Source organism: Brevibacillus sp. NRS-1366, from assembly GCF_050467985.1.
In genome coordinates, this window is the sequence record NZ_JBITPN010000010.1 from 1 (window position 1) to 115,343 (window position 115,343).

General features: G+C 48.5%; 116 protein-coding genes, 1 riboswitch and 1 other annotated feature (1 of these 118 running past the window's edge). Of the genes, 24 read left to right on the forward strand and 92 right to left on the reverse strand.

All coding sequences use genetic code 11. The features are described from left to right. Positions 1 to 332: 332 nt before the first annotated feature. A complete protein-coding gene (locus ACIFQN_RS04765; protein ID WP_429831896.1) occupies positions 333 to 995 on the forward strand; it encodes an endonuclease/exonuclease/phosphatase family protein in 663 nt (220 codons plus the stop codon). Here ACIFQN_RS04765 and ACIFQN_RS04770 read toward each other — a convergent pair. The 30 genes from ACIFQN_RS04770 to ACIFQN_RS04915 form a co-directional block, all read right to left on the reverse strand. Beyond that, the gene (locus ACIFQN_RS04770) at positions 970 to 2,454 is read right to left on the reverse strand and encodes an alkaline phosphatase family protein (RefSeq protein WP_429831897.1); all 1,485 of its coding nucleotides are present in this window, start codon (positions 2,452 to 2,454) and stop codon (positions 970 to 972) included. The two genes, ACIFQN_RS04765 and ACIFQN_RS04770, sit on opposite strands and share 26 nt — an antisense overlap. Positions 2,455 to 2,583: 129 nt before the next feature. Further along, entirely contained in the window at positions 2,584 to 4,080 is a 1,497-nt protein-coding gene (locus tag ACIFQN_RS04775) for a S41 family peptidase (RefSeq protein ID WP_429831898.1), read from the reverse strand. Further along, complete coding sequence (locus ACIFQN_RS04780; protein ID WP_429831899.1) at positions 4,077 to 6,077, reverse strand: S-layer homology domain-containing protein; 2,001 nt, start codon at positions 6,075 to 6,077, stop codon at positions 4,077 to 4,079. The genes ACIFQN_RS04775 and ACIFQN_RS04780 overlap by 4 nt, the downstream gene beginning before the upstream one ends. 60 nt (positions 6,078 to 6,137) lie before the next feature. Continuing rightward, positions 6,138 to 7,253 carry a Nif3-like dinuclear metal center hexameric protein gene (locus ACIFQN_RS04785; protein ID WP_429831900.1) on the reverse strand — a complete coding sequence of 372 codons (1,116 nt, stop codon included), beginning with the start codon at positions 7,251 to 7,253 and terminating at the stop codon, positions 6,138 to 6,140. Continuing rightward, positions 7,217 to 7,963: a tRNA (adenine(22)-N(1))-methyltransferase gene (locus tag ACIFQN_RS04790; protein ID WP_429831901.1), complete on the reverse strand. Its 747-nt coding sequence runs from the start codon at positions 7,961 to 7,963 to the stop codon at positions 7,217 to 7,219. The genes ACIFQN_RS04785 and ACIFQN_RS04790 overlap by 37 nt, the downstream gene beginning before the upstream one ends. A gap of 138 nt (positions 7,964 to 8,101) precedes the next feature. Then, positions 8,102 to 9,241 (reverse strand): acyl-CoA dehydrogenase, encoded by a 1,140-nt coding sequence (locus ACIFQN_RS04795; protein WP_429831902.1) that lies wholly within the window; start codon positions 9,239 to 9,241, stop codon positions 8,102 to 8,104. Positions 9,242 to 9,380: 139 nt separating this feature from the next. Continuing rightward, positions 9,381 to 9,569 (reverse strand): hypothetical protein, encoded by a 189-nt coding sequence (locus ACIFQN_RS04800; protein ID WP_429831903.1) that lies wholly within the window; start codon positions 9,567 to 9,569, stop codon positions 9,381 to 9,383. Between the two features lie 10 nt (positions 9,570 to 9,579). Then, positions 9,580 to 10,512: a hypothetical protein gene (locus ACIFQN_RS04805; protein WP_429831904.1), complete on the reverse strand. Its 933-nt coding sequence runs from the start codon at positions 10,510 to 10,512 to the stop codon at positions 9,580 to 9,582. Positions 10,513 to 10,603: 91 nt separating this feature from the next. Next, positions 10,604 to 11,731, reverse strand: a complete 1,128-nt coding sequence (gene rpoD / locus ACIFQN_RS04810) for an RNA polymerase sigma factor RpoD (RefSeq protein ID WP_429831905.1) — start codon at positions 11,729 to 11,731, stop codon at positions 10,604 to 10,606. A 34-nt stretch (positions 11,732 to 11,765) separates the two neighbouring features. Continuing rightward, positions 11,766 to 13,628 (reverse strand): DNA primase, encoded by a 1,863-nt coding sequence (dnaG, locus tag ACIFQN_RS04815; protein ID WP_429831906.1) that lies wholly within the window; start codon positions 13,626 to 13,628, stop codon positions 11,766 to 11,768. A 201-nt stretch (positions 13,629 to 13,829) separates the two neighbouring features. Beyond that, positions 13,830 to 14,666 carry a pyruvate, water dikinase regulatory protein gene (locus ACIFQN_RS04820; RefSeq protein ID WP_429831907.1) on the reverse strand — a complete coding sequence of 279 codons (837 nt, stop codon included), beginning with the start codon at positions 14,664 to 14,666 and terminating at the stop codon, positions 13,830 to 13,832. 11 nt (positions 14,667 to 14,677) lie between these two features. After that, a complete protein-coding gene (locus ACIFQN_RS04825; RefSeq protein ID WP_429831908.1) occupies positions 14,678 to 15,322 on the reverse strand; it encodes a helix-turn-helix transcriptional regulator in 645 nt (214 codons plus the stop codon). 244 nt (positions 15,323 to 15,566) lie between these two features. Continuing rightward, on the reverse strand, positions 15,567 to 17,636 hold the full coding sequence (gene glyS / locus ACIFQN_RS04830; protein ID WP_429831909.1) for a glycine--tRNA ligase subunit beta: 2,070 nt from the start codon (positions 17,634 to 17,636) through the stop codon (positions 15,567 to 15,569). Next, positions 17,629 to 18,555: a glycine--tRNA ligase subunit alpha gene (gene glyQ, locus ACIFQN_RS04835; RefSeq protein WP_429832054.1), complete on the reverse strand. Its 927-nt coding sequence runs from the start codon at positions 18,553 to 18,555 to the stop codon at positions 17,629 to 17,631. The genes glyS and glyQ overlap by 8 nt, the downstream gene beginning before the upstream one ends. A 287-nt stretch (positions 18,556 to 18,842) precedes the next feature. Next, positions 18,843 to 19,619, reverse strand: a complete 777-nt coding sequence (gene recO / locus ACIFQN_RS04840; RefSeq protein WP_429831910.1) for a DNA repair protein RecO — start codon at positions 19,617 to 19,619, stop codon at positions 18,843 to 18,845. Next, on the reverse strand, positions 19,610 to 19,765 hold the full coding sequence (locus ACIFQN_RS04845) for a YqzL family protein (protein ID WP_429831911.1): 156 nt from the start codon (positions 19,763 to 19,765) through the stop codon (positions 19,610 to 19,612). The genes recO and ACIFQN_RS04845 overlap by 10 nt, the downstream gene beginning before the upstream one ends. 117 nt (positions 19,766 to 19,882) lie before the next feature. After that, positions 19,883 to 20,800: a GTPase Era gene (era, locus tag ACIFQN_RS04850; protein ID WP_429831912.1), complete on the reverse strand. Its 918-nt coding sequence runs from the start codon at positions 20,798 to 20,800 to the stop codon at positions 19,883 to 19,885. After that, positions 20,793 to 21,191, reverse strand: coding sequence for a cytidine deaminase (locus tag ACIFQN_RS04855; RefSeq protein ID WP_429831913.1), 399 nt, complete (start codon positions 21,189 to 21,191; stop codon positions 20,793 to 20,795). Before ACIFQN_RS04855 ends, era begins: the two co-directional genes overlap by 8 nt. Before the next feature lie 64 nt (positions 21,192 to 21,255). Beyond that, the gene (locus ACIFQN_RS04860; protein WP_429831914.1) at positions 21,256 to 21,633 is read right to left on the reverse strand and encodes a diacylglycerol kinase family protein; all 378 of its coding nucleotides are present in this window, start codon (positions 21,631 to 21,633) and stop codon (positions 21,256 to 21,258) included. A gap of 9 nt (positions 21,634 to 21,642) precedes the next feature. Beyond that, on the reverse strand, positions 21,643 to 22,122 hold the full coding sequence (gene ybeY / locus ACIFQN_RS04865) for an rRNA maturation RNase YbeY (protein ID WP_429831915.1): 480 nt from the start codon (positions 22,120 to 22,122) through the stop codon (positions 21,643 to 21,645). A 32-nt stretch (positions 22,123 to 22,154) separates the two neighbouring features. After that, positions 22,155 to 23,126: a PhoH family protein gene (locus ACIFQN_RS04870; RefSeq protein ID WP_429831916.1), complete on the reverse strand. Its 972-nt coding sequence runs from the start codon at positions 23,124 to 23,126 to the stop codon at positions 22,155 to 22,157. A 40-nt stretch (positions 23,127 to 23,166) separates the two neighbouring features. Next, a complete protein-coding gene (yqfD, locus tag ACIFQN_RS04875) occupies positions 23,167 to 24,381 on the reverse strand; it encodes a sporulation protein YqfD (protein ID WP_429831917.1) in 1,215 nt (404 codons plus the stop codon). 26 nt (positions 24,382 to 24,407) lie between these two features. Next, positions 24,408 to 24,704, reverse strand: a complete 297-nt coding sequence (gene yqfC / locus ACIFQN_RS04880; RefSeq protein WP_049738103.1) for a sporulation protein YqfC — start codon at positions 24,702 to 24,704, stop codon at positions 24,408 to 24,410. A 216-nt stretch (positions 24,705 to 24,920) separates the two neighbouring features. Then, the gene (locus tag ACIFQN_RS04885; protein WP_429831918.1) at positions 24,921 to 25,166 is read right to left on the reverse strand and encodes a hypothetical protein; all 246 of its coding nucleotides are present in this window, start codon (positions 25,164 to 25,166) and stop codon (positions 24,921 to 24,923) included. A gap of 151 nt (positions 25,167 to 25,317) precedes the next feature. Then, positions 25,318 to 25,818: a hypothetical protein gene (locus ACIFQN_RS04890; protein ID WP_429831919.1), complete on the reverse strand. Its 501-nt coding sequence runs from the start codon at positions 25,816 to 25,818 to the stop codon at positions 25,318 to 25,320. Between the two features lie 11 nt (positions 25,819 to 25,829). Next, positions 25,830 to 26,831, reverse strand: coding sequence for a flotillin-like protein FloA (gene floA, locus ACIFQN_RS04895; RefSeq protein WP_429831920.1), 1,002 nt, complete (start codon positions 26,829 to 26,831; stop codon positions 25,830 to 25,832). 7 nt (positions 26,832 to 26,838) lie between these two features. Then, entirely contained in the window at positions 26,839 to 28,182 is a 1,344-nt protein-coding gene (locus tag ACIFQN_RS04900; RefSeq protein WP_429831921.1) for an NfeD family protein, read from the reverse strand. Between the two features lie 178 nt (positions 28,183 to 28,360). After that, positions 28,361 to 28,807, reverse strand: coding sequence for a GatB/YqeY domain-containing protein (locus ACIFQN_RS04905; RefSeq protein WP_429831922.1), 447 nt, complete (start codon positions 28,805 to 28,807; stop codon positions 28,361 to 28,363). 17 nt (positions 28,808 to 28,824) lie between these two features. Then, positions 28,825 to 28,998 carry a 30S ribosomal protein S21 gene (gene rpsU / locus ACIFQN_RS04910; RefSeq protein WP_007727630.1) on the reverse strand — a complete coding sequence of 58 codons (174 nt, stop codon included), beginning with the start codon at positions 28,996 to 28,998 and terminating at the stop codon, positions 28,825 to 28,827. Positions 28,999 to 29,111: 113 nt separating this feature from the next. After that, on the reverse strand, positions 29,112 to 29,435 hold the full coding sequence (locus ACIFQN_RS04915) for a histidine triad nucleotide-binding protein (protein WP_429831924.1): 324 nt from the start codon (positions 29,433 to 29,435) through the stop codon (positions 29,112 to 29,114). A 190-nt stretch (positions 29,436 to 29,625) separates the two neighbouring features. Here ACIFQN_RS04915 and ACIFQN_RS04920 point away from each other — a divergent pair, with 190 nt between their 5' ends. After that, positions 29,626 to 31,008 carry a UDP-N-acetylmuramoyl-tripeptide--D-alanyl-D-alanine ligase gene (locus ACIFQN_RS04920; RefSeq protein ID WP_429831925.1) on the forward strand — a complete coding sequence of 461 codons (1,383 nt, stop codon included), beginning with the start codon at positions 29,626 to 29,628 and terminating at the stop codon, positions 31,006 to 31,008. 44 nt (positions 31,009 to 31,052) lie between these two features. Here ACIFQN_RS04920 and ACIFQN_RS04925 read toward each other — a convergent pair whose 3' ends face one another. The 3 genes from ACIFQN_RS04925 to ACIFQN_RS04935 all read right to left on the reverse strand — a co-directional run bounded on the left by ACIFQN_RS04925 (position 31,053) and on the right by ACIFQN_RS04935 (position 34,099). Further along, positions 31,053 to 31,619, reverse strand: coding sequence for a histidine phosphatase family protein (locus ACIFQN_RS04925; RefSeq protein WP_429831926.1), 567 nt, complete (start codon positions 31,617 to 31,619; stop codon positions 31,053 to 31,055). Positions 31,620 to 31,690: 71 nt separating this feature from the next. Further along, positions 31,691 to 32,848: a hypothetical protein gene (locus ACIFQN_RS04930; RefSeq protein WP_429831927.1), complete on the reverse strand. Its 1,158-nt coding sequence runs from the start codon at positions 32,846 to 32,848 to the stop codon at positions 31,691 to 31,693. A 126-nt stretch (positions 32,849 to 32,974) separates the two neighbouring features. Next, positions 32,975 to 34,099 (reverse strand): D-alanine--D-alanine ligase, encoded by a 1,125-nt coding sequence (locus ACIFQN_RS04935; protein WP_429832055.1) that lies wholly within the window; start codon positions 34,097 to 34,099, stop codon positions 32,975 to 32,977. Positions 34,100 to 34,337: 238 nt separating this feature from the next. Between ACIFQN_RS04935 and ACIFQN_RS04940 the strand changes: the two genes are divergently transcribed. Beyond that, positions 34,338 to 34,829 carry a hypothetical protein gene (locus tag ACIFQN_RS04940; protein ID WP_429831928.1) on the forward strand — a complete coding sequence of 164 codons (492 nt, stop codon included), beginning with the start codon at positions 34,338 to 34,340 and terminating at the stop codon, positions 34,827 to 34,829. 159 nt (positions 34,830 to 34,988) lie between these two features. Here the strand turns inward: ACIFQN_RS04940 and ACIFQN_RS04945 are convergent, their stop codons facing one another. Further along, positions 34,989 to 36,284, reverse strand: coding sequence for a class I SAM-dependent rRNA methyltransferase (locus ACIFQN_RS04945; RefSeq protein WP_429831929.1), 1,296 nt, complete (start codon positions 36,282 to 36,284; stop codon positions 34,989 to 34,991). Between the two features lie 214 nt (positions 36,285 to 36,498). Here ACIFQN_RS04945 and ACIFQN_RS04950 point away from each other — a divergent pair, with 214 nt between their 5' ends. After that, a complete protein-coding gene (locus ACIFQN_RS04950; RefSeq protein ID WP_429831930.1) occupies positions 36,499 to 37,443 on the forward strand; it encodes a Na/Pi cotransporter family protein in 945 nt (314 codons plus the stop codon). A gap of 5 nt (positions 37,444 to 37,448) precedes the next feature. On the opposite strand, the gene ACIFQN_RS04955 is transcribed toward ACIFQN_RS04950, so the two are convergent. The 13 genes from ACIFQN_RS04955 to lepA form a co-directional block, all read right to left on the reverse strand. Continuing rightward, positions 37,449 to 38,114, reverse strand: a complete 666-nt coding sequence (locus tag ACIFQN_RS04955; protein ID WP_429831931.1) for an LrgB family protein — start codon at positions 38,112 to 38,114, stop codon at positions 37,449 to 37,451. Then, positions 38,107 to 38,502 (reverse strand): CidA/LrgA family protein, encoded by a 396-nt coding sequence (locus ACIFQN_RS04960; protein WP_429831932.1) that lies wholly within the window; start codon positions 38,500 to 38,502, stop codon positions 38,107 to 38,109. Before ACIFQN_RS04960 ends, ACIFQN_RS04955 begins: the two co-directional genes overlap by 8 nt. Before the next feature lie 104 nt (positions 38,503 to 38,606). Beyond that, positions 38,607 to 39,272 (reverse strand): deoxyribose-phosphate aldolase, encoded by a 666-nt coding sequence (gene deoC / locus ACIFQN_RS04965; RefSeq protein ID WP_429831933.1) that lies wholly within the window; start codon positions 39,270 to 39,272, stop codon positions 38,607 to 38,609. Between the two features lie 3 nt (positions 39,273 to 39,275). Further along, positions 39,276 to 39,704 (reverse strand): NUDIX hydrolase, encoded by a 429-nt coding sequence (locus tag ACIFQN_RS04970; protein WP_429831934.1) that lies wholly within the window; start codon positions 39,702 to 39,704, stop codon positions 39,276 to 39,278. Continuing rightward, on the reverse strand, positions 39,701 to 41,059 hold the full coding sequence (gene mtaB, locus ACIFQN_RS04975) for a tRNA (N(6)-L-threonylcarbamoyladenosine(37)-C(2))-methylthiotransferase MtaB (protein ID WP_429831935.1): 1,359 nt from the start codon (positions 41,057 to 41,059) through the stop codon (positions 39,701 to 39,703). Before mtaB ends, ACIFQN_RS04970 begins: the two co-directional genes overlap by 4 nt. Before the next feature lie 30 nt (positions 41,060 to 41,089). Next, complete coding sequence (locus ACIFQN_RS04980; RefSeq protein WP_429831936.1) at positions 41,090 to 41,842, reverse strand: 16S rRNA (uracil(1498)-N(3))-methyltransferase; 753 nt, start codon at positions 41,840 to 41,842, stop codon at positions 41,090 to 41,092. A gap of 18 nt (positions 41,843 to 41,860) precedes the next feature. After that, positions 41,861 to 42,802 (reverse strand): 50S ribosomal protein L11 methyltransferase, encoded by a 942-nt coding sequence (gene prmA / locus ACIFQN_RS04985; RefSeq protein WP_429831937.1) that lies wholly within the window; start codon positions 42,800 to 42,802, stop codon positions 41,861 to 41,863. Positions 42,803 to 42,869: 67 nt separating this feature from the next. Then, positions 42,870 to 44,000, reverse strand: a complete 1,131-nt coding sequence (dnaJ, locus tag ACIFQN_RS04990; protein WP_429831938.1) for a molecular chaperone DnaJ — start codon at positions 43,998 to 44,000, stop codon at positions 42,870 to 42,872. Between the two features lie 154 nt (positions 44,001 to 44,154). Further along, entirely contained in the window at positions 44,155 to 45,984 is a 1,830-nt protein-coding gene (gene dnaK / locus ACIFQN_RS04995; RefSeq protein ID WP_429831939.1) for a molecular chaperone DnaK, read from the reverse strand. Positions 45,985 to 46,034: 50 nt separating this feature from the next. Beyond that, positions 46,035 to 46,577: a nucleotide exchange factor GrpE gene (grpE, locus tag ACIFQN_RS05000; protein WP_429831940.1), complete on the reverse strand. Its 543-nt coding sequence runs from the start codon at positions 46,575 to 46,577 to the stop codon at positions 46,035 to 46,037. Positions 46,578 to 46,632: 55 nt separating this feature from the next. After that, entirely contained in the window at positions 46,633 to 47,658 is a 1,026-nt protein-coding gene (gene hrcA / locus ACIFQN_RS05005; RefSeq protein ID WP_429831941.1) for a heat-inducible transcriptional repressor HrcA, read from the reverse strand. Positions 47,659 to 47,848: 190 nt separating this feature from the next. Continuing rightward, a complete protein-coding gene (gene hemW / locus ACIFQN_RS05010) occupies positions 47,849 to 48,991 on the reverse strand; it encodes a radical SAM family heme chaperone HemW (protein WP_429831942.1) in 1,143 nt (380 codons plus the stop codon). Between the two features lie 67 nt (positions 48,992 to 49,058). Continuing rightward, the gene (gene lepA, locus ACIFQN_RS05015; RefSeq protein ID WP_429831943.1) at positions 49,059 to 50,876 is read right to left on the reverse strand and encodes a translation elongation factor 4; all 1,818 of its coding nucleotides are present in this window, start codon (positions 50,874 to 50,876) and stop codon (positions 49,059 to 49,061) included. A 208-nt stretch (positions 50,877 to 51,084) separates the two neighbouring features. On the opposite strand from lepA, the gene ACIFQN_RS05020 reads away from it, so the two are divergent. Next, positions 51,085 to 51,954 carry a GNAT family N-acetyltransferase gene (locus tag ACIFQN_RS05020; protein ID WP_429831944.1) on the forward strand — a complete coding sequence of 290 codons (870 nt, stop codon included), beginning with the start codon at positions 51,085 to 51,087 and terminating at the stop codon, positions 51,952 to 51,954. Positions 51,955 to 52,007: 53 nt separating this feature from the next. On the opposite strand, the gene ACIFQN_RS05025 is transcribed toward ACIFQN_RS05020, so the two are convergent. From ACIFQN_RS05025 to ACIFQN_RS05055, 7 genes are all read right to left on the reverse strand, one after another. Continuing rightward, positions 52,008 to 52,985 carry a hypothetical protein gene (locus ACIFQN_RS05025; protein WP_429831945.1) on the reverse strand — a complete coding sequence of 326 codons (978 nt, stop codon included), beginning with the start codon at positions 52,983 to 52,985 and terminating at the stop codon, positions 52,008 to 52,010. Then, positions 52,955 to 53,503: a sigma-70 family RNA polymerase sigma factor gene (locus ACIFQN_RS05030; protein ID WP_429831946.1), complete on the reverse strand. Its 549-nt coding sequence runs from the start codon at positions 53,501 to 53,503 to the stop codon at positions 52,955 to 52,957. Before ACIFQN_RS05030 ends, ACIFQN_RS05025 begins: the two co-directional genes overlap by 31 nt. A 58-nt stretch (positions 53,504 to 53,561) precedes the next feature. Further along, on the reverse strand, positions 53,562 to 54,575 hold the full coding sequence (locus ACIFQN_RS05035; protein ID WP_429831947.1) for a methyltransferase domain-containing protein: 1,014 nt from the start codon (positions 54,573 to 54,575) through the stop codon (positions 53,562 to 53,564). Beyond that, positions 54,572 to 55,381 (reverse strand): heme ABC transporter ATP-binding protein, encoded by an 810-nt coding sequence (locus ACIFQN_RS05040; RefSeq protein ID WP_429831948.1) that lies wholly within the window; start codon positions 55,379 to 55,381, stop codon positions 54,572 to 54,574. Before ACIFQN_RS05040 ends, ACIFQN_RS05035 begins: the two co-directional genes overlap by 4 nt. Further along, a complete protein-coding gene (locus tag ACIFQN_RS05045; protein WP_429832056.1) occupies positions 55,378 to 56,415 on the reverse strand; it encodes a FecCD family ABC transporter permease in 1,038 nt (345 codons plus the stop codon). The genes ACIFQN_RS05040 and ACIFQN_RS05045 overlap by 4 nt, the downstream gene beginning before the upstream one ends. Positions 56,416 to 56,457: 42 nt before the next feature. Then, the gene (locus ACIFQN_RS05050) at positions 56,458 to 57,492 is read right to left on the reverse strand and encodes an ABC transporter substrate-binding protein (RefSeq protein WP_429831949.1); all 1,035 of its coding nucleotides are present in this window, start codon (positions 57,490 to 57,492) and stop codon (positions 56,458 to 56,460) included. A 309-nt stretch (positions 57,493 to 57,801) separates the two neighbouring features. Continuing rightward, positions 57,802 to 58,010: riboswitch (cobalamin riboswitch) on the reverse strand. Between the two features lie 21 nt (positions 58,011 to 58,031). After that, on the reverse strand, positions 58,032 to 59,132 hold the full coding sequence (locus ACIFQN_RS05055) for a M24 family metallopeptidase (protein ID WP_429831950.1): 1,101 nt from the start codon (positions 59,130 to 59,132) through the stop codon (positions 58,032 to 58,034). A 125-nt stretch (positions 59,133 to 59,257) separates the two neighbouring features. On the opposite strand from ACIFQN_RS05055, the gene ACIFQN_RS05060 reads away from it, so the two are divergent. Further along, entirely contained in the window at positions 59,258 to 60,034 is a 777-nt protein-coding gene (locus ACIFQN_RS05060) for an alpha/beta fold hydrolase (RefSeq protein ID WP_429831951.1), read from the forward strand. A gap of 42 nt (positions 60,035 to 60,076) precedes the next feature. On the opposite strand, the gene ACIFQN_RS05065 is transcribed toward ACIFQN_RS05060, so the two are convergent. From ACIFQN_RS05065 to gpr, 8 genes are all read right to left on the reverse strand, one after another. Next, positions 60,077 to 60,970, reverse strand: a complete 894-nt coding sequence (locus tag ACIFQN_RS05065) for an ABC transporter permease (protein WP_429831952.1) — start codon at positions 60,968 to 60,970, stop codon at positions 60,077 to 60,079. A 15-nt stretch (positions 60,971 to 60,985) separates the two neighbouring features. After that, positions 60,986 to 61,996, reverse strand: a complete 1,011-nt coding sequence (locus tag ACIFQN_RS05070; protein ID WP_429831953.1) for an ABC transporter permease — start codon at positions 61,994 to 61,996, stop codon at positions 60,986 to 60,988. A gap of 111 nt (positions 61,997 to 62,107) precedes the next feature. Next, positions 62,108 to 63,772, reverse strand: coding sequence for an ABC transporter substrate-binding protein (locus ACIFQN_RS05075; RefSeq protein ID WP_429831954.1), 1,665 nt, complete (start codon positions 63,770 to 63,772; stop codon positions 62,108 to 62,110). A 117-nt stretch (positions 63,773 to 63,889) separates the two neighbouring features. Further along, positions 63,890 to 64,861, reverse strand: a complete 972-nt coding sequence (locus ACIFQN_RS05080) for an ABC transporter ATP-binding protein (protein WP_429831955.1) — start codon at positions 64,859 to 64,861, stop codon at positions 63,890 to 63,892. An 18-nt stretch (positions 64,862 to 64,879) separates the two neighbouring features. Beyond that, positions 64,880 to 65,848 carry an ABC transporter ATP-binding protein gene (locus ACIFQN_RS05085; RefSeq protein ID WP_429831956.1) on the reverse strand — a complete coding sequence of 323 codons (969 nt, stop codon included), beginning with the start codon at positions 65,846 to 65,848 and terminating at the stop codon, positions 64,880 to 64,882. A 314-nt stretch (positions 65,849 to 66,162) separates the two neighbouring features. Then, complete coding sequence (locus ACIFQN_RS05090) at positions 66,163 to 66,471, reverse strand: DUF3679 domain-containing protein (protein WP_429831957.1); 309 nt, start codon at positions 66,469 to 66,471, stop codon at positions 66,163 to 66,165. Positions 66,472 to 66,476: 5 nt separating this feature from the next. Further along, positions 66,477 to 67,652: a stage II sporulation protein P gene (gene spoIIP, locus ACIFQN_RS05095; RefSeq protein ID WP_429831958.1), complete on the reverse strand. Its 1,176-nt coding sequence runs from the start codon at positions 67,650 to 67,652 to the stop codon at positions 66,477 to 66,479. Positions 67,653 to 67,802: 150 nt separating this feature from the next. Beyond that, the gene (gpr, locus tag ACIFQN_RS05100; protein WP_429831959.1) at positions 67,803 to 68,903 is read right to left on the reverse strand and encodes a GPR endopeptidase; all 1,101 of its coding nucleotides are present in this window, start codon (positions 68,901 to 68,903) and stop codon (positions 67,803 to 67,805) included. Between the two features lie 156 nt (positions 68,904 to 69,059). On the opposite strand from gpr, the gene rpsT reads away from it, so the two are divergent. Beyond that, positions 69,060 to 69,335: a 30S ribosomal protein S20 gene (gene rpsT, locus ACIFQN_RS05105; protein WP_429831960.1), complete on the forward strand. Its 276-nt coding sequence runs from the start codon at positions 69,060 to 69,062 to the stop codon at positions 69,333 to 69,335. A 53-nt stretch (positions 69,336 to 69,388) separates the two neighbouring features. On the opposite strand, the gene holA is transcribed toward rpsT, so the two are convergent. The 4 genes from holA to ACIFQN_RS05125 form a co-directional block, all read right to left on the reverse strand. Continuing rightward, positions 69,389 to 70,429: a DNA polymerase III subunit delta gene (gene holA, locus ACIFQN_RS05110; protein WP_429831961.1), complete on the reverse strand. Its 1,041-nt coding sequence runs from the start codon at positions 70,427 to 70,429 to the stop codon at positions 69,389 to 69,391. Between the two features lie 273 nt (positions 70,430 to 70,702). Then, complete coding sequence (locus ACIFQN_RS05115; protein WP_429831962.1) at positions 70,703 to 71,545, reverse strand: hypothetical protein; 843 nt, start codon at positions 71,543 to 71,545, stop codon at positions 70,703 to 70,705. Continuing rightward, positions 71,545 to 72,090: an RNA polymerase sigma factor gene (locus tag ACIFQN_RS05120; RefSeq protein ID WP_429831963.1), complete on the reverse strand. Its 546-nt coding sequence runs from the start codon at positions 72,088 to 72,090 to the stop codon at positions 71,545 to 71,547. Before ACIFQN_RS05120 ends, ACIFQN_RS05115 begins: the two co-directional genes overlap by 1 nt. Positions 72,091 to 72,144: 54 nt before the next feature. After that, a complete protein-coding gene (locus ACIFQN_RS05125; RefSeq protein ID WP_429831964.1) occupies positions 72,145 to 74,523 on the reverse strand; it encodes a DNA internalization-related competence protein ComEC/Rec2 in 2,379 nt (792 codons plus the stop codon). 211 nt (positions 74,524 to 74,734) lie between these two features. Here ACIFQN_RS05125 and asnB point away from each other — a divergent pair, with 211 nt between their 5' ends. From asnB to comER, 3 genes are all read left to right on the forward strand, one after another. Beyond that, on the forward strand, positions 74,735 to 76,660 hold the full coding sequence (asnB, locus tag ACIFQN_RS05130) for an asparagine synthase (glutamine-hydrolyzing) (protein WP_429831965.1): 1,926 nt from the start codon (positions 74,735 to 74,737) through the stop codon (positions 76,658 to 76,660). Positions 76,661 to 76,777: 117 nt separating this feature from the next. Continuing rightward, complete coding sequence (locus ACIFQN_RS05135; protein WP_429831967.1) at positions 76,778 to 77,491, forward strand: helix-hairpin-helix domain-containing protein; 714 nt, start codon at positions 76,778 to 76,780, stop codon at positions 77,489 to 77,491. Between the two features lie 76 nt (positions 77,492 to 77,567). Next, complete coding sequence (comER, locus tag ACIFQN_RS05140) at positions 77,568 to 78,404, forward strand: late competence protein ComER (protein ID WP_429831969.1); 837 nt, start codon at positions 77,568 to 77,570, stop codon at positions 78,402 to 78,404. A gap of 125 nt (positions 78,405 to 78,529) precedes the next feature. On the opposite strand, the gene leuS is transcribed toward comER, so the two are convergent. From leuS to ACIFQN_RS05185, 9 genes are all read right to left on the reverse strand, one after another. Then, a complete protein-coding gene (gene leuS / locus ACIFQN_RS05145; RefSeq protein ID WP_429831971.1) occupies positions 78,530 to 80,947 on the reverse strand; it encodes a leucine--tRNA ligase in 2,418 nt (805 codons plus the stop codon). 159 nt (positions 80,948 to 81,106) lie between these two features. Beyond that, positions 81,107 to 81,344, reverse strand: a binding site (T-box leader). A gap of 39 nt (positions 81,345 to 81,383) precedes the next feature. Then, positions 81,384 to 82,133: a class I SAM-dependent DNA methyltransferase gene (locus ACIFQN_RS05150; protein ID WP_429831972.1), complete on the reverse strand. Its 750-nt coding sequence runs from the start codon at positions 82,131 to 82,133 to the stop codon at positions 81,384 to 81,386. A gap of 6 nt (positions 82,134 to 82,139) precedes the next feature. After that, positions 82,140 to 82,496 (reverse strand): ribosome silencing factor, encoded by a 357-nt coding sequence (rsfS, locus tag ACIFQN_RS05155; RefSeq protein WP_429831973.1) that lies wholly within the window; start codon positions 82,494 to 82,496, stop codon positions 82,140 to 82,142. After that, positions 82,489 to 83,085, reverse strand: coding sequence for a bis(5'-nucleosyl)-tetraphosphatase (symmetrical) YqeK (yqeK, locus tag ACIFQN_RS05160; protein WP_429831974.1), 597 nt, complete (start codon positions 83,083 to 83,085; stop codon positions 82,489 to 82,491). The genes rsfS and yqeK overlap by 8 nt, the downstream gene beginning before the upstream one ends. Then, positions 83,078 to 83,665 (reverse strand): nicotinate-nucleotide adenylyltransferase, encoded by a 588-nt coding sequence (locus tag ACIFQN_RS05165; RefSeq protein ID WP_429831975.1) that lies wholly within the window; start codon positions 83,663 to 83,665, stop codon positions 83,078 to 83,080. Before ACIFQN_RS05165 ends, yqeK begins: the two co-directional genes overlap by 8 nt. 16 nt (positions 83,666 to 83,681) lie before the next feature. After that, positions 83,682 to 83,972, reverse strand: a complete 291-nt coding sequence (gene yhbY, locus ACIFQN_RS05170) for a ribosome assembly RNA-binding protein YhbY (RefSeq protein ID WP_429831976.1) — start codon at positions 83,970 to 83,972, stop codon at positions 83,682 to 83,684. A gap of 38 nt (positions 83,973 to 84,010) precedes the next feature. Beyond that, positions 84,011 to 84,862, reverse strand: coding sequence for a shikimate dehydrogenase (locus tag ACIFQN_RS05175; protein ID WP_429831977.1), 852 nt, complete (start codon positions 84,860 to 84,862; stop codon positions 84,011 to 84,013). Positions 84,863 to 84,932: 70 nt separating this feature from the next. After that, positions 84,933 to 86,054, reverse strand: a complete 1,122-nt coding sequence (yqeH, locus tag ACIFQN_RS05180; protein WP_429831978.1) for a ribosome biogenesis GTPase YqeH — start codon at positions 86,052 to 86,054, stop codon at positions 84,933 to 84,935. Continuing rightward, a complete protein-coding gene (locus ACIFQN_RS05185; protein ID WP_429832057.1) occupies positions 86,051 to 86,614 on the reverse strand; it encodes a YqeG family HAD IIIA-type phosphatase in 564 nt (187 codons plus the stop codon). Before ACIFQN_RS05185 ends, yqeH begins: the two co-directional genes overlap by 4 nt. 159 nt (positions 86,615 to 86,773) lie before the next feature. Between ACIFQN_RS05185 and ACIFQN_RS05190 the strand changes: the two genes are divergently transcribed. Both ACIFQN_RS05190 and ACIFQN_RS05195 read left to right on the forward strand, forming a co-directional pair. Then, positions 86,774 to 87,337: a TetR/AcrR family transcriptional regulator gene (locus ACIFQN_RS05190; protein ID WP_429832058.1), complete on the forward strand. Its 564-nt coding sequence runs from the start codon at positions 86,774 to 86,776 to the stop codon at positions 87,335 to 87,337. 72 nt (positions 87,338 to 87,409) lie between these two features. Continuing rightward, positions 87,410 to 88,627, forward strand: a complete 1,218-nt coding sequence (locus ACIFQN_RS05195) for an MFS transporter (RefSeq protein ID WP_429831979.1) — start codon at positions 87,410 to 87,412, stop codon at positions 88,625 to 88,627. Between the two features lie 58 nt (positions 88,628 to 88,685). Here ACIFQN_RS05195 and ACIFQN_RS05200 read toward each other — a convergent pair whose 3' ends face one another. From ACIFQN_RS05200 to ACIFQN_RS05220, 5 genes are all read right to left on the reverse strand, one after another. After that, positions 88,686 to 88,883, reverse strand: coding sequence for a hypothetical protein (locus ACIFQN_RS05200; RefSeq protein ID WP_429831980.1), 198 nt, complete (start codon positions 88,881 to 88,883; stop codon positions 88,686 to 88,688). Positions 88,884 to 88,895: 12 nt separating this feature from the next. After that, positions 88,896 to 89,948, reverse strand: coding sequence for a DNA polymerase IV (locus ACIFQN_RS05205; protein ID WP_429831981.1), 1,053 nt, complete (start codon positions 89,946 to 89,948; stop codon positions 88,896 to 88,898). Between the two features lie 95 nt (positions 89,949 to 90,043). Further along, positions 90,044 to 90,484, reverse strand: coding sequence for a peroxiredoxin (locus tag ACIFQN_RS05210; RefSeq protein ID WP_429831982.1), 441 nt, complete (start codon positions 90,482 to 90,484; stop codon positions 90,044 to 90,046). A 173-nt stretch (positions 90,485 to 90,657) separates the two neighbouring features. Further along, positions 90,658 to 91,392, reverse strand: a complete 735-nt coding sequence (locus tag ACIFQN_RS05215; RefSeq protein WP_429831983.1) for a gamma-glutamyl-gamma-aminobutyrate hydrolase family protein — start codon at positions 91,390 to 91,392, stop codon at positions 90,658 to 90,660. Positions 91,393 to 91,415: 23 nt separating this feature from the next. Beyond that, on the reverse strand, positions 91,416 to 93,044 hold the full coding sequence (locus ACIFQN_RS05220) for a peptide ABC transporter substrate-binding protein (protein ID WP_429831984.1): 1,629 nt from the start codon (positions 93,042 to 93,044) through the stop codon (positions 91,416 to 91,418). A gap of 109 nt (positions 93,045 to 93,153) precedes the next feature. Between ACIFQN_RS05220 and ACIFQN_RS05225 the strand changes: the two genes are divergently transcribed. After that, a complete protein-coding gene (locus tag ACIFQN_RS05225) occupies positions 93,154 to 93,969 on the forward strand; it encodes a serine hydrolase (RefSeq protein WP_429831985.1) in 816 nt (271 codons plus the stop codon). Between the two features lie 105 nt (positions 93,970 to 94,074). Here the strand turns inward: ACIFQN_RS05225 and ACIFQN_RS05230 are convergent, their stop codons facing one another. Continuing rightward, positions 94,075 to 95,370, reverse strand: coding sequence for a phytoene desaturase family protein (locus tag ACIFQN_RS05230; RefSeq protein ID WP_429831986.1), 1,296 nt, complete (start codon positions 95,368 to 95,370; stop codon positions 94,075 to 94,077). 196 nt (positions 95,371 to 95,566) lie between these two features. Between ACIFQN_RS05230 and ACIFQN_RS05235 the strand changes: the two genes are divergently transcribed. After that, the gene (locus tag ACIFQN_RS05235) at positions 95,567 to 96,259 is read left to right on the forward strand and encodes a M15 family metallopeptidase (RefSeq protein WP_429831987.1); all 693 of its coding nucleotides are present in this window, start codon (positions 95,567 to 95,569) and stop codon (positions 96,257 to 96,259) included. 67 nt (positions 96,260 to 96,326) lie between these two features. Here the strand turns inward: ACIFQN_RS05235 and ACIFQN_RS05240 are convergent, their stop codons facing one another. Further along, on the reverse strand, positions 96,327 to 97,457 hold the full coding sequence (locus tag ACIFQN_RS05240) for a virulence factor (protein WP_429831988.1): 1,131 nt from the start codon (positions 97,455 to 97,457) through the stop codon (positions 96,327 to 96,329). A gap of 124 nt (positions 97,458 to 97,581) precedes the next feature. Further along, positions 97,582 to 98,340 carry a DUF4931 domain-containing protein gene (locus ACIFQN_RS05245; protein ID WP_429831989.1) on the reverse strand — a complete coding sequence of 253 codons (759 nt, stop codon included), beginning with the start codon at positions 98,338 to 98,340 and terminating at the stop codon, positions 97,582 to 97,584. A 168-nt stretch (positions 98,341 to 98,508) separates the two neighbouring features. Between ACIFQN_RS05245 and ACIFQN_RS05250 the strand changes: the two genes are divergently transcribed. Further along, complete coding sequence (locus ACIFQN_RS05250; protein ID WP_429831990.1) at positions 98,509 to 98,754, forward strand: hypothetical protein; 246 nt, start codon at positions 98,509 to 98,511, stop codon at positions 98,752 to 98,754. A gap of 91 nt (positions 98,755 to 98,845) precedes the next feature. Beyond that, on the forward strand, positions 98,846 to 99,208 hold the full coding sequence (locus ACIFQN_RS05255) for a L,D-transpeptidase (RefSeq protein WP_429831991.1): 363 nt from the start codon (positions 98,846 to 98,848) through the stop codon (positions 99,206 to 99,208). Positions 99,209 to 99,255: 47 nt separating this feature from the next. Here the strand turns inward: ACIFQN_RS05255 and ACIFQN_RS05260 are convergent, their stop codons facing one another. The 3 genes from ACIFQN_RS05260 to abc-f all read right to left on the reverse strand — a co-directional run bounded on the left by ACIFQN_RS05260 (position 99,256) and on the right by abc-f (position 102,118). Then, the gene (locus ACIFQN_RS05260; protein WP_429831992.1) at positions 99,256 to 99,477 is read right to left on the reverse strand and encodes a hypothetical protein; all 222 of its coding nucleotides are present in this window, start codon (positions 99,475 to 99,477) and stop codon (positions 99,256 to 99,258) included. 108 nt (positions 99,478 to 99,585) lie between these two features. Beyond that, positions 99,586 to 100,119 carry a hypothetical protein gene (locus ACIFQN_RS05265; RefSeq protein ID WP_429831993.1) on the reverse strand — a complete coding sequence of 178 codons (534 nt, stop codon included), beginning with the start codon at positions 100,117 to 100,119 and terminating at the stop codon, positions 99,586 to 99,588. Between the two features lie 88 nt (positions 100,120 to 100,207). Further along, entirely contained in the window at positions 100,208 to 102,118 is a 1,911-nt protein-coding gene (gene abc-f, locus ACIFQN_RS05270) for a ribosomal protection-like ABC-F family protein (RefSeq protein WP_429831994.1), read from the reverse strand. 224 nt (positions 102,119 to 102,342) lie between these two features. On the opposite strand from abc-f, the gene ACIFQN_RS05275 reads away from it, so the two are divergent. After that, positions 102,343 to 103,836 carry a hypothetical protein gene (locus ACIFQN_RS05275; protein WP_429831996.1) on the forward strand — a complete coding sequence of 498 codons (1,494 nt, stop codon included), beginning with the start codon at positions 102,343 to 102,345 and terminating at the stop codon, positions 103,834 to 103,836. Positions 103,837 to 104,066: 230 nt separating this feature from the next. Here ACIFQN_RS05275 and ACIFQN_RS05280 read toward each other — a convergent pair whose 3' ends face one another. Continuing rightward, positions 104,067 to 104,795 (reverse strand): cupin domain-containing protein, encoded by a 729-nt coding sequence (locus ACIFQN_RS05280; RefSeq protein ID WP_429831997.1) that lies wholly within the window; start codon positions 104,793 to 104,795, stop codon positions 104,067 to 104,069. A 260-nt stretch (positions 104,796 to 105,055) separates the two neighbouring features. Between ACIFQN_RS05280 and ACIFQN_RS05285 the strand changes: the two genes are divergently transcribed. The 6 genes from ACIFQN_RS05285 to ACIFQN_RS05310 all read left to right on the forward strand — a co-directional run bounded on the left by ACIFQN_RS05285 (position 105,056) and on the right by ACIFQN_RS05310 (position 109,410). Further along, on the forward strand, positions 105,056 to 105,847 hold the full coding sequence (locus tag ACIFQN_RS05285; RefSeq protein ID WP_429831998.1) for a metallophosphoesterase family protein: 792 nt from the start codon (positions 105,056 to 105,058) through the stop codon (positions 105,845 to 105,847). Positions 105,848 to 106,006: 159 nt separating this feature from the next. Next, on the forward strand, positions 106,007 to 106,435 hold the full coding sequence (locus tag ACIFQN_RS05290; RefSeq protein WP_429831999.1) for a disulfide oxidoreductase: 429 nt from the start codon (positions 106,007 to 106,009) through the stop codon (positions 106,433 to 106,435). A gap of 3 nt (positions 106,436 to 106,438) precedes the next feature. Then, on the forward strand, positions 106,439 to 106,909 hold the full coding sequence (locus ACIFQN_RS05295) for a thioredoxin family protein (protein WP_429832000.1): 471 nt from the start codon (positions 106,439 to 106,441) through the stop codon (positions 106,907 to 106,909). 175 nt (positions 106,910 to 107,084) lie between these two features. Next, on the forward strand, positions 107,085 to 107,954 hold the full coding sequence (gene ctaG, locus ACIFQN_RS05300; protein WP_429832001.1) for a cytochrome c oxidase assembly factor CtaG: 870 nt from the start codon (positions 107,085 to 107,087) through the stop codon (positions 107,952 to 107,954). A gap of 83 nt (positions 107,955 to 108,037) precedes the next feature. After that, positions 108,038 to 108,649: an SCO family protein gene (locus tag ACIFQN_RS05305; protein ID WP_429832002.1), complete on the forward strand. Its 612-nt coding sequence runs from the start codon at positions 108,038 to 108,040 to the stop codon at positions 108,647 to 108,649. A 5-nt stretch (positions 108,650 to 108,654) separates the two neighbouring features. Beyond that, positions 108,655 to 109,410, forward strand: a complete 756-nt coding sequence (locus ACIFQN_RS05310; RefSeq protein ID WP_429832003.1) for a FixH family protein — start codon at positions 108,655 to 108,657, stop codon at positions 109,408 to 109,410. Between the two features lie 622 nt (positions 109,411 to 110,032). Here the strand turns inward: ACIFQN_RS05310 and ACIFQN_RS05315 are convergent. Both ACIFQN_RS05315 and ACIFQN_RS05320 read right to left on the reverse strand, forming a co-directional pair. Further along, a complete protein-coding gene (locus ACIFQN_RS05315) occupies positions 110,033 to 111,016 on the reverse strand; it encodes a C40 family peptidase (protein WP_429832004.1) in 984 nt (327 codons plus the stop codon). A 207-nt stretch (positions 111,017 to 111,223) separates the two neighbouring features. Further along, positions 111,224 to 112,408, reverse strand: coding sequence for a UDP-N-acetylmuramoyl-tripeptide--D-alanyl-D-alanine ligase (locus ACIFQN_RS05320; RefSeq protein WP_429832059.1), 1,185 nt, complete (start codon positions 112,406 to 112,408; stop codon positions 111,224 to 111,226). A 151-nt stretch (positions 112,409 to 112,559) separates the two neighbouring features. Here ACIFQN_RS05320 and ACIFQN_RS05325 point away from each other — a divergent pair, with 151 nt between their 5' ends. Beyond that, a complete protein-coding gene (locus ACIFQN_RS05325; protein ID WP_429832005.1) occupies positions 112,560 to 113,615 on the forward strand; it encodes a CapA family protein in 1,056 nt (351 codons plus the stop codon). Positions 113,616 to 113,736: 121 nt separating this feature from the next. On the opposite strand, the gene ACIFQN_RS05330 is transcribed toward ACIFQN_RS05325, so the two are convergent. The 3 genes from ACIFQN_RS05330 to ACIFQN_RS05340 all read right to left on the reverse strand — a co-directional run. Beyond that, positions 113,737 to 114,237: a CarD family transcriptional regulator gene (locus tag ACIFQN_RS05330; RefSeq protein WP_429832006.1), complete on the reverse strand. Its 501-nt coding sequence runs from the start codon at positions 114,235 to 114,237 to the stop codon at positions 113,737 to 113,739. A 202-nt stretch (positions 114,238 to 114,439) separates the two neighbouring features. Further along, positions 114,440 to 114,907 (reverse strand): DMT family transporter, encoded by a 468-nt coding sequence (locus ACIFQN_RS05335; RefSeq protein WP_429832007.1) that lies wholly within the window; start codon positions 114,905 to 114,907, stop codon positions 114,440 to 114,442. Further along, positions 114,904 to 115,343, reverse strand: the 3' portion of a protein-coding gene (locus tag ACIFQN_RS05340; protein WP_429832008.1) for a Crp/Fnr family transcriptional regulator. Its footprint extends 280 nt past the window's final position; 440 of the gene's 720 nt are visible here — the last part of the coding sequence; the start codon falls outside the window, past its right edge — the gene reads right to left on this strand; the stop codon is at positions 114,904 to 114,906. The genes ACIFQN_RS05335 and ACIFQN_RS05340 overlap by 4 nt, the downstream gene beginning before the upstream one ends.

The window sequence follows — 115,343 nt, forward strand, 5'->3', positions numbered from 1 at the left end:
TGAGCCAGGATCAAACTCTCCAATAAAGTAGAAAATGAATCTGACTTCAAGTAAACACAAGCTTTTTTTCACAGATTGTTTCTATCCGGTTTTCAAGGAACATGATTTATTTCACAGTCGCTCCAAGTAGAGGCGACGTTTTTTAATATAGCATAGGCTAAAATTAATTGCAACAGGAAATTATAAATAAGTTAGAAGCAAATTACGTTTACCTCCCCGGTGTAAGCGCCGGGATTTAAAAATATACCACATGTGAAACTGATTAGGCAACTGGAAATAACGCCCATAATAGTTATTGAAGAAACGATGTCAAATCATAAAGGAAAGCAGCCATGTTACGTGTAGTAAGCTATAACATCCACAGTGGCCGAGATCTACTATGGCGAAAGCGATTGAAGCAAATGGCAGACACATTAAAAGGACTGGAGCCTGACGTAATAGGTCTGCAAGAGGTACATCAAAACAGCAAGTACGGATACCAGGCGAACTATTTAGCAGAGCATCTGGGCTACCATCTTGCCTTTGCACCCTCTATTCCAATAAGCGACGGACAATATGGAAATGCATTATTGACCAAAGTCCCCTTACGCGATAGTAAAACAATAAGCTTGCCCGCCAAAAAAGAAAAACGAGCATTGCTCCAGGCATCCCTCGTATGGAAGGATAGGTGGATCAATATCTGGGTCACTCATTGCAGCCTAAACCAGGCAAGTCGTACCTCACAGCTTGAGCTCCTGACTACCCTGGCAAATCAGCAGCGAAATAGCCCGCTCCTGTTACTCGGAGACTTCAATTTGTCCAATGTGTCCTTTTCGCCAATATTAGCGGATTGTGCCACTGTACATCACAAGCAAAACATGGCCACTCTGCCCGCTTTTCGCCGTCGGCTTGATTATGTTTTTGCTTCTCCTCATTGGCAGGTTTGTCACTATTCACTTTCATCCGCCCCTTGGTCTGATCACGTACCCGTCATCGCTGACCTGGAGCTGTTGTAATTCCCAGTTCACGGAGTACGAAGTCTTTTACATCAACCAGTCTAGCCGGAAGACCAAATTTCTGAGATGCTCCCGCAATCAGCAGAGGGATTAACGAATCTTGCTTGTGTAAGGACCCATGGCTTCCTCCTCCCAAGTGGGTAGGGGCGCTTTCCGACAAAAATTCGTATCCCTTTGCTGCTGTTAATGCAACCACATAGCCTTGTTGTGAAAACAAAGCTCCGTACAATCGTGAAAAAGCATCCGGATACGTGTCAAACATCAGCAGCTCCCCATCGAACTGGACATCTAAAACCGATACATCCCCCTCTATTCCCCATGAATTTCCGTACGCATCTGGATACGCACCATTTCGCCAAAAACGCAGTGTCTGATCAGATCCCCCGCACCGCACGATGACCGTATCTTCTTCTCTCCAAGCAACTATATCAATTCGCTCATCCACTACTACTGCATCCACAATCTCTTTACGTGTTCCTACATCTTTAGCGTATAAATAAGTCATTCTTTCGTTATTGCAAATCACCACATCAATGTCTGGCGTAACTTCTGTACCTAATGAGTGGATGGTAAAGCGGGATAGCAAGTGATTGAGGGAAATATTATGATCCTCCCCCTCCCCGATGAGGGTTTGGCCGTGATCACTGATCAGGATACATACATTCCTCTCCAGCATCTGTTCCCAAGATGAAAAGCTGTCTAAAAAACGAACCAGTTCTTTGTCTACATTTGCTAAGTGCTGCACAGCGTTCTGTGGAGATTTATGCAGTTTATGGTCATTTTCAGGCAAATACACCAACGTAAAATGAGGTTGCTTCCCGCTGCGTATGACCTCGATCAATACATCAATCGCGTAGGTATCATTGATTCCGTACCCTCTCATTGCTGTTTGATCTATACTCCACATAACCGGGCGGAATATATCCGGCCGAACCAAAGTCCCCAGGCTCATAATCGTGGGGCCGCTAACCTTCTCCTTCAATTGAAAAGTCGTTAGTGCATCGAGCAGAGGTGGCATGTGGACCTTATGTTGTTTATGCCCCCGGTGTGCAATTACATTGATCGAACCAGACACCAGCTTGTTTTCTTCCAGCACCTCATGAATCGTCTTTACGTCTTTGCTCAAATGACGCTCATTCAAGTCAAAGAGCACATTGCTTGCACAATGCGCAATCCCCATTTTTTGTACGGGGAAGGTGCCATTAATATAATTGAACATTTGCTTCACTTCCGTGTCATACCATACAAGACCAGGAACCTTGTGCTTATCGGGATAAACACCCGTGATCAAAGAGCAGTCTATCGAAGCAGTCATAGTCGGAAATACAGTCACACAGTCCGGGATGTATTGACTACGCTCCATTAAAAATTGCAATCCTGGGGCTTTCTTTGCGGTGATACATCGCTCCAGTACGTCTGGCATCATGGAGTCGATTAGGAATAGAATTACCTTTTTCATCCGTCCGCCATCCTTCATCCGTGATTGTTGTCGCACCTGATAGTGTTCGATTGTTAGAGGACAGCTATACACCCAAAAGAAAAAGCCCCTCTTTGCATAGCATGCAAAAGGGGCTGCAACTATAAAAAATTACGGAATGTTATAGGTTAGCGTGTGAACAGTGTTTGAGCTAGTAAGCTTTAAAGTCTTGTATTTTTCCAAATAGGGTGCCAGCGCAATATAATCCTTTTCACTGATCGTCTTGTCTCCTAGAAGGTGAGCTAACACTTCCGCTCGTACCAATAGGCCGCTCTCTCCCTGTTTAAACAATGGGTCCACGGTAGGGAAAGGAATGCCATTGATCACCGTATCCCCATCCTCATCACTTAGCTCCCACGAACGGACATTGAGCGAATAAAGAGCCTCAACAACCTGTGCGGCATAATCCTCTACCAAGATGTCTGGCGTAAGGCCAATATGATTGACTACAGTGTGCTTGGGTGTAAAGTACTCATTTAAAGTGATCTTGAGAGCATCCCCTTCAGACAGCGGGATCACTTGCTGAGCGCTCCCTTTTCCATATGTCTTGGTCCCGATCAGCTTTGCGATATCATGATCACGCAAGGCACCCGATAACAGCTCCGAAGCTGAAGCCGTTCCACCATTCACTAAAATGCGGACTGGAATTCCAATATCGCGTCCATTCCGTACCCACGTTTCCACTTCAACACCATTCCGATTGGTGGTGTACATCAGCAGTCCATCCTCCATAAACAGACTGGCAATGTCGCGGGCAGTGGACAAGTAGCCGCCACCATTATCACGTAAATCCACTAACAAACCATTGAGTGGCGCAGTTGACCGTTTGAACTCTTCCAGCTTGTCACGAAACTGTATTGCCCCATCCGATCCAAACGTCTCCAGGCTGATGTACCCCACTGACCCTTTTGTAAACAAATGGCCTTCTGCTTCTGGAAGTGACATCATCGCCCGCTTGAGCTTTACTACAAATTCCCGTTTTTCCGCAGGCCGGTATACGGAAATCGCAGCCTCGCTTCCTTCATCACCTTTTAAATAAGCGTATGCTTCCTCGAAGCTTTTACCTACAAGTGATTGCTGATTTATCTTGAGGATCTGATCGCCCCGTTTCAAAACAGATGCTGCTGCCGGTGAATTCGGAACAATTTCTCTAATAATCAAGGCATCGTTTTGGATGCGAAGACGAAAGCCAAAACCGACAAATTGATTCTCGACATCTGATTGGAAGAGACGCAATTCATCCGCGGTAAAAAAAATACTGTGCGGGTCATCCAAAGTAGAGAGCATTCCTTCAATCGCCCAGTTACTTACAGTCGTTGTATCCCATCCACCTTTTCGCTGCCATTCAACGAGACGCTGTTCCATTTCCGGCCAAGTATCATCCTCAGGCAAAACGGTCAGTTTCAAATGTTTCTGCTGTTCAGCCTGCTTGCTTACCGCTTCAAGTGCGCCTTTTACCAACTGATTGGCCTGTGGTTTGCTTAAATGACTCTCCATGACGTGCCAGAATACTTCCTCCGTCTCCGCATATGGACTGCTGGCAGCCTGTGCAGGAATCGCAGACGTCAATAGAAAAGCGGCGAGTAACCATTGGGTTAAGCGTTTCATGGAGTCACACCTTTCCGAACTTCCTCAGGAATCGAGAATTTCACATCAGCTCTAAAGTCAAAATGATCCGTGCCCGAATAGGCTACGTATTCGTCACTATCGTAAATTTCCTCGTAGCGCCACGTATGTTGAACCACCAGATCAGTATCACGATCAATATAATATTTGTTCATGTACAACGGAACACTCTTGATCTTTCCGCGCCCCAATGATACTTGTTTCCCCTTCTCCTCTAACACACCGCCTGGAATCCACTCTGTAATGATGTCATAGTTGCCAAACGTTTGTTTGTAGTACCGAGCATGCAAATTCTTCATACGATCATTTACACTTTGTGCCGCAATCCACTCATGCAAGAAATCGAGAGAATCAATCTGGTGTTGGTCCCACGCATCTCGGGCAGAATCATAGGAATATTGAACCTTGGATTTGCCATCCGTATAAGTCGCCAACTTGTCAGACACAAGTCTTTGTGGAGATTGGAAAAAGCCAGAGGTTCTGCTGATTTGATTGCGTTGATCAATATCTTGCGTATATTTGAACGTAAAACCACTCAGCACGGACTCTCCTTGCAGTTGATAAGAGTCTGTATTGTCCATTCGACGCAAGCTATACGCCAGGTCAGTAGCAATGGACGATTGCTGCTTCAGCGAGGCAATGTCTTGGCTCAGAAGGCGAGTCAGTTGAGTCATTCTGCTGTCGGACGCTTTTGGCTTTTGCTTGCCTACCAACGCTTCTGCGTCTTGAATCCGCCCTTCTTGGATCAAATAATAAGTAGAATTAAGCAATGCTTCTGCATGTAATGGGTTAAACAAGCCATACCGCTCAAGCGCTTTATCCATTTGACCATTTTTCACTTCCAAAGCACCTACATAGATCGAGAGGGATTCCCACTCTTTCGAATCTTGCTTCAGCTTCTTTTCGTAAGCGCTCATGCGCTCCAGCACTTTGTTATATTGACGCTGATCAGCTGCCCCTAACTGCAAGGCTATATCATAGACATTGGCACTTAAAAGACCTAGTGTGTCTGGCAAAATGATCTTGTCCTCGAAATAAGCATCGATCGCTTTGAATGCTTCCTCCAGGTTGTCGGATAGCGTTGTACTCGGGTCCCAGCTCAAATAAAAATGAGTCCCAACTTGATTCGAAAAGGAAGTCGCTGCCAAGTGACGTAAATCAGCAAAGGTATCGTCCGTATCTTCATGGCTGCGAATAGCTTCTACCGCGTTAACATATTTCTCCTCATCAGCTGTCTTCAGATCCGTATAGGTTGAAAAAAGCGGAAACACTTCCTGAATCTCAGGAACCATCGGAAATTTTTGACCGTCGTAATCCAATAGAGGCAAAATCGTATCTTGAATCAAGTATGTCATCAAACGGTCAGCGGCTACTGCGGCTTCCCCGCGCTTTAGACGATCAGCTTTTTCACCCTCCAGCCATCCCCAGGCACGCGCTTCTTCCCAGGCATTTTGGCTATCTGTCGACATCGAAAATATCTGCAATATCTTCGCAGCTTCTTCATGCGTGATCGGCTGGTTCGGGCGCATCTCTTCCCCTGGAAACACCTGTTGGATCGCACTTGGTCCGTACAGTCTGTCCATGACGTAAGACACGCGCAAAGTAGGATTGTACATCCACGTCAAACGATCTACATCTTTATAGGGAAGATACGGCTGATCAAAGCCTTCTCCTTTTGTCCATTCAGCATGCTCGGATAAAAACGTGAGCGGGTAGAGCTGATATTGTCCCCCGTTATACAGTCGATCTATTAATGCCAAAAATTCAGCCCGGGTCATATCGCGACTGGGGTAAAACAGAGGGGCTTTTGGTCCGGCTGCAAACAAACCCGCTTGAACCCCGCGAATAATCGAATTTTTTGCCCAGTGTTTGCTGATATCACCGTAGGGTATAAAGCCCCCAGCAGCAGATGCAAAGCCGGGGGTGATCAACGTGGCAACAAGTAAGCCACAGGAAAGCGTTCGAATGAGTTTTTGCACAAGAAATCCTCCTACACTTCAACTGGCAGGCAAAAGACCACTTGGCCTACACCTGGTCTCCTACACAAACTGGAACGGATCTGTGTGCACTTTCGATGCGACGACTTCAGTTTGATAGCCGTTATCTCTACATTGCTGCTGTAAATAGGACGCCAGTTTTTCCTTCATGATCTTTTCAATGTTGTGACCAGCATCAATAATGGACAGGCCATCAGCCCCTGCGTCATGCGCAGTATGGTAGCCAATATCTCCTGTTAAAAAGACATCTGCACCCTTAAAAATGGCTTTAGATACGAAGGAGCTGCCATCCCCACCGACAACGGCAACCTTTTTCACAGTTGCATCCAAATCCCCTACGACACGCAGGCCTTTGAGAGAAAAACGTTCCTTGACCATCTCGGCCATTTCACGTAGCGTCATCGGTTTGGGCAGATTCCCAATGCGTCCAATCCCGAAGGCATCACCTGACTGCTCCAGGGGGATGATGTCATAAGCTACTTCTTCATAGGGATGGGCTGCTAGCAATGCTTTGATAACAGCTGATTGACGGGAAGCCGGCACGACCATTTCCAAGCGAACTTCTTCTGCTTTTTCAAGCCTACCCTGTATTCCAATGTGTGGGTTGGTCGCTTCTCCTGGCAAAAACGTTCCTGTGCCCTCCACCTGAAAGGAGCAATGGCTGTAATTGCCTACATGACCCGCTCCTGCTTCCGAGATGGCTGCAAAAACAGCATCCCGATGTGTCACTGGAACGAAGACAACTAGCTTTTTCCAAGCATCCCGGTGGAGAATATCCAGGACGTCCACGTGCGTTAGACCGATTGCTTCCGCAAGCCAATCGTTCATGCCACCCACGGCAACGTCCAAATTGGTATGGGCGGTATATACGGCTATATCGTGCTTAATTAACTTTTCATAGACACGTCCTGTTGCCAGGTCAGTACGGATATGCTTCAGTGGACGATAAATGACAGCGTGGTGAGCAACTATCAGGTCTACGCCTTCTGCAACAGCTTCATCGACTACCGATTCCAGGACATCGAGAGCGACCATCACTTTCTTCACCTTTTTTTGCAATGTGCCAACATGCAGCCCGATTTTATCCCCTTCCATTGCCAGTGACTTGGGCGCAAGACGCTCTACGTATTGAATGATTGTTTGTCCGTGCGCAAACATGCTATCACCCCATCAATCCATTTTACTTCCGCTTGAATCTGCTTGATTCGTTCTTCGGCTTCCGGCTTTTCCGAACGCTGTAGCTGGGCTAGTACTTTTTGCCACTTGTCCAGTTCGCTTCGCCATTTGTTTTGCAGCACGAGAGATTTTTCTTCCCAAAGAAAGGGGCCGATCCGTAAAAGCTCTTCTATCGTACGGTCTTTCTGTTCGTAAGGCAGCACCGCTTCACCGCGTTCTGCTACCAGAATTTCGTAAATGACTCCGTCTTCCTCGAGAATCGTCTCGGCAATCAACTGCCACCCATGATCCAAGAACCAACGGCGAACCAGCTCCTCGCCTACGTTTGGTTGCAAAATGAGGCGTGTTACACCCGGCAGCTTGCTTGCTCCTGCCTCTAAAATAGAGGTGATGAGTTGCCCACCCATACCGGCAACACAGATCACATCGACTTCACCGGGACTTAGTACTGCCAGTCCGTTTCCTTTTCTGACAGAAGCACGATTTCTTTCCTGTAGCGTATGTATTTGTTTGAGCGCCGCCTGATAAGGACCCTCGTTCAGCTCCCCGGCAATCACCTGGGATGCAATCCCCTTTACAAGCAAATAAGAAGCCAACAACGCATGATCCGACCCGATGTCGGCGACGCGGGCTCCTTCTGGACAATAGCGGGCAATCGTCTGCAGCCGCTTGGATATTGTTACTGATGTCATCTGTATCTTCACCTTCCGTTGCCTCTATTTTACCCTATTTCCCAGCAATTGCGAAATGCTAAATACATGACATGCCAGCCGCAAAGAACGACAAAATCCCCGCTTTTTTCGGTAGCGGGGATTTTCTAGCGTTCGGAGTTAGCAGCCAATCTCACGGGCAATGACATTGCGCAAAATTTCGGATGTTCCTTCACCAATTTCCAAGAGCCTTGCATCACGGAAAAAGCGCTCTACCTGATATTCACGCATATAACCGTAGCCGCCATGGATTTGGATCGCCTGATGAGTTGCAGACATGGCGACTTCGGAGGCGTACAGCTTCGCCATCGCAGCTTCTTTCGTAAACTTGCGTCCTTTGTCTTTTAACCACGCTGCTTTATAAACCATGTTCCGCGCCAGCTCAATCTGCATCGCCATATCTGCCAGTTTGTGCTGTATCGCTTGGAAATGACTCAAGGAGTTACCGAATGCCGTCCGTTGCTTGGCATATTGCAGAGCTTTATCGTAGGCCGCTTGGGCAATACCTACAGCCATGGCACCAATTCCAATTCGTCCTCCGTCGAGGGTAATGAGGAATTGTTTGAAGCCTTCTCCTTGTTTGCCAAGCATGTTTTCATCTGGAACGCGTACGTTTTCGAGTACGAGCTCGGTCGTGTTGGAGCTGTGCAGGCCCAGCTTTTCATAATTCGCCAGCACGCTAAAGCCAGGAGCATCCGTAGGCACGATAAAGGCAGTGATACCACGGGAGCCTTTCTCTTTATCTGTTACGGCCGTCAGCGCGAGGAAAGAAGCATAGGATGCATTCGTAATGAAGCATTTAGAGCCATTGATAACCCACTCCCGATCTTCCTGGACAGCATTCGTTCTTGTTCCGCCAGCATCAGAGCCAGCATTTGGTTCTGTTAAACCGAACGCACCAAAACTCTCGCCTGAACAGACTTTGCTCAAATATTTCTGCTTTTGTTCTTCCGTGCCAAAAAGGGAGAGAGGTGCTCCTCCGAGTGAAATATGGGCAGAGTACGTAATCCCGGTCGATCCGCATGCGCGACTCAGCTCTTCTACCACAATCGCAAAGCTGGTGGAATCAGCACCACCACCTCCATATTCTTCCGAGAAAGGCAGCCCCATCAGATTTAACTCTGCCATCTGCTTGAATATTTCGACAGGAAATTGTTTGGTTTGGTCGCGTTCGTCTGCTCCTGGTGCCACCACTTCATCAGCAAATTCCCGCATCATTTTTTTTAGCATGAGCTGTTCCTGAGTCAAATCATAGTTCATAATTAAAGCCCCCTTGAAAACGCTTTAGTATAGATTCATCAAGATTCGTACTATTATGACTGAGCGTTTGTTCAGAATTCTCTTACCATTATACACCATGGCTCTGCTCCCTTGTATCTTTTCTTGAAAAAAAACACGCCTATCGTTGGCGTGCTCCCAGAAGAACCGCTCCTAAAAAAGAAACAGCTCCCAATATGTATCCGATATAATACGTTTTTACTCCTATAAGTTGGGCTGCTGTTTCTCCACCGAGAAAAACGGCAGCCAGCAAAATTCCGATCAAGACCTTCCACTTGCTGTTCATCCAATCCTCCCACCTTTCAAACATAAAGCCCCCCTTACAGGCGAAGCCACGTATACCAGTAACCCCTCGTAAAGAAAAATAATGCAGACGTTAAAAACACTTTGATAAACAATAAGAGCTGAATCACGTCCCGTTTGGCTTCCGGGATGTACAACGATTGGATCTCCGCCCCAAAAAACGCGACCAATCCACAAACTGCAAAGACACCCGCCCATTTTGGATTCGCATTGTTCATTAGAAATCCCATGCCTGTCAATAAACATGCAAGCGGCACCCAATACAGTTCAGACTTCCACCAGGAATAATCTTCTCCTACACGCTGAACGGTCGCGAATCCATACAAAAGAGCAAGCCCAAGCATACCGCAGTAAAGGAGATAGGTATACCCAAACAGAAAGGCGCTGACACTGAGCAGGATACAAATGACCCCGAGATAGAACAAGATGAAAGGAAGAGACCCGCCTAGTTGCTTGATGCAATAAATCCCACCCGCAATCAGGATCAGGAACGAAAGTCCTAAAAATAAATGCGTCAAGGGAGGCGTTGTTCGACGAAATGACAATCCCATAATATAGAAAACAAGTGCGAAACAGGCAAAGATGGTAATTTGCATTGGGATTTGAAAACGGTTAAAATGAAAAGCAAGCAAGATCAATCCTGCAATCACAAAGGCACCGAGGAGCCACGACAATACCATTTTCCCAGTGACAGGAGAAACCGTCCTAGGTTCATAGGCATAGGCAGTAGATGCTGGGCTACCTTTTCCAGCAATAGCGGTACCTGATCCTGATGCAGTGACTGTTTTCGCTCCTCTGTCCCCCCTTCGGTTTTCGGATGCAGGAGCTTTCGGCCGATCTCCTTCCGTATACAGATTTAAGAGGAATATGCAGTAATGCTCAGGCAGCAGGTGATTGCGTCGCCAGTTTTCAATTTCGGCTATAATGGTTCTTTTGCGCTGGTCGTCCAACGCAGCCCCTCCTAACTATCGACAGGTATGTCGGGTATCGAAAAAGAAAAGCCTACGTCGGCAAACGTAGGCCACATACTACTTATATCGGTTATTCCAAGAAATCTTTTAAGCGCTTGCTTCTGCTTGGATGACGAAGTTTACGCAAGGCTTTTGCCTCAATTTGACGAATCCGTTCACGGGTCACGCCAAATACTTTCCCCACTTCTTCCAACGTGCGCGTACGCCCGTCATCAAGACCAAATCTCAAACGCAGAACGTTCTCTTCCCGATCAGTCAACGTATCCAGCACGTCTTCCAATTGTTCTTTCAACAGCTCATAAGCCGCGGCATCAGATGGTTCCAGTGCATCCTGGTCCTCAATAAAATCACCGAGATGGGAGTCATCTTCTTCCCCGATTGGAGTCTCCAGCGATACAGGCTCTTGAGCAATTTTCATGATCTCTCGAACTTTTTCCGGTGTGAGATCCATTTTTTCTGCAATCTCTTCTGGCATTGGTTCGCGTCCTAATTCTTGCAAAAGCTGCCTAGAAACACGAATGAGTTTATTAATCGTTTCAACCATGTGAACCGGAATCCGGATCGTACGTGCTTGGTCTGCAATGGCACGTGTGATCGCCTGACGAATCCACCAAGTCGCATAAGTACTGAACTTATAGCCTTTGCGGTAGTCAAACTTTTCTACCGCTTTGATCAGACCCATGTTTCCTTCCTGGATCAAGTCAAGGAATAGCATGCCGCGACCTACATAACGCTTGGCAATCGAAACCACCAATCGGAGGTTTGCTTCAGCGAGACGTCTTTTTGCTTCTTCGTCGCCTTGCTCAATGCGTTGGGCCAGTTTAATTTCCTCTTCTGCGGAGAGCAGAGGAACACGACCGATTTCCTTTAAATACATCCGTACAGGGTCATTGATCTTAATTCCAGGTGGAACGGAGAGATCGTCAAAGTCGAATTCCTCGTTGTCCTCGTCCTTGATGATCATTTGATCGACCTCATCGTCGTCATCGTTCTCATTGTTGTTGATCTCAATGCCTTGATCACCGAGGTATTCAAAAAACTCATCCATTTGATCAGAGTCCTGCTCGAATCCAGAGAGACGATCGGTGATTTCCTTATACGACAATGCTCCGCGTTTCTTGCCTAATTCGACCAACTGTTCCTTCACTTGTTCGATGGACATTGCTTCCATGTCAGAAGTGATGTTTTGCTTGTTCATCTACTGTCCCTCCTTCCCCGGGAATGATCTGAAGCTACCCTTCTTTTAAAGCATTTTCCAATTCAAGAATCTTCATCCCTGTGACGGCTGCTTGAATTTCCAGTTGTTTGCGCGCATCCTCGCTGTCCGCTGCGGCCGCTTGGAGGTGTAAGCTCCGCTGCTCTTCGCGCAATCGTTCCAACTCGGCACGCTTCGGGTAGTTATTCACTTGTTTGATGTAGTCACCGATCTCTAACTCAGATACGTCTTCTTTGCACTCCATCATGGCCAATCCCGAGGCTAATTGCTTTAATGAATCGTCTTGCACAAAATGTATAAACTTTCCAGGGTCTTCCGGGTTTCCATCTGCGTAATAAGCGTACAGGTAGGCGGCTATCGCATCGTGTTCATCCACCTGAAAGTGGGCGCTGCATTCTTGTTGGACGCGCAGAGCGATTTCTGCATCTCGCATCATGTAGTAAAGCAGCATGCGCTCAGCCGTATGGTAAGCAGGTGGCAGTGATTTTGCGAGCGTAGCTTTGCCATTATTTATACTATTATTCCATGCTGACGACACTTTATCCCTTTGGCGCTCACTTTTTTGCTGATTATAGACGCGCTTTGACTCCCATTTGAGATCACCGAGAGTCAGGGAATATTCTTCTGCCAATTGCCTTTGATACAAATCCCTTTCCACCGGGCTGTCCAGTTCGTTGATGATTTCTACCGCTTTGGCTATCAAGCGTGTTTTATCTGTCTCATCTTTTATTACGTACTGGCTCCGCAATTGTTTCAAACGGAAAGCGGTAACTGGCATCGCCTGTAACAATACCTGCTGGGAAAATGCTTCAGCCCCATGCTGACGAATGTAATCATCTGGGTCCGATCCCTGTGGTAGAGGAGCTACCCGTACAATTAAACCCGCCTGCTGTAAAATGTGAATAGCCTTGCTCGTTGCTTCCTGACCTGCAGCGTCTCCGTCGTAGCAAAGAATGATTGAATCCACATTCCGCCGAAGGATTCGTGCCTGCTGCTCAGTCAAGGCTGTTCCAAGTGTAGCAATGCCTTGCGTAAAGCCCGCCTGCCATGCCGAGATTACATCCACATACCCCTCAAACAACAGTGCCTGCTTTCTCTTTCTAATATATGGGCGGGCACGATGCAGATTGAACAGGGTTGCGCTTTTGTTAAACAGAAGGCTTTCCGGGCTGTTCAGATACTTGGGTTGTGATTTAGGCTGAGACCCACTAAGTAATCGTCCGCCAAAACCGATGACATTCCCTTGTGAATCTTGGATAGGAAACATGACACGGCCACGAAAGCGATCAAATACTTTACCCGCCTCGCTTTTCGCAAGCAGTCCTGCTTCAACCATCAATTCCTGAGAAAACCGCCTCTTTTTCAAAAACTGCGTAACAAAATCCCATGAATCCGGGGCAAAACCAATTTGATACTCAGCCAACGTCTGTTCAGACATCCCGCGCTTGGCGAGATACTTCATCGCTTCCACGCCATAGGGGGTCTTTGTCAAAACGTAGTGATATAGCTTTGAAACAAGTTGATGCGCTTCATGCATAGCTTGTTTCGCACGCTTTTCGGGAGTATCTGCTTCTTGCTGTGTCTGGGGCACAGTAATCCCGGCACGATCCGCCAGTTTGTGAAGTGCTTCGGGAAAAGACAATTGCTCCAGTTTCATTAAAAAGGAAAAGATATCCCCACCAGCACCACAGCCAAAGCAATGAAAAAACTGTCGCTCTGCATTTACGTTGAAGGAAGGGCTCTTTTCAGAGTGAAACGGACAAAGCCCAACAAAGGCTCGACCGCTTTTTCTCAGTTGAACGTACTCTCCTACAACGTCCACGATGTCGACAGCGGCACGCACTTGATTTACAAATTCATCTGAAGTGGGACCAGTCATGTCTATCCACCTTTAAAGGAGAATCGCACGTGAGATTATTTAGTTCGTCAAAATTCGTCAATTTCCTTCTTTAGCTCGAACTTCTTTTCTTCTTTTCTACTTTTCCACATTTCCTTGAGCAATAAACGCGGACGGACCCTCAAGAACACCAGATCCTTGCTACACATTTTCTACAAAAAACGGCAAATCCCTTCTTTTGACCTATTTCCTTTCGTTGCGAAGGTTGTTTTTGCGAATCATCTCCAGAATGATATTCGCCGTTTCTTCTACTGCCTTGTTGGAAACATCAATGACTGTACATCCCAGACGGTCAATAATTTTTTTTGAATACGCAAGCTCTTCTGCAATACGGTCAAGGTTGGCGTAGTTGGCTTGCGCGGTCAAGCCAAGTGCTTTGAGCCGCTCGGTACGGATACCGTTTAACTGCTCCGGATTGATCGTCAGTCCAATGCAACGCTCCACCGGCAGTTGAAACAATTCCTCTGGCGGTTCCACTTCCGGTACGAGCGGTACGTTGGCTACCTTTAAGCGCTTGTTTGCCAAATACATGGAAAGCGGGGTCTTGGAGGTACGAGAAACCCCGATCAAAACGACATCCGCCCGCAAAAGTCCACGGGGGTCTCGTCCATCGTCGTATTTAACGGCAAACTCAATAGCGTCCACTTTGCGGAAGTACTCTTCATCCAGGCGTCGAACCAGCCCGGGCTTTCCAGTCGGCGGCTCCTGCAGCATGCTTTGAAGCGTTTGCATGAGCGGCCCCATGACATCAATAGCTGGGATTTTGTGGATGGCAGCCTGCTGGGTAATGTACGCGTTCAGCTCTGGGATCACCAGTGTAAAGACGATCATTGCCTTCGACTCTTTTGCAGAGGCAATAATTTCGTCAATGGATTCCTTGTCTTCTATGTAGGGATACTTTTGTACGTCAATCATAAAACGATCAAACTGACTAGCCCCTGCGCGAACGACAAGCTCGGCCGTTTCGCCGATGGAGTCTGAGACTACGTAGATGAGCTGTCCTTGTTGGTTTACTTGCATCGCTTCTCCTCCTACACTTTCGGTTCGCTGCCCAATTCTACAAACGCTTTGGCTATCGTCGTCTTCGTGACTCTGCCTGTCAGCTCCATAAACTTGGGATCTTCCTCACTGGGCCGAACAACGGGCAATGAGTCAATCTGAAAATCAATCAGCTTTTTGGCCGCAGCATACAAGGTTTCGTCAGGTGCGCACGTAATGATATTCGGCATCCGGGACATGATGATACCGACCGGCACGTCCTCAAGCGTCTTGTTGCCAAGCGAAGCACGCAAAAGGTCTTTTCGTGAAATAACGCCAGCCAAGTAGCCTTTTTGATTTACGACGAACAATGTGCCAACATCCTCTAAAAAGAGGGTAACGATAGCGTCATAGGCAGAGGCGGATTCGGAGACCACGATCGGTACCGCTTTGTATTCATTGACGATTAGTTTGTGAAGCCGTTCACTTATAACTGAGCTGGCGGGTCTGCCCGCATAAAAATACCCGACCCGAGGTCTGGCTTCTAGATATCCTGACATCGTGAGGATGGAGAGATCGGGGCGCAGTGTGGCGCGTGTCAAATGAAGCCTTTCTGCGATATGCTCCCCGGTTATCGGTCCGTCATCCTTCACTATCTGTAAGATCTGCTCTTGTCGTTTGGTAAGCTCGATGACCAATCACCCCGGTTCTATCTTTACCTCTTCCTAGTATTACTCTATTCGACCTGATATTCCTTCTTTCGCGTTAAAAAAACCACTATCGAGGCCTGATCAAGGATGAGCGACCGCGTTTAGCGGAAGGTTTGTATGCGTTCCAGAAAGTTTAAGCAGGATTGCTTTCATACGGTGAAGCACTTAAACTTTCTTACACGTTAAAAAAAGGTGCCCCCGCCTTAGTGAAACGGAGGCACCACCTGTTTGGTTACGCAAATACTACCTTCGCAAAATCAGCATATCTATTTAGGAGGCGGGAGAGACAAAGCAGTAGTCCTAATCTGTTGGCACGAACTGCTTGATCTTCTGCCATGACCATCACCTGGTCAAAAAACGCTTTGATCGGCTCACGCAAGGTTGCCAGTGTCGCCAGTACTTTTTCCTGATCAGCCAGGCTGCTCACTTCTTGTGATACGGACAAGTATGCTTGGTACAGCGCCCGCTCCACGTCTTCGGTAAGCAGCGCTTCATCAACTGTGTCAGCTTCCGCTTTTTGAGCCAGATTGTTCACACGATTGAACTGCTCCACGATCAGCTTGAATTCCTCAGCTTGAACGGCAGTCATGAGTGCTTTCGCTTTTGCCAGAACATCGGGAACCAGTGTCAGATCAGCAGACAAGACAGCATCGACTACGTCATAGCGTACATTGTTTTCCTGCAAAACGTTTTTCAAACGAAGCGCAAAGAAATCAACCAGATCTTTTTTCACGTCTTCTACAGAACGCTTATTGACCCCTTGTACCGCGTATGCTTCCAGAGCTGCATCCCAAAGCTGCTCCAAAGAAAGATGCCACTTTCGCTCCACCAGGATGGAGACAATCCCAGCAGCCATACGGCGCAATCCATACGGGTCCTGAGAACCTGTCGGCACGATACCGATCGAAAAGCAACCAACAATGGTATCCAGTTTGTCAGCCATGCTGACGATTGCACCTTGTGCGGACACCGGCATCTGGTCTCCAGCAAAGCGCGGCAAGTAATGTTCGAATACACCACTCGCTACGACCTCGCTCTCTCCTGCTTTGCGAGCGTAATCCTCGCCCATAATTCCTTGCAGCTCAGGGAATTCGCCAACCATATTGGTGACCAAATCGAATTTGGAGATTTCGGCAATCCGGTCTACTTGCTTCGCTTCTTCCTGGGTAATACTCAGCTTGGCTCCGATTTGTTCAGCCGTTTTGCGGACGCGACGCACTTTATCTCCGATAGTGCCTAATTCTTCATGGAAAACAATCGTCTCCAAGCGCTTCAGGCAGCTCTCAATCGTCAGCTTCTGATCTTCCACATAGAAGAAGCGAGCATCCGAGAGGCGAGCGCGCAGAACCTTTTCGTTCCCTTTCGCCACATTCTCCAAAGCGCGGCTGTCGCCATTTCGTACGGTAACAAAATGATTCAATAGTTGGCCTTGCGCATTTTCTACTGGGAAGTAGCGCTGGTGCTCACGCATGGATGTTACGAGTACCTCGCGAGGAATAGTGAGGAACTCCTCTTCGAATGTACCATAGAGGGCTGTCGGATATTCAACCAGATGGACGACTTCATCGAGAAGACCTTCATCCATTGGAATTTTCCAGCCTTTTTCTTGCTCCATCCCTTTGATTTGCTCCACGATGATCGCGCGGCGCTCAGCTGGATTGACGAGTACGTGCTGTTCTGCCAGCTTGCTTACGTATTCCTCTGGATGGTTCAGTTCCACCTCGGTACCCAGGAAACGGTGTCCGCGGGAGATGCGTCCGCTTTGAACTCCAGCGATTTCAAGAGGAATGAGCTCTTCACCGAACAGAGCTACGAGCCAGCGAATCGGACGAACGTACTTCAAATCTCTTGCGCCCCAACGCATATTTTTCGGGAAATTCATGCTAGTGATCACGTCGCTAAGCTGTGGAAGCAACTCTGTTGTCGCTTTTCCTACTTCCGATTTGCGCGCATGAACATATTCAATCCCGTTCACTTCTTTAAAATACAACTGATCTGGCTCGACGTTATTGCTGCGCGCAAAGCCGAGTGCCGCCTTGGACCAGTTTCCCGCTTCGTCTTGCGCGATTTTGCGAGCCGGTCCTTTTGCTTCTTCATTGCGGTCAGGCTGCTTTTCCGCGAGGCCGTTGATCAATAGAGCAAAGCGACGAGGTGTTTCCAGTGCAGTGATTTGATCAAATGGTACACGCTCAGCCGTCAGCCATTTTTCCACTTTTTCTTTGAACTGTGCCGCAGTTTGCGCAACAAAACGCGCAGGCATTTCTTCCAATCCAACTTCAACGAGCAAATCGCGCTTACTCATTCGTATCCTCTCCCTTCTCACTCACCACTTGACCATCCGCTTGTGCATTCCCCTTTTGCAGAAGCGGGAAACCGAGACGCTCACGCTCAGCGTAGTAGGTCTGCGCTACTTCACGAGACAGATTGCGAACACGAGCGATGTAACCCGTACGCTCCGTCACACTAATCGCCCCACGCGCATCCAAAAGGTTGAAGGTATGAGAGCATTTCAATACATAATCATACGCCGGGTAAACAAGGCGCTCTTTCATCAGACGCTTTGCTTCTGCTTCATACGTATTGTAGAGCGTAAACAGCATGTCTACATCAGACAGTTCAAAGGTGTATTTGGAATGCTCGTATTCAGGCTGCAGGAACACGTCACCGTACGTAAAACCATTGACCCACTCCAGGTCAAACACATTTTCTTTTTCTTGAATGTAGGAAGCCAGACGCTCCAAACCATACGTCAGCTCTACGGCTACCGGTTTGCACTCCAGTCCGCCCACTTGCTGGAAATAGGTGAACTGGGTAATTTCCATTCCGTCCAGCCACACTTCCCAGCCAAGCCCCCATGCACCGAGTCCTGGATGCTCCCAGTTGTCTTCTACGAAGCGGATGTCGTGCTCCAATGGCTCGATCCCAAGTTCACGCAGGCTCTCCAAATAAAGCTCTTGGATATTGTCTGGAGACGGCTTCATGATGACTTGGAACTGGTGGTGCTGATACAAACGGTTCGGGTTTTCTCCGTAGCGTCCATCTGCCGGGCGACGGGAAGGTTCTACATAGGCCACATTCCATGGCTCAGGACCAATGGAGCGAAGGAAGGTCATCGGGTTTAATGTTCCTGCACCCTTTTCTACGTCGTACGGCTGGACAATCAGGCAATTTTGCTTTGCCCAAAAGTTTTGCAGCGTCAAAATGATGTCTTGAAATGTCATTTTCATGCTTTTTCCTCCTCAAATAAAAAACCTCCCGCCTCTACACTGTCTGGTGCGACAGTGTAGGGACGAGAGGATTCTCGCGGTTCCACCCTACTTGGCGAATCGTATGTTCGCCCACCTTCAATAAAAAAATGCTCCGGAACGCCCTTCATCAGCTTGGTGACCAGGCTCTCACTCTCCCTGGTTCGCTTTTCACAGCCAGTGGCCGACTACTCTTTTCCTTCATAGCAACATGTACGTATCAAGTTGGTATTTATCATACCGAAAAGAAAAACGGATGTCAATTAATCACTGCGATCCGTCTGCGTCATCTTTTCCATTCGTTCGAGCTGTTCCAGAAACGCGCGACTTTTCAGCCTCAAATCAAGATGCTCATCCATGAAGCTTCTCGTCACATGCTTGAGCTGATTACGGGTCGCAGGCTTCACCTCGATATCCCCCAACCGCTCCAAATCAAATACCTGGAACAGCCTAAGCAGCTTCCAGGTCGAGGGGGTGACCGCCAGCGCATATGGATCAGAGATCTGACAAATGGGGCACAACAGCCCCCCTTGCGACACACTGATCGCATAAGGTTCGCGCTGTTCGCCACAGTTTACACAAGCGGAAAGCTGGGGAGAAATACCTGCCACCATCAGCATTTTCGTCTCAAAAATTCGGCATAGAATTTCTGGGTCCCGCCCTTCATCCAGATGACGAAAGGTTTGGAGCAAAAGCTGAAATAAAAAGGGATTGGGCTCACGCTCATGTGTCAACCGATCCAAAAGCTCTGCTATGTATGCGGCATAAGCCGTTGTGTTCAAGCTTTGCCGCAATTCCCGGAAAGAGTCCATGATATCCCCCTGGGAGAGATCAGGCATCCCTGTTCCGGGTCCCGCCTTGCATAAGTAGTATCCATGTGAAAACAACTGGGAGACGGCAGCAAGACGGCTCTTTGTCTTTTTAGCGCCACGGGCCATCATGGCGAGTTTGCCGTTCTCCCGGGTAAACAACGTCACCACTTTGCTGGACTCACCATAGTCCACACTGCGGATGACAATTCCTTCCCACTTTACAAGCATGCCTGCGTGTCACCCAATTCTTCCTGGGCGAATTCAAACGAGGTCTCCTCAGAGGACCCATCCGCTTGATGGTGATCCTTGTAGAGAAGGTATGCATGGATGTCACCGGTTGAAGCGAAAACTCTCCAAGAAAAGTCACGAAGCATGTTGCATCATCCTTTCCTACATCGGGTCTATCCACTTTCCTTCTTAGAATCACCTGTGCCCGTTATTCTATCCCTTGGAAAATTTAACGTGTATAAAGCTTCATTTTTCCTGACGGATTATTCTTCGTTGTAGAATCCAAAGTTGCGCAGCATCCTCTCCTGATTGCGCCAGTCTTTTTTCACCTTGATCCACAGCTCCAGGAAGACCTGATCGCCCAGCAGACGCTCAATATCTTTGCGCGCGCGACGCCCGATCTCTTTTAGCATCTGACCCTTTTCCCCGATCAAAATGCCGCGTTGCGAATCCCGCTCCACGTATATAGCTGCGTAAATGTAGAGAGTCTTTCCATTTTCTCCGCGCTTCATCTCTTCCACGACAACAGCGATCGAGTGAGGCACTTCTTCACGGGTTAAGTGGAGCACCTTTTCCCGGATCAATTCTGCCACGACAAAACGCTCTGGATGGTCAGTTACTTGATCTGCCGGATAGTACATCGGGCCTTCTTCCATCTCGCCCATGATCGCTTGGGTCAACGAGCCGGTGTTGTTGCCCTCCAAAGCAGAAATAGGAACAATCTGCTTAAAATCATACAATTTGCGATAATCGTCAATAATCGGCAACAAAGCCTCTGGATGTACTTTGTCAATCTTGTTGATGACCAAAAATACAGGCGTCTTCACCTGCTTAAGACGTTCTATGATATACTCATCACCGGCTCCGCGCTTTTCTGTTGCATCTACGACGAACAAGACCAGATCTACTTCGTTCAGCGTATTTTCGGCCACGGAGACCATATAGTTGCCCAATTTCGACTGAGGCTTGTGTATACCTGGCGTATCAATGAAGATAATTTGCCCTTCCTCTGTCGTATGGACGGCTGTAATTTTGTTGCGAGTAGTCTGTGGCTTGTTGGACATGATTGCGATCTTATGTCCAACGATATGGTTTAACAGCGTTGATTTTCCGACGTTGGGTCTGCCCACAATGGAGACAAAGCCCGATTTAAATGCTTTCTTGGTCTTGCGATTATCCACGTAAATCCTCCTTGGTGAAAGCCCCTGGGAGCAGGGCTGATACTGTCGTTTCCCAAACATCTCCCTTTAAATTGGTCAAAATGACCGGCATATTAGGCGGGCACAGCTCTGCCATGACTTGACGGCACGCTCCGCAGGGAGAAACCGCTTGTGGGGTATCCGCTGCCACAGCAAGGGCTGTATATGTGCGATCCCCTTCGGAATAGGCTTTGAACAATGCTGTACGCTCTGCACAGTTGCACAAAGAATACGCGGCATTTTCGATATTTCCGCCCAAATATACTTTACCACTATCAGTCAATAGGGCAGCTCCCACCTGAAACTTGGAGTAAGGCACATAGGCCAGCTTCCTTGCTTCAATTGCTTGGGCCAGTAAAGATTGTTTATCCATTCTCATCATTCCTCATATCGTTAGTCTCTATCATAGCGCGAGTGTTTGCAGGGGTTTATTGGTTCTACAACCAGTGCGCTACCTTGTCCAGCAAGGGGGGACCAAATACAAGGATCCCAATGGCTACAGACACTATAGCGGCGACCAAAACAGCACCAGCACTTGCATCCTTGGCTATTTTCGCCTTGGCGTGCCAGTTGGGGGAAGCGAGGTCAACAGCAGCTTCCACTGCTGTATTAACCAGCTCTAGCGCAAAGACCAGCCCGATAGAAAAAAAGACCAGCAAAACATCGCTGCGGGGAGTCTGCAGCCACCAAGCCGCCGCCAGCACAATTGTGGCAGCGGCTACGTGGATTCGCATGTTTCGCTGAGTCTTTACGGTATGAACAATTCCTTGCAGGGCGTAAGAAAAACTACGCACAAAGCGACGCCATTGTTTCAACGTAATCTCCTACCTCGTCAAGCCAATTTGCTCCAATACTGCTTCTTGACGGGAAAACATCTCTTTTTCCTCTTCTGGAGTCCCATGGTCATAGCCCAGCAGATGAAGAAATCCGTGTACGACGAGAAAACCCAGCTCCCGCTCAAACGAATGACCGTAGTCCGTTGCTTGCTCGTGTGCTTTGGGAACGGAAATGATGATGTCCCCCAGCATGTTGGGAAGCTCGTCCGCTTCGCTCTCATCGAAGAAAATCTCCATTTCGCCTTCACCGGGCTCGTTCATGGCAAAGGATAAGACATCCGTCGGACGATCCACGCCACGATAGTCACGATTCAGCTCGTGGATTCGCTCATTATTGACCAGTGTAACCACGACTTCACCGTTCACATCTTCTCGAACCGCCGCAGCTTCCAGGCAGCGCACTAACAAATCTTGCAGACTTTCATCGAGCGGTTCGATTTCTTCATGAAGAATTTCTACAGATAACACAGATGAACGATCTCCTTTATCCTTGCAATTTATCAATAGCCGTGCTCGACTTCTTCTTTGGCATAAGCGGCGATGATTTTTTGTACCAGGCTGTGGCGAACGACGTCCCCTTCTTGGAAGTGAATGAAGGTTACATCGGCAATTCTGCTTAGGATGCGCTCAGCTTCCCGTAGACCAGACTTCTTTCCTTTGGGCAAATCAACCTGAGTAACGTCACCGGTAATAACCATTTTGGAGCCGAATCCGAGACGAGTCAAAAACATTTTCATTTGCTCGGGAGTGGTATTTTGCGCTTCGTCCAAAATGACGAACGAGTCTTCCAATGTACGACCGCGCATGTACGCCAGTGGTGCAACTTCGATCAACCCGCGTTCCATCATTTTAGCTACTTGCTCGTTGCCAAGCATGTCATACAGAGCATCATAGAGCGGACGTAGATACGGGTCTACCTTTTCTTGCAGATCCCCTGGCAGGAAGCCGAGGCTTTCTCCTGCTTCTACAGCCGGTCTGGTAAGAACGATCCGTTTTACGCGTCCATTTTTCAGAGCGCTTACTGCCGTAACTACCGCCAGATACGTTTTTCCAGTTCCCGCAGGCCCGATTCCAAAAACGATATCGTGCTTCTTGATTGCTGACAGGTAGTGACGCTGTCCCAATGTTTTCGCACGAATGAGCTTTCCTCGCTGAGTGCGGGCAACCTCTTCATCATACACATCCAAAAGCGCTGCAGCTTCGCCCCGGCCAATCAGCATCATCGCATACGAAATGTCGCGCTCAGACAGTGCAATCCCTCTGCGAATCAACTGCAGCAAGATCGTAATCAGCTCAGATAGTTTTTCCACTTCCGGTTTGTCGCCGCTAATTACCAGTTCTCCCTCTCGGGTCATGATTTTGGCGGAGTGTTTTTCCTCGATCAGCTTTAGGTACGCGTCGTGTGGTCCAAACAACAGCAAGGCCTCAGATGCGTCTGAAAATGGGATTCTTACCTCATCTTGTACGTGCAACAGGCTTCCATCTCCTTGCAACGGTTATCAGCAAATAGCGTCATGGATTGCCGTTATTCGCTGGTGTCTGGGTTAAACCCACTAGAGGTTGTTCAGCGGCAATATCTTCAATGACGGAAAAATGAATGCTTACGTAAACTTTACCATTCTCTGATGTGACGTGCAAAACTTTTTCGTCCTGAATGAACGCATCCTTCCCCGCCTTTTGCAGGATATCCTCTCTCGCAAATCGTTTGGCGAGCTCTGCAGCTTCGTCCGCACTCATTTGCTCCGAGACTGGCTCTGTCTCTAACTGGGTGACAGTCTTCCATCCGATTGGAGAAGTGTAGCCTGCGTAGGAGGGCACAAACCGTTCTTCCGAGCTCTGGGAAAGAGCGAAGGACTGCTTGTTTAATGGCCATATTTGAATAGCGTAGGAACCGACCAGCAAATACTGCTGCATCTGTTTTTCTCCTGTTAACCGGTAGTGCGTCTGGGTGAGCGGAACAGAGGCATTGCTGACATACCACACCTCTCCCTGGACTTTCCCCCGTGCTGAAACCGCCTGTTGACGCGAATCGTTGCCAATGATCCCGGAAATGAGAACCTGTCCCTTCTCGACCATCTGGTTATTGGTCACCTGACTTTGCCCAACTTCCGGAAGGATCTTGTGAATCACTGCCCTCTTTTTCGCGACCAGATGACGTGGTCCTGTGGCGAGAGGCTGTACGGGCTCCTCCTTCTCAACGACTTGGAGCAATACTTTGGTCCCTTTCATTTCAATACCGATCCATGTTGTTTCAGGCAACAGACTCAATAATTCTTTTTGTAAAAGTAGCGGTTGTTTTAGTTTGACCTTCCAAGCCCCTTCTTTAATCCCGATTTGCTCAGCAGCACGAATAACTCTTTGGGGATCGATATGTTTTGTTCCGCTTACTTCGACACTCCATATAAACGAGGAGAGCATGTACAATCCTATGAAAAAAAGAAAAGCACCGATGGCAAGTCCTGAGCGTCTGCGCACCCGGAGAAGCCAAAATGGGAGGCCATCGCGCTGTTCTACATGACTGCGACAGCCTGTCTCTTTTAGTAAAGGCCGCAAGCGAAAATAGTCACGGATCAGGATGTCACAACGACTGATTTCCGAGCCCACCCTGCGAATATTCCAGATCCGGATGCCGTCACGTACAGCCATATTCAACAAACGCTCAAACCGTTTTCCCCGCACCGTTATAGTGATATGTCCGTCCACCCATTCTCTCAGTCCATTTCGCATATGTGTGATCCCCCACCTTCCTCGTGTTAGGAGCCTTGAGGCCCAGTCTCCAGAAATTTCACCCCGCCAATTCTACCTTCCAAAAGCACTTCCTCCGGCAAAATAGCCCTGATGACTAACTGTTCACCAGAGACAATCATCTGACCATTCGTGAGCAGCAAGCGGAGTTCTTTTTCACTAAAGTGGAGGACTCCCCGGTGGTTCTCTATGTACATTTGCAAATGACCGATCATGGTAATGCGCGGGACTTCCAAGACCACATCTTGCGGCAGATCCAGCACCCCTCCGGCCAATTGGCGCAGACGGCGGCTCCAACGCTTCATGGATAAGCCCCCCTTCTATCGGCGCAATACGCCCATTGTCTTTTGCGAACCTCTCTACCATTCGAGCAAAACCGTTCTTACCTATGGGTATGCGAGTGATCAAAGTGGCATTACTGCAAAAAAATACCCTTGCCGCTTCGATAAAAGCAGCAAGGGCGTGCACGTCCTTTTCCGTAGTAAGTAAATTTACGTACATCACGGTCTAAGGCAGCCTGTTCAACTATCTACTCCAACACGGTCGCCTAACCTGGCCGAGTCCTCGGTAAAGTTTTTTACGGACTCAACCGGAGCAGTGGTACTATATTTTGAAAGCGCCTTCCATTTTTTTATGACTCGTTTTACTTTTTCCGCTGAACATCCGCAGGCGATCGCTGTCTCGTATATGGATTTATTCTCGAGGATGACAAGTCGAATCACCTTTTGACGGAAACGGCCCATTTGATCATAAAGTTGTTGATTCATTGCTTGTCCACTACCCCTCACCCATTGTTGGGAGAATTTTCTATATGATCAGGATAGTAAATCGTGATTCGATAAACAAGACTAGACATTCGCTAACTTTCGACAAAAAGAAAAACAGATGAACGGACGCCCACCTGTTTTTCATCAGTTATTATGCATTTCTTTTTCTGGAAGCTGGTGAAGCATAGGGTGCCTTGGAACGGGGTTCCCCAAAAATAAGCGCCCACTTCATTCCTTCCCTGGGATCCACTTTCAATGGCTGTAAAGCTGCTTGCTTTGATTCAGATGGCAACGTATGACCGGTGTTACCCACCCGCAGGGAAGGACCGTTGGATGCACGAGTAGGCTCTGCAAAGGCCCATTCCTGCTCAACACCGACTCCCTCCATAGACTCAGGCTGGATCGGTTCATATTTCACGGAAGCACGCACTGCTTTGCGCTCCTGTGCTACCTCTGATGGTGGCGACACCGGAAAACGTTTAGGGTCACTCACAGGTGTGAGAGTACGCGGGAGCTTGCCTTGCGTCATTTTTTTGCCACCTTTTCCAAAGACCTTGTAACCCAGATACGCTAAAATGACGAACCAAAACTTTCCAATGAGTGGCAATACCCAACCAAAAAGGTCAAAGACGAGATCTAGGAGATCTTCCATCGCAATCGCCCTTATTCCTTCTCGTCAGGCGTAGGATCTTGTTTGCCACCTGGATGCCCGAAAGATTGGCGCATTTGCGTATCTGCTGAGATGTTTTGCATGTTGTAATAATCCATTACACCCAATTTTCCACTTTTCAATGCTTCTGACAGGGCGAGTGGAACCTGAGCTTCTGCTTCCACAACTTTCGCCTTCATTTCTTGCACCCTCGCGATCATTTCCTGCTCTTGGGCAACCGCCATAGCGCGACGCTCTTCCGCTTTTGCCTGGGCAATGCGTTTGTCTGCTTCCGCTTGGTCGGTTTGGAGTTGCGCACCGATGTTTTTTCCTACATCTACGTCTGCGATATCAATCGAGAGAATTTCAAATGCAGTTCCTGAATCCAATCCTTTGTTCAAAACCGTTTTCGAAATCAAATCTGGATTTTCCAATACGTCCTTGTGACCATTCGACGAACCAATGGTCGAGACAATCCCTTCACCTACGCGAGCAATGATCGTTTCTTCACCCGCACCACCGACCAATCGGTCAATGTTTGCACGAACGGTAACTTTCGCTTTTGTGCGCAGTTCAATCCCGTCCTTCGCCATTGCAGCTACGACTGGAGTTTCAATCACTTTCGGGTTAACGCTCATCTGTACCGCTTCCAGCACATCACGACCGGCCAAATCAATAGCTGCCGCACGTTCAAAGCCAAGTGGAATATCTGCACGCTGAGCTGCCACCAGTGCGTCTACTACGCGGTCAACGTTACCACCGGCGAGGTAATGGCTTTCCAGTTGGTTCGTATCGAGCTGCAATCCTGCTTTGCGAGCCTTAATCAATGGATTGACGATCCGCGATGGGACAACGCGACGCAGACGCATAGCCACCAGTGTAATGATCCCAATATTCACACCCGATGCAAGTGCTGAAATCCAGAGCATGACTGGGACAAATGAGAAGAAAATCGAAAGGGCGACAATTGCTACCGCCACCATAAATATGAGAGGAATCAAACCACTTTCTAACATCGATCTATCACTCCTTTTGTTCTTGTTCAGCTACAACAACTCGCGTGCCTTCTACCTGCACCACGACAACCGCTGTACCTGCTGCGATAAATCCGCCGACAGAGACGGCGTCGACGCGATTACCCTCTAGCTTTACTACACCAGCAGGGCGCAGGGGAGTCAAAGCAATACCTGTTTTCCTATGCAGCCCACGCTGATCACGAGGTGCCACATATCCTTCCTCGTTGCGCTGTATGTCACCTAGAATAAACTTGTTAAACAAGCCCTTGACTCCATATCGTTTCACAAGCAGGAAAGTTACGATGGCTGTAATTAACGCTGCTACACCTAATGAGGCGAGTCCCTGCTGCGTATCGTAGGCAGCCATCACCAGACCGGTCACGATGCTGATGAAACCAATTGCACCAACGATTCCGCCTGGCAGAAAAATCTCGAGAATCATGAGTAAAATACCGATCACAAACAGGCCGATGTGGAGCCAGTTCGCAAAACCTGCTACGTAATGTCCAAAGAAATATAGACCAAACGAAACCAGGGATATCGTTCCTGCGACACCAAAACCAGGTGCAAACAGTTCGACCACGATCCCAACCAATCCGATAACCAAGAGGGCACTCATGACAAACGGGCTAGTGACAAAGCGTGCCACCTTTTCCCCGCCGGTAGGCTCAATGGCCTGCAGCGAGTCAGCCTGAATGCCGAGCTTAGCGAGCAGTTCTTCCTTTCCAGAGACGACCTCGTCGGCATAGCCCAGTTTCTTTGCTTGCTGGGCATCCAGTGACAGCACGGTTCCTTTTGGCTTCAAGCCCGGAAACTCAGTGTCGATTTCGACCATCGCCCTGGCCACTTCAGGGTTGCGTTTGTTCAGTTCGGCAGCTGCCTTCATTTTGTTGCTCCAACCGGAGATGAACTTAATATCGGCTGCATTCCCCGCTAAATCAATCGGCGTGGCAGCTCCCATGCTGCTTCCCGGAGTCATAATGATTTCATTTGCATTCAACGCGATATAGGTCCCAGCGGAGAATGCTTGGTTATCAATGTAAGCGATGACATGTATGGGAGATTGGCGGATCAACTGTCCGATCTGATCAGCAGCATTCACTTCGCCACCCGGCGTATTGATATGCAAGATGACAAGGTCTGCCTGCTGCTCCTGTGCTTCTGCAAAGGCTCTGTGCAAAAAGCTCTCCAATCCTCGCTCAATCGTGCTGTCTACAGGAATCCAGACCGCTTTGTGATAGGACTTTGCTGTCGTGGTGGGGGGAGAAAGAAACATCGTCAACCCCATCATCAGGCAGAGAAGCGAAAATAGCAAGCGCACTCGGCGTAAAGCTGGCCTTGTTGCATACATTGCATGTACCTCCTTTCCTCGTATCAGCTTCAACTTATGCCCTTTAAGGTATACGAAGGAAGGAGCAGATCGTTTCGCTTTTTTGACAATAAATCAAAGAAAGGCGAAAACAAAAAGAGAAACCCAACCTTCATCGGGTTGAGTTTCTCTGTTCGTATCTATATGAGGTGTTACTCGTCTACGATGGTAGTTCCTCAGATACAATCTTTTGCACGAGGTTTCCGTCTGCTCTGCCTTTCACTTTCGGCATGATCGCAGCCATTACCTTGCCCATCTCCTTTTTAGAGGTGGCATTGGTCGCTGCGATACCTTCCCGAACGATGTCGCGAATTTCATCATCGCTAAGCTGAGCGGGTAAGTAGGCGGAGAGCACGTCTATCTCTTCGCGCGATTTCGAGGCAAGTTCCACGCGGCCTGCCTTTTCAAATTCGTGGAGGGATTCACGGCGTTGTTTTAACTCACGAGTCAAGATGGTCAGCACTTCGTCGTCAGACAAAAGTCTGCCCTTGTTAATCTCTTCATTCTTTAACGCGGCTTTCACCATGCGAATAACAGAGAGTTTTAGAACAGCTCTGTCCTTCATTGCTTGCTTCATATCTTGATCGAGTCGCTCCATTACACTCATGATGGGCCCTCCGTCAATTAAAACTTGCGCTTACGAGCTGCTTCGGATTTCTTTTTACGCTTGATGCTAGGCTTCTCAAAGTGGCGACGTTTACGCAGTTCCGCCATCACCCCGGATTTTGCGCTTTCACGCTTAAAGCGGCGAAGTGCGCTATCCAAAGACTCGTTTTTCTTGACTCGAATTTCTGCCATTTGTCTTCCCTCCCTCCGCTAAAACCGTGGGACGCCTGAGTCGATCGTACGAACAGACTGTCACACTTCATTATAGGATACAGACCCAAAGAAGGTCAACCTTTACTTCATTTTTATTCGGTAAAGCCTGCCAAAAAGTGATAATGAATGTGGAATACTTCTTGTCCGCCTTCTTTTCCACAGTTATTAATCAAGCGAAATCCTTTGACGTTAAGCTTCCCTGCGAGTGTTTGCGCTACCTGATGAATATGACCAATCAATGGCAAATCTGCTTCCGTCACATCCATCAGTGTAGGGATCGGCTTACGTGGGATAATTAGTAGATGCACTGGCGCTTTTGGTGCTATATCGTGAATGACGATCACTTGCTCATCCTCATATTCCAGACGTGCTGGTATTTCACCCTCCATGATTCTCGTAAAAATGCTTTTTTCCATGGTAATGCCCCTTTCGTTTCTATTTGCGTAAGTGATGAACTGCCTATGTATGAAAAGATAGTATCATGATAGCGGACAGTCTCGGCGAAAACAATCCTTCTTGCGCCACTTTTGTCTTGCGGCTGGATCATGCGCGTGGTAGCATGACTTCGAGGTTGGATCGAAGCACAAGAAAAAGGAGTTCGTGGACATGATACCAATTGCACTGGAGCAGGCAGCGATTAAAGCAGAAGGGCTGGTCCTTGCTGGTCCCCCGAGACTTGCCTTATCGTCCGTTCACTTTGATACCCGACAGCTAACATCGGGGTCTTTGTTTGTGGCGCTAACGAGCGGTGAACGAGATGGACATGATTTTCTCCTGCAAGCGGTCGAAAAAGGAGCAGCTGCCGCGATTGTTTCAAACCAAGAGAAAATCCCTGCACAACTGCCAGAGGGTTTCGGGCTGATTCTCGTAAATGACACTCTGCGCGCTTTTCAAAAGCTGGCTGCCGCCTATCGCAAAGAATTTTCTCTCCCCCATATTGCAATCACCGGAAGTATCGGCAAAACGACCGTTAAGGACATCGTTGCTCACGTTTTAGAGAGCCAAGGTCCGGTATACAAAACGTACAAGAACTTAAACAATCATCTCGGAGTGCCCTTCTCCCTCCTTCAAGTAGAGGAAGAGCATCATGCGGCTGTTCTGGAGCTTGGAATGAACCACGCCGGAGAAATTGATCTCATCGCCTCCCTCGTCAAGCCACAGATCAGTGTCATTACGTTTATTGGAGAATCGCATCTGGAGTTCTTTGGCACGCGTGAAAAAATTGCTCTCGCCAAGGCTGAGCTGCTCCCACACACGGCTCCTGACGGCCTTGTGCTGTTGAACAAGGACTCGGAATATCTCCCAATGGTAGCTCACCTTTATCCAGGCGAGATCATGTATTACTCCGTTACTGAACCTGCCGATTTGTGGGCCGAGCATATCCAGCCTACGGATACTGGCACACGTTTTGATATTTGCTTCGCTTCAGGTGAGCGCTTCGCTGCTTTCATTCCTCTATTCGGTAAACATAGCGTGCTCAATGCGCTACCGGCTGTAGCCATTGCCAAACGGTTGGGAATGACCATGGAGCAAATCGCCGATGCATTAGCGACTACAAAGCTCTCCGCCATGCGTTTTGAACAGGTGAATTCCCGTCATGGCGCTCTCTACATCAGCGACGCCTACAATGCCAGCCCTACTTCGATGGAAGCCGCGATCCGCACATTCGCAGAACTGTTTCCAAGCCGCCAAAAGGTACTCGTCCTTGGTGACATGTATGAGATGGGACCAGAAAGCCAGGCAATGCATGCTCAGGTCGGCACGAATATCAATGAGCTGGCAAGCAGCTTTGAGCTGCTCGTGACAATCGGTGAGGACAGCCGCTATCTGCATGCTGCTTACGAAGGAGCCAAGCTCCATTTCACCACGAAAACAGAGGCCCTGGAAGCTCTACTGCCTCTGCGTGATGCGAGCCACGCCTTTTTGTTCAAGGCTTCCCGTGGGATGGAGCTGTGGACGATGCTGACTGATTTAGAGAACCACGAGTAAACAAGAAGACGCCACTCCCTTCCATAAAGGAGATGGCGTCTTTTTTACTTCTCCCACAGTCGTTCAACGCTAGTCAGTGTATTATTCTCGAAGCTCAGTTTGTAGATATCGGGTTTCGTCGTCTTTTTCCAAAAGGCAAAATCATATTGCTTGTCGTAATGATTCATAATGATCGTCATGATATTTCCGTGGATGCCTATCGCTAACTTTTTCCCCCGATGATTCTCCACTACTTCCCGCAGGGCTACTACCCCTCTGTTGCCAGCGACCGTGTTGGATTCTCCCCCAGGGTAGGCAAAGTCTGGATTGTCAAAAACCTTAGCTATTGCCTGTTCAAAATCGTCGAATGGATAGTCCCAAGCGGCTAAATCTCGCTCGCGAAACCTTGGCTCAATGATGATTTCGCATTTCTGTTGCCGGGCTGCCGCTTCGATCGTTTGCTTGGCGCGGGCATAATGACTGGAGATAAAAACGTCAATCTGCTCCGCTTCCAAGATTTCGGCTACTTTTCTCGCATCCTGCCACCCTTTTTCCGATAATCCTCTCGTCTCCTCCTGGTCAGGTGAAAAAGGCGATTCAGCGTGACGTACCATGTAAATTTGTGTAATCATTGTCTGCCACCTTTCCAACATACCGCTCTTTTTGAAATCTTCGCATTCAAGCAAGCTGGATGTTCATCGCTTTAGCGTTGCTCATATAAGCGGAATTCCTCATCAGCCTTGTCTGTCGAATAATGGGTAAAATGAGTGGAAGCCAGATCAGCGAAATAATAGGATTTACCATCCTTCGCCCAGCCGATCAGACGGAAATTATCAAAAGCATCCAAATAAGTACCCAACATCTTGCTATCTACTTGATCACCGAAAGGATGGCTGAACTTTGTCGGTTCTTTGAAAAAAAACAGTAACATATAAGCATCTCGGGAACTTGCTGCCCCCATGAAGAGTTCTTCAGCAGCAAATTGATGCCCAATTGGCGACCAAATGATCTTTTTCAGGTATGGAGGGAACCCGTTCATTTTCAGGACTATTTTTTTCCCCGTTTGCAAATCCAGAACGTATTGCTCCTGGCCTGTATTCATGTAACGATATCTCATGTCGCTTGAGTACGAAGGAAACGCGGTCATTTTGTGCTCGTACGTAAGGCCAGTCGGCAGGTCCAATTCCTTATACACTGTTTGGGTCTGATAAAACAGCTTTTTGGAATTGGGCGTCCAGTAAAACTTCTCTTCCGGGCCGAATAGATCCTGTTTCCAAGCGTATTGGTCATTCATTTTCACCTGAAAAGTAGGCAGGTGCTGCAGGTACAGATGGGCACTTCCCTTTGCATCGGAAGATTTTTCGTCTTTTCGGGTAAAAGCTATGTACTGTTCATCCGTTGAGACAGAAAAATCGAGAACAGGATACTGGGCAACCGTCGGGACGAGTACTGTCTTTTTGCCGTCAGCCAAAGTGAGCCTTACGATGCCTCCATTTTCACGGATGTAGAGCACGTCCTGCTTCGGGGACCATTTGGCGAAGCCAGACAATTGCGTCAGCTTTTTCGTCTGCATATCGTACAGGAATGGAATCGTTGGATCTGCCTTTGCGTATCCGATTCGCTCTCCGTACACAAATCTCCCCGTCGGTGATATGTTTGCGCGATGAATCAAAGGCATGTTGGTTTCGATTTTTTTGAGCTTGCCATCCGGAGTCGCTTGATAGATGACAACCGAGTCTGGCTGGCGGGGATCCGGTTTGGCAGGAGCAAAAGGAGCAGGGGCAGCTGTACCGATTTGGACCGGAAATAGGGATGTTAGCAAGGTAACCAGTAAGAATGAGGTCAGCAAGCGTCGTTTCATCGAGGGGCCTCCCAAAATGTATTCGATACAAAGACGCATCTTTCCAGCTTTTGGTTTCAATATTTTAAATAAAAATGAAAAAAAGGTGCCATCTCACAGCACCTTTTTACGTACAGTCTCTTCCAGCTATTCTAATTCTTCTGCATCTACGATGTTTCGTTGTTTGTCAGTATGGCGTTCAATACCCAATTGCACCAAACGATCGATCAGCTCGCTGTAGCTCACACCCGCTGCCTGGAAGAGCATCGGATACATGCTAAACGGCGTGAAGCCCGGCATCGTATTCACTTCATTGATGTACAGCTTATCGTTTTTCTCATCCCAGAAGAAATCAACACGGGAGAGGCCGGAGCCATCCAAAGCCTGGAAAGCCGTTTTGGCAACCTCGGAGATTTGCTCTGCTACATGCTCCGGGATCATCGCAGGGATGGATAATTCCGTACCTGCCCCTTTGTACTTCGCTTCGTAATCGTAAAATTCTTTCGCTGCTTTGATTTCTCCCACAACGGAAGTAATCAGCTCTTCGTTGCCAAGAACGCCAATTTCCAATTCCCGCGCCTCGACAAATTCTTCTACGATCAATCGGCGGTCAAACTTGGCAGCAAGCGCCAGAGCATGTGCCAGCTCTGTGCGGTTTTTCGCCTTGCTAATCCCTACACTCGATCCCATGTTGACTGGCTTCACAAAGCATGGATAACCCAGCTCACGCTCTATTTTGTCCATCACTTCATCTTGATTCTTTTCCCATTGCGAACGCAAAAGGCCCACATATTTGACTTGTGGCAAGCCTGTTTGGGCAAAGACCGTTTTCATCATCCATTTGTCCATTCCCACAGCAGAGGCCATTACGCCTGTTCCAACGTAGGGTAGGTTCGCCAGTTCGAGCATTCCCTGAATCGTCCCGTCCTCGCCATTCGGTCCATGAACGACAGGAAATATGACATCAACCTGCTGTCCAATGCCAAAAAGGGAAGCTGGTTTGCTCGCTGCAATCACTTCCTGTCCGTTGTCGCTACTCACTATGGATTTATCCCCCGGCATGAGGCGAAGCGCATCAATCTTCTCTGGCAACTGCCCTGCAACTGCCTCTCCTTTTACCCAAGAGCCATCGAGCTGTACATAAATCGGGGTAACCTCGTATCTATCTGCATTAACTGCCTTCATGATGGATAAGGCCGTCCGCAATGAAACCTCGTGCTCCGAGGATTTTCCTCCGTAAATAATACCTAGGCGAATCTTATCGTTTCCCATCTGTGCCATGCTCCCTTCATCTCCACGGACACACAAAAAAGTCTATCCAGTTTCGTTTTCTCTCCTATGTTATGCAAAAGCCCATTTATCTGCTCTATTATCGGGCTAAAGCTCGTCATTTAGCATACACAAACCTCAAGCCAAATACAAGAGACCCAAGAATCACCCAATGCCTCCCTTTATCATATCATAGTCAATAAACTTCCTGTCATGGAGCTACTTGGTTGGGGGACTGTCCATGAGAGATTATCTGCTGTTTTGTACGTATTGCTCCTCTTATACTTTGCTGCACAGCTTCGACAAAGATAGTGGGTCATTTTTGGGGGAGTATTCCCTTTTGCACAATGAGTACACCAGAGACAACATCGTGGTAAACAAGTTCTTGCTCGCCCACCTGGGTCATACCATCCGAACAATTCCCTCCCAGACAGATGACTACCGCGAAATTATTTGCAGCGCCTCTCACTTTTTGGAAGACGATATCGACAAGTACGTAGAAGAAAGTCAGGACAGAGCCAAATATCATGAGCGCGATCGCAAAAGCGAGCGCGAAATCGGACAGGTGCAATTGTATCTCATCGAACATCTGCTTTCCCACGAGCTGCAAATGTTGAGCCAGATACGGGCTGCTACCCCCGCAGAAGGACAAGTCATGCTAGGCAAAGAGCTTGGGATCAAACAGTCGCTTGAGCTTGTACGTCGCGTGATGAACGATAATCAGTTTGCGTAAACCATTCTAGACCCCGTTAGATTAAACGGGGTTTTTCTTTTGCACCCCCTCGAGTCGATTTCCACGGGAGGGTATGATTATAGAGGGGTCGGTCCATTCACCATCGTTTACACACAAAAAAAAGCGCCTTTTTCTAGGCGCTTTTTCTTGAACGACAAACTATCGACGATCCCGCACCTCAAAAATGGCAAACTTGAGGTAATGCGCTTCGTCTGCACCACTGATTTGGGGATGGTCTTTCCCTGCCCCACGCCATTCGATCAGGCGCAGGATTTTCTTGGCGTCCACTGCTGCTTCTTGAATCGTTTCCAAGAACAGCTCGGGCGACATATGATACGAGCACGAAGCCGTAACCAGAAAGCCGCCTGGCCGCACCAGCTTCATCCCATGCAGGTTGATGTCCTTATAGCCGCGGCAAGCCCCTTTTACGGCTCCACGTGATTTTGCAAAAGCTGGCGGATCCAAAATAACGACATCCCAGCTTTTCCCGGCCTCCACGTTTTCACGTAAATAATCGAAGGCATTAGCTACCACGAAATCGACCCGATGCAAAAAGCCGTTCAGCGTAATATTGCGTTTTGCCGTCTCAATCGCATGCTCCGAGATATCCAAGGCTGTTACTTTCTTGGCACCGTGCTTGCACGCGTTCAATGTGAAGGAGCCTGTATGGGTAAAGCACTCCAACACCTCGGCTCCATCCCAAAACGGATTTTTGACGACCTTTCCCCGCTTGTCTACGGGTACCAGCTTTTGTTCACCGTCTGCCTCCATATTTGAGAGTGTAATGCCATGCTTTTCTCCCCAGCCCTTCATGAGCGGTGCGATGGAGGCACGGTTTTCCCGTTGATCATAGAAAAAGCCTGTCTTTTGTCCCTCAACAATATCCACGAAGTATTTGAGCCCGTTCTCCTCAATCATCACTTCACGCGGACATTCGCCGTAAAGCACTTCTTTGCTTTGGGTCAAGCCCTCCAGCTCCCTCACAGGGACATCATTTCGCAGATAGATTCCCGTCGGTTGGAACACCTCTACCAGTGCATCGCGTATCCATGTGATGCGTTGCTCCATGCCTAAGGAAAGAACCTGGACGACTAAAATATCTTCATAGCGATCCACGATCAAGCCCGGCAAAAAGTCGGCTTCACCGTACACCACCCGGCATGCCCGTGGGTTGTCTACAAACCGAGTGCGAAACTCACTGGCTTGTCTGATTTTGCGCAGGAAAAAATCATAGTCAATCGCTTCTTTGGGATCGTAGCTCAAAATGCGTACAATCATTTGCGAAGCGGGATTAATATACCCTTTAGCAAGGAAATGGCCTTTATGATTAGCTACCTCGACGATTTCTCCCGGTTCCACGTCTCCTTGAATTTCCAGTACTTCCGATTTGAAAATCCAGGGATGCCCTGTTTCCAAACGCTTTTTCCGATGTTGATTCAATAATACCTTTACCATGCTGTTGTTCCTCCTCTATTCTGGCTTTTCACTGCTGTCCTTGTATGGCGAGTACGAGTCATTTGTCATGCCTGCCCCTGTACAGGCATAGCGTTATAGTATCTCTTATTAGAAAGGGAGCTCGGCTTTGCTCACGAGTGGCGAGCATTGATAACGCGCAATTTTTGGTCACCACCCAAGTTTTTTACCCTCTAAAGAAGGAGGATCCATAGTAGTGATAGTCTCCATCCTCGCACCATTTACGTTCGGACTCAGTTTCTTTCTTTTCGGTATGTATGCCATGCGGACTGGCTTCCAAAATCTCGCTGGCAAAAAAATGGAAGAGTGGATGTCCCGATTCACTCGAACTCCGGTCCATAGCTTTTGGATTGGACTCTTAACCACATTCGTCTTGCAGAGCTCCAGTGCCGTGACGGTGCTGACGATCGGACTGACCAATGCCGGATTGATTCAGTTTACACAAACGGTAGGGATTATCCTTGGGACCAATTTGGGTACCACCGTTACAACCGAGCTGATCGCACTCAAGCTGGAATCATTCGCCATCCCGATGCTCCTGATTGGAGTGGCGCTGTGGCTGATGCCCAGACGAAACATTCGCTGTATCGGTCTCGTAGTGGCTGGTTTCGGACTCATCTTCCTCGGGATCGACACCATGAAGATCATGGCGAAGCCTCTGGAGCAATCAGAGACTTTTCGTTCCCTCTTTTTGGAAAGCAGTCATTCTATCTGGGTCGGGCTCATCACTGGCATTATTTTTACTGCTCTGATCCACAGCGGTTCTGCCACAACGGTCATTACCATGGGCTTATTAAGCCACCAAATATTATCGATGGAGACAGCCCTCGCAATCGTCTTGGGTGCCAATGTCGGTACATGCTTTACTGCAGTCATCGCCAGTATAGGAACGAATACAGCCTCCAAGCAAGTGGCCTGGTGCCACACCTTGTTTAACGTAGCAGGCGCGCTTGTGTTTTTACCCATTCTCTCCCAGCTTGCCCTGGTTAGCGCCTTTTTAACGGACAATCCTTCGATGCAGATCGCTCACTCGCAAACCATTTTCAATCTGGTCTGCTCACTCGCCGCCCTGCCTTTCGCTTCGCAGATTGCCCGCTTCATTCAATGGCTCATTCCGGATAAACGAAAGACACGCACATAAACACGTTACAACGTAAACGGAATCAGATAGAGAGAGGTGACGACGCCGGCGACAATCATCGCCATACTGGAAGCTGCCGTTTGGACAGGAGATACTCGATTCAAGCTGGCAGTACCAATGGCATGGGCACTCGTACCGACAGCAATCCCGATAGCCCAATCATCCTTGATCCCTCCCCATTTAAGAACAGGACGGGCGATCAAGACACCGATCATTCCTGTAAGTGCAGTGAAAAAGGCTGCTAGGGCAGGGACCCCGCCTATGGAGCGAGCGAGTTCCAAAGCGATCGGAGTCGTCACTGATTTGCTGAGCATGCTCCTCATCAGCGCCTCATCTGATCCGATGCACCAATGAATCAAGTAGACTGTGAAAAGAGCAACTGCGCAACCTGCACAAATACCGAGCAGCACACCTCGCCAAATGTGCGCGAACTCTCTGATTTGTTTAGCCAAAGGAACAGCGAGAGCTACCGTAGCTGGTCCCAGCCAAAAGGAAATCCACCTGCCTCCTGCAGAAAATGCCTCCCAGTCACCACTAAGCACCCACCACAAGATCCAGACCAAAATGACCGCTACGATTAAAGGCTGAAAGCGGGGAAAGCGGGATGAGATTGTCGAAGCCCCCTTGTAGCCTACGAGTGTAACCAGGATTGCAAACAGTTGACTAAGCATCGAGAGCCTTCCCTTCTTGCTTCACAGACGGCTCTGCTTTTTGCCGATGACGTTTTAAATACCACTGCACCACTCGACCCGTCACCAGCATGACAACCATCGGACCGAGGATCAGCGATAACAAAATCGGCCAAGGATCTTGGGAAATCAGCTTCATGTAAGAGGCAACCCCAACAATGATCGGCACAAAGAACAACATCATATGCCGCACAAGAAAAGAACTCGCTTGTTCAACCCAATCCATCCGAATCCATCCCATGCATAGACCCAGCGTCAACAACAGCATTCCCAGCAGGTTGCCTGGCAACGGTATATGCAGCCATTCGCTTGCCAGCATTCCTGCTCCATAAAAGATGAGCAAGACTACGATCCCCCTAATGAGCCTCATTGCTGCCCCCCCTCTCGCTAACTCCTATCGAATCTCTCTATTTTGTTCATCCGTACAGGAAGGAAAAAAGCCCGGCCTATTCTTGGCCAGGCTTTTCATCCCTACTAGTATCCGTTTCCTGCCGGGTTTGCTCCTGTTACGATTGCCACACCGGAGCTTGTTCCGATACGGCTGGCACCGGCTTCAATCATCGCAAGTGCCGCCGCGCCGTCGCGCACTCCACCGGATGCTTTTACACCTACGTTTGCGCCAACTGTTTTTCGCATCAAGGCGATGTCTTCCACAGTTGCTCCACCTGGTCCAAAACCGGTGGAGGTTTTCACGTAGTCTGCACCTGCTTCGACGCAGAGCTTGCATGCCATTTCTTTTTCTTCGTCGGTCAACAGACCTGTCTCCAGGATTACTTTCAGTAATACATTACCTGCTGCCTTTTTGACAGCCGCTACATCTTCCCTTACTGTGTCCAGATCGCTGGATTTCAAGGCGCCTACATTGAGCACCATGTCAACCTCTGTCGCTCCACTTACAACTGCGTCACGTGTTTCCGCAGCCTTTACTGCGGATGTGCTCGCCCCCAGAGGAAAACCGATCACCGTGCATACTTTCACATCTGTTCCTGCCAAGAGTTCAGCGGACCGCTTCACCCAGTAAGGATTTACGCACACAGATGCAAAATCATGCTCTTTTGCCTCAGCACACAGCTTGTCAATCATCGCTTGCGTCGCCTCAGGCTTCAATAGAGTGTGATCAATATATTTATTCATTTTCATGAATTACACCTCAATCCCTAATTGTTGGAAGGCAAGGCGAAAAATATGATCATTGTTGCGGTATCCCCGTTGAAGCTGCAACGTCCAAGCCTCGGCAGCAGTGTGCCAGTGAACATCGTTGATTTCCTCGAGTTGCACAGTAATTTCAGTGTTGTATGCTTCAACCAAATAATAATGAACTTCCTTGTCTACGGTCTCTCCTGTAACTGGATGATGATATTCATACGTAATCATGTCCAGCTTTTTATCCAGACGACCAGCGACTCCGGTCTCTTCCAGCACTTCTCGCAGCGCCGTTTCCTCAATCGTCTCTCCTAGCTCCTGTTTTCCCTTTGCGAGCGTAACCTTGCCATAGCGGTCTTCGATCAACAGGAGCATGTACTCTGAATCCTGCTCGCGGTACACTACGCCTCCAGCCGAAATTTCCTTCATATTGCCCGCTCCTTCAAGTAAGGCAGCATATCGTTTTCTACCACGCGGACAAAGGTCCCTTTGCAGTACTCTGAGCCCGGCTCGTCGAGACGCACTTTGCAGATTTTTCCAATCATGCTTTCATCACCGGAGAAAATCACGTTCAGGTAGTTGTCGGAGTAACCCATCAAAAGACCGCTTTCTGGCGCATCTTTAAACGGACGTTCGGGAATAACTTCCAGTACTTCGCCTACGAATTGCTTGGAGTAGGTCATAGTCAGCTCTTGGTTGAGCTCCAAGAGTTTCGTCACGCGACGATGCTTCTCTTCTTCCGGAATTTGATCAGTCATACGGGCAGCCGGTGTACCGGTTCGCATGGAGTAAGGGAATACATGCAGCTCGGCAAAGCCGATTTTTTTGATAAACTCATAGCCATTCATGAACTGTTCTTCTGTTTCACCAGGGAAGCCAACGATTACGTCTGTCGTAATGGCAGCGCCAGGCAATGCTTCGCGAACTTTGACCATACGCTCGTAGAATTCAGCTGTTGTATACTTGCGGCGCATGCGTTTCAGCACATCGTCATCACCAGCTTGAAGCGGTACATGCAAATGGCGCACGACAAGGTCTGAGTTATTGATGACCTCAATCACTTCATCGGTAATCTGGCTCGCTTCGATAGAGCTGATCCGGATACGTTTGAGTCCTTCTACTTGATGCAGGTCAACCAAAAGCTTGGCGAGGTTGTAATCCTCCAGGTCTTCGCCGTATCCACCGGTATGAATCCCTGTCAGAACGATTTCCAAATACCCTGCTTCTACCAGCTTTTGTGCTTGCTCCACAACACTTTCCGGCTTGCGGGAGCGCATCAGACCACGCGCCCACGGAATAATGCAGAAAGTGCAGAAGTTGTTGCAGCCTTCTTGAATTTTAAGAGAAGCACGTGTCCGGTCCGTAAAGTTCGGAACGTCCAGCTCCTCAAATTCACGGGCTTTCATGATGTTTCCAACTGCATTGATCGGTGTACGCTCTTGGCGAATTTGATCAACGTACCGGGTCAGCTTCTCGCGTCCTTGGGTCCCGACGACAATATCCACTCCCGGGATTTGCGCAATCTCGCTTGGAGAGGTTTGTGCATAGCAGCCCGTTACAGCGACTATCGCCTCCGGATTGCGGCGGATCGCACGACGAATCACCTGACGACTCTTTTTATCACCTGTATTGGTAACGGTACACGTGTTAATGACGTACACATCTGCCGTGTCCTGCTCAAAGTCGACCCTCTCATATCCGTCCGCTTTGAACAGTTGCCAAATGGCCTCTGTCTCATAGCTGTTTACTTTGCAACCTAATGTATGAAAAGCAACGGTAGACATTGCGATTCCTCCTTTCGTTCCCGCAAAACTTTAGCGAAGTGATGGTCCTTTTCTTTCAAACTGATAGGAAGCGCAGGCCAGAATATACTGGCTGGCTGTCTCGGTACGCAAAATACGTGGTCCGAGTGAGACAGTAAGAAACCCCATCCCCTCCGCTTGTGCTACTTCGTCCGCAGAAAATCCCCCTTCTGGTCCAACTAGCACGAGCAAGGAATCATCTGCGGACATATCCTCCAGCACCTGATGAAGCGTGGTGCTGCCTTCTTTTTCATAAGCGATGGCACATCGTGTATACCCTTTTGCTGCTTGCAGTGCTTCCCGAAAGGAAACAGGGGGCAAAAGCTGTGGCAAAACTGCGCGATGTGACTGCTCAGCCGCTTCTTTGACAATTTTACGCCAACGCTCCAGCTTTTTAGCCTCTTTTTTTGCATCTAGTTTCACAATGGTGCGCTCGGAAGAAAACGGAAAAAAGGAGTACGCCCCGAGTTCCGTCCCCTTTTGCAAGATCCACTCCATCTTCTCGCCCTTCGGCAGCCCTTGTCCAATCGTTACGCGAATCGGCAGTTCCCGCTCCTCTACGAGCATTTCCACAACTGACGCCTTCACTTCCTTTGGAGAAAGGAGGACAAGCTTGGCTCTGGCCGATTGACCTGTTCCATTAGAAACGAGAATTTCTTCGCCTACGCGAGCCCGCATCACGTTTACGATATGGTGAACGTCGTCTCCGTGAATGGTTACCTCATGTTCGGTAAAGAGATGTGGCGGGGTAAAGTATCGTTGCATCTCGCCAACCTCACTATTCTACTGTTTTTTTGCAACAATTGCTACCCAGTCATCAATGAAAATGGTTTCCACGATATCCAGTCCGGAAGCTGTCAGAGCCGCTTTTACGTCAGTGGCTCGAGCTTCGATGATCCCCGATGCAATAAAGGTACCACCTGGCACAAGCACCCGGAATACATCGTCCGTAAAGCGCAGAATCACTTCCGCGAGAATGTTGGCAATCACCACTTCGACCTGCTCTTCGATGCCATCCAGCAGGTTGTTCTGTCGCACGAGGATGTGTTCGTGCACTCCATTCAACTCCGTATTGGCCTCCGCGGAACGGACTGCCACCTCATCCAAATCCATAGCGAGCACGTCTCTTGCACCCAGCTTGACGGCCGCAATGCTTAAAATCGCTGTTCCTGTTCCTACGTCATAGACACGATCGCCTTTTACCAAGTACTTTTCCAGTGCACGCAGACAGAGAATCGTCGTCGGGTGCGTTCCGGTGCCAAAAGCCATACCCGGGTCCATCTCAATAATAAACTCATCTGCTTGCCTGGGCTCGTACTCTTCCCATACTGGCTTAATCGTCATACGCTCCGAGACATGAACCGGCTTGTAATATTTTTTCCAGGCGTGGGCCCATTCGTCTTCATGTACATCGTTAACAGCAATCGTCGCTTTACCGATGTCCAGGCCGTACTCCGTCAGCTGCGCCAATTGCTCTTTCAGCTCTTCTACCACATCAAGCAGTTCACTGCTGTCAACTGGCAGGTATGCTTTGACGAATACGCCCTCGGCCGGAAAATCATCAGGAGAAAGCTGGTAGATTTCACCAAACGGCGTATCCCACTCACGATAAAGCACCTCCGGGTCCTCAATCACGACACCATTGGCACCCATTTCATACAAGAGGTTGGACACCGCCTCCGTAGCCTCGGCTGTTGTATGGATACTAATTTCTGACCATTTCACGAATCTACCACTCCCCACATAAGCTCCCTAACGGGCTTTTCATCAAGCAAGCGGACAAATCCGCGACTTATTCGCCGCGGAATGCCCGTTTCATTTTCTCGAAAAAGCTTTCATCTTCTCCGCCGTGCTGCCCCGGCTTTTCACCAGACAATTCGGCAAGCTCACGCAAGAGCTCTCTTTGTTTGTCGGAGAGCTTTGTCGGAGTAATCACACGCACTTTTACATGCTGATCACCACGACCGCTTCCACGAAGATGCGGCACACCTTTGCCGCGCAAACGGAAGAATGTTTCTGTTTGCGTCCCTGCTGGTATCTTCAACTTCACACGACCATCGACCGTCGGTACTTCGATCTCGTCCCCGAGCGCTGCTTGTGCGTAGGTCAAAGGAACCTCGCAGTAAATATCATTTCCTTCGCGCTCAAAAAACTCGTGGCTCTTCACGCGCAGGACGACATACAAGTCACCTGGAGGTCCACCGTTTGCTCCCGGTTCACCTTCGCCGGAAACACGCAGTTGTGCTCCGTCATCCACACCTGCTGGAATGTTGAGGTGGATTTTGCGGCGTACTTTGACGCGTCCGCTGCCTCGGCAGGAGGAACATTTTTCTTTGAAGACTTTCCCTTTACCTTCGCAAGTCGTACAAACGCGACGGTTAACAATTCGGCCAAACGGCGTATTTGCTGCAACTTCCTGCTGACCTGTCCCATTACATGTTTTACACGTGTCCACACCTGTACCCGGTTTTGCACCTGAGCCAAGACAAGTATCGCACTCAGCTTCTTTCGGAATTTCCACATCGGTTTCTTTCCCGAAAACAGCATCTGTAAAATCAATACTCAGCCCAAATTGTAGGTCGGCACCTTTTCGTGGTGCATTTGGGTTCGCACGTCTGCCACCGCCACCGAAGAACATGTCAAAAATGTCTCCGAAGCCGCCCATACCCGAGGCGTCAAAACCACCGCCTCCGCCAAATCCTTGATTCGGGTCTTGGTGACCAAAGCGATCGTATTGTGCCCGCTTTTGCGGTTCGGACAGAACGTCATACGCTTCCTTTACTTCTTTGAACTTTTCTTCCGCATCAGCGGCTTTATTTACATCCGGATGGTACTGACGAGCCAGCTTGCGGTACGCTTTTTTGATTTCCTCAGCGTCCGCATCCTTGGCGACTCCCAGTACATCGTAGAAATCGCGTTTCATCTCCTAAATCACTCCCATGACAGTCAACTGTTATCATAGCATGTGACAGACTTGAAAAAAAGTCAAAGTCAGCATTTAAGTGACTTTGACTTTCATGGGTCACATCGTGGGGAGCGAGGGAAGGAATCCCCTCCCTCGCCAATTCCAACCGTGATTACTTTTTGTCGTCTACCACTTCATAGTCAGCGTCTACAACGTTGTCCTTCTTCGCTTCTTGACCTTCTGCTGTGCCTTGGGCATTTTGCGCAGCTTGGGCAGCCTGCTCATACAGCTTCACAGAAATTTGTTGAATGATCTCGGACAATTCGTCTTTCGCAGACTTGATTTCCTCGATATTGCCGCCTTCCAGCGCCTTTTTCACTTTTTCCTTGGCTTCGCCCGCACGGTCGATTTCCGCTTGGTCCACTTTGCCTTCCACTTCTTTGAGTGTTTTCTCGGTAGTGAATACGAGTTGGTCAGCTTCGTTACGAACTTCTACTTGCTCTTTGCGCTCTTTGTCAGCTTCAGCATTCAGCTCTGCTTCTTTTACCATGCGATCGATTTCGTCGTCGGAAAGACCAGAGTTGGATGTGATCGTGATACGCTGCTCTTTTCCAGTACCCAGGTCTTTCGCGCGGACATTCACGATACCATTGGCATCCAGGTCGAAAGAAACTTCGATTTGCGGGATGCCGCGTGGTGCTGGCGGAATATCGGACAAGGTGAAGCGTCCGAGCGATTTGTTGTCATTCGCCATTTGACGCTCGCCTTGCAGCACGTGAATTTCAACGGATGTCTGATTGTCAGCTGCAGTCGAGAACACTTGGGATTTGCTTGTTGGGATAGTCGTATTGCGATCAATCAGCTTGGTGAATACGCCACCCAATGTTTCGATACCGAGGGAGAGTGGAGTTACGTCCAGAAGAACGACGTCCTTCACATCACCAGTCAGTACACCTGCTTGAACAGCAGCACCCAGAGCTACTACTTCATCCGGGTTAACCCCTTTGTGAGGCTCTTTGCCAGTAAATTTCTTGATTGCTTCTTGTACAGCCGGAATCCGAGTGGAACCACCGACTAGGATTACCCGGTTCAGTTCGCTTGGAGTCAGACCTGCATCTTTCAGCGCTTGACGAGTTGGTCCCATCGTACGCTCAACCAGATCAGCAGTCAGCTCTTCGAATTTAGCGCGAGTCAGGTTCATCTCCAAGTGTTTTGGTCCAGTTGCATCTGCTGTAATGAACGGCAGCGAGATGGTTGTAGTCAATACGCCGGAGAGGTCTTTTTTCGCTTTTTCAGCAGCGTCTTTCAAGCGTTGCTGCGCCATGCGATCTTTGGACAGATCGATGCCGTGTTCTTTTTTGAACTCGCTCACGAGGTAATCCATTACGACTTGGTCAAAATCGTCTCCACCCAGTTTGTTGTCACCAGAGGTTGCTTTTACTTCGAAGAAGCCTTCGGACAATTCGAGAATGGATACGTCGAATGTACCTCCGCCCAAGTCAAATACGAGAACGGTTTGGTCTTCGGTTTTCTCCATACCGTATGCAAGTGCTGCTGCGGTTGGTTCATTCACGATACGCAATACTTCCAAACCAGCAATTTTACCAGCGTCTTTGGTCGCTTGGCGTTGGCTGTCGTTGAAGTACGCAGGAACCGTAATCACTGCCTGCGTCACTGGTTGACCCAGATAGCTTTCCGCATCAGCCTTCAGCTTTTGCAGGATCATAGCCGAGAGCTGCTCTGGCGTGTAAGGGTTGCCTTCCAATGTTTCTTTATGAGTAGAACCCATGTGGCGCTTGATGGAGATTACGGTATTGTCTGGGTTTGTAATTGCCTGGCGCTTTGCAGCTTCCCCGACAATACGCTCCCCGTTTTTGAATGCCACCACGGATGGTGTCGTACGGTTTCCTTCTGCGTTGGCAATAACGACCGGCTCTCCGCCTTCCATTACTGCTACACAAGAGTTAGTTGTTCCAAGGTCAATCCCAATTACGCGACTCATACAATATGTCCTCCTAACACTTCACTGTCTGGTAAAGTTATTAATGAAAATTATTCGTTTACTTGAACCATCGCCGGACGAACGACGCGGTCTTTAAAAATGTACCCTTTTTGCAGTTCACCGACTACAATGCCCGAATCAAAATTCGGATCCTGTGTCTGCATGACCGCTTGATGGAAATGGGGATCAAAAGGCTGACCCTGTGCTTCAATGGTATTCAAACCTTCTTTTTGAAAAACTTGCACCATCTGACGGTATACCATGTCTACACCAGTCAACAGTGATTCTACTGTCATGGATTCCTTGTCAGCAGCAAGTGCGCGCTCGAAGTTGTCAAGAATCGGCAAGAGTTCTTCCACAATTTTTTGGGAAGCGTACTTGGCTTGATCTTCTTGCTCCTTGCGCACGCGTCTTCTGAGGTTATCCATGTCAGCCATGGCACGCAGCATCCGGTTCTGGTGTTCCTCTGCCTGGGCCTTCCACTGGGCTGCTTCTTGTTCCCAGTTTACTTCAGCCGCTTCCTGCTGCTCGCTCGCTTCAGTCGTTTGCCCCTCTTCGGCAGACAAATCTTTCGTCCATTTTTCGTCGCTCAAGTCGATACCTCCTGCGGCTCTTCTCCGGCTATAGGCCGGTAGCCATTCACTCCATTTATTTCTCAAACTGCGAAGTCAGCATGCGCGATAAGCCTTCCGCCAAATAGTTGAGCACGGTAATGACCCTGCTGTATTCCATTCGCGTCGGCCCAAGTATCCCCACCATCCCCACCGGTTTTCCGCCAAGTGAGTAGGACGTCGTGATAATACTGCATTGCTTGATCGCGTCTAGCTGGTTTTCTTGTCCGATGCGCACCGTCAGCCCATCCGCTGGCATCCCGAACAGATGAAGCAACTGATCGTTTTGTTCCAAGAGCTCCAAAATATCCTTTACCTTGTCAACATCCCGGAATTCAGGCTGATTCATGATCTTGGTCGCACCGCGAAGGTACACACGCTCCTCTTCTTGTGTCAGGGATTGATCGAGGACGCGCAGCATTTCCTCGTACTGTTCCGCGTGACGGCGCATTTCACCTGAGATCTCTTGGTATAGACGTTGCCGTAATTGCCATAGGGGCACATCGGAAAGTCTGCTGTTCAAAAGATTGACCAGGCGTTCGATTTCGCCAGAGCCAATTCCCTCTGGCAAATCAATTAGCTTGTTTTCCACGCGGCCGGTATGTGTCACCACAATCGCCACTGCCTGTTGTTCGCTGAGAGGAACGATTTGTATATGTTTTAACCGATGCTCAAATATCTCTGGCCCCAGTACAATCGCTGTATAGTTCGTCAACTGGGAAAGAATCTGGGCAGTGTATTCTACCACTTGCTCGGAATGCAGAATACGTTCGGCAAACAACTGTTTCAGTTTACCCAATTCGCCTTCCTCCAAAAGATGCGGCTGAATCAGGTTGTCGACGTAAAAACGATACCCTTTGGTAGAAGGAACTCGTCCCGCCGACGTATGGGGTTGCTCTAAGTATCCCAGCTCTTCCAAGTCGGACATCTCGTTGCGTATCGTCGCCGAAGAAAAACCGATGCCCTCCCGTTTAGAAATGGTGCGGGAGCCAACAGGTTCGGCTGAATGAATGTAATTATCGACGATCGCATTAAGAATCAATTGTTGACGGTCTGATAACATGGATGTCGCTCGCCTCCCTGTTGTAAAACGTCTGTTGGACTTTTTTGTTCAGTAATTCGCCTTGTTAGCACTCATACCTAGCGAGTGCTAAATCTATTTACTAAGGTATCAATAGTAGAAGGATTTGTCAACGGACTTGAGCGAGATACAAGGTCAAAATGAAACAAATTTCGCCAGTTTGATGCAAGAACTAGCGCAAAAAGCGCGCAAATACCTCATTTCCAAGAGGCAGTCCCTGTTTCGTCAGCTTCAGGAAGCCATCCTGTTCTTGCAGCATTCCTTTGGCAATCTCTTCTTTTACTATCGTCCCAAATACATCGTGTACAGATACACCGAAGCGATTTTCAAAACGAGAAAGATCGACACCTTCGCGCAGACGTAAACCCAAAATCATCTGTTCCTCCATCGCATCCTCACACGGTACCGCAAACTGCTCCACTCGCGGCAGCCCTTCTTTGCACTTTTGCATGTAGATCGCCAACGGTCCAGCATTCACGTGTCTTTCCCCGCGTACATACCCGTGGGCCCCCGCACCCAAACCATAGTATTCATCATTGAGCCAATAGGTTTTATTATGTTTGCTCTCAAAGCCCGATTTGGCAAAATTACTGATTTCATACTGCTGATAACCGTGCTTCTCCATCTCCTCAATCAAAATCAGATACATGGAGAGCTCAGCATCTTCAGATGGCAACGGGAGCTGATCTTTTTGGTAGAGAGTGTGGAACAGTGTATTTTCTTCTACCTTCAAACTATAGGCAGAGAAATGCGTTGTTCCCAGGTCAAATGCCTTGGCCAGGGTCTCGCGAAAAATCTCTACAGTCTGATCCGGCAGACCAAACATCAGATCAATGCTCACATTATCAAAGCCTACCTCTTTGGCATTAGCGATGCTGCGGTAAACGTCGTCGCGATCATGAATACGCCCCAGTCGTTTCAACAGGGCATTATCAAAGGACTGCACCCCAAAGCTTAGCCTGTTGACACCCATTTCGCGCATGATTTTTAGCTTTTCCACGTCGGTCGTCCCTGGATTTGCCTCCATCGTAAACTCTATATCAGAGGTCCAGTACTTGCCCAACTGCTTTTGGACCGTCTGCAAAAATGTCCGCATTTGGTCATGATCGAGAAAGGTCGGTGTCCCTCCGCCGACAAAGATCGTTTTTACCTGCCGGGCAGGCTGCTGGCTAAAGGTCAGCTCCATCTCCCGCTTCAACGCTTCGAGATAATCCCAGATAAGCTGGGAATTATTCGTCACAAACGAGTTGAAGTCACAGTAATAGCATTTGTTTGTACAAAAGGGAATGTGGATGTAAACCGATTGTGGCATCATGTCCCTTCCCCTCCTTTTATTCGAGATTCGACAACCAGAATGGAAAAGACCTGACACGAGGTCAGGCCTATTTCTTATCATCCATGCGCAGTACAGCCATAAATGCCTCTTGCGGTACCTCTACGGAACCGACTGACTTCATGCGCTTCTTTCCTTCTTTTTGCTTTTCCAAGAGCTTGCGTTTCCGCGAGATATCCCCACCGTAACACTTGGCAAGAACGTTTTTACGCAGAGCGCTGATCGTTTCCCGAGCAACAACCTTTTGCCCGATCGTTGCCTGGATTGGCACCTCGAATTGCTGGCGAGGAATCAGTTCCTTCAGCTTTTCGCAAATGACCTTACCACGCGCGTAAGCTGTATCCTTGTGAACGATAAACGACAGAGCATCCACTACTTCGCTGTTTAAGAGGATGTCCATTTTTACCAGTTTGGAAGCTTTGTAGCCACCCAACTCGTAGTCAAAGGACGCATACCCTTTTGTGCCAGACTTCAATAAATCAAAGAAGTCATAGACGATCTCAGACAATGGCATGTCATACTTCAGCTGTACCCGATTCTCGCCAAGGTACTGCATGTCGAGGAAATCGCCGCGCTTACCCTGACACAGCTGCATGACGTCACCTACGTAATCTTTGGGTACCATTACGGTTGCGGTAACATAAGGTTCTTCAACCATTTCAATCTTTTGGGCATCTGGCATTTTCGACGGGTTGTCAATTTCGATGACTTCGCCGTTTGTTCTCGTAATCCTGTAAATAACGCTCGGCGCTGTAGTGATTAGACTAATGTCAAATTCGCGTTCGATGCGCTCTTGAATAATCTCCATGTGTAGCAATCCAAGGAATCCGCAACGGAAACCAAACCCGAGTGCTTGTGACGTTTCTGGTTCAAACTGCAACGAAGCATCGTTTAGCTGCAGCTTTTCTAATGCGTCACGCAGGTCGTTGTACTCATTGGTCTCGATCGGGTAAAGACCACAGAACACCATCGGGTTGATTTTGCGGTAGCCCGGAAGTGGTTCAGCAGCAGGACGACTCGCATCGGTGATCGTATCACCCACACTCGTATCCCCTACTGTTTTGATCGATGCCGCAACATAGCCTACATCCCCAACCGTGAGCTCTTCCACTTGGGTCTGGCGAGGCATCGAAGTACCGATTTCGGTCACTTCAAACGACTTGCCTGTTGCCATCATTTTGATTTTCATCCCTTTTTTCAAGGTACCGTTAACGACACGAATGGAAGCAATAACTCCGCGATACGCATCGAAATAAGAGTCAAAAATCAAGGCTTGCAGCGGTGCATCCGGATCACCCTCTGGCGCCGGCACTTTTTGTACAACCGCTTCCAACACTTCTTTAATCCCGATACCCGCTTTGGCGGAGGTCAATACTGCTTCGCTGGCATCCAAACCGATGACGTCCTCTACTTCTTGCTTAACGCGCTCAGGTTCCGCACTCGGCAAATCAATTTTGTTGATGACCGGAATAATCTCCAGATTGCTGTCCAGCGCCAAGTAGACGTTGGCAAGCGTCTGTGCTTCGATACCTTGTGCAGCGTCCACGACCAGAATAGCCCCTTCACAGGCAGCCAAACTGCGGGATACTTCATAGGTAAAGTCGACGTGTCCGGGGGTGTCGATCAGGTGGAGAATGTACTCCTCCCCGTCATCTGCTTTATAATTCAAACGCACGGCATTCAATTTAATTGTAATCCCGCGCTCTTTTTCCAGCTCCATCGTATCCAGAAACTGGGCTTCCATCTCACGTGCAGTCAATGCTCCGGTCAGTTCCAAAATTCGGTCCGCCAGCGTCGACTTGCCATGGTCAATGTGGGCGATGATGGAAAAATTTCGAATCCTTTTTTGTCTTTCACGTCGATCCATGTGTTGTTCGTTCCCTCCCACGCGAATCCATTCAAACGTATAGATTGCGTCTCGCAAAAAATACACTAACGGTAATTATAACAAACAGGGGAATCAGGAGCAACCAAAGAGAATAAGGCGTTTGCCATGATTTTCACTCGTCACCAATTCCTTCCTGTGCTAGAGTGTTGGATATAGAAGAGTGGATATATAAAGGAGAGTCGTCCACGTGAAAAGCACCTCTTATCGTATACACATCTTATCTGAAACGGATATCCCCGATCTCATCGCGCTCTCAGACTCAGTCGGCTGGGATTACGAAGAGGCCGAGCTTCGCACGATTCTTTCAATTGGCAGTGTATTCGGTCACAAGGATGAAAGCGATCAGCTCGTCTCCTGCTCAGCGATCATTCGCTACGAAGAAAGCCTTGCCACCATCGGCATGGTGATCGTACATGCAGCTTGCAGAGGATATGGGTTAGGCCGTGATCTCATGCAAGCGTGCATTGACTTTGTATCGGACGAAACTGCCATCATGCTTGTTGCTACAGCAGAAGGTCAGCCCTTGTATGAAAGCTTGGGATTCGTGACAGCAGAGTATATTCACAAATGTTTGAGCGATCATTTCGCACCTGCCCGAGAAGAGATGTTGGAAGCAGCAGACGAACCTGCGCTATACCCCATGAAGCACGACGATTTAGCTGACGTCATTGAGCTGGACGGACAAGCGGTCGGCAGCAGACGATCCCTTTTCCTGCAAACACGGATGAAACAAGCAAAAACATGCATCGCAGCCAAAGACGCTTCCGGCAAAATGGTTGGCTATGGCTTCGCTGTCCTAGGACCTGTTAATCTAGTAATTGGACCTATTGTTGCTCTCGACTCGGCACTTGCGATACGCATTCTTTCCCAGTTAACGAAAGGACATACGGGCAAGGTTCGAATTGACGTGCCCGATGGTCAGGAAGCATTTCTTTCCTATTTGCAGCAAAACGGATTTCAAAAAGTTGCTGAACCGCCCGTCATGGTCGCAAATACGGATCGTCTACCTTCGCGCAATGGCACGTATTTTGGCATCGGCGCTCAAATATTCGGCTAAAAAAACGGACCCTTTTTAAAGGTCCGTTTCTCTTTGCGTATAGCGAGATGTTTCTATCTATTGCGGATTCGTTCCAGTACCTTAGGTGGGAACAGCTTTTGCAGACTGCTTTGGTAGTTGCTGCCGTCTTCTGGCATCTTGAAATCTTTTACGCGGTATGCTTTCCCGTCATAGTTGATCTGAAATACCATCGGCGCACTGATTCCAGAATTGTTTGCCTGGCCGAGGATGGTTACCCATGCGTATACAGTTCTTTGCTCTGCACTCGGAGCCTCTACTCCAAGAAGATCCAACGTTATATCCCGGTCATTTCCCAGCCCGCCCAGCTTCTCTCCCTCTACTTTTAAAAAGTCGCGGATGAGCGGTTCCACCATCAAACGATTCGCCGGGGATATCCCAGACTTCACCTCTACGAACACTTGTCCCAGATGTTTGCCATCAGATACAACCTGCAGCTTCCATACGCCAGGATCAGGCAACGCAATGCCAGATGGAAAGTGACCCTTCGCATCAAACAACGGGTCCATGACTTGATAAGTACCCAATGGGATCCGGCTTCCTTCGCTGCTGTAGGCAATGATTTCTACTTTGGATGCGTAGCTTCCATCAAGCAACCAGACAATGCGCTGGGTTTGCCCTTCATAGAAACCGTTCTCGTCGGCGATGATCCGAACAGGCTTCTCCCCCAAATAGGTAAACGGCTGACCGTCAAAACTCGATTTCGTCTGTGTCGAAGGTATCCAGAGCACTGGGGTTTCCAGAACGCCTCCTGGCAATAAGCTGGGTGCAGGCTTGGCAGGCTGCGCCGCATGCTCTTCTCCGATTCTAGCAGGCCAGATCTGCCAGATGAGTACAAACAGGAGAACAACTACAGCCGGGTAAGACAGCAGCCCCCATCCAGACTGGAACCATGTTTTCTTGTTGATCCGTTGCCGCACTCTTTTTTCCATGACGGACGTAAACTGTACATCACGTAAAACCGTTTGATCCGCACGGTCTTTCAGCTGTTCGAGCCATTGGTTCTCGTCCACTCCCAGTCCCTCCCCTCGCTCATTCGCCCTTTCAGCTGCTGTCTTGCTCGATGCAGCCTGGTCCGTACTGTCCCTTCTGATACAGACAGAACCTCAGCTACTTCACCGATAGACAAATCAGCATAGTAGTGCAGCGCAATCACTTGACGATATGGTGGGGAAAGCCCCAGCACGTATGCAACCAACTGGTCTCGTTCGACTTGATCCAGTACGAGGTGTTCTGTGGACACATCTCCGTCCTTTTTGATCCAAGCACTGAAACGGATATTTCGAAATGCCCATGAACGTAAAAAACCTTTGCATTCATTCACCGCAATTCGATACAGCCAAGTATGGATGCTGCTCTCCTGACGGAACCCGGGAAGATGCCGATACACCTTGACGAACACATCTTGGGTGATGTCCTCTGCCAGATTTTTATCCTTAACCAGAAAAGTGACAAGCCGAAGCACCCGCGTCCCATACTCCCGCATGATTTGCTCAAATGCAGCATCTAGCGTGGGCTGCAATTTTTCCAAGGATGCATCCTCCTTCACTTGCTTTCTCTACTGGTTAGATGCGACAGACGTCATTTTGTTACAAAGAAGAAACAGAATCTTTTTTCGCCAGAATGGTCCAGCGTGTGGGTGCACCTAATGAACCCGCCAACTCGGCAAATGGATAGCCCCCGTACTGCCAACGATCCATCTCATATCCCTCGCTCTGCGGCTCTCCCTCGCCTTGGTACCTATGGGCAACATTCTCGAAGCTGGTGATTACCTGGAAGCCTTCTGATTCCAAAAGCAAACGAAGCTCACCTGGCAGAAGCAGCGCCATCTCACGCTCTACACGATAACGGGGCTGCTCAACCTGTTCCAAAAAAGTCTCATAGGACAGTGCATACCGAAATTGTCCCCGAGACAGTGAGGTTTCTCCTTCCACACGCTGGTAAACCATTCGATCTGGAAACACATACTTGCGCTGAAGCAATGACCATCGTTCCTTCAACGGTGGCAGAAGGAGATCTATCGTAACCACCCCATCTTCTGTCAAGTGTCCTTTCACGTTGGCAATCAATTGCCGCTGTGCCTCTCTACAAATGGCCTGCTGAAAAAGCCCTTCCGGAAGCAAGATGTGGGTAAAACTCCGCCCCAGATTCAGCTCTCGAATATCTTGCTCCACAAGCTCCAGCAGTTCTTCTTTTCCTTTCAGCATGCGCCGTTTCTTCTTTTCCGCCAGTTCGAGCATAGCAGGACTCCAATCTACCCCACAAGTCGGCAGGTTGCTCCGGGCAAGCTCGATCGCGATTCTCCCTGTCCCTACGCCGAGCTCCAACACAGTGACAGGACTGCGTTCGTTTTCTTGCAGCAGCCAGTCCCGATAAAAGGCAATTCCAGACTTGCCCGCGAACTGATCGTAATAAGTGGCCTCCAAGCCGGCGTATTTGGTCTCTGCCAAGGGAAGATGGCGTTCTTCTCCCTGCATTCCACAGGTCGTGCACACCGACCCCGGCAGATGTGGAAAAGGCACCCATGGAGGGACGCCATTTTTCGTATCACCTAGCCATTCATCATAACGGAACTTGCATACCTTGCAACTGTACACACTCATAATGCTTTGGATACCTCCTGCGGCGATTGCTTGATTCTGCAAGCTTCCGAGAAAAAGTAGACGTGCTTTTTGCCAGTGATGGGATGGGTTGTTACTTCGGTCTCTACCCCAAATACATCGCGGATCAAGCGGGGACGAAGGATTTCTTCCGGCGGACCTGAAGCGATCATTTTTCCCCCGTTTATGACGAATAGCCGGTCACAGTACATCGCTGCGATATTGAGGTCGTGCAGCGCGGCGAGGACGGTAATTCCGAGCGTCCTGACTAAATCCATCACTTGCAGCTGATAGCGAACATCCAAATGATTCGTCGGTTCGTCTAGAACAAGAAACTTCGCTTGTTGAACCAATGCTCTGGCAATCAAGACACGCTGCTTCTCTCCCCCTGACAAACTGAAAAAGCTTCTGGTTGCGTAGGCTTCCATGCCTACCCGTTCGAGCGCTTCCCCACAAATCCGACTATCTTCTTCTGAGTCAGACTGAAAAAGCCGTTTATGAGGAGAGCGCCCCATCAAGACGATCTCCATAACCGAAAAATCAAACTCGACAGATGATTCTTGACGCACTACAGCCATCCGCTGAGCATTTTCTCGTGCTGACAGTTGGTAGACATCGTCGCCATCCAGCGAAATCCACCCGGCATTCGGCTTCATCGCGCGATAAATGCTTTTTAGCAGGGTAGATTTCCCGCTGCCATTTGGCCCAATCAACCCGACAAACTCGCCTGCTTCTACTTCCATACCAACCTGGGACAAGATTGTTTTTTTCTCCAGCTCGACGGATATGTTTTCTGCAACCAGTTTCATCGCCCGCTACCTCCAAAGGAATAAGAACTGCGTAACATTAGCCAAATAAAAAACGGACCGCCACACAGCGCAGTGATAATTCCAATCGGCAACTCTTCGGGTGCGAAGGCTAACCGGGCTATGACATCTGCCCAAATCAGGAAGATGGCTCCGAGCAATGCGCTGACGGGCAGGACACGGCGATGATCTGACCCGACGATGACTCTCACGATATGCGGCATCATCAATCCGACAAACCCGATCGCTCCACTAATGGCTACGATCACTCCGGTGAGCATCGCAGTAATCAGCAAAAGCAGTTTGCGAAATTGGGCCGTATTAACCCCCAGCGTACCTGCCGATTCTTCCCCCATCAGCATGGCATTGAGCGAACGATACTGTGTCAGCAGGACTAAGAGGCAAATCACCACAATCAGTGTCGGGATGGTCAAGTATTCCCACTTTCCTCCCGCCAAGCTTCCACTCATCCAGAAGAGGACAGAGCGAATTCCATGCTCGTTTGGTGCGGAAAAGATTATCAGGCTGGTGATTGCTGACAATATCGCAGAAATGGCGATGCCTGACATGAGCAAGCGCACTGTAGAGTTTTGCCCCCCTATGCGAGACAGCGTGAATATGAGCAGGATAGCCAGAAGCGCTCCTGTAAATGCCCCAAGCGACAGCGCATATTGCCCAAACATGCTGAAGGCTCCAAAAAGAATCGCCAAGGTCGCCCCTACCGATGCGCCTGAAGAAACACCCAGTATGTACGGGTCTGCCAAGGAGTTGCGAACCAGAGACTGGATAGCTACACCTACCACAGAAAGTCCGGCCCCTACAACAGCACCCAAGAGCACTCGCGGAAAACGGATATCCCAGATGATGGTTTGTTCGCCTTTGGACCAATCAACGAAGATCCATTTGCTGATCCCAGGCACATGCGACAAAGCGATCTTCCATACAGTCGCCGGATTAATCTCAACAGATCCCAATGTTACGGCGATTGTAATAGAGAGTACCAGCAAGACGAGCAGACCGATGATGGTAAAAGGCATTTTGATCCTATGCAGAGTCATTCCCTCCTTTAGGAGTCTTTCTTATTTGAATTTCTCCGGATAGAGTCCTTCTGCTAAAATTTTCAAAGCGATAGGTGCACGAACCCCTTCCGAAGCAGCCGACAACGGCAAAACGACCAATCGTTGATTTTTGATCGCAGGAATATCTGCGATCTCCCGTTTTGTCAGCAACAGATTCTTTTTTTGCTCCACGGTTTTGTCCCCGTAGTCTACAACGACTATTACATCTGGTTTGCGATTCACCACTTCTTCCCAGCTAACCTCTGCCCAACCTTTCTGAATATCATCAAAAATATTTTTGCCGCCAGCCAGCCTGATCAAGGAAGTCATGTAGTTGTTTGCTGCCGTAAACGGTTGATCCTCACCGCTGTCATAAACAAACACGCTGAGCGGCTTGTCCACCGTGCCGATTTTGCTCACAGTCTGGTCTATCTCTTGCTTCATTTTCCCAATCAATTCATTTGCCTTATCTTCTATGCGGAAAATCTTTCCGATGTTTTGAATGTCTGCGAAAACATCATCCACTGTTGGCCCTGGCTTATTGGAGGACTCCTGCAAATACGATTTGATTCCGGCCTTTTCCAAATCCTCCATAGAGCCTACACCTTTATCTCCAAAACCACTTTTCCACCCGGAATAGACAAAATCTGGATTAGTTGCCATCATCACTTCCTTGTTTGGATATTTATCGGATAAAACAGGCACCTTGTCATATGCTTCTTTTAATTCTGGCAGGATTTGATCGTCCAAGTACGCTGTTCCGACCATTCTATCCGCAAGCCCCAGGGCAAGCATGATCTCGGTCACGTGTTGGTTTAGTGTTACAGCGCGCCTCGGTGCTTCGGGATAAGTCATTTCAATGCCATTCGTCGTAATCGTGACAGGTTTATTTTCTGCCGTCTGTTCAGTGGGTTGGTCCGTTTTGGCTTGCTGCTCCACTCCTGTCTTTGTGTCACCTGTGCTTGTTGCAGCAGGTGTTTGCGGGCTGCATGCCGATACGACAAGCATGATCGCCATCCATGCAGCCACCCAAAATCCTCCGAATATTTTTTTCATTTGACGTATACCCCTCTGCATTCTACTCAACACGAATAGTATCGTATTGGCTTTTTCAAATCGTAATGATTACGTTTTGTATCCCTTTATCACTATACAAGCAGGCTCTGTGTTTTGCAATCTGTTTTACACATTCCCCCTATCCCCCCATGAAACATATGGATTGGCGATCCTGAGACGCACAAAAAAAGCACCCCCCTGTTTCAACCGGGAGGTGCATGACAAACGTGGACATAGCTATAGACCTGGCTTTTTTGCCTGTTCCTAGACTCGTGCCTATTTCCACATCTGCCCCATCCTCGTGGGTCGATTGTATCTGATTTCATGGCAGGTCTCCTGGCTTACGAATCAAACGCGCATAGCCTCCTTCCCATTCCCTTATTTAGCGGAACAGTGGCTCATAGCTAGGCACTCCTCGTTACAGTGGCGGGACCGCGCCGGTTTTTCACCGGTCTTCCCTATTAAGCTGGTGGAGCGTATGTACGCATCCAGTCAGCACCATGAAATACGTATTCAGTTCATTCACATTTCGCATGCGATTAGCCGATAACCGTCAATTGTTTCGGGAAGCTGGACAATACTTCCACTCCACTCTCCGTTACGACCACATCGTCCTCAATCCGGACGCCACCTACACCTGGCAAATAAATTCCAGGCTCGATCGTGAAGACCATTCCAGGTCGGAGCGTCTCCTGATTTTGTTCATGTACGGATGGGTACTCATGCACATCCATTCCCAGCCCATGTCCTAGGCGGTGCATGAAATATTCACCATAGCCTTTTGCCGCAATCACACCTCTTGCCGTCTGATCCAGGTGGGCGAACGTCACGCCTGGACGAACCTCTGCAATCGCTGCTTCGTTGGCTGCTAAAACGGTCTCGTAAATCTCGCGAAGCTGCTCACTAATTTCTCCAACTGCAAATGTACGGGTAATATCCGACACATATCCGTCTGCCTCTACCCCGATATCGAACAGCAAAACATCCCCTGACCGAACCTGACGAGTACCTGGATTGCCATGTGGCAGCGCTGATTTTTCTCCAGCCAAAACCATTGTAGAGAAAGCAGGACCTTCTGCACCTACACGTTTCATCTGGTATTCCAGCTCAGCTACGATTTCCATTTCCGTCATGCCTGTTTTCACTTTTTTCAATGTTTCTGTAAGAGCATTCTCGATTAACTGGACAGCGCGCTTCAACCGTGCCACTTCGTCTGCCGATTTGATCAGACGCATTTCACGCAGCGGTTCTTCCACATCGACAAAGTCGGTAGCAGAGACAATTTGTCCCATGGCTTCAAAACGCTCAACTGTCATGTGGCTTTTCTCGATGCCCAGCTTGGACAAGCCATTCGGCAGAGTCTGTTTCAGAACTTCATATGGATTCTGAATATCTGTATGTGTATAAATCGTTTGGATGGACGAAGCCGCCGCTGCTGCTTCACGGTCAAGTGCAGGAACGATCAGGGATGGCTCACCTTGGGCGGGGATGACCAAGCCCAAAAAGCGCTCATGTGGGTCCGTAAAAAAACCAGTCAAATAATATACGTGCTTCGGAGAGGTGATCAATACCGCGTCTAACTCTTGTTTTGTGAGAAAGTCATGCAGCTTCGAAATCCGCTCTTGGAATACCTTTGTCACCCTGCTTCACCCTGCTTTCACCTATATTCTATTGCGAGGATAACATTTCCACATAAAAAAAAGAAGGGTTCCATTAAAAATTATGTGCCAGAAGGGATAACCTAAAGGAGGGGTGAAGACGAAAAATGGAACAACGACTCGTACAGTTCAATGGCGAACAGCTCGCATGCAAACTCTCAGGAAAAGGCACACCTGTCGTGTGTATCCACGCTCCGTGTATTGGCTCTCTTAATTTTAGCTACCAAAACGCCCTCTCAGATCAATTTCAACTGATTGTACCAGATTTACCTGGGCACGGTGAAAGCTCCTCATTTGGGGGACATCTTTCTATTGGGGATCTAGCTGACCTTCTAGATAACCTCATTCAATCACTCGGCATCCAGCGGCCATTTCTTTTAGGGTACTCGCAAGGGGCTTCTATCGCTTTGGAATACTGTCTTCGCAATCCCGATAGTGTGCAAGGCGCGATCTTGGTCAGTGCATTCTCGGAAGTGAAGGACTTGTATTTACACTGTCGCTTTTTTATGGCACAAACCATGTCGGCGCTCCGCGGCATCCCCCTTCTGGCTCGATCGATCGCATCATCCCACCTGGACGACCAGACGATGCGTACCGCGTGGGTTCAACATGCAAGTCAGACAGATGCTATTTGTCTGGGGTCCCTTTATTCTGCTGGTCATCAGTACAACTGTACAGACCGCTTAAACGAGCTTCGAATGCCATTTTTGCTGGTCTACGGAAAAGAAGACCGGCAGTTGCGGCCGTACGCAGAGCTGCTGGACACGCATATCTCTCATGCCAAAATGATTCAGGTACCTAATGTCCATCATCAGGTTATCACGCGTGCTGCTTCTACATTTAATCAATTGTGCAGAGATTTCATACAGCAGACAACAAAATAAACAGAAGGGCTCCTCTCTGCCCTTCTGTCTTTCTTTTCCTTCTTAGTTTTTCATCCGAGGGTCAAGCGCATCACGTAAACCGTCCCCGATTAAGTTAAATCCGAGTACCGTCAGCATGATGGAGAGACCTGGAAAAATAACCGTCCATGGCGCTTTTTGAATGTACTGACGCGAATCGGAGAGCATTTTCCCCCACTCCGGTTCAGGTGCTTGTGCTCCCAGTCCCAAAAACCCGAGAGCTGCTGCCTCGATAATCGCTGTAGCAATCCCCATCGTACCCGTGACGATAATGGGAGCCAAACTATTCGGTAATATATGCTGCATCAAAATTCGGGAATCTTTCATCCCGATCGCACGCGCTGCCATTACAAATTCTTCTTCTTTTAAGCTGAGGACACGCGAGCGAACGAGTCGCCCAAAGGTAGGGATGTTGATAATCGCAATGGCAAGCAGCGCATTTTGGAGAGAAGGCCCGAGGATCGCCACAATCGCAATCGCCAAAAGGATGCTCGGGAATGCCAGCATAATGTCAAAAATACGTGAAATGATGGTATCAATCCATCTTCCGTAATAACCCGCCAACAGCCCAAGAATCGTTCCTGCTACAACCGAACCGATAACAGAGAAAGTCCCCACCCATAAAGAGATTCGAGCTCCATACACGACACGGCTCAATACGTCACGACCATTGTAGTCGGTGCCAAACCAATGCTCTTCAGACGGCGGCTTATTTTTCATGACCAGCTCGCCTACATCGTACGGATAAGGAGCAATCCATGGGGCGCAAACAGCGACGGCGACGAAAAAGATAATGATCCCCATTCCTACCATTGCTAATTTGTTTTTGCGCAACGTTCTCCATGCTTCCCGCCAAGGAGAGATAATCTGTTCGTCTTTCACTTGTAAAGGTATGGTCTGCACTTGTGTTTCTGCCATATCTCCTCCACCTCCTTAGCGGTATTTGATACGCGGATCTATATAGGCATACAGAAGGTCGACCAAGAGATTGATCAGGACAAAAATCGTAGCTATAACAAGAATCCCTGATTGGATGACCGGATAGTCGCGATTTCCAATCGCCGTAAAAATGTATCGTCCGACGCCCGGCCACCCGAAAATCGTCTCGGTCAAAACAGCTCCTCCCAATAACAACCCGGTTTGCAGTCCAATGACCGTCAACACAGGAATCATCGCATTTTTCAATGCATGCTTGTAGACGACCCAGAACTGCGCCAAGCCTTTTGCTCGTGCTGTACGCACATAGTCCGCACGCATGACTTCCAGCATGCTGGAGCGTGTAATCCGGGCAATGATCGCCATCGGAATCGTTCCGAGCGCTATTCCCGGCAAAATCAAGTGTTTGATCACTTCCCACAATTGATCCCATTGCCCTGCCAGCATGGTATCCAGTATATAAAACTGCGTAATTGCCTCTACGGGATTACGCGAATTGTCTCGTCCAACTGATGGCAGCCATTTCAGTTCTTGGGCAAAGAACCATTGCTCCATCAAACCAAGCCAGAAAATCGGCATGGATACACCAACCAAGGCGATCAACATCGCACAGTAGTCAAACCACGAGTTTTGCTTCCATGCAGAGAGGATCCCCGCATTTACCCCGATGATAACAGCAAAGCACATGCTGACAATCGTAAGTTCAGTGGTCGCTGCCAAATAAGGACCGATTTCCTGTGTAATACTGGCACCCGAGTGTAAAGAAACTCCCAGATCGCCAGTGATGATCTGCTTTAGATAATCAAAGTATTGAATGTACCATGGGTTGTTCAAGCCCAGCACTTCTCGTAAGTCTTCAATTGCCTTGGGACTCGCCTTCTCTCCCAAAATCGTAAGGGCCGGATCGCCTGGAATAGCACGAATGATGGAAAACACGACGATGGACATACCCAGCAGAACGGGGATGAGCATAAGGATTCTTCGGATGCTGTAAGATAGCAATGCCATCTCCTCGCTTTCCTAGCAAAAAAATAAGTGCTGTAAGAATGTAAGAAAGGGTAAGAAGAGGGAGTTTCCTCCTCTTACCCTTCTGAAAAGCTACGTCATGCCTAGAAAGTCTTATTGGAAATCAACCTTCTCCAAGCTTTCCGATCCTTTTGGATGCGGCTTGTAATTAATGACACCCGTTTTAGCAGCGATTGCTGGAGTGGAGTGCGCCAGTGGTACCATTGGCACATCCTTGAAGATGATTTCCTGTACTTGCAAATACAGCTTCTCGCGCTCTTCTTTTGTCGTTGCAGATTGCGCTGCAATCAACAGTTTGTGTGCTTCCTCGTTTGCCCAACGAGTGCGGTTGTTACCGCCAATGTTATTTTTGTCGAGCAGCGTTGCGAGGAAGTTGTCTGGGTCACCGTTATCACCAGTCCAGCCCAGCATGAACATTTCTTGCTCCCCTGCTTTTGTTTTTTCCAGATACGTAGCCCATTCCATGGTTACGATTTCGGCTTCTACACCGATCTTTTTCAGGTCTTGTTGAATCGCTTCTGCGATCTTTACGCCATCCGGCATGTACGGGCGAGCTACAGGCATAGCCCAGAACTTGATTTTGAAGCCATTCGGGAAGCCCGCATCACTGAGCAACTGCTTCGCCTTGTCGGTGTTGAATTCGCGATCTTTGATATCATTGTTGTGTCCCCAAATGGATGGAGGCAATGGGTTGACCGCTGGCTGGCCCAGTCCTGCGAAGAAAGCTTCGATAATGGCTGGCTTGTTGATAGCGTAAGCGAGCGCCTCACGTACTTTTGGGTTGTCGAGTGGCTTTTTCTCCACATTGAAGCCGACAAAACCAAGGTTCATGGAAGGACGCAGAATCAATTGCAAATCCTTGTTGTCTTTAACGGTTTGCGCATCGTCCGGATTCAAACCATCCATCATGTCGATTTCACCAGAGGTAAGCGCCGTTAAACGAGCAGTGTTTTCAGGAATAACCTTGAATACGAGCTTATCCAATTTCGGGAAGCCAGCGTTCCAGTAATCCGGGTTTTTTTCCAATGTGATGGTGTCGTTACGCTTCCATTCCACAAACTTGAATGGCCCTGTACCGACCGGCTTCTCATTGAATTTCTCGGGACCCGCTTCTTGTACCGCTTTTGGAGAAGCGATCGCAAAGCAGGACATGCCCAAGTTTTGGATAAATGGAGCCAATGGACGGTTCAATGTAAATTTCACCGTTTGCGCATCGACTGCCTCGACAGACTTGATTACGTGGGTCTCATCGCCCTTGTATCCGCCGAACATGTCGTTGTAGTATTCAAAGCCTTCCTTGTTGTGCTGCGGATGGCTCTTGTCGCTCCAGCGCTCAAAGTTCCATTTTACAGCTTCGGCGTTGAAATCCGTGCCATCGTGGAACTTGATGCCACTGCGCAGATGGAACGTATAGTTCAATCCATCTGGCGAGATCTCCCATTTTTCGGCCAGGGAAGGTACCACTTCGGTCGTTTCTTCCGCGTAGCCTACCAACGTATCAAATACGTTTTCGGTTACCTTGAAGGACTCACCATCGGTTTGTGCGATTGGGTCCAGACCGACGGTGTCGCCGCCGCGACCAATGATTAATTGTTTTGGACCAGCTTTAGCCGGTTCTGGCGCCGGTGTTGTTGCCGGTGCTTCTGTCTTTGGTTGTGCTGCCGGCGCTTGTGTTGTTTGGGATCCACTGCAACCAGCGAGCAGCATCGCTAGTGCTAATAGGCTGGTCATGGCCCCGGAGAGAACTCTCTTCCTCATGAAAAAACCCCCTCTTCTAAAATGACAGCTTTTACCGTACGATTGATAGAGTTGATCCTGCTTCGCATCCCCCCTTTTACGGCCTTTCCAATCAAGTAGTCAAACGATTTGGGTGTACTATGCTTTGTATAGATGGCAGGCCACAAAATGTCCGTCCCCTACATCTTGGAACATCGGGCGAACACTTCGGCATTCATCTGTCACATGGGGACAGCGCGTATGGAAGGTACAGCCGCTGGGGGGGTTGGCCGGACTTGGCACATCTCCTTGCAGGATAACCCTCTCCCGGATGGCGTCAGGATCTGGTGTCGGTACGGCTGACAACAACGCTTGTGTATAAGGATGAAGAGGATTGCTGTATAGCTGGCCGCTAGTGGTCAACTCAACAATGCGCCCCAAGTACATCACTCCGACCCGATCACTGATGTGGCGAACCACACTTAAGTCATGTGCGATGAACAAATAAGTGAGACCCAGCTCCCTTTGCAAATCTTGCATCAGATTAAGCACCTGGGACTGAATCGACACATCAAGTGCGGAGACTGGCTCGTCCGCAACAATCAGCTTTGGATTTAACATGAGCGCCCGGGCGATTCCGATCCGCTGTCGCTGACCGCCACTGAATTGGTGAGGATAACGTCTGGCATGATAGCTGCTCAGGCCAACTACTTCCAGCATTTCTTGGACTCGTTTTTTCCTCTCGGCTGAGGTGCCGATTTTGTGGACAACAAGAGGCTCTTCCAGAATCTTCTCAATATTATGTCTAGGATTAAGCGAAGCAAACGGATCTTGAAAAACAATCTGCATATCTCGGCGCATCTTTCGCATCTCATCTGTAGACAGTGAAGTTACATTCACTCCATCAAACCTGATCTCTCCTGCTGTCGGCTCAATCAGTCTCAGCAAGGAGCGTCCTGTGGTTGATTTCCCACAACCGCTCTCTCCAACCAGCCCCAGTGTTTCTCCACGTTTTACGGAAAATGAAACATCGTCTACCGCCTTTACCAGACCTACCTCTCCTCCAAGGACACCGCCTGTGATAGGGTAGTATTTTTTTAAATGTTTAACGACAAGAAGGTCTTCAGTCACCTGCATGCTCCTCTCGGGTTATTCGCCCAGCCAGCACCGGGAGCGATGGCTCTCGCCCACGACTTTCAGCTCAGGTATCTCTTGGCGGCATTTTTCTGTTACCTGTTCACACCTGGGAGCGAATCGGCAACCGACGGTAAGCGAGCCCGGAATTGGCACATTTCCTGGGATGGAGTACAGTCGCTCTTTTGACTCTTCCAGCTTCGGGAGGGAATGAAGCAAACCAATTGTATACGGATGTTTCGGATTTTTCAAAATAGTCCGAACATTACCTTCCTCGATGACGTTACCTGCGTACATGACCACGACTCTGTGGCACATTTCAGCGACGACTCCCAAGTCATGGGTGATCAACAAGATGGCGGTTTGCGCTTCCTTATTAAGCAGTCTCATCAGATCGAGAATTTGTGCCTGAATGGTCACATCCAGTGCTGTTGTAGGCTCGTCCGCGATCAACAGCTCGGGATTACAGGCCATTGCCATCGCAATCATCACACGCTGGCGCATTCCCCCTGACAACTGATGAGGGTATTCGTCTACAATCGCCTCGGCCCGTGGAATGCCTACCTTTTTCAACATCTCAACGGCCCTGCGCTTCGCTTCTTTTTTGCTCGACTTCGTATGTAAACGGACTGCCTCCCCGATCTGGTCGCCAATCGTAAAGACCGGATTGAGCGAGGTCATCGGTTCCTGAAAAATCATCGCGATCTCATTGCCGCGTATAGCCCTCATCCGCTTTTCATCGGCGGATACTAGATCTTCCCCTTTGAATTTGATCGCTCCTCCGACAATTTTTCCAGGAGGATTGGGCACCAATTTCATCACCGAGAGGGAGGTAACGCTTTTTCCGCAGCCGGACTCACCAACGATTCCGACCACTTCCCCCTTGTTAACCGTGATCGTAACGCCGTCAACGGCAGGGATTTGGCCGCGGTCCGTAAAAAAATGGGTCTGCAGGTTTTCAATTTGAAGGACAGGATGTGACACGTGGCTCACCTCTCAAACCGAAATTATGAAGTAGAAAAAGTTCTATCAGTAGACATTATTACATTAATTCAATTTTTTGGCAACACATTAAATTCAAATAATTATATTTTTACTGAATATATAGTCTATTGATTCCATTAACGCTTTGCATTGTAAAAATCAGTTTCATAGAGTAACAGGTTCAAGCCTAGCCTGTGTTGCTCCCTCTCTGCCATGTTTTCGCCGCCGTTTTCTCCATGTGCAAAAGACCCGTCAAACCGGGTCTTTTGACTCTAGGGCTTTCTACATCCCATCTTTTTGTGCGTAAACAAATTCTACGGTTCAAAAAAATGGCCGACCCAATCGACAAACGATTGTGCGCCGCTCTTGATACTGCTACCGAGAGTCAGTCCCATTCGGCTGACGTAATTGACCATCTTGTTTGGATCTGCCGTCTGAACCTGCTTGCCCATAACCGCAATTTCCATTTGCCCTTTTTCTACTTTTTTAATGTAGAACGTTTGTGCCTTTTCCTCTGGCAGGCCGCTGACTTTTGAGATTCCGCGCTCTGCAGTCTGCAGGCCCAGCACTACGCCAATGAGCAATACCACCAAGAGTCCCGTCAACCTTACCGTCACACTCATGCCCGTCACCTCTTCGCCGGCTGTTCTTGTACCGGTTTTCCCACTTTCTCCGCCTGCAGATAATAGGCGGCAAATACATCCGCCAGCGCTTCTGCCGTATTCAAACTTTCCTGCAAGGTATTTTCCGTTCCACCTATTTCCATTAACAGGCTTCCCGTTGAGATGGACTGGTTATACTCCCCGTGATCTGTTTTTGCTCCTTTTTCCATCACACCTCGCGAGAGCTCGGGATACATTTTTTCCATGAGTTGATGCAATTCGGTTGCAAAAGCTTCGTTTTTCTCGTGACTCTTGTTCCTTTTCCCAATGACAAACATGACACGGGCATAGGTTTTTCCTTTAATGGTGACTGTTGTTCGGTCTCTTGGCGCCGTATCGCGGTGGAGGTCAAAAAAGTAGTGCAGCTCCCTGTTTTTTTCTGTTGCTGCCTTCAGTACTTGCAATGATTGCGCGTACGAGAGGGCGTAGTCCATTTTTTTGTTCAACAATTGCTGGTAGATGTCATCGGTGCTTACATCTGATCCAATGCCTCTTTCGGTTAGCGCTTGAGCTAAATGCTTGCCTACCAATGAGATGTTTCGTGTCGGATGATCCACAGAACTGCCAACTGGCTTGGTCTCACTGTACCAGGACTCCCGATTATGGGTGTTATACACATAGACGATTTTTTTGTCTCCGGTATTTGGCCCTACGATCGGTGCCGGTTTCTCTTCGGCCGGTTCGCTTGCCGCTTGGTCGCTCGGCAAAGTGATCGGAATGGACTTAGAAGCGTCAATGACCTGCTTGGGGTGGGAAGGATATTCCACATAAAAATCAGCGAGTGAGGCTCCTTTGCCCGCTACAACGAATCGTGCGTCTTCTGTCGTCACCACACCTGGCAGTTCCCTGCCAAGCAGACTGCGCAAATCTCCCGGCTGAATGCCCGTTGCCAGCTCGAAAAGAAAACCTGAGACACTATTGGTCCGATCAGACTGAACCTGCACCGTTTCTGTGAGCACAGGAATCTCCTGTCCCATCCAGCCCAGTATAGCCAGACTGGAAACATGTGAAGCGGCCTGCTGGATGGATGAGGAGGCAATCATGATTCGGTTGCCGCCGAGAGAAAGTACCCCGGTCAAGACAAACAAAAAGGCAGTTATGAATGAAAGAACTACGAATTGGCGTTGAATTAGGGTCGCCATCTGTCTCACTCCTCTAGCTGAGCCATTGACTTGCGCTGCGGGCTAATAGCCATTCACGCTTGTCTATGCTTTAGCCTATGAGCGTCATAGAGACGATAGAACCCCTTTCTAGCTTTTCTCTCGCAATCTAGCGGTTTGTTTTGCCTCTTGTTAGTGGGTATATGACGCGCTGTTTTCTTCGTCGACCGCCCTGTGCAAGGAACGATTCAAGCCTGTCGCGATCACGTTGGCTACCCCTTCCATGAAATCGTCAATCTCCTTGGGCGTAACCACCAGGTCTTGTCCAAGCGGCCTAAGCACCTCATGAATGAGCTGCCGTTTCTCTTCTTCCGGCAGGGAGCCTACCAATCCCATAAAAGTCTTGCGCGATTCCAGATCCGGAAGGTCGTCTTCGGTATACGGTTCCTTGCGCTCGGGTAATGAACTGAGAGAAAGCTTGTTGTATGCCCGTTTGCTCTCTACCATGGACTGACCAAAATGACCGAGCAAGTAGGTGATGGCGTCATTTACAATCGTCGACGCAAAGACGACAGTAGGGACCCCAATGGCGATTACCGGTATTCCCAGTGTTGACTGATCGATAGCTTTGCGTTTGTTGCCTACTCCCGAGCCTGGGTGAATCCCCGCATCTGAAATTTGAATGGTAGTATTGACCCGGTGCAAGGCACGAGAGGCAAGTGCATCAATACAAATCACAAAATCGGGCCTGCTTTTCTCCACGACGCCAAAAACGATCTCACTGGTTTCAATTCCCGTGATGCCGAGCACTCCTGGCGATAGCGCACTGACATCTCGATAGCCTTCTCCCACCGTTTCCGGCGCCAGCATATAGAGGTGTCTGGTGACCAAGAGGTTTTCAACGACCATTGGCCCAAGTGCATCGGGTGTCACATTCCAGTTGCCGAGCCCTACTACCAATGCCTTTTTGTCTTCCGTGATCCCTAATCGCTGCAAAAAATTTGCGAATTCGACAGAAAAGCGCTTAGCCACCTTTTCCTCAATCGATGTATCATTATCTCGCAGCTTTGGCACTTCAATGGTGATATAATGGCCCGGCATTTTGCCGATCTGTTTAGCAGCCTCATCATTTTGCACATGCAATCGAGTGACCTTGATATCGGTTTCGCTGTCGTCCGCTTGCAGCAATACCCCAGGAATACTGCTCTCATTTTGCTGCTCAGCCAGTTCGTGAGCCTCCACTGCCAAATCTGTGCGAATGGAATAACCAGACAAATCGATGTTGTGGTCCATTTTGTATTGACTCCCTTCTCCATTTTGTTCCTGCTACTAGGTTGCTTGAATCCTCCATTTTTATTCCGAATCCTTTCTTGCAAAAGGGTTCTGTGCATGCTAGAATTACTTTGTTGTATGACTGTATGTCGATGGTCGTCTAAGGAGGTGACACACATGCCAAACATTAAATCTGCAATTAAGCGCACCAAAACAATCGAAAAGCGCCGCGCACAACGTGCATCTCAAAAGTCTGATCTGCGCACTTCCCTGAGAAGCTTTGAGAAAGCTGTCGCTGCTTCCGATGTAGCATTGGCGAAATCTACTCTTCTGGTGGCTGTGAAAAAGCTGGACAAGGCCGCTTCGAAAGGTCTCATTCATAAAAACGCAGCAAACCGTCAAAAGTCTCGTTTGATGAAAAAGCTTAACGTTCTGAGCGCTCCTGTAGCGTAAGAGGCCCACAAAAAAACCCCGCGAACATCCTGTTCATGGGGTTTTTTATTTGCCTAGCTGTGCGTTTTTTGACGTTCTCCATGTGCGTGTGCAATGAATAGCTCCAGAGCGAGCCGCTTATCAACCTGCCCCGACTTCATCCGAAAATCCTCCTCTGCCAGCATGCCAAGCAGTTTTTTCAATGAGTCTTCGGAAAAATGCCTCGCCTGTTCCGTCGCCTTTTTCACCGCATACGGATGCATTTTGATCATGCCCGCCATCTGTTGCTGCGAATATCCGCGAGGGGCCAGCTGCTTAACATGAAGCAGCATACGAAACTGTCTGGCCAAGAGGGCAAGCAGTTTGATCGGCTCCTCCCCGGTCTTCATGCAGTCGTACATCATCCGCAGAGCCCTGTCCAATCTCCCTGACGCCACCTGCTCGATCAAGGCGAAGACATCCTGTTCCAAAGTACGCGCCCCCAGCGTCTCGATGACTTCCTCTGTAATGCTTGCTCCCTCGCCCACGAACAAAGCCATTTTCTCGATTTCCTTGTCCAATAGGCGCAGCTCCCCGCCCACACGCTCTACCAGCTTCATCGCCTGCTGTCGTCCGATAAACGCCTTGTATTTATCAGCTTGGCGCTCCACCCAGCCATACAGATCATTCTCTTTCAAGAGCGGGAATGAAATGACCTTCGCTTTTTGCTGCAGAGTCTTAACCAGTTTTTTTCGTTCGTCCAATTTTTCTGTTTCCGTATGTAAAATCAGTGTCGAGTAGCTTGGAGGATTTTGCAGATAGCCCAGCAAAGTATCTGGATCACTCTCTACCTTTGCCGGTGGCTTGCTGCCTGTCAAGAAATAGGCTTGTCTAGCAATAACCAGCCGATGCTCCCCGAGAAATGGCAAGGTCTCTGCATCCTGCAAAATCTCACTCAGCCCTGTTTCCGTGCAGTCGTACATACTCAAATTGAGATCGCTGAATTCGGGAGCGATCATTTCCCGCCTGGCAAGTGCCAAGAACTCTTCCGCCAGAAAGGACTCCGGACCGTATAGGACGTAAATCGGTGAAAATTGTTTTTGTCGTATTTCCCGGATGGCCGATAGTAATGGCATGAGTGATTCTCTCCCTTTCCCTTTCCTTACCTGCGTTATTATAACACATGTCAGTAGCGGCGATTGCAACGAAGAAAAAACCGCCACCTCAAAAATCAGGAGCGGTTTTTCTATCCATTGGCACCTCTATGTAAACGTTCAGGGAAAAGCCCCGGGATTCCTCCTCCCCAAACGGTAAGCAGGGGGTGCTTGATACTGTACAATACGCAAGAAGCCCCTGATCGGTGCCAGTCCTTTTGTAAAAACCACATTTGTTACGTAGCCAAAAGTGGACTAATCATCATCGTTATCTTGCTTTTTATCTTTTTTCTCTTTATTTTTGTTTTTACTCTTGTCCCTGTCGTCATCCTCATCGTCTTTGGCAGATCTTCTGTCTTCTCTATCCTGGTTGTCTTTTATTCCTATAGGAAACGCAGGTTGCTTATCCTCTTTGGCTACAGGCTTTTGAGCAACCGGTGGGTTCGTGATAGCCGGATTCGCAATCGCTTTCGTATCCGGTTTTTTCTGTGTCTGCTTGGCGGGAGTTTTCGTACTCTGCTTCTTCTCAGAAGGTTTCTTATCAGGCTTCTTTTCTTCCTCCGAAGTATTTGATGGAGAAGGATTAGTGCTTGGAGTTGGAACGTCTGGCCCCATACGTACGATTTTCTCGTCTACCGGTGGTGAACTAACCGATCCTTGCTGGTAAGTGTCTATTTCTGGCTTCTTACCATCACTGCCCGTAAACAGCATCCCGATCATTAAGCAGGCAGCAACCGCGGTACTGCCAATACTGGCCAGCCACACTTTCATCCGCTTCCACTTTTTCGAATCCGACGGCGCAGACGACTTGCGCTTTACTTCCAGAGTGGGCAGGATTTCCTCATTTTTCACAGGCACAGCAGCAGGTTTTGTAGCCGCCGCTAATTCCAGCCTTGGCAGAATCGAGTCTACGATACTGAATGAGGGTACGACAGGGGGAAGCTTTTCTAGCTGCTCTGAAACATTTTTCAAACGGTTGTACATTAGCTGCAGCTCAGGATCTTTTTGAAGGAGGCTGTAGAGCAATTGCTGCTCTCCCGAAGACAGATCCCCATCTAGATCACGCTGCATCCATTCCCAAATCTCATCATGGGTCATCAACCGATCCCCCCTTTCTGGTAGTCGTACAACAGTTCCTGAAGCTGTTGTCTCGCCCGAAACAAATACGACTTTACCGTGTTAAGCGGCAAATCTAACGCTTCCGCAATTTCCTGGTAAGATAAATCCTCCAGGTAGCGGAGTACAACTACCATCCGGTACTGCTTGGGCAGTCTCCCAATAGCTTCTTGGATGTCATTCGACAGTCCAGTGAGAAGAATCTCATCCTCTACGTTGTTTCGATCAGGAATGATCAGTTCATGCTCGTCTATCGAGACCGTTTCCTTTTTCGCGCGAAATTTATCCATGCAGACATTGCTCACGATTCGTTGGACCCACGTGGAAAACTTTGCCTTTTCCTGATAGGTGTCCAATTTGCGATAGATGCGAATGAGAACTTCCTGAGCTGCATCAAGTGCATCTTGCTCGTTCCCCAGAATATAGTAAGCGCTGCGGTAAACGGAGGTCTCAATGGATCGAAGCAGTTCGACAAGCGCATCATGATCCCCTGACTGCGCCAACCTGATCAGTTCTGCTTCCTGCATATTCTCCTCTCCCCCCTACAGACGGGTCGCTCGTTGAAAAGGTTGCAACCAGAGTTATGTATCTGTTATTTGTGTTTTCCAAGTAAGGCCCCTTGGCGAAATGACCAGCGTAATCGCTCCTTGCTGGTCCGTCCTGTACACAGTAGAGCCTGCTTTTTTTAATCTCTTCAGCACGTCTGGTGACGGATGTCCATAGCGATTGTTTGCTCCAGCCGAGATGATAGCCACTTTTGGGCTGGATGCGGCAAGCAATGCTTCCGAGCTCGATGTCTTGCTTCCGTGGTGGGCTACTTTCAAAATATCCACGGGACGCAATCCGTTTTTCACCAGATTCATCTCTCCATTTCGTTCCACATCTCCGGTGAATAAAACAGTCGTTTGGTGAGCTGTTAACTGTAACACGACAGAAGCATCATTGCCAGCGTATACCGAAGTTTGTCCAGGATGAAGCCATTTCCACTCGACTCCAGGCGCATCTGACCACGTCTGTCCCGGGCTACCGGTTAAGATAGGAACTCCCTTATCCCTGAAAAGCCGCAAGATCTCTTTTTCCTTTTCTTGAGGCGATCTTCCATTTACAATCACCTCTCCAAAAGCAAATCGCGGCACCAAAGCAGCAATGCCCCCTATGTGATCCATGTCCCCGTGAGTCATGACAACTCTGTCTATTTTCTCAATGCCACGGGCCATTAAAAACGGAAGTACGACGTCCTTTCCCACTTCAAAAGGGTCGCGTTTTTCTTGCCAAGTCTCACGTGTAGAGAAGGGCATCGTCCCACCTGCATCAATTAAGTATACCTTCTTATTAGCAATTTCGACAACGATGGAATCACCCTGCCCTACATCCAGAAAGGTAATTCGCACCTCATCCCCGGCTGAAAAAGGTTGTCTGGCTGCCACCAAAAGTATGAACAAAAAAGCCACATACAGGATTGTATCCCGCCTGCGATGAAGTCCCAGCTTCCACAAAATAGGCACGACAATCAACAATATGGTGTACAGAAATAACCACCACCAAGAAGGGTGCGGCCAATAGGTAAACGGTATTTCCAAATGTTGCAGCCCAAATAACGGTTTATGAACCCAGTTCAGCACAAAACTGGACAGGTTGACAGGCCAAATCGATAAAGCCGGATGAATAAGGCCCAATACAATCGCAATATAACCGAGCGGAAGAACAATAATCGAGAGGATCGGGGTCACGATCAAATTGACGAGCCAAGACAGCGGAGAAAATTGATGAAAATGATAGACCAGAAAAGGAAACGAGACCAGCTGAGCGGCGAAAGTGACCGCCACAAGGGTACGAATCCAGACAGGTACCCTGACGAATACTTGCAGGCTGTACGGTACGTAAATGATGAGCCCCAATGTCACCGCAAAGGAGAGCTGAAATCCTATGTGCCAAAGCTGATATGGATTAAACGAAAGCATCACAATCAAGGCCCCGGACCAGACCTGTTTTCCGTCCAGTCTCGCTCCTAATGCCTGGCAGGCTAATCCCACTCCACCCATCAATCCTGAACGAACGGCAGAAGAACTCGCCCCCACCAGCAGCACATAACCAGTTAGCAAACAAATGGTGATGATTAGCGCCCACCTTCGTCCGATGCCGAATCGTTCCAGACACCACATAAACATATTGCTGACCAAAGTCACATGCAAGCCTGATATCGCCAGAACATGACTCAATCCCAGATACGAATACATCTCTTCCATCTCTGGTGTCACATCCTGACCCAGACCAAGCAGGAGCGATTTCATGTAGCCTGCTACTTCCGGATCAGGAAACAACCGTTCGATCCGTGCGGCTCCAGCATCTTGCCACGATTGAAACCGGGCCCAAAGGGTGTCGTATTCGTTTATCCGCAAGTTTTTAAATTCCACTTCACCTGTAACCTGCACCCCTTGCCAATAGAGGTACCTTGAATAGTCGAACGCATGCGGATTGCGAGCTGGAGAGGGTACGGACAACTGAATCCTTCCCACCAGTTCACTGCCTCTTCGCCACTGTTCTACCGATTTCGCCTCTTCAAAGGTAGCCAGCTTGACCCGGATCAGGATACATTCAGTCGTTTGCAGTTGATTCCAATAGCGATGATCCTCGCTTGTCTCTTGTACGACAGCAAAAAATCTCGCCACATCCCCATCTCTTTTGACCGGAGAGGAAATGACAGCTCGCACCCAAACCCTCTGCTCTTGCTCCGCCAACGGCTTCAATTCAGAACGATGGAGAAACTCGTACCCATAAAAAAAGAGACCTGCTAGAATGAGTATGAGTGCACAAAGAGCGCTTCGTTTTCGCAAGTTTTGCGGCATGAATCCAGCAAGAGCCGCACTCAGACCGGCAGCCACCAGCAGCCAGGCCGGATGCAGATAGGCTGAAAGAAGCATCCCAGCCATCATCAAAATACCGGCTCCAAACACCGTCACGTTTCTCCCTCCCTTCGTTTGTCGAATGATCCTTTTGTATGAGGGAGTATATCTCTTTGCACAAGGACAAAAATAGAAGAGACAATGACCATTTTCCCTGTTGGAACAACGTTTTCAGGGGGGAGTGTAGGCATTCAGTAGAGATTGCGCTGACTGTCGATACGTGATAGAGTTAGCAGGAGCAATCCAGTGAGAGGAAGAGTCATTTCATATGTGTGGAATCGTATCACTCTACAACAAGCGACAAACGCCTGCTAGGCAAGAAGCGATCAGCGCGATGACGGGTGTCATCTTGCACAGAGGTCCAGATGACGATGGTTTTCATCTCGAAGACAACATCGCCCTGGGCTTTCGTCGTTTAAGCATCATCGACGTAGAAGGCGGGCATCAACCGCTGTTTAACGAAACACGAGACATCTGGATTATAGGCAACGGAGAGGTTTACAACTACAAAGAACTGCAACAATGGTTAAAGGACATCGGTCACGTTTTCCATACCGATTCGGATATTGAAACCATCCTGCACCTCTATGAAGAGGTTGGTACGGATGCACCCAAGCATTTGCGCGGCATGTTCGGCTTTACCATTTACGACTCACGCAAAAAGCGTTTATTCGGAGCTCGTGACCATTTCGGAATCAAGCCTCTCTACTACGTAGAAACGGGCGACTCTATCGGGGTGGCAAGTGAGATCAAAAGTCTCCTGGAACTCCCGGGCTTGACACGTGAAGTCAATCCAAACGCTTTTTATCACTACCTGACTTTCCAATATGTACCTGACCCTGAAACGATGTATCGGGGTATTTATCGAATCCCTCCAGCGCATTCTTTCATCATTGAAAACGACCAAATCAAGCTGGAACGATACTGGGACGTTGAATTTAAACCGGATGAAAGCAAGCCGTTCTCGCACTTTGTGGAAGGAACCCGCAGCGTTCTGATGGACTCCATCGACAAACACCGGATTAGTGAAGTATCTCGCGGGGCATTTTTGTCTAGCGGAGTGGACTCCAGCAGTATCGTTGGCATGCTGCGCACGTTTGAGCCCGTCAAAACCTTCTCGGTCGGGTCTGATATCCCCGGTTACAGCGAGCTTGACTATGCCAAACGAACTGCAGAATATTTAGGTACTGAGCACTTCGAACGGGTTATCTGTGCCCAGCAATATATGGATGAACTGCCACGCCTCATTTGGCACCAAGACGAACCGGTAGCCGACCCTTCCGCCATCCTGCTCTATTTCGTTGCCCAAATGGCGAGCGAGCATGTGACAGTAGTCCTATCCGGTGAAGGTGCTGATGAATTCTTCGGTGGATACAACATTTATCGGGAACCTAGTTCATTGAAAATGTTCTCAGGCATGCCAAGCTGGATGCGCAGTTCCATCGGTTATATGGCAGAGCGTCTCCCCGACCAAGTAAAAGGGAAAAACTTCTTGATTCGCGGTTCTAAAACCGTCGAAGAACGCTTTTTCGGAAACGCTCTGATTTTTAGTGAAGAGATGAAAAAACGTGTGGTGATGGAAGATATCGCAAACTCGGATTCTTACATCTCGCCTTTTAGCGTAACGGAAGAGATTTACAAGCGTGCTTCCCAGTATGATGACGTGACAAAAATGCAGTATCTGGACATTCACACCTGGCTGCGCGGCAACATTCTGATGAAGGCAGATAAAATGACAATGGCCAACTCTCTGGAGTTGCGCGTGCCATTCATCGACACAAAGGTTTTCGAGTTTGCCGCCACCATTCCAACGAAGTATAAAATCGCGAACGGCACCACCAAGCATGTGCTGCGTGAAGCGATGAAAGACTTCCTGCCTCCGGAGATCAAAACGAGAAAGAAGCTGGGCTTCCCGGTTCCAACTCGTCACTGGCTGAAAAACGAGTTCTACAAATGGGCCAAAGAGATCATTTTTGAATCCAAGGTGGACAATTTGATCAACAAGGCCTATGTCTTGTACTTGCTCGATGAACACCGTGAAGGTAATGCTGACTACAGCCGCAAGATCTGGACGATTCTTGTATTCATGCTGTGGCATCAGATTTTTATCGAGCAACGATATACATTTGATCCGTATGTCAGCCCAAATGTTGACATCCGGCGCAAAAAAAATTCGCTGCAGCACATCGGGTAAGCTGCGCAAATCAGCAGAAATACATTTGCAAACCCTCTCTTACTTTTCGTAGCATCGTTGATAGAGAACTCATTATCTCTACACCGATCATGCTCGCATGGCAAGGGAGGGTTTTTTATGTTGCTGGAATGGTGGGAACGATATCGGAGATTCATTTTGCTCGGAGGCGCCTTCCTCTTTCTCGGTAGCAGTCTCTGGTTTTACCGTGCGGATCAAGCCAGCGAAAAATCCAGGCTCCCGTTGGAGACACCTGCGTATACACAAGTCCAATTACCTGCTCCCAGCGAACCGGATGTTCAGGGATTGGCCAACAAACAAACGGAAGCTCCTTCAGAAAAACGAAAAGACATAGCACCTTCTGATGCCCCTCTCTTCGTCGATGTGAAAGGGCGGGTAATGAAACCCGGTCTGTATCGTTTTGATGCAGGGATGCGTGTAGCAGACGCCATTACCAAAGCGGGCGGTTCTCTTCCCGATGCTGATTTGGACCAGATTAACCTGGCCGAGCCATTATCAGATGGGAGCGCTGTCGTCATTCCTGCAAAAGGTACTGATACTCACAATGTCCTAGGACAACAGGTACAGCCATTGTCTTCTTCAGCTATTAGCTCTAGGACAGAAAGGCAGTCATCGGATCCGAGCATTAACCTCAATACGGCTACTGTGGAGGAGCTAACGACTCTCCCGGGAATCGGAGCGGCAAGAGCCAACTCCATACTCAGCTACCGCTCGGAAAAAGGCGGTTTCCGTTCGGTAGAAGAAATAAAAGAGATCGAGGGAATCGGGGACAAAATGTTTGAACGGATCAAAGACCGTATCCGGATTCGTTAGATTTGAAACCCCGCCGGTCATGATCGCCTCTCCCTCCACATAGAATAGGAAAAGAATATTGGAGGGAGGTATGCCCATGGATAAAATTGGGTTTATTGGTACGGGCAGTATGGGCAGCATCTTGATCGAGTCCTTGCTGTCCGCAAAAGCCCTGTCCCCCGGCCACATTATTATCAGTAACCGCACTCCCGCCAAAGCTGAACTGCTGGCCATTCGGCATCCCGGTCTCGTTGTTGCCAAAAATAATCTGGAATTGGCCAGAGCCGCCAAAATTTTGCTGCTATGCGTCAAGCCAATGGAATATAGCGTGATGCTGGAGCAAATCTCCCCTGCCTTAACACCCGATCACTTGCTGATTACCATTACCAGTCCAATCAAGCTGGAGCAGCTGGAGGCATGGGTTCCCAGTGCAGTAGCGCGGGTAGTTCCAAGTATTACAAATGCCGCTCAAGGCGGCGTTTGCCTGTGTGAATTTGGGAGTCGCATAGGGCCGCAGCAGCGTCAGTTCATCCGCGCCTTGTTTGCCCATATCAGTACTCCTATCGAGGTTACAGAGGCATTTTTGCGGGTCACTTCTGACATTGCCAGCTGCGGACCTGCCTTCCTCAGCTACATTCTTCAGCAAATGATTCACGATGCAGTCCAAGAAACGGGGATTTCTGAAGAAGCAGCGACTTATTTGACGACACAGATGCTTATTGGCATGGCTGAGCTTTTGCGAAAGGAAGCATTCACCCTTCCCTCCCTGCAAAAACGCGTGTGTGTGCCCGGCGGGGTAACTGGCGAGGGGTTGATTCCATTACAAAAAGAAGTACCTGGTCTATTCGCCGAGGTGTTCCGTCGCACCCATGCCAAGTTTGCCGAGGATCTGGAAATGATAGATCGCCAATTCAGCAATCAGCCCAAGCTGTAGCAGAATAAGAAGACGGTTAGTCTAGCCGGATGAATGCAAAAAAGGAGCGGACACCTGTCGTTCACAGGGTCTACTCCTTTTTCCTTTATCCGTTCATTGTTTCTTTACCCGACGATCATCAGTCCTTAGCGGATTACGATGTTAACCAGCTTGCCAGGAACTGCGATCATTTTGACGATTGTTTTACCTTCAATCAATTCTTTAATGATCTCGTTTGCGAGGGCCAGCTCTTCCATTTGTTCTTTCGTTGCGTCGGACGCAATGAGCAGCTTTTCTTTGTTTTTGCCATTTACTTGGAGGACGATCTCCACTTCGTCTTCGACCAGTTTAGACTCGTCATAAGTAGGCCATGCCTCGTATGAAATGGTTTCTTTATGACCGAGCTTCTCCCACAGCTCTTCCGCGATATGCGGTGTGATTGGAGAAAGCATTTTCACGAAGTCTTCCATGTATTTCTTCGGCAGAACATCAGCTTTGTACGCCTCATTAATAAAGACCATCAATTGGGAAATACCTGTATTGAAACGCAAGCCCTCGTAGTCTTCTGTAACTTTTTTCACAGTTTGGTGGTAAACGCGCTCCATACCGGTCACTTTGGAGGTGTTGACAATTTTGTCATTCAGCTCCCCATTGTCGTTCACGAACAAGCGATACACTCGATCCAGAAAGCGGCGGGCACCATCCAAGCCTTTGGTAGACCATGCGATGGAAGCATCCAAAGGCCCCATGAACATTTCATACATACGGAGTGTATCCGCCCCGTGGCTGTTTACAATGTCGTCAGGGTTTACGACGTTTCCTTTGGACTTACTCATTTTCTCATTGTTTTCACCCAGGATCATCCCTTGGTTAAACAGCTTCTGGAACGGTTCCTTTGTTGGCACGACGCCAATATCGTACAGGAATTTGTGCCAGAAACGGGAATAGAGCAAGTGAAGTACGGCGTGTTCCGCTCCGCCAATGTAAATGTCGATCGGCAGCCATTCTTTCAGCTTTTCCGGGTCAGCCATGGCTTTATCGTTGTGCGGATCAATAAAGCGCAGGAAGTACCAGCAACTACCCGCCCATTGCGGCATGGTGTTCGTTTCACGACGAGCTTTTTGACCTGTTTCCGAGTCTACGGTGTTGATCCAGTCCGTGATGTTGGCCAGCGGAGACTCGCCTGTACCGGACGGCTTGATTTCTTTTGTTTTTGGCAAGATGATCGGCAGCTCAGATTCAGGAACGACTTTCATCGTGCCATCTTCCAGATGAAGGATCGGGATCGGCTCACCCCAGTAGCGCTGACGACTGAACAGCCAGTCACGCAGACGGTAGGTTACCTTGCGATTACCTTTGCCTTCTTCTTCCAGCCACTCGATCATTTTGCTAATGGCTTGTTCCTTGTTCAGTCCATCCAGTATACCGGAGTTGATGTGCGCTCCGTCGCCCGCATACGCTTCTTTGGAGATGTCTCCACCCGCGATGACTTGCTTAATCGACAGATCAAATGTTTTTGCAAACTCATAGTCGCGCTCATCGTGCGCCGGAACTGCCATAATGGAGCCGGTACCATAGCTGATCAGTACGTAATCGGCGATCCAGATCGGTAGGCGCTCCCCGTTTACTGGATTAATGGCATAAGCTCCAGTGAATACCCCAGTTTTTTCCTTTGCCAAATCGGTGCGCTCCAAATCACTTTTCCGTTTCGCTTGCTCGAGATACGCTTCCACCGCTTGTCTTTGCGCATCTACGGTAATTTGGTCCACCAGCTTGTGCTCAGGCGCCAATACCGCATACGTAGCGCCGTACAGTGTATCTGGGCGAGTCGTGAAGACGGTAAAGGATTGATCATGTCCGTCAATAGCAAAGGTAACCTCTGCCCCTTCCGACCGACCGATCCAGTTGCGCTGCATTTCCTTGATGCTCTCTGGCCAATCCAGGTCTTCCAGGTCAGCCAGCAATCTTTCCGCATAAGCCGTAATTTTCAGTACCCATTGCTTCATCGGGCGACGTTCAACTGGATGCCCACCGCGTTCACTTTTTCCATCGATGACTTCTTCGTTCGCAAGTACGGTTCCCAAAGCAGGGCACCAGTTCACAGCTACTTCGTCAATGTAAGCCAGGCCATGCTCAAACAGCTTAGTGAAAATCCATTGTGTCCATTTGTAATAGTCTGGATCCGTTGTGTTTATCTCTCTGTCCCAGTCATACGAAAAGCCCAATGCTTTAATTTGGCGGCGGAAGTTGTTGATGTTATGCTCGGTAAATTCCGCAGGATCATTTCCGGTATCGAGCGCGTACTGCTCTGCAGGCAAGCCGAAAGCATCCCAGCCCATTGGATGGAGAACATTGTAGCCTTGCATCCGCTTCATGCGGGAAAGAATATCTGTAGCTGTATAACCCTCCGGATGACCTACGTGAAGTCCAGCACCAGACGGATACGGGAACATATCGAGCGCGTAAAACTTCTTTTTGCCCTCGTCTTCAGATGTTTTGAATGTCTTGTTTTGTTCCCAGTATTGCTGCCATTTCTTTTCGACGTTGCGATGACTAAAAACCATGGTAATGCACTCCCATCTTCAATAGGTAAAAGGTGATAAAAAAACCTGGCTACGCCATGCCTTTTGGCGAAGCCGCGGTTGCACTTATACTGGATTGGGATGTTTAAAATTCCAATCTGTATGAAATAACAAAAACCCCACGTCCCTTGTCGTATACGAAAAAGGGACGAGAGGTTGTGTATAATCCCGCGGTACCACCCAGATTGGCGAACGTCAGTCATTCACCCACTTGTTCATCCGTATCGAGGATGAGCCGCTCTCCCTTACACAGCCTAAGAGGCATTGGGGGCGAGTGCTGGGAGGTGAGTTCAGAAATCTTCGGGTTGACTTGCACCAGCCGTCAACTCTCTAATGATTCACGAAGTCGTTTCCTACTATTCCTCTTCAACGCGTCGAATTTTGCAGTTATAACACGATTATAGTAAATGTGAACCAATCATGTCAAATCTTTCGGCTTCCGAGCAGAAAAAAATAGGCGTTCACTGGATTCCTGTGGAGGCAAATCAGAATAATCGGCAGTAATGACAATATCAGTGAACCCGGCATCGGCAAGCCAGCGCATCAATTGAATCGGCTGGTAGGCACGTTGCCAATGCTCTTCTTCCATCCGTTCGTACAAGTCGTTTGGCTGACGAATGAAAAAAGTAAGCTGATGCTCCACTTCCAGACGAAGCGGGTCGCAGAAACATTGCCAAATATACGAAACTTCATCTTCCACATGTGTGAATGTCTCGTCGCCAAATACGTGCAGCATTTTATAGGGACTGTGGACGTCAAACAAAAAGCTGCCGCCAGGGGCAAGATGAGCAAATACGCGCCGGAACGTTTCCTGTACATCCGCTTCTTCGGTCAGGTAGCTAAGCGAATCGCACAGGGAGATGACTGCATCCGCTATAGGCAGTTCCAGCTTGCGCATGTCCTGCTCCACCCAAGCTACCTCTACTTGTTCTTGCCTCATCTTGTCATACGCTACCGCAAGCATTTCTGCTGACAAATCGACTCCAGTCACACGATACCCACGCTTGGCAAGCGGGATCGCAATCGTTCCTGTTCCACAGCCAAGGTCAATTACCTGCTGTGGCTTCTCACCCTTGCCCCAGTTGCTCTCTACCCAGTCCAGCCATTGGTCATAGGGAGAGTCTGCCATCAGCCTGTCGTACACGGCCGCCATATGAGCGTACGCCATCTGACTCTACCCTTGTTCCGAGAAGGAAACGTCCTCTGCATCCTTCCACAGACGCTCCAAATTGTAAAACTCGCGATCTTCGCGGTGGAACACATGGATGACAACGTCGCCCAGGTCGACCAAAACCCAGCGCCCTTCCTCGGCACCCTCGATCCCGCGAACGGTAAAGCCATTCTTGTGTACCTGATCACGGATTTCTCTTACGATCGCCTGAACTTGACGCTCGTTGTTACCGTGACAAATCATGAAGTAGTCCGCGATTACAGATAGTTTTTTGATGTCCAGTGCTCGCAGGTTTTCTGCCTTCTTGTCTTCTGCTGCCTTTACAACTAAACGAGCCAAATCTTCTACTGTTTTAACCATTAAACCCTCCTACTCTCCCTTTTCGGGAAACTAAATCGTTGTATGCGATTAGCGTCAACGGGTATACCGTCTTCTGTTTTTCTATCAAAAAGCGGATCGTCCCTCCCAGTGCATGAGACAGGGCGGCATCCAGATCATGCAATGCCAGCGCACGGATTTCCTCCACGCCCGGATAGTTTCGATTCGGTTCTATATAGTCTGCCACACAGACCACTTTTTCTAACAAGGTCATCCCTTGTCGACCTGTGGTATGGTAGCGAACTGCCTGCAAAATCTCTGGGTCGGTGACACCCAGCTCGGATTGGATGACGATGGCTGCAGCAAAAGCGTGCCACAGCTCCTTTTCCCCTTCCAATAGCTCAATGGGCATGTCATGACGAACCAAAATTTCAAACATCTTGTCCACAGGCCAGCATTTACAGTAATCGTGCAGAAAACCGGCCAGCTCTGCTTTGAGAGGATCAGCCCCGTATCGCTTAGCAAGTAGACTTGCTGACTCTGCTACCCCAAGCGTGTGCTGGTAACGTTTGTCATGCATTTGCGCCCGCACATGGGTGAGCAACTCCTCCCGATTACTCCACTTATTCATAGAATCGGTTCTCCTTTATATATCGCTCTACCGAATCAGGCACCAAGTATCGGATACTTTTACCAGCGGCCGCCTTATCTCGGATGAGCGTAGAAGAAATGTCCCACACAGGCATCTCGACAAACGTCACATGCTCGCTTGCCATGCGATCAATATCGGCTCCCGGCCTTGCCAGACCAATAAAGTGTATCATACGAATCAACTTTTGGTACTGGTACCATGTGGGCAGGATCTTCACCATATCTCCCCCAATAATAAAGGAGAATCGGTAATCTGGATACTGCCAGGCAAGCTGAACGATTGTGTCGTATGTGTAGGAAGGCCCCTCGCGTCCGAGCTCCACATCCGTCACACGAAAGGACTCGTGGTCAGCCACGGACAGCTCAACCATCTTCAGGCGATGTTTCGCTAAAGTAAGGCTGTCACGTCGTTTATGCGGAGGGATCTGAGTGGGCATAAACCACACTTCGTCAAGTCCTGCTTGTTCCCTGGCCTGCTCTGCAGCAAGCAGATGACCACAATGGATAGGGTCAAAAGTGCCACCCATGATACCAATGTGCTTGTATTGTTGTTCTTTCATGGCTACCGCCTACTGTTTACGGCAATTTGATCGTCTTGTGCTCCCGGGACTCTTTATACAGTACAACTGTATGTCCAATCAGCTGCACCAGTTCCGCTCCAGCACCTGCCGCCAGGTCTTCTGCTACTTCGTGTTTGTCGTCATTATTATTTTGCAAAATGGCTACCTTGATCAATTCACGTACTTCTAACGCTTCTTTGATCTGGTTAATCATATTTTCATTTACTCCACCTTTTCCTACTTGAAAAATGGGAGCAAGGTGATGTGCTTCTGCGCGTAGAAAACGCTTTTGCTTGCCGGTTAACATCGGCATGCCTCCTTATTAGTCCTGCAATCGTATTTCGATCAGGTTGTTTTCTTTAATTGCTGCAAGACGACCTCTCGCATGACCTCTGTGGGTGCACTTTGTCCTGTCCATAGTTCAAAGGCGAGTGCACCTTGATTCACGAACATGCCTACACCGGAATGAACAGCAGCTCCGATTGCACGTGCTTCACTGAGCAAACGCGTCTCCAGAGGATTGTAGATGAGATCGCTTACGGTTAATTTGTCGTGCAACCACTCTGTTGGAACAGGCGTTTCCTGCACATTGGGGAGCATTCCGATAGAAGTGGTATTAATGAGCAAAGAGGAGTCCGCAATGGCGTCCTTCCCGTCTCCCTGCTCCACGATTTTCGTAGGAACAATCAATCCTACATGCTCTGCCAGAATCGCCGCTCTTTCTCTTGAGCGGTTGATGATTCTGATTTCCTTCACACCTTTTTCAGCTAGAGTAAACGCCACAGCTCTGGCAGCGCCTCCCGCTCCTACCATGGTTACAATTTGTTGGTCCAGCACTATCCCCGTTTCTTCTACAAGCGAGCGGACGTACCCCGTTCCGTCCGTGTTGTACCCAATGAGGCGGCCTTCTTCTATGACGACTGTGTTGACGGCCCCGATCCGCTTGGCCAGCGGGTCAACCTCATCTAGCATCGGCATAATGGCTACCTTGTGCGGAATCGTCACATTGATCCCCTTGAGTCCAAGTGCGCGAATGCCTGCTACTGCATCCTCCAGTCTGCCCGGCTCAACGTCGAAGGCAACATAGGCGAATCCCAGATCCATCTTGGAAAATGCCGCATTGTGCATCATCGGTGACTGGGAATGAGAAACCGGATGACCGAACAGTCCAACCAGTTGTGTTTTACTTGTAATCATGAAGCTTTCCTCCCCGTAACTTCTCTCTAGCATCTGGCAAGGAACAAGGTTGTGCTATTTTTAAGTGGAGCTAAATCAGCCCTTTACGCATTCCTATGCTTACACCTTTCGGAGCATGAACGACAATGCTTGCCTCGTGCTTGCCTTGCAGACTGACCCAACCCAAACCGGAAATCACGATATCGGTAGTAGTCGCAGTCGGCTTTATCTTGAAGGAATGCTTAACAAATGGCGGCAATGCCTTGGCAGCTTCTTCGCCCGTTGGCGGTACCAGCAGAGTTCCATGATGTTTTTCCATCACTTCATCTGCTTTTTCCAGCTTGGTACGGTGAATGTACAAATCATTGTCTACGTAAACGACTAAAGATTGTCGCGGGCCACGTACAAAGTCAATCCGAGCAAGGCCACCCAGATAGAGGGATTGTCCATCGTCGAGCTGATATACTTTGGAATTGATCCGACTGGTCGGCGTAATTTTGCGCAAATCAGCCGGAGAAACCATATGGCCGATCTGATCGCGATTGATAATGCCAGGCGTATCAAAAATAGAGCGGCCATCTTCCAACGGAATCTCAATCTTGTCGAGCGTCGTTCCCGGAAACGGAGAGGTTGTGATTTCCATGTCAGCAGCACCGTAATCATGCAAAATCCGGTTGATCATCGTGGATTTCCCTACATTTGTCACGCCAACGATATAAACATCGCGACCTTTGCGAAGCTCTCCGATGCGGTTCAAGAGCTCATCAATATGAAGTCCTTTTTGAGCACTGATGAGTACCACATCTTCAGGACGCAAGCCGCGCTCCTTTGCCTCATGCTGCATCCAGTTGCGAACACGATTTAAATTAATGTTACGCGGAAGCAAATCTACTTTATTACCTACGAGCAAGATCGGATTCTTCCCGACAAAACGAGGCAGTCCCTTCAGCCAGGACCCCTGGAAATCAAAAATATCGACAACCATCACAACCAAGGATTGCGTTGAGCCGATTCCATCCAAGATTTTGAGGAAGTCATCGTCTCCCATCCCAACCGGAGCCACTTCATTGTAATGCTTGATGCGATAGCAACGTTGGCAAATGACGAATTTCCTGCCAAGCGCAGAAGCTGGCGCATACCCTGGCCGTTTGGCATCTTCGCTCTGAATCGCGATCCCACAACCGGCACACGAGCCAGGCGTTTGTTCAGTCATGCTTTTCTCCTCCACGAAACCATTCCTTTCCGCTCCATCCAATTAAGGGCCACACGCTCCAATTGTCGATTGAAACGCGTCCAAAAACCATCCGTTTGGGCTACCGGTACAACCAAAATCGTATGAAACCCAAGCCGGTTTCCACCCAGCACATCCGTAAACAATTGATCGCCAATGACAACGGTCTCGGCAATGGTTACATTCATCTGCCGAACCGCTTGTAGGAATGCCCGATTCGTTGGCTTACGAGCCGAGCAAATAAACCTGATATCGAGAGGTGAACAGAAACGGTCCACACGTTCCTTGTTGTTGTTGGAGACTACCGTTACCTGAATGTCGGCTTCAGATAAACGTTTGAGCCAATCTTCTACCTCAGGGGTGGCAAGGGGCCTGTCCCATTCGACCAAGGTATTGTCCAGGTCTGTAATCACTGCTCGAACCTTATTTCGTTTCAATTGATCTATATCAATATGGTGGATTGATTCCACGAACTGACTGGGCATCAGCTTCTTTAAAAACACGGGGGCACCTCCAAATGATGTGAAGCAATCAACCGCGATTTCGGCACCTACTATACCATAATCGACCACTCAGTTGCAAAAGAAAAAGCGCTAATGCCTCTTGCACACGACAAAGAATTTGAGTAAAATGTAAATACCAACAAAACTATTTTTGTTTATTTAGTTTTCGAAAAGCTTTTTGGCAGGGGGTCGATTGCGATCAAAGACCGGATCATGAAAGGTTTTATTGAAGAGATCAGAGATAAAGGCATGAAATTTTCCATGGATGATTTGGCCCGCAGACTGGGAATCAGCAAGCGCACCTTATACGAGCACTTCTCATCCAAGGTAGAAATTTTAGAAACGATCATTGCGCAGATCTTTGCTGAGAGTGATGAAAAGACACGGCAAATTCTGAATGACGACAGTCTTTCTCTCATCGATAAGATCAGAGGTGTCATGATGGTTTTACCTACACACTATGAATTTTATGATTTACGTATTCTCGAGCAAATGAAGCGATATTATCCAGAGCAATGGGCGCTAGTCGACTCCTCTCTAACGGATGATTGGCAAACGCTTCGCGTGTTGATCGAGCAAGGCATTCAAGAAGGCAAGATCGTCAATATGAACGTCACCCTCTTGATGAAACTGATTGTGGATACAGTAAATTCAACGCTTGACCAACGTTTTTACATGAAAAACCAGATTACGGTATCTGAGGCCCTATCCGCAATTGTGGATGTTCTTTTGTATGGGATTATACCGGTGGATAAAAGGTGACCCCTTTTATTCCCTTTTTTTGGGTAAACCAATAAAACAAAAAAAGTTTTTATAGTTAAGAGGTGTTCTAACATGTCTATCTTTACACAAATGACAAAACAACAACGTACAGGTCTTCTCTTTGTCATCCTGATTTTGTTTATCGACATGCTGCTTTACAGCTTGTTGATTCCGATTGTTCCTTATTTTACGGAAACGCTCCAGCCCTCTTCGACCATGATGGGGATTTTGTTCAGCAGCTATGCAGTTGCCATGCTGCTTGCCACTCCGATCTTTGGACCGATTTCAGACCGGATCGGCCGGCGTACGATGCTTCTGGTCGGCTTGCTCGGACTTGCTGCTTCTACATTGTTATTTGCCTTTTCAGAGACGATGGCGCTTTTGATTACAGCCCGATTCGTACAGGGGATCGCAGCAGCCGCCACATGGCCAACAGCTCTTGCCTTGCTCGCTGATTTGTTTCCGCCAAAAATGCGCGGTGCAGTAATGGGTACTGCTTTGACCGCGATTTCAACGGGTACCTTGCTGGGTGCACCGATTGGCGGATGGTTGTTTGAAATAAGCGATCACCGCATGCCTTTCCTTGCAGCAGCAGCGTTTACAGTGATCAACATTGTTTTGGTTTATCTGTTCCTGAAAGAAGAACCGAATCGCACCGTCAGCGAAAAGCTTCAAGTAAGTGGATTCTTGCGCAATCCCCAAGTTGTTTTTATCGCGGGTATCGTCCTGTTGGCAGAAGTATCGCTTTGCCTTCTGGAGCCGACTCTGCCCGTCTTTTTTACAGAGAAGCTCAGCAGCACACCGACAACCATCGGACTCTTGTTTGCCGTCATGACTCTCGCTTACGGGTTGATCGCCCCGGTGGCCGGTTCGATGTCCAGCCGGTATAATCCGTACAAGCTGATGTTTGGCGGAATCATTGCCCTGGGTGTCTTTATGCCTTTCCTGGCGTGGGCTGGATCTATCTGGCAGACAGCAATTGCTATGGCGTTTGTTGGGGCAAGTGTAGGCTTCACCTTATCTCCAACTCTTGCTACACTGGGCGAGATTATTGACCAGGGTGGCACCGGTGCTTATGGTACGGCCTATTCCCTTTTCAATATGTTCCATGGTGTCGGGATGGTAGCCGGTCCATTAGCTGGCGGTATATTGACTGATATATTGCCAGTCTCCTCTGCCATCATCGTCGTTGCCGCAGCCGTACTTGGTTTTGGTATTTTGCTGTTCGTTCAGCTGCGGGCAAGCAAACCCGCCCGTTTCACCACAAAAGACCGCAAGTTAAACGTATAAACGTAAAAAGCACCCCCAATCTCCTGTGAACGGTGACATTGGGGGTTTGCCTTATTCGTTATTTATCTAAGTCTTGTCCTCGCCTGGTTTCCATCAAGCGCTTGACCCGCTCTGTCGGGGTCCAACATTGGAAGCGATAATCAGGCCGTGTCTCGTAGGTGAGACGAGAACAACGATAGCTGACCCCGCTCGCTCCTTTTTCCACTCGAAAATGAATACAGGTCGCACAGCAATGAAACGCACTCGCTTCCTCCAAAGCTCCCCCTCCTTATCGTCCCAGCTTCCAGGAAAACATGGAAAGCTGTTCGTAACGCTCCCCCTGTTGTTCCGCAAAATTGGAAAAACCAACGCCAACCAGCCTCACACCAGACGAATAATCAAACGCATCGAGCAAATCATCCAACAAATCCTGCCAATTGGCACCTGTCACTGCCTTACGCTGCTTGGTTCGTTGGGTAAAATCCGCATACTTGATTTTGAGCGTAATCGTCTGCGGGTCGACCCCGTCTTGACGGACGTCCTCCTCCACTTCTCGTAGCAAAGAGGTCGCTATAGGGGCAATGGACTCCCGGTCATACAAATCAAAGGGCAGCGTCGTTTCGCGGCTTGTGGACTTCGGCGTGCGGTCCATTTCGATCTCCCGATTGTCTTCTCCTCTGGCGCGATGATAAAGCGATCTTCCAAATTTGCCAAAAAGGGTGACTGCCTCATCAAGCGATAATCGCCAAAAATCCTCAACCGTCTCAATCCCTTTCTTGGCGAGTACTTCTTGCGACTTCTTTCCAACTCCGTGAAGAGTGCCAATCGGCAATGTCCGAAGCACCTCCAACGCCTGCTCTGGGCGAATAATCACAAAGGCGTCCGGCTTTTTTAAATCACTGGCAATTTTGGCGAGCGACATATTATACGAAAGTCCAATGCTGCAGGTCAGCCCTGTTTCCCTCTTGATCCGCCGTTTCATTTCACGTGCGATGGGAACAGCATTCTCGTAGTGAGTTACATCCAGATAAGCCTCGTCCAGCCCTACTGTCTGATAGCGCTCTGCATAGGAGGAAAAAATCTCTCTCACCTCAGCAGACTTTTCGATATAGCGGCTGTAACGAACAGGCAGGTAAACGCCTTGCGGGCATTTTTTGCGAGCCATAGCGATAGGCATAGCAGAGCGGACACCGTATTTACGTGCTTCATAACTGCAAGTAGAGACGACTCCCCGGTTGCCTGTGCCTCCGACAATAATCGGTTTACCGCGTAATTCCGGCCGATCCAGTTGTTCAACACTGGCGAAAAAGGCGTCGATATCCATATGAAGGATTTTTTTCATTTCGGATAACCACCAAACATACATTCTCATTTGTATTATCCCTTTTTTTCGCCTTTGACGCAAGGGATGGATCTCCTTCTATTCGCCCGTTCGTGTCAGCCTTGGGAAGTAATGACCTGAAGCAGCTCGGATACCGGTGGATTTCCTTTTTTCGCGTAGATGATCTTTTTGTCTTTGCCGATGATGTAGACGATTCGTTGCTGGAAAAACAAACCGAGAATTTTGCCCACAACATATGCAGCTCGAATCGCTTCTCCCGTATCAACAATCAAAGGAAAGCCGTATCCGAATTTGCCCGCGAACGACTGTTTCTTGCCGATCTCTCCCGGATTCACACCAAATACAACGGTGTCTGCCTGTTCGATTTTGGCATAGTTGTCCTGAACCGCACAAAGCTGCTTGGTGCATACAGGCGTGTCGTCACCCGGATAAAAAATGAGTACGTTATGACGCTTACCGAGATGTTCGCTTAGATCTATAGGGCCCTTGGTGCTATTTGCCGTAAATATAGGAGCTACTGTTCCAACTTTTAACATGACACTCACCTCTTTACCCAAGTATACATGAACGACATCGAACGTAAGAGTCGACTTTCTCATTCGGAAATGGGCTTTCTGGCAAGCGACAAGTGTTTTGGAGACGAAAAAACCGTTCTGCTGATGACAGAACGGTTTTGCTTTATGCATTTTGGTTGTCTGGTTCTATTCGCTTAGGTCGCTTGCAGCTTTTGCTGTTTGACGCGGGCGATAAATGCCTCGGCAATCTTTTGCATATCGCCATCATGCCCCCACATGCGCTCCGGATGCCATTGCAAGCCTACGTGCAGCCCGTCGAGACTTTCGATCGCCTCGATCACACCGTCAGCCGCGCATCCTGTCATTTTAAATCCTGGCGCTACGTCTTTGACTGATTGATGATGAGAAGTATTGACCAATACCTCTGTCTTGCCGAGCGCACCGGCCACAAAGCCAGGCTGCAGCACTACCTTGTGTGCTCCGTATTGGCGCGAGCCTTTTTGTGCGTGCTGCAATGCCCCTGGTACTTGTCTGGGAATATCCTGAACGAGCGTGCCGCCACAAGCTACGTTCATTATTTGCATCCCGCGACAAATGCCCAGCATCGGTTTTTTCAGCTCCATTGCCAGCTTGATGACTTCAAGCTCTGCGATGTCGCGCTCATATTCAATCTCGCCCAAGCCTTGCAACGGCTCCTCGCCATACAAGTGAGGCGCTGGATCGTCACCGCCTGTCAAAATCAAGCCGTCCAGCGATTCAATCATCTGGCGAAACGGCGCCTCTTGTATGGTTAGAAGCGGCAGGATGAGGGGAATTCCGCCAGCACGGGCAATTCCATCCACATAGCCTGATCCGACATAGAAGAACTGGTCCAGATTGTTGCCCGGGAAAAACATTTTCGTACACGCTACGCCAATAATCGGACGCACACAAGTCACTCCTCATCCACTCGTTATTTCTTTTCGTTGGACGCGTATTTGAAGTCAATGAATCCGAGGGCGTCTACTACTACGTCTTTTACGCTGTCCTGTTTCACCCATGCATACGTAAAATAGTAGATAGGCATAGCCGGCATTTCATCCATGACAATGGCATCTGCTTTTTTGAGAATTTCTTTGCGCCTCGCTTTGTCCCCTTCTTTTGCCGACTGGGCGAGAAGGTCAAGAAACTCTTTATTCTCCCATTTCGATGTATTCAGGCCACCTTTAAACACTTCCAGGAAGTTGATTGGATCGTTGAAATCGCCGATCCAGCTCGCACGACCAATCGTGAAGTTGCCTTCCTTCATCTGCTCCCGGTGGACCTTGTTTTCTTTATTCACCAGCTTCACTTCGATCCCAAACGCTTTTCTCCATTGGTCTTGGATGACCGTCGCGATGCGCTGGTTTACTTCGGTCGTGTTGTAGGCGATCGTGAGTTCAGGCAACTGGGTCAGACCCGCTTCTTTCATCCCTTCCGCCAGCAGCTTTTTCGCTGCTTCTACATCGCCGTCCTTGATGTAGCCATCTGGCGTGAGCGCCATCGTTGGCGGTAGGATTCCCGTCGCTGGCGTGCTCTTGTACGGTACAACATTATCCGAGATTTCTTTGCGATTAACAGCCGTCGCAAAAGCTTGACGAATTTTTTTGTTGTCAAAAGGCTTCTTGGTCGTGTTGAAAATGTACCAATACGTACCTGCTGTCGCCTGCGCTTGCATTTTACCGGAATCCTTCAAGGCATCCAGAGCATCAAGCGGCAAATCCCCAAGCGGTGAGCCTGCCCAGTCCAGGTCTCCTTTTTCAAACATCGCCAGCTCTGTGTTTGCGTCTTCGATCATGTTGACAGTGAGCTTGGACAATTTGACAGCATCCTTGTCCCAGTACGAATCACTCTTTTCGAATTCGATGACCGATTTGTGCTCCCACTTTTTCAACACGAACGGACCGTTTCCGATGTAGGTTTCCGGCTTGGAAGCCCACTCTTTGCCGCCTTCTACCGCTTTTTTATTTACGGGGAAGTACGTCACGGATGCGACTAGTTCCGGGAAGAATGGCGCCGGGTTTTCCAATGTGACGACAAGCGTCTTATCGTCTGTTGCCTTCACACCCACATCCTCGGCTTTTGCTTTGTTGGAGCTAAATGCCTCTCCATTTTTCAGATAGTAGAGCTGGTAGGCGTAACCGGAAGCGGTCTTTGGATCGAGAACACGTTTCCACGCATATTCAAAGTCATGGGCTGTTACCGCGTCTCCATTGGACCATTTGGAATCTCGCAAATGGAAGGTGTACGTGAGCCCGTCCTCTGATACCTCGTACTTCTCTGCGACCGCCTCTTTCAATTCGCCCTTTTCATTTAGGCGCAGGAGGCCATCAAATGCTGCCCGGGCAACAGACATCGAAGGGATATCTTCTGCCAGTCCAGGGTCGATCGTGTTCGGCTCACCTGTATTCAGGTTCACCTGCATCGTTTGTGGGGTAGACGTTTGGCCCTGTGGTGCAGAGGGCGTTCCCCCCGGTGTACCCGCTTGCGGTGAACCACAGCCAGCAAATGCTAAACTGGTGAGCAGAACAGCGCAAAACGATAGCTTTTTCAACCTTTTCACAAAAAAACCCCCGTCTTATGGAATATTCTTCTTGATTGTTAGGAGCATGTCTAAATAATATTATCTTGAGAAAATTTTGTCTACACGAAAGAAAAAGGAGATGGATCAAATGCTATCTAGCCTTTCTGCTCCCATTGCCGAGTTAGTGAAAGAAGCGGGCGGTGAATGGGGAATTTATCTGGAAGATTTGCAAACCGGCGAGAAGGTCACCATGAATGAAAATCAACGCTTCTACGCTGCCAGTGTCATCAAGGTCCCGATCATGACAGCGGTTTTTGCAGAAGCCTATGCAGGGAAGCTCGCACTCGAAGACACCATCAAGCTGCGCCGTGAAGATCTGGTTGGCGGAGCCGGTGTTCTGCAGCACATAACACCCGGAACTGAGCTAACCATTCAAGATCTCGTTACGCTGATGATTATCCAGAGCGACAATACCGCGACGAATATGATGATCGATCTGGTCGGTACCGAAAGCATCCGTGCTGCCATGAGCAAAACTGAAATGAAGGGTAGCCAGTTCTACAACAAGCTGATGGTCGTACCGGCAGAGCTGGAAGGCTATAATGAGGTCACTGCCGCCGATATGGGAAGCCACCTGCGCTATTTGGCGACAGGGAAAGTCATCTCGTATGACAGCTGTCTGAAGATGATCGCCATCTTAAAGCAACAACAGCACCGCGACCGTATCCCGTTTCTGCTACCTGATCCAGACGGGGACGTGATCGGCATGGTTCCGAAATGGGAATTCGCGGGCAAAACTGGCTCCGTAACGAACATCACGCACGATGTCGGAATCCTCTACACGGGATCCCACGCTGTCACCATCAGTCTTTTAAACAAAGGTTTGGAGCAAAAGGCAGCCGCCACTGTCATGGCACAAATCGGCAGCCTGGTGTACGGTGTGTACGGTAAGCCAGCGCAGTAATAAATCATACCCGCCTGGCTCGATGCTGGCGGGTTTTTCTATGGGCCATAAGCAAAACAGGCGTTCCTCCTATCTGGAAGGAACACCCGAAAATAGATGCAAAACCTATTCTTTTTCCAAAATGAGCTTGGAAACATCCATCGCGGAAGAGAAAGAGAGCTCGGACAATTGTCCTTGTCCTTCGCACCAGTCACCTGCAAAGAACAGGTTCCGGTAATCTGGCAGTGAAATCGGCAACGGCTTTTGGTTCATGGTCCATTTGATCTCCTGTACAATCGCACGAGTAGAGACACGCGGAACAACCAATTGTTCACGCCAGCCAGCGAAGTGCTTGTCATACATATTTTCAATTTCTTGCTTCCGTTGCTCTGCTGCTTCTTTATTCCCAACATCCGCTTGACGCATGTAGGCTGTTGCTTGCAGAAGCTGACCGCCTTCAGGCACACAGGTGTTGTCATAGTACGAAATGTCGGTAATGAAAATGCTGTTTTGCTTGTCGTAGATGTAGGAATATGGCGTGTCGATCCGTTCTTTCAAACCTACGTCATATACGATAACTACCGTTGGCTCGTAATCTGCATGCTGAGCGATCGCATGCTCCAAGCGCGTTTCAGCAAACACCTTAACCATTTCTTTTGGTGGAATACAGCTAATAAATTCATCGGCAGTAAACTCACCCTCCGGTGTTACCACTCCCACAACACGATCATCTTCTACATGGAACTTTTCCACCTTGGTCTTGGTCAAAATTGTTCCATTATTCTCCTCAATGACACGAACAAATTCAGCAATCAGTGCCTGCCAGCCCCCACCAATGTAAGCGACAGGTTTGTTGGTTGTAAATAGACGGCTGTAGTACGAGAAGAACACGTCAGACGGAATTTTCTCCGGTTCACGCGTAAAGAAGTTTGATGATGCGAGTGTCAGCATCATATCCTTTACTTCGTCATTGACATGCTTTTTCTCCATCCACTTTAGAATGGACATATGTGGATGGCCCTTTTCCATTTTCAACATGGTTTTTAAAATTTCAAACGTAAACAACACTTTGTCCAAACCGGTTAACAGCTTCGTTTGGAAGAGACCTTGTACGTTGGAAGGAACAGCAGTGAGCTCGTCACCTATATCGTACTTGGCTTTGGTCGGATTAAAATCTTGCCAGTCAATGTGCAGTCCCAGCTCTTTTTCAAACGTTCTCAGAACAGAGCTGTCGCGAGCATAAATAGCATGGGCCCCAAAGTTAAAGTTAAATCCTTTGATCTTCAGTGTAACCGCACGACCACCTAATTGACCGCGCTCCAAAACAGCAACTTTTTTGCCTTTCGATGACAAGTAGGCAGCACTGGAAAGACCAGCTAGTCCTCCACCTACAATAACAACGTCATAGTGATTGGTTGTCATACACAATCTCCCCTACGCACTAGCGATGTTGATTACATTAGTTAAACCCTATCCTAGGATACTGGATGGATAAGGTGGAAGTCAACCATTATTGAACTGTGTCTATTTTTATACTGTCTCATGCATTTTTTTCCTCTCTGCACTCCCATGCTATAATGGAAGAAACCTGAACAAAAAGAGAAGGGTGTTTTCTTTCATGACCTGGAATTCTTCTATCCCTCTGCAAGCACCAAATCAGCTTTTGCTACCGCCGATCGCCGAGAATCATGAACCGTTGGTCTCTCTAAAGCAGTATTCCCCTCAGATCGAGGTGTATCCTGTTTACTACCACGAAGGTTTGCTCGGTGCGATGAAAGATTGCCTCCTGCGACTTGGTGTCGCACAGCGTTTGAAAGAAGCGTCTCTACTCCTCCCGGCAGGATTTCGGCTCGTTATTTTGGATGGGTATCGGCCTATTTCAGTCCAACAAGCTTTATATGATCGGCAAAAAGAACGTTTGCTAAGTCAGGGCTGGATAGAGAATGACGATATGTACGCCGAATTGCACCGCTTTGTTGCACGCCCGTCGTCTGATCCTGCGAAACCCTCTCGGCATCTAACCGGAGGAGCCGTTGATCTGACGATTGCTGGGCCAGATGGGTGGCTGCAGATGGGAGCAGCGTTTGATGATTTCAGCGACCTGGCATGCACGAGATACTTTGAAGAGATATCCCCGATACTTCCCGAAGAGCAAAAATTTCGAGACCACCGTCGGCTATTGTACCACGTCATGGCGCAGGTTGGCTTCACCAATTATTCTGATGAATGGTGGCATTTTGATTATGGCAACCAGGCTTGGGCCGTGATAACGGGAAATGAGGCAGCATGCTACGGTGGCATTCTCTTTTGAAAAGACTCTCTAGACATAGAAAATAGGGGGAAGCATCCCCCCACAAACGTGTTGTGTGTTCTTTTTTCTACTCATTCCTCCGCGTCATTTGCTGCCAGACGGTACCGCTGGCAGCTTCTCCGCTCTCAATCCGTTCAACTGCCATTTGCACTTGCAGGCTGACCTCGAATTCGGGGTCGTTCTGTGCCGCACGTAATGCCTCAAGAGCGGACTCATCGCCCACCTCAAACAAGAAGCGGGCAGCACGCCAGCGAACCAGCTTATTGCGATCCTTCAGGGCCTCACACATTGGTGCGATAGCCTGCGCATCTCCCAAATCGGACAAGGTATCGCCAGCAGTCCGTCTTACCGAAACGGAATCATCGCGAAGCGCCTCAAACAAGAGTGGAAAAACCGCATCTCCACCAAGCATTCCTAAATAGACAACGGCGAGTCTGCGGATAGATGGTTTTGTATCAAGCAGGGCCTTTTCAAGAATAGGCAAATCTTCCTCACCTGGCTCCATACGATCTAGAGCTTCATACCGCTTTTGCCAATCCGGATCGTCCAGCATCTCCAGTGTGACTACTTTCTTTTCTCGCACGATGGGCTCTGGCGTTTCTCCCGGTCCTTGCTGCATCGCGTGCAGGACGAGCTCCTCGACACGGCTTTGCGGATAGGACGCATCTATTTCTTGGGCGACCTCCTCCCCGATCTCTCGCAAGTCTCCATAGCGAACCCCGTGCTCCATCCATTTTCGCTCCATGATCAGGTTAGGTGAAGCCGAGCCTGCATTTACGGCTGCCTGTCCAAATCGCTGCGGCAAAGCAGCACGGATCTGCTCTGTTCCCATCGTCACTTTTACCTGCATGGGCACACCGCGAAACATTTGGATAAATACCTGCGCCTCACCAAAGGCAGCACCATCCGCTTGCGCGAGCACGGGAACAGCAGCGCCTCCGCCAGCTTGCAGGACTTCTCTCGCCTGGGTCAGGATACGCTGCCAGTCTGCGTTTGATTTCCGCTCCAAAGCAAGAAAATCAGCAGTATGGAAGATAGACGTAACTCCATCAATTTCTAGCAGCTTGCCCATCAACTCGGGAGCTTTTGCCGCTTCCGCTTTTGTATAAACATGTTGAACGCCATCTGGCAACCGTTCGTCTACGTTTAGTTTCATCACGTTTGGACTCGGTGTTGGTTCGATCGACAACAGTTTCATTATCTGTCACTCCTTTTCACACGCTACTGCAACCATCCATCCTATCGTAGCACGTCGGCTCCCTCTTTTTCCAATCTGGAAGACAGTTACGAGCAGTTTCGACATATCACGAGAGATACGTATCCTAAAAATAATGCCGTCTCATCTCTTGAACAACCTCATCCAAATTATTCGCCACCTGGGGAATGGCATACCCGACATAGAGCGGGGACGTAACAAAGCGCGGTATGACTTTGGCAACCAGTTTTTCTTTCCAATGATAAAAGAAAAAGTTGTAGCTTTTATTACGTACATTGACGTGATTCAGCACCCAATGCGCAAGAATTTGGAGATAGTCGGCCATTTGGGGCAGTCGATTCCAGTCTGATAAAATCACATTGTATTCAAAAAAGCCTGCACGGGGATGAGTCGAAAGAGAGCACTCGACCCCTGCCTCACGATCGATCGTCACCCCTAAAAAATCGCTGTCCTTGACCTGTTCGTGGTAGTCATAATCATTGAGCCCGACAATTTGCATATGGGGATGGCGAATGCTGCCCCCTGAAAGCGGACCATGATTTTTGAAAAAAAGAACAGAACGAAACGAGCCACTTTGCTCCATCTCCAGCCATTTTTCCACGCCAAAGGAAAGCAAGGCACGCACATGCTCTTTCGAGTAAACGGACCAGTCTCCCTCGCAATCATCCGATTCGATCAAGACCGTCTGGTACGTATTCTGCAAAACAGGGTACTTGTTCTTGAGCCATATCATGGAACCGCGTTGCTCCAGCACGTCAGTTAGACTGGTGCGATCGCAAAACGGACATGCTGTTTCCCGATTGTTTACACTCTCTGGCTTTCTTCTGCCCATCTGCATATTAAAGTGCAAATGCGTCTGCATCATTCAAGTGTCCCTCCTGTTCCCTTCTATCTTCACTTTACACCCAAAGATCGGGAAAATCATGCCGTTTTTTCTCCGCCTGTTTTTACTTTAGGCTGCGGTTTCTTTTTTTATCTCAATCCGTCTGCATACAATGGGAAGCAGTGAAATCCGGAAAGGTGTTGGATGTAAATGGAAAAGTCTTTTTATTACCCTGTGAGTTGGAGCGAGGCTCACAAATACAAATTGTTACTAGACCAGGAGGGTGTCCCCTACGAAATTCAATCACCGGTCGATTTGCCTATACTTGAAGAAGGCAAGCTGGCCATCGTCTTTCCTTCGATCCCGCTACGTTTGTACGCCTGGGTCAGAGCCTTGTTTTATCGCGACGGACTCCGTTATCCCGATACGTTCTCGCTCGATTTCGATCTCCGGTAATACCGGACGAAAGAAGGGACCCCTTCGGCTAATTCACATAAAATGTTGCTAGAGGCGTTTAGTATCACCCCATCAACAGGAGGTGAAGAACATGCCATCGTACAACATTCGCATTTCCATTGCCAACCTGAGACTTGACCTGTTCGACGGTTCCCAGTTGGTTCGGTCTTTTCCGGTTGCCCTCGGAAAGATTGCTACCTCCACCCCACGTGGAGATTTCACCATTAGGAGTAAAGTTCCGTATCCCAACTCTTACCCGGGAGGTCCACTAAGTGTATTTGGAACTTATTGGCTTGGTCTGAGCAAACCGCATTATGGTATTCACGGTACCAATAATCCATCCTCGATCGGCAAGTATGTCTCACACGGGTGTATTCGGATGTACAATCAAGATGTCAATTATTTGGCAAGAACAGTCCCCATCGGCACTCCAGTGCGCATCCGACAACAATAATGGAAGCAAAGCAAAGACCCGCCTCTGTTACCCAAGGCGGGCCTTCTTTACATGAGACGAGTCTTCTTTTCATCTTCTACTTGCGCTTCATCCGATTCGAAATATACAAGAAATCTTCTGGCTTGCTTGTACATAATGGATAACGTCATTTCTCTTATTCTGCTCATGATTGCATCTTTCTCGTCGGGGGTCACTTCACAAGCGAGTTTTTGTTCTTGCTCGGCAAGATAAGACTCCACCCATTCAGGGTCTAACTTATAAACAGGCAACGACAGCGACTCCTCTACTCTAGTAATCCTCTCTAGTCTACAGGAAGGAGGGAGTGCTTTCACAGCCTCAATTACTGGCTAAACAAACAGAGATTGGCACTCGTCCATTTACTTCCACGAAGTCTCAGCAACAAACGAGACGAATTCATCCGGGTGGCTGCGGATATAGCTGTGAATGGTCAAAACCGTATCGGGGACGATCCTCTGATAGGTAGTATAGAGTCGGTTGACCGTTTCATCAAGCAGAGCATCATCCTCGAGATCCTGCAAAGAAGCATCTGCCATTGTCTTGCCCAGTCTCTGATTTCTTTCCTCCAGCACATTGTTCATTTCTTCTAGCAAGGTGATCATCTGTTCTTGGCCGAAAAAGCGCAGCCCCGCCTGAATCCCGATCCAGTATGAAAATTCTTGTCTCGTATAGGCAGTCCAACTGTAAAACTCGACGGCTGAGCCGCATGCGTGATCATGAAACACATGAAACATGAACAGGGCACGCTGCCCCAAAGTCAATTGTTGATACACCTCTGCCTTTACAGACGGATTCTTCCCTCTCAGCGGTAACAACACAGGCTCAATACAGGCTCGCCCAAGCTGATCAGGAGGCAAGGAATCGAAATATTCCCGCTTAATCGCTACCAACATCGGATCACTCTCCCTTTCCACCATTATATAGGAAAAACCCCAGGAAGAAACAATTACTCTTCTGGTGGGGCGGGCGTTATTTCCTCATCTATTTTCCTTGTTCCAATTCTTCAATCATAGCGGACAGCTCTGTCCATCGTTCGATGGCTGCTTCCAAATCTGCTGCTACCTGTTGTTCCTCGGCAAACAGCTTCTCTACTTTGCCATAGTCGCTACCCGAAGCAGCAATCTCTTGTTTCAGCCGGGCACTCCGCTCTTCCAACGAGGCGATTTTGCCCTCGATTTCATCCCATTCCTTTTGATCCTTGTACGAGAGCTTCTTCGTGCGGTTATTCCCACGATTGGCGCTCGTCTTCTCACTTTTTTCGGCTGGCTCTGCGACCACGGTTTGCGACGCCTTTTCCTCACGTCGCTCTTCGAGATACTCGGAATAATTCCCGTTGTAATGACGGATCACTCCCTGTCCTTCAAAAGCAAACAAGCGGTCTACCGTGCGATCCAAGAAATAGCGGTCATGGGAGACCGTGATTACAGCACCAGGAAACTGCTCCAAATAGTCTTCCAAAATACTGAGTGTTTGGATATCGAGATCGTTGGTCGGCTCATCCAGAAATAAGACATTCGGCTCGCCCATCAACGTACGCAACAAATACAAACGACGGCGCTCTCCACCTGACAACCGTGAGATCGGTGTCCACTGCATATGCGGAGCAAAGAGGAATCGCTCCAGCATTTGCGATGCTGTAATAGACTCACCGTTGCTGGTTTGAATCACTTCAGCAGCTTCCTTGACGTATTCGATCACTCGCAGTTTTTCGTCCATTTCCACGCTGCCCTGCGTATAGTAGGCAATTTTGACAGTCGTACCTACTTCCAGTGAGCCACTGTCCGGTTGAATTCTGCCAGCGAGCATATTCAACAGTGTCGACTTGCCGCTGCCATTGGGACCGATGATGCCGACGCGGTCACCTGGCAAAACAATATAGCTGAAATCCTGAATCAGCTTGCGATCGCCATACGCTTTGCTAATTCCTTCTATCTCAATCACTTTTTTGCCTAACCTGCTGGCTCCAAGCGCCATCTCCATCTTGGCAGCCGGTCCTTCTACCACCCGATCTCTCAGCTCTTCTGCACGCCCTACCCGCGCTTTTTGCTTGGTCGTCCGTGCCTTCGCACCCCGACGCAGCCAAGCCAGCTCCCGCCGGAGCAAATTTTGCCGTTTGCTCTCGGCTGCTGCCTCATTTTCTTCACGCTCCGCCTTTTTTTCCAAGAAGGTGGCGTAATTACCTTCGTAGCTGAAAAGTTTGCCCCCATCCAGCTCAAAGGTTCGATTGGTCACGCGATCCAAAAAATAGCGGTCATGCGTGACCAAAAGCAATGCGCCTTTGTAGCGGGACAAATACTCTTCCAGCCACTCTACAGTCTCATTGTCGATATGGTTGGTAGGCTCATCCAAGATCAACAGGTCGGCAGGTTGAATCAAGGCCCGTGCCATCGCTACGCGCTTGCGTTGTCCTCCGGACAGCTCGCTGACTTGCTGTGAGAAATCGTGTAAGCCCAGTTGGGTCAAAATCATTTTGGCCTGCGTATTACTTTCCCATGCATCTGCCGCATCCATCCTGGTTTGCACAGAAAACATGCGCGCCTGCTTTTTCTCATCATCTGGCGCCACTTGCAAATCAGTCAATGCTTGCTCGTATTCACGGAGCAACGAAATAAGCGGAGAATCACCATAAAAGACCTGGTCGAGAACTGAAGAGTTTTCGTCAAAGCTAGGATTTTGCGGCAAGTACTCCACGCGGAAGTGATTAGCGTGAATCACCTTTCCGCTGTCCGCTGTGTCCAAACCGGCGATTATTTTTAACAAGGAGGATTTTCCTGTACCGTTCACACCGATCAAACCAATTCGCTGCTGCTCGGCAATATGAAAAGAAATGTCGTTAAACAAGACTTTTTCTCCATAGCCTTTGGATAGATTTTCCACTGATAATATTTGCATGATCGTCACCTGTACTTTTCTATTTGCCGTTTTGAAGCAAATGGATGTTATACCCGATGGTAACACGTTTTTCGTCGAAGCTCTAGGTTTGATCTGGTGCTTGTCGACACCCGCACGGACCATATGTTGAAAATATTGGAAATCCCCGGTAAGATATGTACATTAAATGGTAAAATAAGGTGCAGATCTAAAAACGAAGCCTTACTCTGAAAAGGAGTGATCGAATGAAACCGATGCGATCCACCATGGCTATCTTACTTGGTGCTAGTATCCTAGCCATAGCACCCATCGCCTCAGCCTCGCCCTCTCAAAGCATATCGCTGGTTGTAGCTGCAGATGATTTTGCTGATAAATTGAATAAGCTCCCTCCTGGTGCCAAGCGGATCGTGACCGAAGCCAGTGAATTTTTCGGGCTTACCCATGTAAAAATCATTACCGAGGGCTACCATCCTGAAAGCTGGAACCTCATACTAGAAAATCTGGCTGAGAATGCCGAAAAGAGTGGGAATGCCCCTACTTCCATCCACATGATCATCTCTGGAAAAAACGGCAAGGTGCTTCGGCTAGATACATACTGGAATCAGAAAAAAAGTACCCCTGCTCCAAACAAGATCGAGGCGATTAAGAAAGCAGCAGACTTTACCGATCATTTATTTGGGCAAAGCATGAGCGCTTCTACCGATGCGACTCTCGGTCCTAACGACTTCTTCACCCTACCTCTCTATCCGATTAGTAATGGTATCCCTGTGCAAAAAGCCGTCGCAACGGTTACTGTTGACCCATTTGGACATATCCTATCATTTATGAGAACGCAAGAAGATGTCGACCAGCGAAACCTGCCTACTGCAACAGGCCTGTTGTCTCCTGAGCAAGTAAAAAAGCTCATTGCCAAAGACTTGCAAGTCGATCTTGTTTTCAATGTAGAACAAGACATGTTCCAATACATTCCGAAATATCGAAGCTGGTTTGATGCAAAAACGGGCGAAGCCTCGTTACCCATGTATGATTCCAAAGAAGAGATCTCTACAATTGCGACTGCAAGCCAAGCAAAAAAAGCTTTATCTTCCGAAGATGTCAAGCAGATGGGCGATACTTACTTTGGATTGAACAAGGAAAAGCTAACTATTTCCACATCGAGAGAAAGTCATCCTGATATCCCTCCTAAACGAACCTACACGTTAAAAGACGGAACGAGCGAAATCCTAGTAAAGGTAGACGAGAAGTCTGATTCTCTCATTTCAGTAAGCCAATTGAGTGGGAATCCTAATCAGTCGTCTGAGCTTACTTCTCTGGAAGATGCTAAACAACAGGCGCTGCATTTTATCGAGAACTATGCTCCAATCGCTACAGATAAATATGTCGTGCAAGAAAAAAAATCGCTTACAGCGTATGTAGAGCTAGGCATCTATCCAATGCACGGAGAGATACGAGCCAATTCCCCCTATGTTACCGTAACTGTTGATTTGCAAAGAAATGTGATTACGTCCGTTGAGGCGAAAACGTATCCAATGCCGACAGCAGCTACGCCCGCCGTCATCTCGAAAGTTGAGGCGATAAACGTGTTAGTGAATGCTCTTGACGTTGAGCTGGCCTATATATACCCGAATGATCTGGGTCAGCAATCAACTTCCCCTAAGCTGGTATATCTACCAACATCTGTAATGAAAAACATATCTGTAGACGCTACTTCCGGTACACTTATTCGTCAAAACCAATAATTTTTCTCGTCTACCAAACGAAAGGCAAGCGATATCGGTCCTCTCCGAAGAATCGCTTGCCTCTTTTTATGTAACCAAGGCTTCGTTAACTCGCTGAAGCACTGTGCCAATACATTCATCACGGTTAACCAAATCAGCCCACCCCATCCAGCGCAGTAGACTCTCGTATTGCTCCACGACTCAGCCTGCTCCAACGCCTCTTGTACACAGGGGAGCCGTTTTTCGGCCGACTAGTAATGTCTTTGATAAGCAGCCGGCTGCTGATAGACAGATTCCTGAGAAGAAACAGATGGATACCCGTATGATGTCGGTGCATGCTGCGAGTAAGCGACATCGTAATCGTTATGAGGAGAAGGGAATTGACCGTAGTAATTGTACTGAGGGTACGGACTAGAGGTCCTATTTATATTTCCTTGCACCCCTGGATGGCAGCCTCTTGGCGGACCGATGACCACTGTATTTGTAATGGGTGCAAATGTTTCCCTGACCTTGGCTTCATCCAGGCAATACGTATGTGCCCAAATACTGGGTGGTGTCAAACGCAAAATATCGGAACCAAAAATAACCTCTGGAATCGGCGCATCAAAGATTGCCAGTAGGTGCGTATTGTCTGTGTTTGCAATCTCGTAGTGCCACCAGCCTTGTGGAACATTGGCTACTTGCGCTGGCCGAATCGTAAAATTGAGCAACTGATTGGTGAATGGGTTTATGATCGAAACGACTGCTTCACCCGAAATACAATACACAAGCTCTGACGCATTTTGATGAATATGGGGCTCTACGACGTTGCCGAAGCTCAAGTAAATATCGAGTAACGACACATTTCCCAATGTATTTAATTGGTTGATTGAGAGCGAGTCAATGTAATTCCATTCGTCCTTCTTGAAGAAGAGATTATTTCGCAGGTCATAAGTAAATTGCGTGGATGGTGAGGTGTAATCCATATATTGATTTGCCATCTTTCCTTCTGTCCTCCAGCTCATTGGGTATTTGACTACTCGGTGTATGTGTATTCTTACAGCCTGATTGCCGTGCCCCATTGATTAGGCACGTAATGCATATCATGCTGTTCTTCGTCAGCCCATTGGCCAATCACCCTACTCGTATTCCGTACATATAGTAGTAATAAATCCTCGATACGAGGTCTGCTTGTGGAGGAGCGACTGCGTTTTAGTGGTAGGCTTAACCAGATCGGCACTCGGAGGAGGGTGATGGAGGTTTGACCACCTATTTCGTCTCAGACATTCACGGACAAAACCAGGCTTTTCAACAAGCTCTGCGCACGGCTTCCTTCTCACCGGAAAGAAATGATCAACTTTTCGTCCTTGGGGATATGATTGACCGCGGACCGGAATCAAAAGAAGTATTGCAGGGTCTACTTGCCATGCAACAAGCGTTTCCAGGGGAAATCATCCTGTTAAAAGGCAATCACGAGCAGATGCTGGAGGATTGGTTATTGCGACGTGGCAATCCGGAGAACTACCTTCGCTTCAATGGAGGTGATGCCACCATCCGTTCGTTTTTGGGCAACCATCCGTTGCGTCGGGTGTTTATCGGCTCCATGCCTTCCGAACAAGCACAAGATGAGGCTCGCCAATTTATTCTGACCAGGTACCCGGAATTACTGCCTGCGCTGGCCTCCCTGCCACTTTATGTGGAGCTGCCAGCTAACCCGCAAACAGGTGCACCCGCTGTCTTACTCGTGCATGCTGGAATCCGCCCTGGAATTCCGCTTCAAGAGCAGTCTCCCGAGGATCTGTTGTGGATACGAGAACCCTTTTACCTTTATTATGGAGGAGAGCGGCCTATCGTGTTTGGTCACACCCCAGTACCCAAATTACCCGGCTATGAAGGCAATGGCCCCTGGAGCCGCAATCATCTGGTAGGAATTGATGGTGGCGCCGCCTATCGACGTGGCGTTATGCTGATTGAATGGCCTTCGCTACAATCTTTCTTAGTCCCCATCCAGGACGTCCATTCATCCCCTCAAGTCAGGCTGCATGGACCTTAGGTTTTCGCTGGAAGGCTATTTGATGCTCCTGCCTGCTGCACTCTGCATCAGGTAGCACCAGTTCTCCCATTTCGGACAAGCCTATGCCTTTCACAAATTGTTACTTTTTATAATCTACTTCCGATTTGTAATATGTTAAGATATGGACGAGGTGTTGTTATGAAACGTGAACAAGTGGCAGAACAAGCAATGTTTGCATCCTGGGGATTCTCCCTGATTGCCACAGCAGGCAGTCTCTTTTTTTCTGAAGTTCTTAAATACATACCATGCGATCTCTGCTGGTACCAGCGCATTTTGATGTACCCACTCATCATCTTGCTCGGGATCGCAAGCGCCAAAAAGGATTACAAGATGTCTCTGTACGCCTTGGTTCTATCCTTGATCGGCGGACTCATTTCCCTCTATCATTACCTGGTCCAAAAGGTGCCGGCACTACATGAATTGGGTAACGCATGTGGAATTGTCCCTTGCAATACGGACTACATCAACTGGTTTGGATTCATTACGATTCCATTCCTCGCCCTGATTGCCTTTACCCTGATCAGTATCTTGCAAGTCATCGTAATGAAAAATACAAAGGAGATCTGATGCATGAAAAAGATTATCTTTCTATCCATCCTCGTGGCTGCCCTGTTGATCGGCGCAATCGTCTACTCCGACATGTCCAATCGCGAGCAAGCAGCAGGCAATCCTTATGGAAAAGCGAACCTGAATCCAGCGACTTTGGAGCAATTAAAAGACCCCCTGTACGACAACCTGATCATGCCTGACGAATTAAAAACAAAACTCGAGAATAAAGATGAGCTCTACGTTTATTACTACAGCCCTCTGTGCGAGCATTGCCGTGCGACAACCCCGGTGCTTGTACCGCTCGTCAAAGACATGCAAATTGATATGAAAAAACACAATCTGTTGGAATTCAACGCTAGCTGGGATCAATACCAGATCGAATTCACGCCAACACTTGTTCACTACAAAGATGGCAAGGAAGTAGCTCGCCTGGTTGGCGGCCACGAAGCAAATGAATGGAGGGAATGGTTGGAAGAGCAGAAAAAATCATAATGAAGGATCGGCCTCCCCGAGTGGGAGGCTGTTCTTCTATTTGGATAATCGTGACATTCATGTGAACTCTGCGCTTTACTGTGGAAGAAATAGCCCGAACGAGTCATAAGGCTTTTGTGTTTCTTTGCCTATAATGAGTACTGGGGAAGATCCTTGGAAAACGGAGGTAATAACATTGACCCTCACTTATCTGACGGAAACCTTTGGCTTTCGGGCGACATGGAACCCGGAGCTGATACTCCTGACAGCCTTGCTTGGATTGGCCTACTTTTCGTTTACGGGGCCATTGCGACACACATTTGCAGATGCGACTCCCGCTACGCTAAGACAAAAAACATGCTTCTCCATTGGCCTGTTGCTCTTTTACTTTGGCATGGGCAGTCCATTAAACGTCGCCGGTCATTTTCTGTTTAGTGCCCACATGCTGCAGCAGTCCATTCTTTATTTAATTATGCCTCTGCTGATGCTCGCTGGCACGCCTAGCTGGCTTTTGCGTCCGCTGATAGCGCGTAAATGGTCCAGACGCATTCTCAGTCTGTTCAGCCACCCAATTCCTGCTGTGCTCTTGTTTAATACCTTGTTTTCGTTTTATCATATGCCTGTTGTCCTAGATATGGCGATGAACAACCTAGCGATACATAACATGATCCACTTGTTGCTTTTACTCGCAGCCACCTTAATGTGGATGCCTGTAATTGCTCCGCTCCCTGAGATCAATCGCTTGTCTGATTTGCAAAAGCTGGCATACCTTTTTGCCAATGGGGTTTTGCTTACGCCAGCCTGTGCCTTGATCATTTTTTCTGAAACACCTATGTACGAGACATATGTTGACGGTCCGTCCTTGCTTTGTGCTCCCTTCTTTTCTGCTCCTATCGACAAATCCATGTTTGCCGTACCGCTCCCTCCCCATGAAGATCAGCGGCTTGGCGGAATTGTGATGAAGCTGATGCAGGAAATGACTTACGGAGCCGTACTCGCCTATATTTTCACCAACTGGTATAAAAAGGAAAGAGATCAACCCGAGGATGAACTCTTGCCGCAATAAGTCTATCGAGGCTTGTTCAAGGAGGAGCGACCGCATTATAGCGGAAGGTTATTTTTGCTGAATCAGAAAAGGAGGCGCATTCGTTGCCTGTTCCTACAACCGCTGCAATCCGAATAAGACGGCTGCTTTTGCTTTTGCCGTTACTGGTCCTCGCCGCGTTGGTCGCCTCCTGGTTTTGGGGCGGATCAAAAAACGTACAGTCCACGCTTCCTGATGTCACTTTGGAGACACTCGATGGACAGGCTTACGCCCTCACCCCAAAACCAGGGCATATTCGCCTGGTCGAACTGATTTACACGCGTTGTCCCGATATTTGTCCCACGACCACTATAAAGATGGTCCAGCTTCAAAAACGTTTGCAGGAAGCAAACCTGATGGGCAACGGGATTGAATTTTTAACCGTTACCATCGACCCAGAAAATGACACGCCTGATGTTTTGCGTTATTACGCTAAGCAATTAGGTATCGGGGCACAAGGATGGACCATCTTGCGCGGTGATGAACAAACCACCCGTACGGTTACCAGCTCGCTTGGTTTTTACGCCAGCAAAATGGAGGACGGATTTATCTCCCACACCTCTAGCACGTACCTGGTAAATCAAAACAATGAAGTTGTGCGCAAGTTTGGCATGGGTGAGGATTTTGATCCTGACCAAATTTATCAAGAACTGCTGAACGTTCAAAAGGAAGGGTAATGATCATGAAACGCTATTTATTCATTTTACTTTGTACAGCTGCTCTCGTAGCAACGGCTTGCGGAAAGAATAACAGTGGAGAAACCGGACTCACCTCTGGCGCTCCTGTTGAGGCCGCATTCTCTTTTGCTCCCGCAGAACCTGTCGTCGGGGAAGCCATTACATTTTCTGTAAAAGTAACCCAAGAAGGAAAGCCTGTCGATGACGCCAAAGAGGTGAAATTCGAATGGTGGAAGGATGGTCAGGAGAAGCATGAGACGATCCCTGCATCTTTGAAATCTGACGGGACCTACACAGCCGAGCAAACCATTAGTGAACCCGGCTCCTACTTTGTTTATTACCATGTAACGGCGAGAGATTTCCACAACATGCAAAAGACTCCCTTTACGGTAAAAGGATCAGCCGGGGAGCATGCTCCTGGAACTGACGCTGGAGAGACCCACCAGCATGGCAACAGCGCTGAATCTGACCACCAAGTTGATTTTCATTTCATGCCAGCAGATGGGATCAAAGCGAATGTGGCCGCACCATTGACAGTCCATTTGATGAGGGATAACCAGGCCTTTGCCGAGGCATCTGTCAAATTCGAATTCTGGCAAGGCAATGACGAAAAGCACACGTTCGTCGATGCTGCGGAATCAAAGCCTGGCCAATATGAGAACAACGTCTCCTTTCCTGCCTCGGGATCGTACAACGTGAAGGTCCACGTAGAAAAAGGGGACGTACATGACCACAAGGAGTTCCCACTCACCGTTCAATAACGTTTTCCACACAAAAAACGGCCTTCCATCACAGGAACGGCCGTTTTTTTGTGTTTGTCTAAACCGGGATACGCCTTCTCCTTAGCAGGTAAAGTAAGCAATTCGATCAAGTTCTAGTCTGTAATACTCCCAACGGTCGTGTCTCCACCGGTAACCTGCTACTGACGAGCGGCTGACATATACTGGATAAAACCAGAAGGAACGACCATTTTTCAGCCAAATGTAGGTATACCGATATAGGCAGGGATAGAAAGCTCCTCGGTTAATGCGACGTGTCCCCCCATAGCCTCTTGCTCCCGGAGAACTCGGTGTCCTGCCTGGAGGAGGTCCTGGCGGCGGTGGTGGGTATCCGGGCGGGGGTGGATAGCCTCCTCCAGGCGGCGGTGGATAACCTCCGGGAGGATAGCCTCCAGGGGGATGTTGATACGACATGACGTTCACCTCCTACAAGTCTCTCTATAGGAGATGCAGCAAACGCACAGATGGCATGTGCGTTTGCCCGTGGTCATTCACCCATTTTTTCCGCTACTGCCTGTAGCCACGGTTTTACACAGACAAAAGGGACGACTCCTGCGAGTCATCCCTTTGCTAGTAGTCATCTCATTTAACAGATAAATAGTCCTTAATAGGGGCGTCCACCCATGACAAAACGATATTCCCAGTGGGTATTTTTAAAATCCGTGATTTTCACTCCACCAGATTCTTTGGAGAACGTATTTAACAGCTTGTTGTCTCCCATGTAGATCGCTACATGCGTAATACTCTGCTTCGGTACGTTGATCCCTTTATAATCAGATTCCTTGTACCCCTTGTATGCCATGAAGAAGACGAGATCCCCTTTTTTCAGCTTGTTGATATCAGTCGTGTACGTGCCCTTGCTCTTCACATAGTTTGCCTGTGAACGCGCACCTCCGCGACCCATATCAATGTTAGCTCCTTCGAGGTACGCCCACATCGTCAGTTCGGAGCAATCCATCGTCTTCTTGTTTGAACGAGTAGATCCGTACTCATACGGTGTTCCCATATACTTCTTTCCTGCTGCAATTACCTTATCCCCAATCGCAGAAGATGAACTGTTCTCGGTATCGCCCGGGCTAGGTTTGGTGACTGTACCGGAATCAGCAGGAAGCACCCTGCGAGCCCCAACCAGTTTTTCCGAATAATCGCTCAAATTTTTGACTACCACCGCAGCTTCGCCCTGCGAAGAATAGATGTATTGGCCATCTCCGATATAGATCCCCATGAAGCTCGGGGCTCCTTTTCCATTCGAGGAAAAGAACAACAGATCACCCTTCTGAATATCGTTCGTTACGACCGTTTCGCCAGCCTTGTAAAGCTTTGGAATCGTGTCCTCTACCCCGATGCCTGCTTTTTTGAATATGTACGTGGCCAAACCTGCTGAGCCAAAAGAGTTAGGTCCCACCGCCCCGTATTTATAATCCTTGCCGATCAGCGCTTTTGCTTGTGTTACCACTTCTGCTGCTTTCGCAGACGATTGCGAATCCACAGTCTTAGCTGCAGCATGTCCACCATCAGCGAACATGAAGAGGGATGTACTCAGCATGACGGCGACAGTCGATTTTTGCAACCAATCTCGTTTCGTCATTCGTTCTCCTCCTGGCTGTGTTATTCCCAACGGATTGGGTACGAAAACCAGTTTACTGGAAAGATGGTGTCGGAATAAGGCTGTAAATCTTTCCAATCAAGGATTTGATTACATAGTCGGATGACCTTAGTCCTATTTCGGCACCCAGCCGGTACAAGGGGAAAAAGCCCTTGTCCCCCTTTCTGACAAGAGCGTATGACTTCGTTTTCATTCCTGCTCTACTTTAAGGCAAGTCTGCATTTTGCCGGTTTGCTTGCACAGAAACAACACGGTTTCTCCCATTTTCAACCGGTGTGATCCTTTTACGAGAAAAGAAGTGTCAGGACCTATTCGTCTGGCAAGCATACGATGTAATCGAGCTTTTGTCGCACAATGCACAACCCTATTGGCAGGAAACCCTGAACGGATCGCACCTCTAGCAATATGTCGGGCACTATTTCCTAGGGTATACAGGTAATCTACATTTTTTTGACTCAAGTAGCGACCGACGTCTTCGTGACCTTGGACCTCATATGTTCCCATTTCCAGCATGCTGGCCAATACCGCCACTTTCGTCCCAGTGCCAACTTGACAAAGTACATCAATAGCAGCTTTTGCCGCGTGTGGGTTGGAACTGTACGTATCATCGAGCACCTGCACATTCCCTGAGAAACGATAGCGAGTCAACCGCTTTTGCTGTGGCTGAAATGTGAGCAGTCCTCCTTGGATCTCTGTTACGGAAAAGCCAAGGGTGTGAGAAACGGCTATAGCAAATAGCGCGTTGTAAATATTATGCTCACCCAAGGTGGGGATGAAAAAGGACTCTTTTGTCTCGTTTATAATACAAGAGAAAGAAATCCCCTGCTCATCTACGAGAATTTCACTAGCCTGGTAATCCGCCTCATTCTCAATGCCGATGGTAATAAAGGTTCCTGTAAATGAGCCTATATACGGCTGCTGAGTCATTTGACGAGAGTATGGGCAATCCACACTAAGAAAGACTTTTCCCGTCGGATTCATATGACGGATTAACTCCGACTTCGCCTTTGCGATCCCGCTGATTTGTCCGCCAAAATTACCGATATGTGCCGTTCCGATATTAGTTATGATTCCGATGGATGGCTGAATGATCTGGCAATGCTTTTTTATATGTCCGCTATTCAACATACCAAATTCGAGAACGGCCGCTTCGTGCTCGTCCTTGATTCGTCTGGCATGCGCCCTCGTATTCCCCAGAAAATTCCGGTTATACATGGATTTATAAATATTCCAGCGTCTATTCAGGATAGCCGATACCATTTCCTTCGTTGTTGTTTTTCCTGCACTACCCGTCACCGCGATAACGGGTTTACTTAAAATGAGCGTCCTTGCAGGTTTAATGGCTTTCTTTCCCCCCGTCCTTCTCACTGGCAGCCTCCCCTTTATTCGGTTCCCTCACGATAGCTTTCACATTGTATGAGTGCAAGAGACAGCCTGTATAGACCGATATCTACGAAAACGTTCCGCTTCTATCCAAAACCAGCGGACGACTCCCAGAATAGAGTAGGAAAGAGAGGTGAAGCCAATGATACAAAAGGTAACAATAGCCGCGGTTGGAGACATTCTCATGTGGCGGGAACAAATCGCTTCTGCTAAATTGCCAGGTGCGAATCAGTACTCTTTCGCTGACATGTTTGCCCCTGTTGCCCCAATCCTGCAAAGCGCTGATTTAACGATTGGGAACCTGGAAACGACATTCTCCGGGAATACGCAGCCCTTCCAGATTGGATCTGCACGCACTGGTTATCCCCGCTTTAATTGTCCAGATGAACTTGCATCCGATTTAAAGCGAGCAGGCTTCGATGTGCTGACGACAGTCAACAACCACTGTCTGGATGGCGGGGCAAACGGGCTTTTCCGAACGCTCGATGTGCTCGATCAATGTAAAATGGAACATACAGGCACGTACCGCAATCAACAGGAGGCTGCTACCTATTTGATCAAAGAGGTCAATGGAATACGAATAGGAATTCTGGCTTATACGTATGGGACGAACAAACAACAGATTCCCCCGAGCTCTCCATGGATCGTCAATTTACTTATTCAAGAAAGAATCCTGCAGGACATTGCCCGCATTCGTCCCCTTGTCGATCTGTTGATTGTCTCTCTTCATTTTGGGATCGAATTCCGCTATAATCCCACAAAACGACAACGGCAGCTTGCACAGAGTATTTTAGAGCAAGGAGCAGACGTCATTCTCGGTGCTCATCCGCATGTACTCCAGCCTGTTGTTACCCCGATGATCACAGGGCGGGACGGAGTGAAAAGACAGACCGTTGTCGCTTATTCACTAGGGAATTTCACTTCCGAACGGATGCTCAACTTTGATACTTCTCAGTGCGGCGCCATCTTGCGTTTGAATGTTGAAAAAGATGAACAGGATCAAACGACGATCACGCAGATCTCTGTCGTACCTACCTACTCCCAACGCTTTTCCTCAGCGGGCCGCATCCGTTTTCGCGTGATACCAATGCGTTCCTCATTGCGTTATCCAGACAAATTCCTGACGCTCTCCCAACTGAAAAAGCTGCGGCTCCTTTTTAGCCATTCCAGACGCGTTGTCGGCCGACGTTTTGTGTAGATATTCATCCTCAGCATTTTGTCCTTTCGAGAACAGAAGAAAGGGGTGAGATTGTCATCGCAATCCCACCCCTTTTGACTATCTATCTGGTTATCATGGTAAATAGCTAGGTGGACGTTAATTAGGGAGCCACCTTCGCTGCTTCTTTATAAAGAACTTGCTTCAACACATCTGAAGCTGCTTCAAAATCCAATCCTTTTACGAGTTCAATTTCGCTTATGAGGAGTTGCTGTGCATTATCCAGCATGATTTTATCTCCTGTACCCAGCACCTTCCCTTTGCTGATCAGGTATAAATCGCGAATGACTTCTGCCCCGTCGTGAATGTCCCCGCTCTTCATTTTTTCTGTGTTCATCTTGTAGCGTTGTGCTGCATTAATCGTCAAGTCTGTTTCTCCATCACGCAAAACAGCCAACACATGCTCTAAAATATCTGCTTTTACTACCTGGCGTATACCCAGAGCGGACATTTTTTCAACAGGGACCATAATGTTAAGCTCTTTCAACAACATGTTCAACACATAGTACACATGCTTTTCCCCAAGAAACTCCTTTTCTTCCATGGCCTCAATGATACCAGCTCCGTGCATCGGATAAAAAATCTTGTCTCCAACTTGAAACATACGTCCACCTCCTTCAATACGATCCTTTTCATTATATCACAGATTTGCATTTTAAAATTTTTAATTTTATCACAGGAAATTATTTTAAGTCAATATTTTATTTGGATATAATTACAATAATGAAAAAAGGCCAAAAAAATACCGCTGACTGATTAGCCAACGGGTGATCATTCCAACAAATGGTGTCCATTCACGTCACATGCTACGTCATCTTAGAAACCGTTGGAGTCTCACTTCGACCACCTACTTTAAAGACAATCACGCCACCGATAATAACCAACACACCTATCAACTGCTTAAACGTAAAGGGGACCTTTTCGAGTCCCAACCAACCTAGTGAGTCCGACAATAATGCAAACCCGAGCTGTGCCGTCACAACGATCGATATGGCATACGTAGGTCCCAGAAGCCTTATCCCCTGCACCAAGCTGATTACCACACCTACTCCGATCATACCGCTGAACCAGTACCACGTTTGCATATGCTGCAGCGTAAATAAATGTCTCCCTTCAATCATGAAACCGATCGTCAGAGAAGCCAAAAAACCCATCCCTAATACTAATGTCGTCGTAGCCCAAGTACCCGCCCTTTCATTTACCTTACTGTTGAAAATATTTTGCAAGCTGACCAGCGATCCAGCGATCAATGCCATCAATATTCCGATCATCATGATTTTACATCTCCTGTTTTTTCGTAAATATTACCGCTAGCCAACGCAGCTAGCCTTTCCCGATCCTTTACGAGGATAACCCCTTTGGTACGCTCAATTAAACCCTCTGCACACAACTGCTGGATCACCCGATTCAAATGTCTATAGCTGGTTCCGATTAGGTTGGCTGCATCGCTTAGATTGGCTGTCCCGAGCTGCCCTTTAAACAAAGCATCAGACTCATCGAAGGAAACAGACAACAGATAACTGGCCAATCTCACTTCCACAGGATACAGCAAATTAAAGCTCATGGAATTCGATTTGGTATAGAATTTGTTCGTAATGATTTCTAACAGGAATTGCAAGAAGGGAACATAACCGCTTCCGTATTTTTTCAACCACCTATACTGGACACCAATCATCAAGACAGACGTTACCGCCTCCACCGTATTTAGAT

Bases quoted from the DNA above. Each gene is read 5' to 3' on its own strand.
- ACIFQN_RS05335 (WP_429832007.1), bottom strand. From the start codon at position 114,907: ATGATGATCGGAATATTGATGGCATTGATCGCTGGATCGCTGGTCAGC.
- ACIFQN_RS05295 (WP_429832000.1), top strand. From the start codon at position 106,439: ATGAAAAAGATTATCTTTCTATCCATCCTCGTGGCTGCCCTGTTGATC.
- ACIFQN_RS04820 (WP_429831907.1), bottom strand. From the start codon at position 14,666: ATGCAAGTAAACCAACAAGGACAGCTCATCTACGTAGTCTCAGACTCC.
- ACIFQN_RS05330 (WP_429832006.1), bottom strand. From the start codon at position 114,237: ATGTTTCAAGTTGGAGACAAGATTTTTTATCCGATGCACGGAGCTGGT.
- ACIFQN_RS05290 (WP_429831999.1), top strand. From the start codon at position 106,007: ATGAAACGTGAACAAGTGGCAGAACAAGCAATGTTTGCATCCTGGGGA.
- rpoD (WP_429831905.1), bottom strand. From the start codon at position 11,731: ATGAACAAGCAAAACATCACTTCTGACATGGAAGCAATGTCCATCGAA.
- ACIFQN_RS05115 (WP_429831962.1), bottom strand. From the start codon at position 71,545: ATGACCCATGATGAGATTTGGGAATGGATGCAGCGTGATCTAGATGGG.
- ACIFQN_RS05275 (WP_429831996.1), top strand. From the start codon at position 102,343: ATGAAACCGATGCGATCCACCATGGCTATCTTACTTGGTGCTAGTATC.
- ACIFQN_RS05245 (WP_429831989.1), bottom strand. From the start codon at position 98,340: ATGATGCAGACGCATTTGCACTTTAATATGCAGATGGGCAGAAGAAAG.
- ACIFQN_RS05070 (WP_429831953.1), bottom strand. From the start codon at position 61,996: ATGGCATTGCTATCTTACAGCATCCGAAGAATCCTTATGCTCATCCCC.
- ACIFQN_RS05120 (WP_429831963.1), bottom strand. From the start codon at position 72,090: ATGCAGGAAGCAGAACTGATCAGGTTGGCGCAGTCAGGGGATCATGAT.
- ACIFQN_RS05225 (WP_429831985.1), top strand. From the start codon at position 93,154: ATGCTATCTAGCCTTTCTGCTCCCATTGCCGAGTTAGTGAAAGAAGCG.
- ACIFQN_RS04925 (WP_429831926.1), bottom strand. From the start codon at position 31,619: ATGATTACACAAATTTACATGGTACGTCACGCTGAATCGCCTTTTTCA.
- ACIFQN_RS04960 (WP_429831932.1), bottom strand. From the start codon at position 38,502: ATGAGGCTCATTAGGGGGATCGTAGTCTTGCTCATCTTTTATGGAGCA.
- lepA (WP_429831943.1), bottom strand. From the start codon at position 50,876: ATGGATCGACGTGAAAGACAAAAAAGGATTCGAAATTTTTCCATCATC.
- ACIFQN_RS04785 (WP_429831900.1), bottom strand. From the start codon at position 7,253: ATGTTTGCGCACGGACAAACAATCATTCAATACGTAGAGCGTCTTGCG.
- rpsU (WP_007727630.1), bottom strand. From the start codon at position 28,998: ATGGCAGAAATTCGAGTCAAGAAAAACGAGTCTTTGGATAGCGCACTT.
- mtaB (WP_429831935.1), bottom strand. From the start codon at position 41,059: ATGTCTACCGTTGCTTTTCATACATTAGGTTGCAAAGTAAACAGCTAT.
- ACIFQN_RS05230 (WP_429831986.1), bottom strand. From the start codon at position 95,370: ATGACAACCAATCACTATGACGTTGTTATTGTAGGTGGAGGACTAGCT.
- recO (WP_429831910.1), bottom strand. From the start codon at position 19,619: ATGCTTGTAAAGTGGGAAGGAATTGTCATCCGCAGTGTGGACTATGGT.
- yqfD (WP_429831917.1), bottom strand. From the start codon at position 24,381: ATGCGAAATGGACTGAGAGAATGGGTGGACGGACATATCACTATAACG.
- ACIFQN_RS04790 (WP_429831901.1), bottom strand. From the start codon at position 7,963: ATGACATCAGTAACAATATCCAAGCGGCTGCAGACGATTGCCCGCTAT.
- rsfS (WP_429831973.1), bottom strand. From the start codon at position 82,496: ATGGTTAAAACAGTAGAAGATTTGGCTCGTTTAGTTGTAAAGGCAGCA.
- ACIFQN_RS05050 (WP_429831949.1), bottom strand. From the start codon at position 57,492: ATGAAAAAAATATTCGGAGGATTTTGGGTGGCTGCATGGATGGCGATC.
- ACIFQN_RS04885 (WP_429831918.1), bottom strand. From the start codon at position 25,166: ATGAATCAACAACTTTATGATCAAATGGGCCGTTTCCGTCAAAAGGTG.
- ACIFQN_RS04940 (WP_429831928.1), top strand. From the start codon at position 34,338: ATGAGAGATTATCTGCTGTTTTGTACGTATTGCTCCTCTTATACTTTG.
- ACIFQN_RS04800 (WP_429831903.1), bottom strand. From the start codon at position 9,569: ATGTTTGAAAGGTGGGAGGATTGGATGAACAGCAAGTGGAAGGTCTTG.
- ACIFQN_RS04915 (WP_429831924.1), bottom strand. From the start codon at position 29,435: ATGGAAAAAAGCATTTTTACGAGAATCATGGAGGGTGAAATACCAGCA.
- ACIFQN_RS05310 (WP_429832003.1), top strand. From the start codon at position 108,655: ATGAAACGCTATTTATTCATTTTACTTTGTACAGCTGCTCTCGTAGCA.
- spoIIP (WP_429831958.1), bottom strand. From the start codon at position 67,652: ATGGCGACCCTAATTCAACGCCAATTCGTAGTTCTTTCATTCATAACT.
- ACIFQN_RS04945 (WP_429831929.1), bottom strand. From the start codon at position 36,284: ATGGTAAAGGTATTATTGAATCAACATCGGAAAAAGCGTTTGGAAACA.
- deoC (WP_429831933.1), bottom strand. From the start codon at position 39,272: ATGAAAATGAATAAATATATTGATCACACTCTATTGAAGCCTGAGGCG.
- holA (WP_429831961.1), bottom strand. From the start codon at position 70,429: ATGCCATTACTATCGGCCATCCGGGAAATACGACAAAAACAATTTTCA.
- ACIFQN_RS04765 (WP_429831896.1), top strand. From the start codon at position 333: ATGTTACGTGTAGTAAGCTATAACATCCACAGTGGCCGAGATCTACTA.
- ACIFQN_RS04775 (WP_429831898.1), bottom strand. From the start codon at position 4,080: ATGAAACGCTTAACCCAATGGTTACTCGCCGCTTTTCTATTGACGTCT.
- ACIFQN_RS05045 (WP_429832056.1), bottom strand. From the start codon at position 56,415: ATGCCTTTTACCATCATCGGTCTGCTCGTCTTGCTGGTACTCTCTATT.
- ACIFQN_RS04980 (WP_429831936.1), bottom strand. From the start codon at position 41,842: ATGCAACGATACTTTACCCCGCCACATCTCTTTACCGAACATGAGGTA.
- yqfC (WP_049738103.1), bottom strand. From the start codon at position 24,704: ATGAAGCGTTGGAGCCGCCGTCTGCGCCAATTGGCCGGAGGGGTGCTG.
- ACIFQN_RS05090 (WP_429831957.1), bottom strand. From the start codon at position 66,471: ATGAGTGTGACGGTAAGGTTGACGGGACTCTTGGTGGTATTGCTCATT.
- ACIFQN_RS05075 (WP_429831954.1), bottom strand. From the start codon at position 63,772: ATGAGGAAGAGAGTTCTCTCCGGGGCCATGACCAGCCTATTAGCACTA.
- glyQ (WP_429832054.1), bottom strand. From the start codon at position 18,555: ATGACATTTCAAGACATCATTTTGACGCTGCAAAACTTTTGGGCAAAG.
- ACIFQN_RS04890 (WP_429831919.1), bottom strand. From the start codon at position 25,818: ATGGAAGATCTCCTAGATCTCGTCTTTGACCTTTTTGGTTGGGTATTG.
- ACIFQN_RS04930 (WP_429831927.1), bottom strand. From the start codon at position 32,848: ATGAAACGACGCTTGCTGACCTCATTCTTACTGGTTACCTTGCTAACA.
- ACIFQN_RS04905 (WP_429831922.1), bottom strand. From the start codon at position 28,807: ATGAGTGTAATGGAGCGACTCGATCAAGATATGAAGCAAGCAATGAAG.
- ACIFQN_RS05060 (WP_429831951.1), top strand. From the start codon at position 59,258: ATGGAACAACGACTCGTACAGTTCAATGGCGAACAGCTCGCATGCAAA.
- ACIFQN_RS04770 (WP_429831897.1), bottom strand. From the start codon at position 2,454: ATGAAAAAGGTAATTCTATTCCTAATCGACTCCATGATGCCAGACGTA.
- dnaG (WP_429831906.1), bottom strand. From the start codon at position 13,628: ATGACTGGTCCCACTTCAGATGAATTTGTAAATCAAGTGCGTGCCGCT.
- ACIFQN_RS05250 (WP_429831990.1), top strand. From the start codon at position 98,509: ATGGAAAAGTCTTTTTATTACCCTGTGAGTTGGAGCGAGGCTCACAAA.
- ACIFQN_RS05235 (WP_429831987.1), top strand. From the start codon at position 95,567: ATGACCTGGAATTCTTCTATCCCTCTGCAAGCACCAAATCAGCTTTTG.
- ACIFQN_RS04845 (WP_429831911.1), bottom strand. From the start codon at position 19,765: ATGCTTCGTGACTTTTCTTGGAGAGTTTTCGCTTCAACCGGTGACATC.
- ACIFQN_RS05255 (WP_429831991.1), top strand. From the start codon at position 98,846: ATGCCATCGTACAACATTCGCATTTCCATTGCCAACCTGAGACTTGAC.
- asnB (WP_429831965.1), top strand. From the start codon at position 74,735: ATGTGTGGAATCGTATCACTCTACAACAAGCGACAAACGCCTGCTAGG.
- ACIFQN_RS05040 (WP_429831948.1), bottom strand. From the start codon at position 55,381: ATGAAACTGGTTGCAGAAAACATATCCGTCGAGCTGGAGAAAAAAACA.
- yhbY (WP_429831976.1), bottom strand. From the start codon at position 83,972: ATGTTAACCGGCAAGCAAAAGCGTTTTCTACGCGCAGAAGCACATCAC.
- ACIFQN_RS04970 (WP_429831934.1), bottom strand. From the start codon at position 39,704: ATGAAGGAAATTTCGGCTGGAGGCGTAGTGTACCGCGAGCAGGATTCA.
- dnaK (WP_429831939.1), bottom strand. From the start codon at position 45,984: ATGAGTCGCGTAATTGGGATTGACCTTGGAACAACTAACTCTTGTGTA.
- leuS (WP_429831971.1), bottom strand. From the start codon at position 80,947: ATGGTTTTTAGTCATCGCAACGTCGAAAAGAAATGGCAGCAATACTGG.
- ACIFQN_RS04920 (WP_429831925.1), top strand. From the start codon at position 29,626: ATGATACCAATTGCACTGGAGCAGGCAGCGATTAAAGCAGAAGGGCTG.
- abc-f (WP_429831994.1), bottom strand. From the start codon at position 102,118: ATGCAAATATTATCAGTGGAAAATCTATCCAAAGGCTATGGAGAAAAA.
- ACIFQN_RS05240 (WP_429831988.1), bottom strand. From the start codon at position 97,457: ATGAAACTGTTGTCGATCGAACCAACACCGAGTCCAAACGTGATGAAA.
- ACIFQN_RS04935 (WP_429832055.1), bottom strand. From the start codon at position 34,099: ATGGGAAACGATAAGATTCGCCTAGGTATTATTTACGGAGGAAAATCC.
- rpsT (WP_429831960.1), top strand. From the start codon at position 69,060: ATGCCAAACATTAAATCTGCAATTAAGCGCACCAAAACAATCGAAAAG.
- hrcA (WP_429831941.1), bottom strand. From the start codon at position 47,658: ATGTTATCAGACCGTCAACAATTGATTCTTAATGCGATCGTCGATAAT.
- hemW (WP_429831942.1), bottom strand. From the start codon at position 48,991: ATGATGCCACAATCGGTTTACATCCACATTCCCTTTTGTACAAACAAA.
- glyS (WP_429831909.1), bottom strand. From the start codon at position 17,636: ATGAGTAAGCGCGATTTGCTCGTTGAAGTTGGATTGGAAGAAATGCCT.
- ACIFQN_RS05280 (WP_429831997.1), bottom strand. From the start codon at position 104,795: ATGGCAAATCAATATATGGATTACACCTCACCATCCACGCAATTTACT.
- ACIFQN_RS05265 (WP_429831993.1), bottom strand. From the start codon at position 100,119: ATGTTGGTAGCGATTAAGCGGGAATATTTCGATTCCTTGCCTCCTGAT.
- ACIFQN_RS04855 (WP_429831913.1), bottom strand. From the start codon at position 21,191: ATGGATAAACAATCTTTACTGGCCCAAGCAATTGAAGCAAGGAAGCTG.
- ACIFQN_RS04955 (WP_429831931.1), bottom strand. From the start codon at position 38,114: ATGCTTAGTCAACTGTTTGCAATCCTGGTTACACTCGTAGGCTACAAG.
- yqeH (WP_429831978.1), bottom strand. From the start codon at position 86,054: ATGACTGAACAAACGCCTGGCTCGTGTGCCGGTTGTGGGATCGCGATT.
- ACIFQN_RS05135 (WP_429831967.1), top strand. From the start codon at position 76,778: ATGTTGCTGGAATGGTGGGAACGATATCGGAGATTCATTTTGCTCGGA.
- ACIFQN_RS05175 (WP_429831977.1), bottom strand. From the start codon at position 84,862: ATGATTACAAGTAAAACACAACTGGTTGGACTGTTCGGTCATCCGGTT.
- ACIFQN_RS05165 (WP_429831975.1), bottom strand. From the start codon at position 83,665: ATGAAAGAACAACAATACAAGCACATTGGTATCATGGGTGGCACTTTT.
- dnaJ (WP_429831938.1), bottom strand. From the start codon at position 44,000: ATGAAACGCGATTTCTACGATGTACTGGGAGTCGCCAAGGATGCGGAC.
- ACIFQN_RS05205 (WP_429831981.1), bottom strand. From the start codon at position 89,948: ATGAAAAAAATCCTTCATATGGATATCGACGCCTTTTTCGCCAGTGTT.
- ACIFQN_RS05195 (WP_429831979.1), top strand. From the start codon at position 87,410: ATGTCTATCTTTACACAAATGACAAAACAACAACGTACAGGTCTTCTC.
- floA (WP_429831920.1), bottom strand. From the start codon at position 26,831: ATGTTAGAAAGTGGTTTGATTCCTCTCATATTTATGGTGGCGGTAGCA.
- ACIFQN_RS05035 (WP_429831947.1), bottom strand. From the start codon at position 54,575: ATGAGTGTGTACAGTTGCAAGGTATGCAAGTTCCGTTATGATGAATGG.
- yqeK (WP_429831974.1), bottom strand. From the start codon at position 83,085: ATGAATAAGTGGAGTAATCGGGAGGAGTTGCTCACCCATGTGCGGGCG.
- gpr (WP_429831959.1), bottom strand. From the start codon at position 68,903: ATGGACCACAACATCGATTTGTCTGGTTATTCCATTCGCACAGATTTG.
- ACIFQN_RS05325 (WP_429832005.1), top strand. From the start codon at position 112,560: ATGATACAAAAGGTAACAATAGCCGCGGTTGGAGACATTCTCATGTGG.
- comER (WP_429831969.1), top strand. From the start codon at position 77,568: ATGGATAAAATTGGGTTTATTGGTACGGGCAGTATGGGCAGCATCTTG.
- ACIFQN_RS04795 (WP_429831902.1), bottom strand. From the start codon at position 9,241: ATGAACTATGATTTGACTCAGGAACAGCTCATGCTAAAAAAAATGATG.
- ACIFQN_RS05150 (WP_429831972.1), bottom strand. From the start codon at position 82,133: ATGGCGTACGCTCATATGGCGGCCGTGTACGACAGGCTGATGGCAGAC.
- ACIFQN_RS05210 (WP_429831982.1), bottom strand. From the start codon at position 90,484: ATGTTAAAAGTTGGAACAGTAGCTCCTATATTTACGGCAAATAGCACC.
- ACIFQN_RS05065 (WP_429831952.1), bottom strand. From the start codon at position 60,970: ATGGCAGAAACACAAGTGCAGACCATACCTTTACAAGTGAAAGACGAA.
- ACIFQN_RS05315 (WP_429832004.1), bottom strand. From the start codon at position 111,016: ATGACGAAACGAGATTGGTTGCAAAAATCGACTGTCGCCGTCATGCTG.
- ACIFQN_RS04900 (WP_429831921.1), bottom strand. From the start codon at position 28,182: ATGTATGCAACAAGGCCAGCTTTACGCCGAGTGCGCTTGCTATTTTCG.